Consider the following 110,730-nt stretch of genomic DNA (forward strand, 5'->3'; position numbering starts at 1 on the left):
CGTGGCCTACACGGCGATGCACCCCGATGAGCGCAAGGACAGCGCCGTGCAGTTCCTGCGCGACGCCGTGGCGTACTACAACCGCCTGGGCGTGACCATCAAGCGGCTGCTGACGGACAACGGCTCGGCGTTCCGCTCCAAGCCCTTCAAGGTGGCCTGCGAGCAGTTGGGCATCCAGCACAAGTTCACCCGCGCCTACCGGCCGCAGACCAACGGCAAGGCCGAACGCTTCATCCAGTCGGCGCTGCGCGAGTGGGCCTACGGCTGGACCTACCAGAACTCAGACGAGCGCCAGCGGGCCCTCCACAGCTGGCAGCACCACTACAACTGGCACCGTCCTCATCACGGCATCGGCCGCCTTGCTCCGGCCTCCCGGCTACCGGGACATCGATACAACCTCTTGACTATTCACACCTAGCCGGCGTGTGCTCCAGCGCGCCGGCCAGCTGCGCCGCGCCGGCACCGAAAGCGTACGCGTCCATGCCGAGCACGCCGTAAGTGACGCTGTCATGCAGGCGCGCGCTGTGTGCCAGGCCGCCGGCGCCGGCCGCGATGTAGAACGGCCGCCAGTGTTCGTCGCTCGGGTGCATGTAGGCCGCGTGCGGCGCCTGCGCGCGGTAGTCGAGCAGCCCGGCGCGGTCGGCTCGCGCCACGCGCTCGGCGACCCAGTCGCGAAACGCGCGGCTTTCGGCGATCTCGGCACCGCCCGCCGCCGGCTGCCCGCCGCCACGGAAGACCAGGCCGAGGTTGTGCGTGATGCTGCCGGAACCCATCACCAGCACGCCCTTGGCGGCAAGCGGCGCGAGTGCCTCGCCGATCGCCCACTGCGCGGCGGGCGGCTGCTGCGGCGCCAGCGCGAGCGGCACGACGGGGATGTTCGCGTCGGGCCAGGCAAAGCGCAGCACGCTCCAGATGCCATGGTCGAGGCCGGGCTCGTCGTCGAAGCGCTGGGTCGCGATGCCGGCGTTCTGAAGCCGCGCGGCGATGTCGTCGGCCAGCGCCGGCTCGCCGGGCGGGTCGTACTGCAGTTCGTAGAGCGCTGGCGGAAAGCCGCCGAAGTCGTGCACCGCGTGGTGCGTCGCGCTGCCCAGCACGATGGGCGCACGCGCCGAGGTGTGCGGCGAGACCGCGACGATCGCGCGCGGGCGACCGAACGCGCGCTCGATCGCCGGCCCCAGGCGCTGCATGAAGGCGCCGGCGGCGCCGGGCTCGATCGCGAGCATCGGCGAGCCGTGGGAGACGAAGAGGGCGGGCAGGGCGGCGGTGGTCATGCCCTCATTGCAGCACCGAGCCGCGCGGCGCGCGTTGCGCCGATTTGCATGCAGCGTTCAAGCCGCGCGCGGCGCGAGCGGACGACGGTAGACGCCTTCGCGGTCCGCGGCGGCCACGACCAGCAGCGAGACGAGCAGCGAGAGGCTGTACTCCATGCCGCCGCTGCCGTGCTCGCCGACGAACCAGCCGAGATGCCAATGGATGATCACGATGCCCATGAAGGCGATGAAGGCCAGCGGCAGCGTCGCCCAGCGCACGTGCCGGCGCGCCAGCAGCAGGCAGCCGCAGCCGATCTCGGTGATCGTGATCAGCCAGACCAGCAGCTCGCCCTGGGGCCAGCCGCGCTCCTCGAGAAAGTGGGCAAAGCGCGGGATCGTGCCGTTGAAGATGCGCGTCACCGCGTGCGCCATGAAGAACACCGCCACCGCAATGCGCAGCGCTTCGAGCGCGCCGCCGAGGGAAACGAAGGGCACGGCCTTGGCGAAATTCGGCTTGTTCATGGGTTGACCCCCGCAATGGTGATTGTTGGAGCCCGTCGTGCGGGCCGCGGATCGATGTCATGACGTGGCGCTTCTGGCGCCGGCGGCAGGGTAAGGGAGCTGCCGCTCGCGGCGGCTCGTCGAATACCCGCCCATGCGTGAAGCGCAGCCCCGGGGCGCTATCGTCGCGGCATGAACACCCCTTCGATCCTGCGCCTGGCGGCGCGCCAGGGCCTGCGCGATTGGCGCGCCGGCGAGCTGCGGCTGCTGCTGGTGGCCGTCACGCTGGCGGTCGCGGCGCTGAGCGCGGTCGGCTTCTTCGCCGACCGGCTCGAGGCCGGCCTCGCGCGCGACGCGCGCGCGCTGCTGGGCGGTGACGCCATCGTCGCCAGCGACCAGCCGACGCCGGCCTCGCTGGTCGAGCGCGCGCGCACGGCCGACCTGCGCACCGCCACCAGCGCCACGTTCCCGAGCATGGCGCGCGCGACCGACGCGCGTGGCGGCGCCAGCAAGCTCGCGGCGGTCAAGGCGGTGAGCGACGCCTATCCGCTGCGCGGCCAGCTCGAGCTCACGGCCGCCGCGGACCGCACGCCGCGCAACGTGCAGGGCGCGCCGCCGCGCGGCAGCGTCTGGGTCGAGCAGCCGCTGCTCGACGCGCTGGGCCTGGCGATCGGCGACACGCTCGAGCTCGGCGACGCCAGCTTCACGATCGCCGCGACGATCGCGCAGGAGCCCGACCGCGGTGCCGGCTTCATGGCCTTCGCGCCGCGCGTGATGCTCAACATGGCCGACCTCGAGTCGACCGCGCTGATCCAGCCGGCCAGCCGCGTGACCTACCGCCTCGCGGTCGCCTCGCCCGAGGCCAACGGCGCCGGCGACCGCCGCGTGCGCGCCTGGGTCGCCGAGACCGAGGCGCAGATCGCGCGCGAGGGCTGGCGCGGCATGCGCCTCGAATCGCTCGACAGCGGACGCCCCGAGATGCGCCAGACGCTGGACCGCGCGTCGCGCTTCCTGAACCTCGTTGCGCTGCTGGCGGCGCTGCTGGCCGCGGTGGCGGTGGGCATTGCCGCGCGCGACTACGCGCAGCGCCGGCTTGACGACTGCGCGATGCTGCGCGTGCTCGGCGAGCCGCAGCGCCGCATCGCGGCCGCCTACACGCTGGAGTTCGTCGGCGTCGGCGTGGTCGCCAGCGTGCTCGGCGTGCTGATCGGCCTGGCGGTGCATGGCGTCTTCGTCACGCTGCTGGCCGGCCTGGTCTCGGCCTCGCTACCGCCGCCGGGGCCGTGGCCGGCGGTGTTCGGCATCGGCGTGGGCCTCACGCTGCTGCTCGGCTTCGGCCTGCCGCCGGTGCTGCAGCTGGCCAGCGTGCCGCCGCTGCGCGTGATCCGCCGCGATCTCGGCGAGCTCAAGCCGGCCTCGCTGCTGGTGCTGGCGGCCGGTGGCCTGGGCTTCGCCGCGCTGCTGCTCGCGGTGGCTTCCGATCTCATGCTCGGCGCGATCACGGTCGGCGGCTTCGCCGCGGCGATCTCGCTGTTCGCCGGCCTGTCGTGGCTGGCGGTGCAGGCGCTGCGCCGCGCGGTGCCCGAGTCGCGCGCGCCGCGCTGGCTGGTGCTCGCGACGCGCCAGGTCGCCGCGCGCCCCGGCTATGCGGTGCTGCAGGTCAGCGCGCTGGCGGTCGGCCTGCTCGCGCTGGTGCTGCTGGTGCTGCTGCGCACCGACCTCATCACCAGCTGGCGCCAGGCCACGCCGCCCGACGCGCCGAACCGCTTCGTGATCAACATCCAGCCCGAGCAGGGCGAGGCGTTTCGCCAGCACATCGAGGCCGCCGGCGTGAAGCGCTACGACTGGTACCCGATGATCCGCGGCCGCCTGGTCGAGATCAACGGCCGCGCGGTCAAGCCCGAAGACTGGCACGAGGACCGGGCCCAGCGCCTGGTCGACCGCGAGTTCAACCTCAGCCACGCCGCGCAGCCGCCCGCGCACAACCCGGTCGTCGCCGGCCAGTGGGTCAGCGACGACCCCAACGCGCTGAGCGTCGAGCAGGGCCTGGCCGAGACGCTGGGCCTGAAGCTCGGCGACCGGCTGGTGTTCGACATCGCCGGCGTGCGCCGCGAAGGCCGCATCGACAACCTGCGCAAGGTCGACTGGGGCTCGATGCGCGTCAACTTCTTCGTGATGTTCCAGACCGCGACGCTGCCGCCGGAGCTGCCGGTGACCTATATCTCCGCTTTTCGCGCGCCCGAGAACGCGCAGGCCAACGGCTTCGACAACGCGCTGTCGCGCAGCTTCCCCAACATCACCAACGTCGACGTCTCGGCCTCGATCGCGCAGGTGCAGCGCGTGCTCGACCAGGTGATCCGCGCGGTCGAGTTCCTGTTCGGCTTCACGCTCGCGGCCGGCGTCGTGGTGCTGTTCGCGGCCGTCACCGCCACGCGGGAGCAGCGCGCGCGCGAGTACGCGGTGATGCGTGCGATGGGTGCCGGCTCCAGCCTGCTGGCACGCGTGCAGCGCGCCGAGCTGTTCGGCGTGGGCTTGCTGGCCGGCGTGCTGGCCTCGGCGGCCGCGGTCGCGGTCGGCTGGGCGCTGGCGCGCTATGCCTTCGAGTTCAGCTGGACTGCCTCGCCCTGGGTGCCGGTGGCCGGCGGCGCGGCCGGAGCGGTGCTGGCGCTGGCGGCCGGATGGTGGGGGCTGCGAGAGGTGTTGACGCGGCCGGTCGTGGAAACGCTGAGGCGGGCACCTGAATAGAAACAGCATCTCATTCTGTACATTTATAAATGGATGTATAAAATGAGAATCTAATGCCTGCGACAACACCTCCGCTCGGAGATCTGCTTGCCTCCCGGCTCGCGGCGCTGGGCGCCCAGTTGCGCGCACGTCGCAAGCAGTTGAAGGTCAGCGCCACGGCGGCCGCCGAATCGGCGGGCATGTCGCGCGTGACCTGGCACCGAATCGAGCGCGGCGAACCCTCGGTCACGATGGGGGCCTGGCTGGGTGCGATCGCGGCGCTGGGATTGGAGCTTGCGCTGGCGGACCCGCAGCAGCCGGCGCCCGAGGCGACCGCGCCGCCTGCACGCATCCGCGTCGCGGACTATCCGCAGCTGAGGCGGCTCGCATGGCAGCTCGACGAGGCCGCCGAGCTGACGCCGCAGGAGGCCCTGGCGACGTACGAGCGCAACTGGCGCCACGTCGATGTGCAGGCACTCGACGAGCGCGAGCGTGCTCTCGTGCAGGCGCTGGCCGCGCGGTGGGGTGGAGGGCGGCTGCTTGTTTGAGCGCGCGCATCACCAGCGCATCGCAGCCGTTCTCGAGGCGCTCGATGGCGATCTTCTCGCGGCCGACGGCTGCTGGTTCGGCGGCGGCACGGCGATCGTCTTGCGCTACGGCGAATACCGCGAATCGGTCGACATCGACTTCGTGGTCTCCGACCGCGACGGCTACCGGCGCCTGCGCCAGGCGTTGACCGGGGCCGAGGGGCTGCGCTCGATCGCCAGGCCTGGCGCCGCGTTGCAGGCCGTTCGCGAGATCCGCGCCGACCAGTACGGCATTCGCACGCTGCTGCGCAGCGGCGGCGTCGACATCAAGTTCGAGATCGTGCTGGAGGCCCGCATCGAACTCGCGGTACCGCGGGTGAGCGATCGCCTGTGCGGCGTGGCGATGTTGACGCCGCTGGATCTTGCGGCCACCAAGCTGCTGGCGAATGCGGACCGCTGGCGCGACGACGCGGCGCACAGCCGCGACCTGATCGACCTGGCGATGATGGCGCCGTCGAAAACCTTGCTGCGCCAGGCGGTCGCGAAGGCGGCGCTGGCCTACGGCGCGAGCGTCGAGGCCGATCTGCGCAAGGCCATCGAGGACCTGCGCGCACGCCCGCACCGACTCGACGTCTGCATGCAGGCCTTGCGCATGGACACGATGGCCAAGGCGCAGCTGTGGTCGCGCATCAGGGCGCTGGGACGCGCCCTGGAGACGGGCTGACGATCAGAACGTCGTCCAGTCGTCGTCGCTGACCGGCGTGGCGGTGCCGGTGGGCACGCTGTCCTTCAGCACGGGAGGTGCCGGCTTGCGCGCTGCGGGTGCGGCGTCGAGCTTGGGCTCGGCTTTGGCCGGCACGGGCGTGACGGGCGCAACCGCCGGCGCAGGCGCGGCGGCCCGCGCGATCACTTCGTGCGACTCGACGCGCGCCGCCAGGTCGAGGCGGAACACCGCCACCGCCTGCTGCAGGCGCTGCGCCTGCTCCTTGAGGCTCTCGGCCGCGGCGGCGCTTTGTTCGACCAGCGCGGCGTTCTGCTGCGTCATCTGGTCGAGGTTCGTCACCGCGCTGTTGACCTGTCCGATGCCGTCCGATTGCTCGGCCGCGGCCGCGGTGATCTCGCCGATGATGTCGCTCACGCGGCGCACCGAGGCGACGATCTCGTTCATCGCGCCGCCCGCGTCTTGCACCAGCTTCGCGCCCGAGTCGACCTTCTCGACCGAGGCGCCGATCAGCGTCTTGATCTCCTTGGCCGCCTGCGCGGAACGCTGGGCGAGGTTGCGCACCTCGCCGGCGACGACCGCGAAGCCGCGGCCCTGCTCGCCGGCACGTGCCGCTTCCACGGCCGCGTTGAGCGCCAGGATGTTGGTCTGGAACGCGATGCCGTCGATCACGCCGATGATGTCGGCGATCTTCTTCGAGCTGGCGTTGATCTCGTCCATCGTCGCGACCACTTGGGCCACCACCTCGCCGCCCTTGGCGGCCGAGGCCGTGGCCGACGAGGCGAGCTGGTTCGCGGTGCGAGCGGAGTCGGCGGTCTGCTTGACCGTGCCGGTCAGCTGCTCCATCGACGAAGCGGTCTGCTGCAGGTTGCTGGCCGTCTGCTCGGTGCGCGCCGAGAGATCCTGGTTGCCGGTGGCGATCTCGGTGGACGCCGTCGAGATCGAGTCGACCGACTGGCGCACCTGGCCGATGGTCTGCGTCAGGCGCTGGCGCATCGATTCGACGCCGCGGATCAGGTCGCCGATCTCGTCGCGCTGCTGGCTTTCGAAGCGGCGCGTCAGGTCGCCTTCGGCCACGGCCTGCACGGCGCCTTGCAGCTCGAGCAGCGGCCGCGCGACCGAGCGGCGCATCATCCAGAACAGGCCGAAGCCCAGCCCCAGGCTCGCGGCGCCCAACAGCAGCCAGAACGGCACCAGCGTCGCCCAATGGGTGCGCATCGCCTCGCCATCGGACACCTCGGCGACGACCCACCAGCCGTTGGTCTTGCTCTTGCGCACCACCGCCCAGGCGTCCGTCTGCGCGGCCGAGAACACCGGCCTGGCGTCGCGCGCAAAGCCGTCGGCCGCATCGCCCAGCTCGGCCAGGAACTTGAGCGCCTCGGGCATCGCGTCCTTGACCTTCTTGCCCTTCGCCTCGGGGTGGCTGATGAACACCGCATCGTCCCAGGACTTGCGCGGATCGATGATGTAGACGCCGCCGTGCTCGAAGAAGTGCGTGTCCTCGGCGATCTTGGCGATCGAGGCGTCGAAGGCCGCGATGTCGAAGCCGACGAACAGGATGCCGACCACCTTGCCGGCGTCGTCCTTGATCGCCTGGTAGCGGGTCATGTAGGGCTTGCCGAACAGCACGGCGCGGCCGTCGAAGCTGCCGCCTTCCATGATCTTGGCGTACGCCGGATGCGTCTTGCCCAGCAGCGTGCCGACGGCGCGTTCGCCGGACTCCTTCTTCAGCGAGGTGGCAATGCGCTCGAAGTCGTCGCCCTTGCGCATGAAGACGGTCGCGACGCCGCCGGTGTTGGCCGCGAAGCGGTCGACCGCCGAGGTCTCGCCGTTGACGGCGATGCCCCAGTTCTTCAGCTGGCCGGCGGCTTCGTCGAGCGTGAAGGTGGGGCCGAACTCGGCCTTGAAGCTGGCGTAGAACTTGTCGACCAGCACGCGCGAGGTCATGTCGAAGGCGTCGGCCGAGTCGGCGACCGACTGCGCCTTGTCGCCGACCCAGGTGACGATGCGCTCGCGCGAGGTGCCCGTCGCAATGACGCTCATCACGCCGCTGATGGTCATCAGCACGACGAACAGGCTGGCGGCGCCGATGATCGAGATGCGGCGCGCAACCGAGCCCTGGCTCATGGACTTGAGGTTCATGAGAGCTCCTGGAAGTTTGTTGTCTGGACCGTGTCCGCTCAGGCGGCGGCGTCGATGACGCCGAGCTCCTCGGAGGACATGAGGGACTCGATGTCGAGGAGGATGAGCATGCGCTCGGAGACGTTGGCGATGCCCAGCAGGAAGCTGGTGTCGACGAGGGTGCCCATCTGGGGAGCGGGCTTGATGGCCTCGTGGGGCAGCTCGAGGACGTCGGAGACGGAGTCGACGACGGCGCCGACGATGCGCCCGCGCACGCTGAGCACGACGACGGCGGTGATCGGGGTGATCTCGTCGTTGCAGCCGAACTTCACGCGCAGGTCGATGACGGGGACGATCACGCCGCGCAGGTTGATGACGCCCTTGAGGAAGGCGGGGGCGTTGGCGATGCGCGTGGGCGCCTCGTAGGAGCGGATCTCCTGGACCTTGAGGATGTCGATGCCGTACTCCTCGGCACCGAGGCGAAAGCTCAGGTACTCGCGCCCCGGGGCGCTGGCGGCGCCTTGCTGGCGAGCGGCTTCGTGGCGGGCCACCTGGGTGGCGTCGTGGATCATGTCCATGGAGGTCCTTTCGGATGTGCAGCGCCCGGTCATCGGGCCGGTGCGGGATGCCTGTCAGGGACTATCGGCTCGCGCGTGCATATCTGAAGGGCGGAACAACGAGGCGCTGGCCGCTCACATCACTCGCGTGCGCAATGTCACGGCGGAATCGGTCAATTCCGCCGCCGCACGGCCTCCCGGCCCGCGGCGAACATGCGTTCAGTGTTGCGCGGCGCGCGCAATCGCCATCGCGGCCTGGGCCTTCGTCTGTTCGACGCGGAACGCGGCCACGGCCTCGGCCAGCCGCTGCGCCTGCTCCTTGAGGCTCTCGGCCGCGGCGGCGCTCTCTTCGACCAGCGCGGCGTTCTGCTGCGTCATCTGGTCGAGGTTGGTGACGGCCGAGTTGACCTGGCCGATGCCGTCCGATTGCTCGGCGGCGGCGGCAGTGATCTCGCCGATGATGTCGCTGACGCGGCGCACCGAGGCGACGATCTCGTTCATCGCACCGCCCGCGTCTTGCACCAGCTTCGCGCCCGAGTCGACCTTCTCGACCGAGGCGCCGATCAGCGTCTTGATCTCCTTGGCCGCGTCGGCGCTGCGCTGCGCGAGGCTGCGCACCTCGGAGGCCACGACCGCGAAGCCGCGGCCTTGCTCGCCGGCGCGCGCGGCCTCGACCGCGGCGTTCAAAGCGAGGATGTTGGTCTGGAACGCGATGCCGTCGATCACGCCGATGATGTCGACGATCTTCTTCGACGAGTCATTGATCTCGTCCATCGTCGCGACGACCTGCGCGACCACCTCGCCGCCCTTGGCGGCCGACTCGGTGGCCGACGAGGCGAGTTGGTTGGCCGTGCGCGCGGAGTCGGCGGTCTGCTTGACCGTGCCGGTGAGCTGCTCCATCGACGAAGCGGTTTGCTGCAGGTTGCTCGCGGTCTGCTCGGTGCGCGCGGAGAGATCCTGGTTGCCGGTGGCGATCTCGGTGCTCGCGGTCGAGATCGAGTCAGCCGAGTGGCGGATGCCCTGGATCGTCGCGGCCAGCTTGCCTTGCATCTGTGTCAGCGCCTCGAGCAGTTGGCCGGTCTCGTCGCGCGACGCGACGATCGGCTCGACTTGCAGGTCGCCGTCGGCGACGCGGCGCGCCAGCGCCACTGCGTGCCGCATCGGTTGCGTGATGCTGCGCGTGATGACCCAGGCGCAGCCGGCGCCCAGCAGCAGCGCGATCGCGCCCAGCCCCAGGCTGATCGCGCGGCTGCGGCTGTTGGCGGCGTCGATCTCGGCTGCGGTCTGGTCGATCTGCTTGCGCTGGTGCTCGACGAAGTCGCGCATGCGGGCGAGATAGGCCTTGGCGCCCGGCTCGAACACGCTGGTGAACACCTGCGCGGCCTCGTCGAGCTTGCCCTCGCTCTTGAGCTTGCTGATCTGGTCGCGCGAGGACAGGTAGACCTTGCGCTTGGCCGCGATGTCCTCGAACAGCGCCTTCTCCTCGTCGCTGCGCAGCAGACCCTCGACGCGCTTCTGGAGCGCGCTCGAGCTTTCGGTCGACTGCTTGGCGTCCTCGGCGAAATAGCTGATCAGGGTCGCGTCGTTGCTGCGGGCGATGGCGCTGGTGCGGCGCACGCCGGAACTCAGGTTGGCATACCAGTCGCTGAGCATGCGCTCCTTGGCGATGGGCTCCTCCATCATCGCGCGCGTCGCCGCGGCGGAGGCGCTCATCTGCCACAGCACGATCGCGATGGTCAGCAGCGAGAGCGAGAGAACGAGCGCGAAGCCGAGGCCCAGGCGCTTGCCGATGGTCAGGTTGTTCATTGGGGAATCAGGCGTACTGCAGGGAGGCGGCGCCGTGGGTGCCGTCGAGTCGGAACGCGGCGACGGCCTCGGCCAGCCGCTGCGCCTGCTCCTTGAGGCTCTCGGCGGCGGCGGCGCTTTGTTCGACCAGCGCGGCGTTCTGCTGCGTCATCTGGTCGAGGTTCGTCACCGCACTGTTGACCTGGCCGATGCCGTCCGATTGCTCGGCGGCGGCGGCGGTGATCTCGCCGATGATGTCGCTGACGCGGCGCACCGAGGCGACGATCTCGTTCATCGCGCCGCCCGCGTCTTGCACCAGCTTCGCGCCCGAGTCGACCTTCTCGACCGAGGCGCCGATCAGCGTCTTGATCTCCTTGGCCGCCTGCGCGGAACGCTGGGCGAGGTTGCGCACCTCGCCGGCGACGACCGCGAAGCCGCGGCCCTGCTCGCCGGCACGTGCCGCTTCCACGGCCGCGTTGAGCGCCAGGATGTTGGTCTGGAACGCGATGCCGTCGATCACGCCGATGATGTCGGCGATCTTCTTCGAGCTGGCGTTGATCTCGTCCATCGTCGCGACCACTTGGGCCACCACCTCGCCGCCCTTGGCGGCCGAGGCCGTGGCCGACGAGGCGAGCTGGTTCGCGGTGCGAGCGGAGTCGGCGGTCTGCTTGACCGTGCCGGTCAGCTGCTCCATCGACGAAGCGGTCTGCTGCAGGTTGCTGGCCGTCTGCTCGGTGCGCGCGGAGAGATCCTGGTTGCCGGTGGCGATCTCGGTGGAGGCCGTCGCGATCGAGTCGCTGCTCTGGCGCACCTGGCCGACCATGCCGCGCAGCGCGCTTTGCATCGCCACCAGCGAGCGCTGCAGCGCCGCCGTCTCGTCGCGGCCTTCGACCTGCGCGTCGCGCGAGAGGTCGCCGGCGGCGATCGCATCGGCGAAGCTGCGCGCCTCGTCGATCGGGCGGCAGATCGAGCTCATGTTGGCCAGCGTCAGCGGCACGACGACCAGCACGGCCACGAGCACGGCGGCGCCGAACAGCCACACGGTGGCGGTGACGGCCGAGGCCATGTCGGCTTGCGAGTTCTTCGCTTCCTGGCGCAGCGACTCGTTCAGCTCGCCCAGGTACTTCTCCGAGGCGTGGATCGCTTCCTTGGCCGGGGCGAGCATGCGGTTGGCGACCGCGGCGCTGTCGTAGCCGGCGGCATCGAGCTGGCGCAGCACCGGCGCGATCTTCTGGGCATAGGCGGCAAGCTGGGGCTGCAGCTGGCGCAGGATGACGTTGTCGGCATCCTCCTCGCCGGACAGCATGGCCTCGATCAGCTTGTTAGTCTGCGCCAAGGTCGCATCCCACTTCTTGCGATAGGCGGCCACCTGCTCGGGGTTGTCGTAGTTGAGCAGCATGTCCTTTTCGTAGCGGCGCAGGTCGCCCATCGCGCTGCGCAGCTCGGCCAGCTCGCCGGCCTCGGCCACGGTGTTCTCGGCGAACGCGGCATTGATGCCCTGGATGCGGAACATGCCGTACAGCCCCGCGCCGCCCACCATGGCCAGCAGGACCAGCACCGTGCCGATCGCGCCGACCATGCGCAGACGGATCGTGTAGTTGCGCATCAGCTGGAAAAGAAAACTCATGGCCTATCCCTGCGGTGACTGCGTTGCGTGGGTCGCGGCGGACATCAGAAGGTGGTCCAGTCGTCGTCGCTCGGCGCGGCCGCAGGGGCCGCCGCCGGCGTGGGCTGGACCGGTGCCGCCGCCACCTTGGTTTTCGGCTTCGACGCGGCAGACTTGACTGCAACCGGCGCGGCTGCCTTGGCGATGGCGGCCTTGGCCTGCGTCTGCGCCAGCGCTTGGACCTTCGGCGGCGCCTGGACCTGCGCCTGCGCCCGCAGCTGCTCGACGCGGAACGCGGCGACGGCGTCGGCCAGGCGCTGCGCCTGCTCCTTGAGGCTCTCGGCGGCGGCGGCGCTCTCTTCGACCAGCGCGGCGTTCTGCTGCGTCATCTGGTCGAGGTTGGTGACGGCCGAGTTGACCTGGCCGATGCCGTCCGATTGCTCGGCGGCGGCGGCGGTGATCTCGCCGATGATGTCGCTGACGCGGCGCACCGAGGCGACGATCTCGTTCATCGCGCCGCCCGCGTCTTGCACCAGCTTGGCGCCCGAGTCGACCTTCTCGACCGAGGCGCCGATCAGCGTCTTGATCTCCTTGGCCGCCTGCGCGGAACGCTGGGCGAGGTTGCGCACCTCGCCGGCGACGACCGCGAAGCCGCGGCCCTGCTCGCCGGCACGCGCCGCTTCCACGGCCGCGTTGAGCGCCAGGATGTTGGTCTGGAACGCGATGCCGTCGATCACGCCGATGATGTCGGCGATCTTCTTCGAGCTGGCGTTGATCTCGTCCATCGTCGCGACCACTTGGGCCACCACCTCGCCGCCCTTGGCGGCCGAGGCCGTGGCCGACGAGGCGAGCTGGTTCGCGGTGCGAGCGGAGTCGGCGGTCTGCTTGACCGTGCCGGTCAGCTGCTCCATCGACGAAGCGGTCTGCTGCAGGTTGCTGGCCGTCTGCTCGGTGCGCGCCGAGAGATCCTGGTTGCCGGTGGCGATCTCGGTGCTCGCGGTGGAGATCGAGTCGACCGACTGGCGCACCTGGCCGATGGTCTGCGTCAGGCGCTGGCGCATCGATTCGATCGCCTGCATCATCTGGCCGAACTCGTCGCCGCGCGAGGTGTCGACGCGCGTCTCGAGGTCGCCTTGCGCGATGCGGTTCGACGCCGCGATCGCGTCCTCCAGCGGGCGACGGATCGTGCGCAGCAGCGCCAGCGAGCAGGCCACCATGCAGCCGATGATGAACAGCACCACGACGGCAGCGATCATCACCGTGCGCTTGCGCTCGGCGCCAAAGGCCTCGCGCACTTCGATGGCACGCGCTTCCTGCAGCTTCACGAAATCCTGCAGCGCGCCCATGTAGACGGCGACCGCCGGCGTGAACACCGAATCGAGCTCGGTGCGCGCGGCATCTTGCTGGCCTTCGGCGCGCAGCTGCTTCATCTTCGCGTCGCTGGCCAGGACCGACTTGCGCAGCTCGCCGACCTTGGCGATCTGGGCGCGATCCGCGTCGGCGAGGTCCATCTCGCCGAGGGCCTTCTGGATCTTGTTGATCTCGCCGATGATGTCCTTGACCTCGTCCTTGAACGCGGCGCCGAGCGCAGGGTCGGACGAGATCGCCATCGCGCGCACGCGCAGGACGGCGGACTCGGTCAGGCGCGACCATTTCGCCGCGGCGTCGATCTTGGCGTCGGTGGCCGTCAGCGCGGCTTCGCTGCGCGCCTGCGTTTCGGCCGAGCGCCAGGCCGCGAAGCCGATCAGGCCCAGCAGCGTGACGATGTTGATCGCCATCACCAGCCACAGCTTGGTGCTGACGCGGATGCGGTTCATGTCCATGCCTTGGCCTTTCGTGGGCGGAGATTGCGCTCAGGCGGCGGCGTCGATGACGCCGAGCTCCTCGGAGGACATGAGGGACTCGATGTCGAGGAGGATGAGCATGCGCTCGGAGACGTTGGCGATGCCCAGCAGGAAGCTGGTGTCGACGAGGGTGCCCATCTGGGGAGCGGGCTTGATGGCCTCGTGGGGCAGCTCGAGGACGTCGGAGACGGAGTCGACGACGGCGCCGACGATGCGCCCGCGCACGCTGAGCACGACGACGGCGGTGATCGGGGTGATCTCGTCGTTGCAGCCGAACTTCACGCGCAGGTCGATGACGGGGACGATCACGCCGCGCAGGTTGATGACGCCCTTGAGGAAGGCGGGGGCGTTGGCGATGCGCGTGGGCGCCTCGTAGGAGCGGATCTCCTGGACCTTGAGGATGTCGATGCCGTACTCCTCGGCACCGAGGCGAAAGCTCAGGTACTCGCGCCCCGGGGCGCTGGCGGCGCCTTGCTGGCGAGCGGCTTCGTGGCGGGCCACCTGGGTGGCGTCGTGGATCATGTCCATGGTGTCTCTTTTCCCTCTCCCGATGCAGCGGGGAAGCGGTGGAATCAGTGGATGTGGGACTGGGTCTCCTCGAGCTTGAAGCTCGAGACGGCGTGGATCAGGCGCTGCGCCTGCTCCTTGAGGCTCTCGGCCGCGGCGGCGCTTTGTTCGACCAGCGCGGCGTTCTGCTGCGTCATCTGGTCGAGATGGGTGACGGCCGTGTTGACCTGGCCGATGCCGTCCGATTGCTCGGCGGCGGCGGCGGTGATCTCGCCGATGATGTCGCTCACGCGGCGCACCGAGGCGACGATCTCGTTCATCGCGCCGCCCGCGTCTTGCACCAGCTTCGCGCCCGAGTCGACCTTCTCGACCGAGGCGCCGATCAGCGTCTTGATCTCCTTGGCCGCGTCGGCGCTGCGCTGCGCGAGGCTGCGCACCTCGGAGGCCACGACCGCGAAGCCGCGGCCTTGCTCGCCGGCGCGCGCGGCCTCGACCGCGGCATTCAGCGCCAGGATGTTGGTCTGGAACGCGATGCCATCGATCACGCCGATGATGTCGACGATCTTCTTCGAGCTGGCGTTGATCTCGTCCATCGTCGCGACCACTTGGGCCACCACCTCGCCGCCCTTGGCGGCCGACTCGGTCGCCGACGAGGCGAGCTGGTTCGCGGTGCGCGCGGAGTCGGCGGTCTGCTTGACGGTGCCGGTGAGCTGCTCCATCGACGACGCGGTTTCCTGCAGGTTCGATGCGGCCTGCTCCGTGCGCGCCGAGAGATCCTGGTTGCCGGTGGCGATCTCGGCCGACGCGGTGCCGATGCTCTCGGTGCTCGCGCGGATGCCCGAGACCGTCTCGCGCAGGTGGTCTTGCATGCGCGCCAGCGCGCCGAGCAGCTCGCCGATCTCGTCGCCGCCGTGCACCGCCACGCGGCGGCTGAGGTCGCCGGTGGCGATCGACTCGGCGGTGCCGACCGCGACCACCAGCGGCTGGGTGATCGAGCGCGTCATGCTCCAGGCCAGCAGCGCGCCGGCGGCCAGCGCGACGAGCGAGACCAGGCCGAGCAGCCACTGCGCGTTGCGGCTGTGTCGCGAGAGCTGTTCGGAGCCGGCGTCGAGCCGCTGGTCCAACGCCTCGTACAGCGCGGTGATGCTTTGCAGGTAGGCGTCGGCGGCCGGCACCAGGCGCGCGTCGATCTGCGGCTGCGCCTCGGCCGAGTTGCCGGCCTTGAACAGCTCGCCGATCTCGGCGCGGATGCCCACGTAGGCCTTGCGCTTGGCGCCCACCGCGTCGAGCAGCGGCTTGAACTCGCCGTTCGCGATGCGCGCTTCGAGATCCTTCTGGAAGCCGCTGATCGTGTCGGTGGTCGCCTTCATCTGCGGCGTCAGGTAGGCCACCGTCTCGGCCTGGTAGCCGGACTTGGCGATCGTCAGCGCGCGGTTGAGGTTCAGGGCGGTCGAGGCCTTCCAGCGGTCGACCAGGGTCGTCGTCGTGTTCAGCTCGTCCAGCTCGGTGTTGATCGCGGCGATCTGGCGCAGCTGGATCACGCCCACCACCGCCATCACCAGCACGAGGGCGAGCACGACGGCGAATCCGGCACCCAGGCGCGTGCCGATGCGCAGTTGGTTCAGTCTCAAGCTACTTCCTCTCTCCGGGCCTGTTGCGGCCCTGTCGGCTGACTCTTGCGGTCGCCTTCGTGCGAAATCCCTGGTCTCAGATCAAACGTTCCACCGCTGCTGCCAGCGGTCGCCGCGGATCCGGCTTGGCCGGTCCGCTGACGGCGCCCCCTTGATGGGGAGGCGCCGCAGGCGCGTCGGGGGTGGTCAATGCCTTGCGTTGCGGATCAGCGAGCCGACGTCGAGGATCAGCGCGACGCGGCCGTCGCCCATGATCGTGGCGCCCGAGATGTCGGGCACCTTGCGGTAGTTGGCCTCGAGGTTCTTGACCACCACCTGCTGCTGGCCGAGCAGTTCGTCGACCAGCATCGCGACGCGCGCGCCCTCGGCTTCGACGACGACCATGATCGAGCTCGTCTTGTCGAGGTCGAAGCGCGGCACGCGGAACACCTCGTCGAGCGCGACAACGGGCATGTACTCATCGCGCACCTGCACCACGCGGCCGTTGCCGCCGATGGTCTTGATCGTGTCCTCGGTGACGAGGAAGCTCTCGACCACGCTGGCCAGCGGCAGGATGTAGCACTCGTCGCCGACGCCCACGCTCATGCCGTCCATGATCGCCAGCGTCAGCGGCAGGCGCACCGCGACGCGCATGCCGTAGCCCTCGGCCGAGTCGATCTCGACCGTGCCGCCCAGCGCGGCGATGTTCTTCTTGACGACGTCCATGCCGACGCCGCGCCCGGAGACGTCGGTCACCACCTCGGCGGTCGAGAAGCCGGGCTCGAAGATCAGGCCCCAGACCTCGCTGTCGGTCAGCGTGTCCGGCGCATGCAGGCCGCGCTCGCGGGCCTTCTTCAGCAGCTTCTCGCGCGACAGGCCCTTGCCGTCGTCCTTGACCTCGATGACGATGCTGCCGCCCTGGTGGCTGGCCGCCAGCGTGATCGTGCCGGTCTCGGGCTTGCCCTTGGCCACGCGCTCGGCGGGCGTCTCGATGCCGTGGTCGCAGCTGTTGCGCACCAGGTGGGTGAGCGGATCGGTGATCTTCTCGACCAGGCCCTTGTCGAGCTCGGTCGCCTCGCCCACGGTGACCAGTTCGACCTTCTTGCCCAGCTTGCCGGCCAGGTCGCGCAGCATGCGCGGGAAGCGCGAGAACACGGTCTGCATCGGGATCATGCGCACCGACATCACCGCTTCCTGCAGGTCGCGGGTGTTGCGGTCCAGCGCGGTCAGGCCCGAGACCAGGGTCTGGTGCGCCACCGGGTCGAGCTCGCGGCCGTGCTGCGCGAGCATGGCCTGCGTGATCACGAGCTCGCCCATCAGGTTGATGAGCTGGTCGATCTTCTCCACCGAGACGCGCAGCGTCGCCGACTCCAGCGAGGCGGCCGGCTTGGCGGCCTCGCGCGCGGCGGGCCGGGCGGCCTCGGCCTTGGGCGCGTCGGCGGCCGATGCGGCGGCGGCGGCGCCGGGCGCGCCCGGCGCGTTGTCGAAGAAGCCGTAGCCCGGGTCTTCCTCGCTGATCGGCGAGCCGGGCGCCTTGGGGAAGAAGCCGTAGCCGGGGTTGACGCGCTCGCCGCTCCACGGCCGCAGCACGGCCTGTTCGCGCGAGACGTGGAAGCCGAACAGGTCGAGCAGCTCGTTGTCCGAGCTGTGCGTCACGACCTTGAAGCGGCGCAGGCCGTCCTGGGCCATGCCGCCGTCGACCGCCTCGATCGTGCCGAGGTCGGTGATCTCCTTGAACAGCTCGACGATGCTGGCCGCCACCTCGGGGCGCGGCAGCGGGCCCAGCGTCAGTTCGAGGATGCGCTCGCCCTTGATCGTGACCGGCTCGTCGTGCTCGGGCAGCGGCGCGTCGATGACCGGCGCCGCGACCACGGGTGCGGCCGCGGCGCTCTCGCGAGCCTGCGGTGCCTCGCCGGCGACGAAGGCGCGGATGTCGGCCAGCAGGGCCGAGGTGTCGATCGCCTCGCCGCCGGCGCCCTGGTGGCGCGCGAGCTGCGACGACAGCGCATCGCCCGAGGCCAGCAGCACGTCGACCATCGCGGCGGTGGGCTGCAGTTCGTGGCGGCGCAGCTTGTCGAGCAGCGTCTCCATCTGGTGCGTCAGCTCGGCCACGTCGGCGAAGCCGAAGGTCGCCGCGCCGCCCTTGATGGAGTGCGCGCAGCGAAAGATCGCGTTGAGCGCCTCGTCGTCGGCACTGGCCACGTCGAGCTCGAGCAGCAGCTGCTCCATGCGCTCGAGGTTCTCGCCCGCTTCTTCGAAGAAGACGGCGTAGAACTGCGACAGGTCGATCCCGGCTGCGGCGTTCGCGCTCTCGGTGCTCATCTCGGCCATGTCGGGTTCCTCAGCGGATGACCTTGCGGATCACTTCGATCAGCTTGGCCGGATCGAAGGGCTTGACCAGCCAGCCGGTGGCGCCCGCGGCGCGGCCGGCCTGCTTCATCTGGTCGCTCGACTCGGTGGTCAGGATCAGGATCGGCGTGGCCTTGAACTGCGGGTGCTCGCGCAGCTTCCTGGTCAGCCCGATGCCGTCGAGCTTGGGCATGTTCTGGTCGGTCAGCACGAGGTCGAAGCTGCGCGCGCTGGCCTTGTCGAAGGCGTCCTGCCCGTCGACCGCCTCGGTCACCTGGTAGCCGGCGCTCTTGAGCGTGAAGGACACCATCTGGCGCATCGACGCCGAATCGTCCACGGCAAGGATGGAATGCATGGGGCGGTCTCTCTTGGTAGGAGGGAGGTAGGAAGGATCGAACGGGGTATCGGCAACGAGGGCGCGGAACTTGAGCCCGCGCCGTCAGAACAGCTCGATCGAGCCGGCGTCCATCTCGTCCTGCGTCACCGGGTTGGGGCGCAGCGGTGGCGGCGCGACGTAGGCGGATTCGTCGCCCTCGTCGTCGTCGCTGAAGGCCTCGCGCGCAACCTGGTCGGCGCAGCTGCGCAGGCGCTGCTGGGTGTGGTGGATCAGCTGCGAGGCCATGTCCTGGAACTGCAGCGCGGTCACCGCGCGGTGCAGCTCGCCGCGCAGCGCCTCGCAGCCCTGGGCCGGCACGGCCGAGAGCGCGCCGTGGAAGCTCGCGAGCAGCGCGTCGCAGGTGTCCGACAGCAGCCGCTGAAGGCGGTCGAGGTCGTTGTTCGCCGCCATCAAGTGGTCTTGAAGGTCGGCGGCCAGCAGCAGTGCAGGGGCGGTGTCCGCCGCTTGCAGGGGCGAGGCTGTCATCATCTTGGCTCCAGGCAGTCGCGCGGCGGCCCGTGCGAAGCGGCACGCTCGTCGCAACCCGGCGGCCCATCGGCGGGAACCGGGTTGCTAGAATTTTTTGCGAGCGGTCACTTCAGCGGTGTGCCGATCACGCGGCCAAAGACCCACCAGTTCCCGGCTTCGCCGAGGCCTTTCCCCGGCGAGCCTTCCGGACAAGCTCAGTCAGCGCCGACTCACCTCATGGCCCACATCCCCGCCACCTCCTCCATGGCCGACAGCGAGGCCCTGCGGCGGCTGCGCGTGCTGCATCTCGAGGATTCCGAACTCGACCACGAGCTCACGCTGGCGCACCTGCGCCGCGGCGGCCTGCTGCCCGATGCGCGGCGCGTGGAGACCGAGGCGGACTACATCGCCGCGCTGGCCGAGCCCTGGGACGTGATCCTGTCGGACTTCAACCTGCCGGGCTTCTCGGGCCTGTCGGCGCTGCAGATCCTGCGCGCGGGCGACCTGCTGCTGCCGTTCATCATCGTCTCGGGCGAGATCGGCGAGGACGTGGCCGTGCAGGCCATGCGCAACGGCGCCAACGACTACCTGCTGAAGAACAACCTGGCGCGCCTGGTGCCGGCGATGCTGCACGCGATCGACGCCACCGAGGCACAGCGCGCCAAGCGCGCGTCCGAGGACGCGCTGGCCGAGAGCGAGGAGCGCGCGCGCGAGCTGGCCCAGCACCTTCAGGCCTCGATCGAGCAGGAGCGCAGCGCGATCGCGCGCGAGATCCACGACGACGTCGGCGGCTCGCTGACGGCGCTCAAGTTCGACCTCGCCTGGATCGAGCGCAACGCGCGCCATCCCGAGATCGCCCAGCGCGCCCTCGAGGCGCTGGAGACCGTGGCCCACGCGATCGAGGCCAGCCAGCGCATCATGCACAACCTGCGCCCGGCCATCCTCGACCAGGGCCTGATCGCGGCGGTGCACTGGATGACCCAGCGCTTCGAGAAGCGCAGCGCGGTGCAGGCGGTGTTTCGCTGCAACGTCGACGAACTGCCGACGCTGCCGCCCGGCGTGCCGCTGGTGGCCTACCGCATGTGCCAGGAGGCGCTCACCAACATCACCAAGCACGCGCAGGCCAGCCGCGTGCAGGTGGACCTCACCATCGCCGGCGGCGTGATGTCGCTCGAGGTCAGCGACAACGGCCGCGGCCTGAGCGGCGAAGACCTCGCCAAGGCGCGCTCGTTCGGCATCCGCGGCCTGCGCGAGCGCGCGGCCACGGTGGGCGGCTGGATCGACCTGGCCAGCGGACCCGGCGGCACGACGCTGATCCTCAGCGTGCCCCTCGATGCCGAGGGCTCCGAACACGGCGACATCGACAGCGTTCCGGGCCGCACCGAGAATGCGGACGACCCGACCACCTGGGGAACGATATGACCATCAAGGTCATCCTTTGCGACGACCACGCGCTGATCCGCCGCGGCATCCGCGACACGCTCTCGGATGCGGCCGACATCGAGGTGGTCGGCGAGGCGGGCGACTACGGCGAGTTGCGCGCGCTGCTGCGCAACGTGACGGCCGACGTGCTCGTGCTCGACATCAACCTGCCCGGGCGCAGCGGGCTCGACGTCATGCATGCGCTCAAGGAAGACGCCAGCCACGCCGCGATGCGCGTGCTGGTGGTCAGCATGTTCCCCGAGGACCAGTACGCGATTCGCGCCTTGCGCGCCGGCGCCTACGGCTACGTCAACAAGGCCAGCGACACGCGCCAGATCGTCGACGCGGTGCGCATGGTCTCGCAGGGGCGCAAGTACATCACGCCCGAGATCGCGCAGATGCTGGCCGAAAGCCTCACCCAGCCGGCGGTGGAGTCGGCCCACGAGAAGCTCTCCGACCGCGAGCTGCAGACGCTGGTGCTGATCGCCAGCGGCAAGCGCTTGTCCGACATCGCGCAGGAACTCACGCTCAGCCCCAAGACCGTGAGCGTCTACCGCGCCCGCGTGCTCGAGAAGCTGGGCCTGTCCAACAACTCCGAGCTCACGGTCTACGCGATCCGCAACGGGCTCGTCTGAACGAATCGAAGGAAGCGACATGCTCCAGATGCGCCCCGGCTGCGAATGCTGCGACACCGACCTGCCGCCCGACAGCGACCGCGCGCGCATCTGCACCTTCGAGTGCACCTTCTGCGCCGACTGCGCGCAGACCAAGCTCGCCAACACCTGCCCCAACTGCGGCGGCGAGCTGGTGGCGCGCCCGCGCCGGCCGCTGTCGAAGCTGGGCAAGTACCCGGCCTCGACCGAGCGCGTCTTCAAGCCCCAGGGCTGCGCAACCGCGACGCCGGCCTGACGGACGCGACGAGGCGCCGAGATGTCCGCCTCGCTGCAAGACGCCAAGCCCGCGGCCGCAGCCACGGCGATCGCCGGCGTGCTGCGCGCCTGGCGCGAGCGGCGCGAACGCCCGACCTGGCTCGCCTGCCTGATCCTGCCGCTGCTGCACTTCGCCAGCGTCAAGCTCACCTTCGCCTGCGCCGTCTCGCCCGAGAACGAGGTCGTCGTCTGGCTGCCCAACGCGGTGCTGCTCGCCGCGCTGATGCACTACCGCGGCCAGCGCGCCTGGCTGCTCGCCGCGCTGGTCTATGCCTCGGACCTGGTCGCCAACCTGCCGGTGTTTCCGCCGGCGCAGGCCGTGGCCCTGGGTCTGACCAATCTGGCCGAGGTGCTGATCACCTATGCGCTGTTGCGCCGCGCCCAGGTCTCGCCGACGCTCGAGCGCATGCAGGACTTCGGCCGCTTCGTGATCGCCGGCCCGCTGATCGGTGCGCTCGCCAGCGCGCTGTTGGCGGGGCTGGTGCTGCGCACGCTGCCCGGCGCCAGCGCGCCGTACCCGACCCTGGTGCTGCTGTGGTGGTTCGGCGACGCGCTGGGCCTGCTGATCTACACGCCCTTGCTGCTGGCCTTCGCGCAGCGCGGCCGCGAGCCGGTGCGCGTGGCCTGGCTCGACGTGCTGGTGATCGCGGGCAGCGCCGCGCTCGCGGTGGCGATCCTTTCGGGCAAGGGCGAGCGCCTGATCGGCGTGCCGCTCACGCCCAACCTGCTGCTGCCCTCGGTGCTGTTCATGGCGGTGCGGCTCGGCCCGCGCTGGACCTCGGTGGCGGTCGCGCTGATCTCGCTGGCCACCGCCTGGGGCCAGACCACCGGCCACCGGCCGTTCGGCGATGCGCCGGCGCACGAGCTGATCCTGCGCACGCAGGAGTTCATCCTGATCCTGAGCATCGTCGGCATGGGCTTCGCGGTGCTGCTGCACGAGCAGAAGGCGCTCAACCGCAGCCTCGAGGACAAGGTGCGCGAGCGCACCCAGGCGCTCGAGGAATCGAACAGCAAGCTCGGCGCCTTGAGCGCCACCGACGGGCTGACGGGCATCGCCAATCGCCGACGCTTCGACGAGGCGCTGGCCAACGAGTGGCTGCGCGCGCAGCGCAGCGGCGAGCCGCTCGCGCTGCTGCTGCTCGACGTGGATCTCTTCAAGCCCTACAACGACCGCTACGGTCACCAGGCCGGCGACGACTGCCTGCGCGCGATCGCGCAGGTGATGAGCGCCAACGCGCGCCGCGCCGGCGACCTGGTCGCGCGCTACGGCGGCGAGGAGTTCGCGCTGATCGCGCCGGGCACCGACGAAGACAACGCGCTGGCGCTGGCGCGCGGCATCCTCGAAGGCGTGCAGGCCATGGGCCACGCACACGAGCCCTCGCCGCACGGCGTGGTGACGGCGAGCATCGGCGTCGCGGTGTCGGTGCCGACGTCCGAGCACGCGCCGCAGCAATTGCTGCGAGGTGCCGACCGGGCCTTGTACGAGGCCAAGGCCCAGGGGCGCAACCGGGTCGTGCTCGCGCAACGGATCGCGGCGACATGACGCGCTACGTCGCGCTGCTTCGCGGCGTCAGCCCGATGAACGCCAGGATGCCCGAGCTCAAGCGCTGCTTCGAGCAGGCCGGCTTCACCGACGTGAAGACCTTGCTGTCCAGCGGCAACGTGGCCTTCAGCGCGCGCGCCGCGGCGCTCGAGACGCTGGAGCGCAAGTGCGAGGCCGCGATGCAGGCGGGCCTGGGGCGCAGCTTCAGCACCTTCGTGCGCACCTCCGAGTCCCTGCAGGCGATGGTGGCCGCCGATCCCTTCGGCGAGTTTGCGCTGCCGCTGGAGGCCAAGCGCGTGGTCAGCTTCCTGCGCGAGCCGCCGGCGCGCGCGCTGGCGCTGCCGATCGAGCTCGACGATGCGCGCATCCTCAAGTGCGATGGCCGCGAGGTCTTCTGCGCCTACGTGCCGGGACCCAAGGGGCCCGTGTTCATGCAGCTGCTCGAACGCACTTTCGGCGCCGACATCACGACGCGGACATTCGACACGGTCAGGAAGTGCGCCGTAGCATAGGTTGCGGACGCCGCTGCGAAGGAGCACTGCAGCCATGCAAGCCAGGATCACGCTGATCACGCTGGGCGTCGACGACCTCGAACGCGCGGTGGCCTTCTACCGCGACGGCCTCGGCTTCGCGACGCCAGGCATCGTCGGCACCGAGTTCGAGCACGGCGCGGTCGCGTTCTTCGACCTCGCCGGCGGCCTGAAGCTCGCGCTGTGGCCGCGCGCCAGCCTGGCGGCCGACACCGGCCTCGCGCTCGGTCCGCGCAGTTCGACCGAGTTCTCGATCGCCCACAACGTCGACACGCAGGAGCAGGTCGATGCGGTGATGCTCGAGGCGCGGCGCGCCGGCGCGCGCACCGTCAAGCCGGCCGCGCCCACGGCCTGGGGCGGCTATGCCGGCTACTTCGAGGATCCCGACGGCCACCTGTGGGAGGTGGCGCACAACCCGGCCTTCGCATCGTCGGCCGAGGGCTGAGGCCGGTGCGAACTACAGGCCGAGCTCGCTCAGGCTCGGGTGGTCGTCGGGCCTGCGACCCAGCGGCCAGAAGAACTTGCGGTCGGCGGCCTTGATCGGCAGGTCGTTGATGCTCGCGTAGCGGCTGGTCATCAGGCCGGCGTCGTCGAACTCCCAGTTCTCGTTGCCGTAGCTGCGAAACCAGTTGCCGGCGTCGTCGTGCCACTCGTAGGCGAAACGCACCGCGATGCGCGCGCCGCCGAAGGCCCACAGCTCCTTGATCAGCCGGTAGTCGAGCTCGCGCGCCCACTTGCGCTCGAGCAGCGCGCGCGCCTCGTCGCGCCCGAGCGGGAACTCGGCGCGGTTGCGCCAGCGCGTGCCGGGGCTGTAGGCGAGCACCACGCGTGCCGGGTCGCGCGTGTTCCAGGCGTCCTCGGCGAGGCGCACTTTTTGAACGGCGGTTTCGAGGCTGAATGGCGGGACGGGCGGACGGGTTTCCATCTGACTTCCTTTCGCGAGAGGGTGGGGGTACGTATGTAGACAGAGTTGTCTACATACACCGACTCTAGGCGATGTAGACAGATTTGTCTACAATGGGCCATGTCTCTCACCGAAACCGCGGATCTCACCGGCCTGCCGGCGCGCCAGCGCATCCTCCTGACCGCGCACGACCTGTTCTACCGGGACGGCGTGCGCGCCACCGGCATCGATCGCGTGATCGCGGAGTCAGGCGTCACCAAGGTCACGTTCTACCGGCAGTTCCCGAGCAAGAACGACCTGATCCTGGCCTACCTGGAACACCGTCACGAGCGCTGGATGGCCTGGTTCCTCGCCGCGCTCGAGCGCCACGGCGCCGCGCGCAAGGGCTGGCGAGCGCTGCTGCCGGCGCTGGCCGAGTGGTTCGGCGACGCGGGCTTTCGAGGTTGCGCCTTCATCAACAGCGTCGGCGAGCTTGGGGCAGCGCTGCCCGAGGTGGCGGCGATCGCGCGGCGCCACAAGCTGGAGATGGCCTCGGCGATCGAGGCGCTGCTGCCGCCCTCGCGCCAGCGCGCGCGCCATGCCGCCGCGATCGCGATGGCGGTCGACGGCGCGATCGTGCATGCGCAGTTCGACGAGGCGCCGGACGCGGCGCTGAAGAGCCTGGAGGGATTGGTCGACGCGCTGCTCGGCTGAGCGCATCGTCGTCGTTGTCGGTGTCGGTGTCGTCCCGTGGCCGGCTACTGGAAGTTCTCCAGCATCCGCTCCAGCGCCATCGTGAACGGCGCTTCCATCATCGGCAGCGTCAGCGTGATGCCGACCAGGCCCACGCCGAGCGTGATCGGAAAGCCGATCGCGAAGATGTTCATCTGCGAGGCCACGCGCGAGACCACGCCCAGCACCAGGTTCACGAACAGCAGCATCGTGACGATGGGCAGCGCGATCCACAGGCCGAGGCGGAACACCTCCGCGCCCCAGACCTGCGGCTGCACGGTGGTGAAGAAGCTCAGCGGCGCGCCGTCCACCGGAAAGGCCTGAAAGCTCTGGATCACCGCCGCGGTGAGCAGCAGGTGGCCGTTGATCACGACGAAGAGCCACGCCGCGGTGGTGCCGAACAGCCGGCTCACCGCGGTGCTCTGCGTGGCCGAGATCGGGTCGAAGAAGGCCGCGAAGTTCAGGCCCATCTGCAGGCCGATCAGCTCGCCGGCGAACTCGATCGCCGCGAACACCACGCGCGCCGCGAAGCCGAGCGCGAGGCCGACCACGACGTTGTGCACCGCGGCCGCGAAGGCCTGCGCGCCGTCGAGCGCGATCACCGGCGCGGCGGGCAGCGAGACCTGGGCGCACACGACGATCAGCGCCGCCAGCGCGACCTTCACGCGCACCGGCACCGCGCGCACGCCCAGCACCGGCGCCGAGGTGAACAGCGCCAGCACGCGCAGGAAGGGCCAGATCAGCGGGCTCGCCCACGCCATGAGCTGGGCTTCGTTGAAGGTGAGCATGGCGCCGCGGCGGCCTCAGCCGACGACGGTGGGAATCGCCTGGATCGTTCGCTGCAGGTACTCGACGATCGAGGTCAGCATCCATGGCCCCGCGATCGCCAGCACCGCGACCGCGGCCACCAGCTTGGGCACGAAGGACAGCGTCGCCTCGTGGATCTGCGTCGCGGCCTGGAAGATGCTGACCACAAGACCGACCACCAGCACGGTGAGCAGCAGCGGCGCCGAGACGGTGAGCAGCAGCACGAGGCCTTGCTGGCCGAAGGTGAAGACTTGTTGGGAGTCCATCGCTCGGATCTCGGGTCGTCAGGTCACGAAAGACGCGGCCAGCGAACCCAGCAGCAGGTTCCAGCCGTCGGCCAGCACGAAGAGCATCAGCTTGAACGGCAGCGCCACGAGCACCGGGCTCAGCATCATCATGCCCAGGCTCATCAGCACGCTCGCGACGATCATGTCGATGATCAGGAACGGAATGAAGATCAGGAAGCCGATCTGGAACGCGCTCTTCAGCTCGCTGGTCACGAAGGCCGGGATCAGCACGCGCATCGGCGCTTCCTCCGGCTTCACGTTCTGGTCCAGCTTGGCCAGGCGCGAGAACAGGGCCAGGTCGCTCTGGCGAGTCTGCTTGAGCATGAAGCCGCGCACCGGCGCCTCGCCGCGCTTGAGCGCCTCGTCGAACGAGATCTGGTTGGCCTGGAAGGGCTGGTAGGCCTCGGCGTAGACCTTGTCGATCGTCGGGCCCATCACGAACAGCGTGAGGAACAGGCTCAGGCCCACGATCACCTGGTTGGGCGGCGCGGCCTGCGTGCCCAGCGCCTGGCGCAGCAGCGACAGCACGATGACGATGCGGGTGAAGCCCGTCATCATCAGCAGCACGGCCGGCAGGAACGACAGCGCGGTGAAGAACAGCAGGGTCTGCACCGGCACCGAGTAGCTGGTGCCGCCGGCGCCCTGGCCGATGATCAGCGGCAGGTTGGCGCCGCCGCCCGCGGCCTGCTGCGCTAAAGCCGCGCAAGGAACGGCCGACAACACCGACAGCGCGACAAGCGCGCGGCCTGCGGCGGGCGAGAAAAGGGAAGAGGGCTTCACGAGGCGCACCGCCGTCAGTCCTTCTTCGGCGGCGCGAACTTGCTCATCAGCGCGGCGAAAGGCGTGGGTTGCGCGGCGCTGTCCGCGGCCGGCGCGGCGGGCGGCGGCGTCAGCGTGTGCAGCGCGTTGATCGATTGCGGCGTCACGCCCACCAGCAGCCAGCGGCGCTCGTCGCCCTGGCCGACCTCGAGCGTCAGCACGCGCTGGTTCGGGCCCAGCGGCAGCGAGGCCACCACCTTGGCCGGCGCGTTCGCGCCGGCGCCCATCGCGGCACCCATCGGCGAGCGCTTGAGCAGCCACAAGGCGAGCGGAATCATCGCGACGATCGCGATGAACCACAGCAGCGGCAGGCCTAGATTCGACGACATCACATGCCGCGGCTGAGACGACGCATCCGCTCGCTCGGCGTCACGATGTCGGTCAGGCGGATGCCGAACTTGTCATTCACGACCACCACCTCGCCTTGCGCGATCAGGTAGCCGTTGACCAGCACGTCCATCGGCTCGCCGGCCAGCGCGTCGAGCTCGACCACCGAGCCCTGCGCGAGCTGCAGGATGTGCTTGATCGGAATGCGCGTGCGGCCCAGCTCCACGGTGAGCTGCACCGGGATGTCCAGGATCATGTTGATGTCGTTGCCCGCGCCGGCCGCGCCGGTCGGCGTGAAGTTGGCAAACGACGCCGGCGCAACCTGGTCGGCCGCGACGACTTCGGTGGCCGAGGCCGAGGACTGCTGCTCCAGCGCGGCCGCCCATTCGGCGGCCATCGCGTCCTGTTCGTCGGTGGCGTTCTTGGCGGCGTCAGACATTGGGTTCTCCCAGCCAGCTCATGTTGTGGTTGGTCAGCAGTTGATCGATCTTCAGCGCGTAGCGGCCGTTGCTCGTGCCGTACTGGCCCTCGAACACCGGCACGCCGTCGATCTTGGCTTCGACGGTGGGCTCGAGGTCGAGCTCGATGAAATCGCCCGGCTTGAACGCGAGCAGCTGCTCCACGGTGGCCGGCGCGGTGCCCAGCTCGACGACGAGATCGACCTCGGCGGCCTGGATCTGGTGCGTCAGCAGCTTGACCCAGCGGCGGTCGTGCTCGGCGGAGTCGCCCTGCACGGTGGAGTACAGCGTGTCGCGGATCGGCTCCAGCGTCGCGTAGGGAATGCAGAAGTGGATCGTGCCGGATGTGTCGCCGACCTCGAGCGTGAACGAGGTCGTCACGACGATCTCGCTCGGCGCGGCCACGGTCGCGAACTGCGGCTGCATTTCCGAGCGCTGATACTCCAGCTCGATCGGGTAGACGCCTTGCCAGGCCTTCTTGTACTCGGCCGAGATCACGTCGACCAGGCGCGTGATCACGCGCTGCTCGGTGGGCGAGAAGTCGCGGCCCTCGATGCGCGTGTGGAACTTGCCCGCGCCGCCGAACAGCGCGTCGATCACCGCGAACACCAGCGTCGGGTCGCAGACGATCAGGCCCGAGCCGCGCAGCGGCCGCACCGACATGATGTTGAAGTTGGTCGGCACGACGATCTCGCGCAGGAAGGCGCTGTACTTCTGCACCTTGATCGCGCCGACGGCCACCTCCGGCGTGCGCCGGATGAAGTTGAACAGCCCCACGCGGATGTTGCGCGAGAAGCGTTCGTTGATGATCTCCATCGTGGGCATGCGCCCACGGACGATGCGTTCCTGGCTCGCGAGGTCGTACTGGCGGATGCCGCCGCTGTCGGCCTCCTCGGCCTCGAGCTTCTGGCTTTCGCCGGTGATGCCCTGCAGCAGGGCATCGACCTCGTCCTGCGAGAGGATCTGTTGGCTCATTGGCGCCCCCACGCTTGCGGCTGCGCCGCTGCGCTGCCCCCCGAGGGGGCGCAGCCCGCCTTGGGGCGGCCCTGCGGCGGGCTGTTGTCACGCATGGCAAACCCAGTCATCGATCGCTCACTGGATGATGAAGCTCGAGAACAGCACCTGCTGCACCGGGTTGTGCTCGGCGGCCTTGCGCTTCTTCTTTTTCGCCGGCTTGTCGTCGGCCGCCTCGTCCGCGGCCCCGTCCTCGAGCTCGATGCCCAGCGGGCGCACCGCCTCGCGCATGATCTCGCCGGCCAGCTTCTCCTTGCCGGCGCGCTCGAGCAGCTCGGCCGAGGTCTTGTGGGCCAGCACCATCAGCACGCCGTTGCGGATCGCCGGCATGTAGGCCTTCAGTTCCTCGGCGACCTTGGCGTCGTCGACTTCCAGCGTCACGCCGATCTGCGCGTAGCGCTCCTGCTCGCGGTCGGCCAGGTTGACGACGAAGGGATCGAGCGCGACGAAGGTCGGCACGTACTTCGGATCGCGCTTCTTGGCCGGCGCGTGCGCGGCCTCGACTTCCTCGCCGTCTTCCTCCGCGGCAGCGGCCGCGGCGGCGCGCTGCTTGAGCATGAAGGCCGCACCCCCACCCCCGACCACGAGCAGCAGCCCGACGATCGCAAGGATCAGGATCAGCTTCTTCGAACCCTTCTTCGGCGTCGCGTCGACGGCGGTGGCGGCGGACATGGTGGCTCCTGGCCTCGTGTGTGTTCTTGAGGCCGATTATTCGGAGCCACCTTGGGGGGCAAGCGGGGATAAGCGGGGAGGAACAGCGGCCAATTCGGTGCTTGTTCGTTGCCCCCTCACCCCCGCCCTCTCCCCCTGAAGGGGGCGAGGGAGCAAGGCGGTCCCTCTCATGCTCCCTCTCCCGCTTGCGGGAGAGGGTTGGGGTGAGGGTCAGGCGCCGATCACGCGTAGGTGTCGAGCAACCCGCGCGGCTGCGCGTGACGTGCTGCACGGCCCGCCACGGCGATGTCCTCGCCGGCATCGGCCGACGACGCGGCGAAGCGGCCGCCGCCGCCGTCCTGGCGATCACCCGAGTGCTGTTGCTGCGCGGCCTGGTCGAACACCCCGCCGCCCGACAGCGTGAGCCCGGCTTCGGAGAGCGACGCCGCCAGCGTCGGCAGGCTGGCCTCGAGCGCGCTGCGCGTCGCGGCCTGGCTGGCGTGGAAGGCGACCTGCGCGTCCTTGCCGTCGACGACGATGCGCACCGCCACCGGGCCCATCTCGGCCGGGTTGAGCGTCAGCTGCGCCTCGTGCACGCCGTCGCGCGCGAAGCTGGAGATCTGGCTCGACAACACCTGCGGGAACTCGGGCGAATCCATCGGTGCCGGCACGTGTGCCTCGCGCGGCGCGGCCGACTCGGCCGTGCGGTGCGTCGCGCCGGCCGCGGCCGTGGCCGCACCCGGCAGGCTGGCTGGCTCGATGCGCGCGCCGCCTGCGGCGGCGCCGTCGTTGCCGGCGGCCGGCACCGTGGTGCCGGCCAGCATCGAGGCGCTCATGACCTCGGTCGCGGCGGCCGGATCGGCGGCGAACGGCGTGCCATTCGGCATCGTGGCCGGCGCGGCGGCGGCATCGACCGCCGCCGAGGCCTTGGCCGCGGCGCCAACCACGGCCTCGCCGCCCGCGGCCCCGCCGGTCTGCGCGGCCAGGCGTTCGAGCCAGCTCATCAGGTCGGTGCTGCCGGCGGCCGGCGCGGCGGGCAGGCCGGTCACCAGCGCATCGGCGCCCGCCACGGCTGCGGGCTTGGCGCTGCCGGCCGCATCGCCATCGGCCGTCGCGTCGGCGTCGGCCGAAGCGGTGGCGCCTTCTTCGCGCCGCGCTTCGTTGCCGCGCTGCGGCGCCGTGCGTTCGCCGCTCGGGCGCTGCGTCTCGCGCGCGCGCTCGCGGGCCGGCCGCGCGGTCGTGCCCGAGGCGCCGGCTTCGCTGCGCGCGGGCGGCTCGCTCGCGCGCTCGGCACTTGGCGCCTCGGCCGTTCTCACGGGCTCGCGCGCCGGCTCGCGCTCGGGGCGCTGCGCCTCGCGCACCTCGAAGGCATTGCCGAGCGCGCTGTCGCGGCCGCGCGCCGGCGCGTCCTGCGCGCGGTCGAGCAGGGCGGCAAAGCGGCCCGGCGATTCGACGTTGTCGGACCGCGTGTTCGCGGCTGCCTGGTTGGCGGCTGCCTGGGCCGCGGCGTTCGTCGACGAGAGCCAGGCGGGGTTCTGGACGGTCATGGCGGGCGAGGGCGGTTTGTGTTTGTTCGTTCGTTCGCTGATCGATCGATCAGGCCGCGAGCGCGCCGCCGGCGGCCAGGCGCTGCCAGGCGGCGCGCGAGGCCTGCTCGTCGGTGAGCTTCTGCTCGCGGCGCTCGGCGGCGCGGGCGTGGTCGGCATCGCGGCGCTCGATCAGCTTCTTGACCGAGGCGACGCGCAGCTCCAGCGCCAGCAGCTCGGCGCGCGTGCGCTCGACGCGCAACTCGGCCTGCTCGCAGGCGCGGCGCTGCATCGCCTGCGCCTGGTCGAGCCGGTCCATGAAGCCGTGGTAGCAGCGCAGCAGTTCGACCGAGCTGCTGCGTGCGCCGGCATAGCGTTGCGCGTAGTCGCGGCCGTAGGCGCCCAGCTGCTCGAGCTGCTGCCGCGCGGCGGCCAGCGCGCCTTGCGCGCGCTGCAGCTCGAGCTGCGCGTCGTCGCGTTCGCTGGAGACCTTGTCGATCAGCACGGAGAGGGCGTCGGTCGCTGCATTCATGCGGGGCTCGCTTCGTTATGGGATCAGGCGCCGGCGGTCTGGCGCAGTTGCGCAACGCTCGCGGCGAGCGGCGAGGCGTCGTGCATGTCTTGCTGCAGCAGCGCGCGCATCGCGTCGGCGCTGCGCACGGCGAGGTCGAGCTCGGCGTCGTGGCCGGGCGCGTAGGCGCCCAGCGCGATGAGGTCCTTGGCCTTCGACAGCCGCGACCACAGCTGACGGAAGCGCCGCGCCGCGTCGAGGTGCGCCTTGGGCGCGACGTTGTGCATCACGCGCGAGGCCGAGCGCTCGATGTCGATCGCCGGGTAGTGGCCGGCCTCGGCCAGCTCGCGCGAGAGCACGATGTGGCCGTCGAGGATGGCGCGCGCGGCATCGGCGATCGGGTCTTGCTGGTCGTCGCCCTCGCTGAGCACGGTGTAGAACGCGGTGATCGAGCCGCAGCCGTTGAGGCCGTTGCCCGAGCGCTCCACCAGCTGTGGCAGCTTGGCGAAGCAGCTCGGCGGATAGCCCTTGGTGGCCGGCGGCTCGCCGATCGCCAGCGCGATCTCGCGCTGCGCCATCGCGTAGCGGGTGAGCGAGTCCATCAGCAGCAGCACGTGCTGGCCGCGGTCGCGGAAATGCTCGGCGATCGCGGTGGCGTAGGTGGCGCCTTGCATGCGCGTGAGCGGCGGCGCATCGGCGGGTGCGGCCACCACCACCGAGCGCGCGAGGCCTTCTTCGCCGAGGATGTCCTCGATGAATTCCTTCACTTCGCGGCCGCGTTCGCCGATCAGCCCGACGACGATCACGTCGGCCGCGGTGTACTTGGCCATCATGCCCAGCAGCACCGACTTGCCGACGCCCGAGCCCGCGAACAGGCCGATGCGCTGGCCGCGGCCGACGGTGAGCATCGCGTTGATCGCGCGCACGCCGGTGTCCAGCGGCTCGCGCACCGGGTCGCGGTCCATCGCGTTGATCGGGCGGCGCACGAGCGGCTCGTTGCGCACGGCATGGACCGGGCCGAGCCGGTCCATCGGATGACCGTTGGGGTCGATCACGCGGCCGAGCAGGCCAACGCCTATCGGCAGGTGACGGGTGCGGTCTTCGCTGCGCCGCCACGGATGGCTGGGCGCGCCGAGCGAGGGCGCGAGGATCGGCGCGCGGCGCGGCACGACGCGCGCGCCGCTGGCCAGGCCATGCACCTCGCCGGTGGGCATCAGGAAGGCGCGGTCGCCGGCAAAGCCGACCACCTCGGCCTGCACGGTCGCGTTGCCTTCGCCTTGCACCTCGCACACCGAGCCGACCGGCATGCGGATGCCGGCCGCCTCGAGCACCAGGCCGGCCACGCGCACCAGCTTGCCCTGCGCCTCCAGCGGCACCGGGCCGGCGGCGTGCTGGCGCAGGTCGTCGATGTAGCGCGACCAGTCGGGCGGCAGGGCGCCTTCAGAGGGTTGCCAGGGTTCGCGGGGGAGGTTCATGGCTTGGCCCTCACCCCAGCCCTCTCCCGAGCGCGGGAGAGGGAGTGCTTTGCCTGCGCCGCGCCGTCTTGCTCCCTCTCCCGCGTGCGGGAGAGGGTATGGGTGAGGGTCCAGCCAAATCTCACGCCTGATCCCCATTCAACTCAGCCAACTCCCCCGCGCGCCCCATCGCCGCCACCGCGCGCCGCCAGCGCGTGGCCAGCGTCGCGTCGATCGCGCCGACGTCGCTGTCGACCAGCACGTCGCCGCGCGACAAGGACGCATCCGCCGCCAGCCGCGCGCCGTGCGCGCTCACGGCCTCGGCCGCGTGCTGCGCGACCAGCGCATGGTCCTCGGGATGCAGGCGCAGCGTGACGCGTTGCGCGCTGTCCAGCACGGCGGCCAGCGCTTCCTGCGCCACCGCGGCCACCAGCTGCGGGCGGGCCTTCACCTCGTCGCGCACCACCTGGCGCGCGAGCGCGATCGCGATCTCGGCCACGTGGTCGGCGATCTGCTTTTCCAGCGCGCCGAGCCGCTCGGCATAGCGCTGCGCGACCTGGCCGACCTGCTGCGTCACCTGCTGCGCATACGACTGCTTGAAGCCATCGAGCGCGACCAGCCCGTCGCGGTAGCCGTCGGCATAGCCGGCCTGGCGCGCCGCGGCGATCTGCTGCGCGATCTCCGCCGGCGTCGGCGGCGCGGGCTCGGCCGGCGCGGCGGCCGGCGCCTCGCCGCCGAACGAGCCCGGCGTCCACGACGCGTACTTGGGCATCTCCTCGCGCGGGATGAAGCGCGCGTAGCCTTCGCGCGGCGGCACGGCCTGCGTCGCTTCCGGGCGCGGGCGCGCGCGGCGCTCGACGAACAGTCGCTCGCCCGGCAGCGGCGAAGGCGCGGGGCCCGGCGGGCGGTCAGAGGAACTGGTCATCGCCGCCGCTCGTGATCACGACCTGGCCTTCGTCCGCCAGGCGGCGGATGGTCTTGAGCATTTCCTTCTGCTCGGCCTCGACCTCGGACACGCGCACCGGGCCGCGGGACTCGAGGTCTTCGCGCAGCGTTTCGGCGGCGCGCGTCGACATGTTGGAGAAGATCTTCTCGCGCAGCTCGGGCGTCGCGCCCTTGAGCGCGATGATGAGCGACTCGCTTTGCACTTCCTTGAGCAGCGCCTGGATGCCGCGGTCGTCGATCTTCAGCAGATCGTCGAACGTGAACATGTTGTCCATGATCTTCTGCGCCAGCTCGGGGTCGGCCTCGCGGATGTAGTCCAGCACCGAGGTCTCGATCGAGTTGCCGAGCATGTTGATGATCTCGGCCGCGCTCTTGACGCCGCCCATGTTCGACTTCTTCATGCGCTCGCCGCCGGCCAGCACCTTGCTCATCACCTCGTTGAGGTCCTTGAGCGCGCTGGGCTGGATGCCGTCGAGCGTGGCGATGCGCACCAGCACCTCGTTGCGCTGGCGCTCGGTGAAGTGCTTGAGCACGTCGCCGGCCTGGTCGAACTCGAGGTGCACGAGGATCGCCGCGACGATCTGCGGGTGCTCGTTGCGCAGCAGCTCGGCCACCGAGGCCGGGTCCATCCACTTCAGGCTCTCGATGCCGGAGACGTCGCCGCCTTGCAGGATGCGGTCGATCAGCAGGTTGGCCTTGTCCTCGCCGAGCGCCTTGCGCAGCACGCTCTTGACGTATTCGTCGGTGTCGCTGACCAGCATGCTCTGGTCCGAGGCGTCGGTGTCGAAGCGCTCGAGCACCTGCTCCACGCGCTCGCGCGGCACCGTCTTCATCTTGGCGATGGTTTCGCCCAGGCGCTGCACTTCCTTGGGCGCGAGATGCTTGAAGACCTCGGCGGCTTCTTCCTCGCCGAGCGACATCAGCAGGATCGCGGAGTCTTCGAGTCCCTGGTCGTCCATGATGTTGTTGTCCGATCAGTTCTGCGTCAGTCTTTGGTGACCCAGGTGCGCACGATGTTGGCCACCGCCGCCGGGTTGTCCTTGGCCAGCACGCGCGCCTGCTCGAGGCGGCGGTCGGTGGCCGGTGCCTCGAGCGCGGGCAGGGCTGCGGCACCGGGCAAGGCGAGCGGGTCGTCGACCACCGCGGTGACCGGCGTGACCTCGGGCTTGGCCTTCTGCGCCGCCTTCAGCGCCGGGCGCACCGCGCCAAAGATCACCAGCAGCGCCAGCAGCGTCAGCGCGCCCGGCACGGCCAGCGTGCGCAGCAGGTCTTGCACCTCGGGTTGCTTCCACAGCGGCACGTCGGCCTCGGCCTCGGGCTTGACGACCTTGAACGGCGCATTGACCAGCTTGACCGAGTCGCCGCGATCGGCCGAGAAGCCGATGGTCTCTTTCACCAGCGAGGTGAGCTTGTCCAGCTCTTCGGTCGACAGCGGCTGCGTCGTGACCTTGCCCTTGGCGTCGGTCGTGCTGCGGTGGTTGACCACCACCGCGGCGTTCAGGCGCTTGACGGTGCCGGTGGCCGCGCGCGTGACGCGCACGGTCTTGTCGACCTCGTAGTTGACGGTGGACTCGCGCTTGCTCTGCGAGCTGCCGCCGCCGGCGTTGGCGGCCTGCATCTGCTGCGCCGAGCCGTTGATCGGCGCGGTGGCCGGCACCGGCGGCTGGTTGCTGGTGGCGCCCGGCACGCCGGCCGGCTGCGCGCCCGCGCCGTTGCTCGACTCCACCATCTGCTGGCTGCGCACCGTGGTCTTGGCGTTCGGACCCTGGTTGGGCGCGTAGTCCTCGGTGGTCGCCTCGGTCTGCGAGAAGTCGACCTCGGCGGTCACCTGGGCGCGCAGGTTGTCGCGGCCGAGCACCGGCTCGAGCAGGTCGACCACGCGCTGCGTGTAGTTGCGCTCGATCTGCGCCACGTACTGCAGCTGCTGCGCGTTGAGGCCGTCGGCCGCGTTCTCCGGCGAGCCGGAGAGCAGCGCGCCGCTTTGGTCCAGCACGCTGACCGACTTGGGATTCATCTCCGGTACGCTGGACGACACCAGGTGCACGATGCCGGCCACCTGCGCGCGCTCGAGCGTGCGGCCCGGGTGCAGCGTCAGCAGCACGCTGGCGCTGGGCTTTTGCTGCTCGCGAAAGAAGCCGTTCTGGTTCGGCAGCGCCAGGTGCACGCGCGCGCTTTGCACCGCGGCGAGCGAGGAGATCGAGCGCACCAGCTCGCCTTCGAGGCCACGCTGGAACGTGAGCCGCTCCTGGAACTGCGTCTGGCCGAACTTGGCGTTGTCCATCAGCTCGAAGCCGGCCACCGAGCCCTTGGGCAGGCCTTGCGACGCGAGCTTGAGGCGCACGTCATGCACCTTGTCGGCCGGCACCAGGATCGCGGCGCCGCCGTCGGCGTGCTTGTAGGGCACGTTCATCGTCGACAGCTGCGCGAGGATGGCGCCGCCGTCTTTATCGGACAGGCCGGCGTAGAGCACCTTGTAGTCGCCGCGCTGGCCGGTGGTGAGCAGCATCGCGGCAATGCCGACGATCGCCGCCAGCCCCAGGCCCAGCATCCACTTGCGCGGCGCGGGCAGCGCCGCCAGGCGTTGCACGAAGCCATCGGCCGGCGCGCCGGCAGCGGAGCCACCGTTCATCAGCGCGGGGGAGCCTGCGGGCATCTGGGTGACCAGGGCGTTGTCCATGGGGTGGTGTTGTTCGCGCTGTTGTTCGTTTTGGGCGACCCGCGACATGTGTCCGCAAGTAGCCGTTGCTCGGCATTGTTTGTTGCGACTTGAGCCGGAAGTGGGGGGAACAGGCAGGCTGTTTCCCGTCAGTTCCCTTCTTCGCCGCACGGTCGTTTGAACACAATGAGCAGCAAGGAAAAGCGGTTCGTGACACGTGTCACGGCCGCGCCGGTCACCGCACTCAGACCATGGACGTCAAGCTCAAGCCGTTCGACTTTGCCCAGGCCGCCGCGCGAGCGGGCATGGCCGACGTGGCACAGCGCGTTGCGCGCTCGACGCAGGCGCAGCAAGGCGCGGGCGCGGTGCAGCCGAGCTTTGCGACCAGCTTCAGCAGCGCGCTCCAGCAGGTGAGTGCCTCGCAGAACCAGGTGACCGAGATGCAGCGCCAGGTTCAGCTCGGCAACCCGACCGTCTCGATCGAAGAGACCATGGTCGCGATGCAAAAGGCGCAGATCGGCTTTCAGGCGACCTTGCAGGTGCGCAACAAGCTGGTGCAGGCCTACACCGACATCATGAACATGGCGGTCTGAACCGCGAGGCGCGGCCGCGCACGAGCGGCCTTGCTGACCAGGCGGCCGGCACGCGCATTGCCGATGCGGTGCTCATCAGGAGCCACGAATGCCCCGTCGACGCCGCATCGCCTCACCGGCCCAACAGCGCCTTGCGCGCCAGGCCATCGAACTCTCTGTAGCCGCGCCACTGGTGGTGGCGCAGCGCATGGCGCGCATGGCTGCGGCCGGCACGGCCAACACGCTCTCCGCGCGCGACCGGCGCGAGTTCACGCGCATGGGCAGCGAGAAGCTGCAGGCGTTTCAGGAATCCTGGCAGGCGATGGGCCTGCAGGCCTGGCGAGCGCAGTTCACCTTTGCACAGGCCTGGATGGCCGACGTGTCACGGCTGTGGCTGGGCGGCGTGCCGTTCGTGCGATGGCCGGATGCGACGCCGTGGGCGAAAGCGTCGGCAAGGTGGATCGGCGCGGGGTTGGCGCCGGTGCATCGGAGGGCGGTGGCGAATGCGAGGAGGTTGGGGCGTGGGGGGTGAGGGCGGGGCAGTCGGCGGTGTCGGGGCGACTGAGCCATGGTTTGAGTTCGGATCGTTACCTCGGAGCCGCCGCGGCTGTTTGGGCCGCGTCCGGCTGACCGTAATGCAGCGAGGCTGTGTGAAAACTCGCCGACTCGACGACGACGCCGCGGATCGACCTCTCAGATCGCTCTGTATTCAACGATCGGCCTTCGGGGAGGGGTAGGAAGACCCCTGAAATCCTGGCGAACAGGAGTTTTCACACAGCCTCCAGCGAGAGCGGTCCTTCACTGCATCCAGCTGATCGCCAGCCGCCCCTTAAGGTGCAGGATGCAGCATCAGTAGGCCGCGTCGGCGCCAACGGACCGAGCGGTCGACGCATGTGCGAATAGAACACCTGTGCTTCTTGCTCGGCTACGGAAGCACGGACAGATCTTCCTGAGTGAAGACAGCGCCCCGCGGCATGATCCCGCTCGCCGCGACGTTTTCTAGTGTGGTCGCCGGGTCGGCAACAAAGAACGTCAGCACCAGCCCCCGCTTGGCGCGGGTGCAGCAGACGTAAAGCAGCCGCAGTGTTCGGCTCCAAGTGTTCTCATCACCGTCCTGAGCTCGTGCACGATCTGCCGCGCGGGCCTCAGCACTGGCGAAGACCCGCTCGTAGTTGTAGGTTCGGTAGTCGCTCTCCTCCTCGTCCATCACCACGATGACGCGCTCGAACTGAGCGCCCTTCACGCCGTGCTGCGTGGCATAGGGGGAACCTTCTGAGACATAGCGTTCGTAGGGCCGAAGCTCTTGCGCAGAGCATTTGAAGAACTTGGCCATTGCTGCGTCCGAGGATCGTCCTTCGGCCGGCGCTGTATCAGCAGCCTCGGCCTCTTGAACTGCGTCTGCAAGATCTCCGACGAACCCAAGCAGGCGCGTATAGCGCTCGTCGAACTCGAAAAGGCCCGCGTCGCGTAGATGGAGGGCAATGTCACCAACGGTGGTACGACCTTCGTCCAGCATGGCGACGAGTTTCAGAACATCTGCGCGTAGCTCTCGCAGTACATCCGCGGCGCGGTGACCGTGCAGCGCCCCAGGTGCTAGGCGCGGGCTGAACTCCCGGAGCAGGTTCATCGCTGCGAATTCGTTGCCGGCCTTCATCGCTGCAACGATCGGCAGCGCAAAACCGAGGAAAGGTCTAACGGGCCAGCCGGTGCCGTCCTGCATCCCTTGCTTCATGGCCTCCGACGTCTTGTCATTCAGCGCGGAGTAGATGCCGCCGAAGCCGAGCCGATTTGCGGCCATGCGGTGCACGATGACAAGAATCTTGACCGCGATGTCCGGGGTCGTCCAACCCTCATCGCTGTTCGTCGCCGCGCTCCACGTCCGGACTCTTGCCAGGGTCTCGGTTCGGTTCAGCGTGTTCGGCAGGACGAACATCCGGGCCGAGCCCTCCACGAGCTTGAGGTCCCCATCGACCCTCTCGTGCAGCCCGCGGACTTGCTTCATGCCGTCGCCCTGCGCGCGCACGGCGTTGGCGACGTCCAGGATCTGCTTGGCGCAACGAAAGTTCTCGGGCTTGGTGATGGCCCGCCAATGGTCTTCGAGCGGAATGTCTCCTGCGCCTCTCATGAAGATCGACTGCATTGGGTCGCCAAAAAACCCGAGACAGAACTTGCCCCGCATCTGGGCTTCCACTTGCTTGAAAGACCTCACCACCCCCGGGAACGTGTCCTGACTCTCGTCGATAAAAACGAACGGGTAGTTCAGCGCCACGACCCGTCGAAACAGCGGGCGGTCTTGGAGCAGGAAGTCCGCGAGTTGAAGAATGTCCTCGTGGCCGAGGATGCCCTTCGCGTAGTCACTGCCCACGCCGTAGTTGAATGCTTTGACGCCGTCCAGAGCTTCAAGGTTTCGGGCATAGCGCTCCTGGTCTGCCTTGTTTCTGTCGCGCGTGGACTGTCGAACACGCGGGCCGTAGTTCTTGAACTCTTCTTCCAGCTCGGAGGCCCGCCTGCGGATGTCATTCTTCAGCCAAACCTTGATGTCGGCCTGAAACGTCTTGGCAATGGCCCAGTAAAAGCTGTGGATGGTCGAGACATGAACGAGCGGGTCGTCTTTAACGTCTGCCAGGATTTCATTGGCGGCGAGGTCGGTATAGGTGATGCACGCGACCTTCTGCTTCTTCGCTCGCATGCTAGTGCCGTGCTCCGACATCACCCAGTCCAGTGCCTTAATGAGCGAGGTGGTCTTGCCGGAACCTGCGCCGGCACGAACCACGAAGGGCTGCGGGGGGGTGGCGGCAATGCACGCATGGATCTCGCGGTCGGCGTCGGTGTCCGGGCTATCGACTCGTCTGCTCATGCCGTCTGCTCCCCCTCGGAAATGACAGCGACAACAGCGGCTGCAGCCGGCTCAATCGTCGCGACCTCGGCGGCGACGGCGGCGTCCGCCTCAAGTTCATGGGCGACCTTCGCTTCGAGCCAGGCCAAGCCCTCGGCGATGTACGCGGGGACCTTCCATCCATTGAGCGGACCACTTGCCAGGACCTCCAGCGCAAAGCGGGTCTTGTCGAAGTTCTTGCCAACCACCCTGTCGTGCAGCTTCTCAGCCAGTTCCTCGGGGCTGCTCGGTGCACGCTTAAGCTTGAGGCCGACCTGCCGGTTGGCTTCGGCCTGGCACCAGTCTGCGTTCTCAAGGCCAAAGGCCTCCTCAAGCGTGCGGCCGCAGCGCAGCGAGGTCACCGCACCCACCGTCACCGGAATCCTTGTCTGATAGGCCACTCGGACTTCCGCACTGGAACCCGCGGCCAGCGACAACGTCTTTTGTTCTTCCGTGGCTTCCCAGAGTTCGGCCACCGACCGCCTCTTTGGGATCCAGCTGATGAGCGTCTGGTTGGACGTCACGGCACCTTCGACGTGCGCATGGCAGGTGCTGCCCCGCTTCTTGGACTTCTTCTTCCCGCCCGGCTCTGCCTCGTCGTCTTCTTCGAGCTCGAAGGGCTTCAGGTCGTCGTCATCGTCGTCGCTGGCACCGTCAGCGGCGGCGTGGGCCCCCTGCGTGGCTACATTCTTAGCATTCGGCTTGACCGTCACGCTATCAATGTCCGTGATGACCAGCGTCGTGAGCCCAACGAATGCGATGAGGTCCTGAAAGCGATGCGCGAACGCACCACCGACTTCCAGGATGGTCAGGGCGGAGGAACGGAGCCGCTTGGCAGCCGACTCGATCATGGCTGGCAAGAGCAGGCGCTCGACGTTGCCTTCCACCAGAATGACCGCATCGGAAAAGAAGAGATCGCAGTGGGTCAGCTTCAGATACCGCTGCAGAAACTCGCGCACTGGAGCGTCGGCCGCGCCCGTCTTGAAGAGCGACAGATTCCGCACGTCGGTGTGATGTTCGAGCTGATCGCTAACGCGACGGAAGTACCGAATGGGAGAGAACCCGCGCTCATAAAGGATGTGCGGGGAGTGCGTGGTGATTACGAGCTGCGTGAGGAAAAACGTCGCGTGGTCGTTGGCATCCTCAAGCAGGCGCAACACGTTCCTGATGAAGACCTGCTGGATCTGCGCGTGCAGATGCGCCTCAGGCTCTTCAATGAAGACCAGATGCAGCGGCGCCCGCTTGTCTTCCTCGGCCTTCCACTGCTCGTGCAGGTCGAGCAATTCCACCACCATGTAGACCAAGTTCTTGAACCCCAGGCCGTTGTAGCTGTCGGGCAGCTGGGCGGTGGCCGCGCCCGGGATCACGTAATGGACCTTGGCGTCCTGCCCTAGGACGGTGGTCGGATCCAAGGCCGCCCGGATCACGATCTCGGGATTGTTCACGCCTGGATAGCCGAGCTTGGCCAAGCGTTTGAGAGTGCCACTGAAGACTTCCTCCAGGTGGAAGTTCAGCTCCTTCTCGGAGGTATCGAGCGCTTTGAGCGCTGCATGGTCGTCGCCACGCTTCTCCAGATTGCGGTGATAGAAACGGCTCAGTCGCCGTGACAGGCTCTCGGCGCGGTCGGAGCTACCAGCGTCCGGGTCATCGAGGTGCCGCTGCGCGCGCAGGAAGTCCACCTTCACCAGCGACTTGAGAATGGCGGCGCCCCCCGGCTCCTTGCCAAGGGGCAGCGGCTCGTAGTCGGCCTCTTTTGCCTGATAGCCGTCAAAAGCCCGCTCATCGAGCACGTAGTAGTGGAAGGTGTACTCCTTGCTTAGTTCCTTCGTGAGGTACTTCGTGAGGCTTTCCGGCCAGGGCTTGTACTCGCTGGCCTCGACTCCCGCTCCTGCCTCGGCGGCAGGCTCACTGGCTGCCTTGCGCTTCGCCGCCAGCGCAATAGCCGCGTTGTTAGCCTTCTCATGCAGTTCATGGAACCGTCGGACGAGCTCGTTGGCATCGCGAGGTTCAAACGCCACACGGATCCCGACGCACTTGCCATCCCACTCAGTGCTCGGAAGTAGCGACATCGCGGTGGCGAGATCGTCTTCACCGACACGGAACCAGAGGTCCAACAGGATGGACGGCAACTTCTTGGGCGCGTCCGCGTCCCCTGGAGCCGTTTTGCCGATAGCGTCGATCTCGGCCCAGAGCGCCGCACTGAAGTCGAAGAGCTCGAACTTCTTCGCATCGCCGCGGATCATCGAATACAGGCCTTGAACAGCCGACGTCTTCCCGCTGTTATTGGCGCCGACAAAGATGGAAATCTCTTCATCGAGCTCGATGACAACGTCGCGCAGCCGGCGGTAGTTCTGCAGACGATAGGCCTGTAGCTTCATGATGACATTCCTTAAGGCTCATTCTGGTGTGCGTATTTGAGCGCGCTGACCCGCCGCGCAGCTGGAGCATTAGCTCATTGCTTCACCGCATGGTGCGAGATTCTTCTACAGAACCCGACCTACGGCATAAGCCGTACGCCGTTTGGTGGCGGTTAGCAGGATCCGATAGAACATGCGATGAACGAGCAAACCAGATGTTGGATGACCAAGATCTACCGGTCAGGGATGAGCAATACGGACCCACGTACACACTGACCTGCATTTGAAGGGCCGTAGACCAGCCGCTCGTGGAGTTCCGCTATCAGTCTGCAGCCGAAGGTCAGGTCTGCCGCACGGCTACGACTCCCTCTTCGGATGCACGAACCACTCACATTGCATACACAGCAAGCGGATGGGACCGACCTAGCGTCTGATAACGTGCGTGCCGCTACAGATCTCGTTTGACGTCCAGTCGCACCCCGTCACGCGTCCTCTTCGAGCAAGTCTCCCCGATACATCTTGATGAGGTCGGACTCATTGATCTTCAACTGCTTCTCCTGCAACCTGGTCTTGCGTCGAGAAAAAAGCGTCGCGAGCTCTCTAGCCTTGTCTGCCTTTCGGCCATGGTGCAAGAGTCGATGACAGTTCGGACACAGAGCGACGATGTTTGCCGTGACGTCTAGAGAGAACGGGAAGCCGCCTTGGTTGCCAAACGGAATTAGGTGATGAGCTTCTACGTAAGGCATGCCCTTGGCATTCGAGATGAAGGTCTGATGCCTTGCATCGATCTCGCACTTGAAGTCGGCTAGCCTCAGCGCTGAGGCGGCGACGTTGGGGTTCCGCTGGAACCCGCCGCTCGTGAGACCGGTCTTCTTCACCTTCGGCACCGGCACTCCGCCGTCGTTCTCGGTCACAACCTTCGCGGAGACGGCCGCTGCCAGCACCTTCTTCTGGTACTCAGCCTCGGCGTTGGGCTTCTTCGGTTGATTTGCAAGCCAGGCGTCGTAAGACTGCTCGTATAGTGGCTTAGCCACTTGCTTCGCCACCCCTTCGCAGATGTCCTGAAATTCCTTGGCGGTGCTGAACCTGCTTTGAAGCTGCAATCCCGCCAAGTAGCTGACGGTTTGCCCGTCCACTGGGAAGAACCGCGTTGGGGCTGCTCGGAAGATGGCCTGCGTGAGCTTTGCTTCGCCTACGTACTTGACCGTACGAGCAGCGGCGAACACCTCTTCGCTGATCCTTTTTCCAGACAGCACACCCTCGAACAGATCCCAAAGCTTGGGGACATCGTCCGCACGCCGTTCATATCGATAGGGAAAGAGCCAAGACTGCCGAGGATCGGCCTTCGGGATTCCGAGAAAGCCTTCCGGGACAGCGTTGCTGAGACCAAGGCGCGCCTTGACGCCCATCAAGGCCCTCGTCCGCTCGCGATGAGACTGCTTGTTTAGTAGAGCTAGAAAGGTGAACGGGTCGATTTCAGTGAGCTCGACCGCTTTGCCTTTAGGGTCCTGATCGATGAGCCCTCGGACGCCGCTTTCCTTCAAGACTTTGACTAGCTCGGATTGTCGGTTGCGATAGGCCAGCAGAGCCCGCGCCATCTCATCGTAGAACGGAACCCAATCGAACCCGTTGGTCATACGGCAACCCCGGTTGTCTAGTACATCGATCAAGCAATTTTGCAGCGCCTCGTTGACCGTCGTCCACGCTCAACGAGTGGATGCCGTCCGTTTCTGAGAACTCCTGCGGATCGGCGTCTTCTGTGGGGATCACGGCTAAGCGAAAGTCCGCTCCTCGCTGGCTGCTTCCGCTCAGGGCGCTGCCGCCGACTGACTCAGGTCAGTCTGAAGCAGCCGTAATGCGGCTGCCGTGCTCGGGAGCGCATCGGCCACAAGAGCACGCCAACGCAGAACTCATGAGGCATCGGCCTCCTCAATATTGAGGAGGCCGAGCCTTTGACCGTCGGGTCTAAAGTCCCGTGCGCGCCAGTGAGGCGCCAAGCAGGGGACCGGCAATGCATCCCGATCATCGTTCCTATCACCGCTTTACCGGCAAGGCGCGCCTTGAGAGGTCGATCAACTCACTGCTTGGCCTGCTTGAGGGAATCTCGATCGACGGCAGGATCAATGATGCCGAGATCGGCACTCTCAAGCTGTGGCTGGTCGACCACCAAGATGTTGCCGGCCGCCACCCATTCTCGGAACTGGTGCCTCGTATTGCGGCCGCGCTCGAGGATGGCGTCCTTGACGCAGAGGAGCGCGCGGACATTAGGTGGCTCTGTGAGCGGCTTCGAGGCACCGAGTTCTTCGATATGGTGACTGCCGATCTACAGCGCCTGCATGCGGTTGTCGGCGGCATCGCTGCCGACGGGACCATCACCGTCGAGGAGCTTCGTGGACTATCGGAGTGGCTCGACCATCATGAGCACTTGAAGACCTGCTGGCCCTACGACGAGGTCGCCACGCTCGCGACCAAAGTGCTGGCTGACGGCCGCATTGATGAAGAAGAGCACAGGCTGCTGCTTGACTTCTTCTCGGAGTTCATGGCCGTGCTTGACGAACGGACAATCGTTCGGCCAGTAGCCTTTGACGGGCCGGAGCTGCGGATCGGCGCTCTCTGTGCCGTCATGCCTGACATTCGATTCTCGGAGTCGACCTTTTGCTTCACGGGTGCCGCATCCCGCTTCACGCGGGCTGAGCTCGAAGACATGGTCCGCGAGTTGGGTGGAATCCCATTGGATAGTGTGAGCAAGGAGCTCAACTACCTCGTGATCGGTGCAGACGGGAACCCCTGCTGGGCGTTCGCCTGCTATGGGCGAAAGGTGGAGAAGGCTGTTGAACTGCGTCGGAAGGGCGTTCGCCTTTTGATCGTGCACGAGAACGACTTCCACGACGCGCGGCTGGACAACTGAGCCAGGCTTGGCGAGTGGGCGGCTGCAAGCGTCCGCATATAGACGCGTGCTCCTGGCCGGTTGCTGAAGTTCAGCGCCTCGCCGTCGAACGACGGAACGATGGCAATCAGTCTGAAGTCACCCCTCAAGGCCTTCCGTCGAGCGGCCGTCTCAGAGAGCGGTTTCTGACAACGGTCGCACGGCGTCTGGATCAGTTCAGGCTCAATGGCGCATGAGCAATGCTCGCCACAGCGCGCCGACCCGCTCGGCTACAGTCGTTTGGACGAAGGAGGGCGACAGGATGAACCCGCAGGCCGCGGACTACGCGAGTCATGAAGAGATCTACGTGAAGCTGCGGGGAGTCGGAGCCGATGGCTGGAGTTCCAAAACCGACTATGAGGAGATGCTCTCCCACATCATCCCTGCCTTGTCCGCCCCCCAGATCCCAACGTCGGCCGAGCTTCTGGAGCTTGGCAGCGGGGCAGGAAACCTCTCGATGGCGCTCGCCGAACGCGGCTTTGGTGTCACCGGCGTGGAGATCTCGCCAACTGCCGTTGAATGGTCTCGTGAGCGCCTCGCCGGCCGCCGCCTTCGCGTCTCCTATCGAGTCGATGACGTGGTTTCGCTGGAGTCGTGCCCGGATCATTCGTTCGATGCCGTGATCGACGGGCATTGCCTTCACTGCATCATCGGCCAGGATCGGCAAAGGTGCTTGGCCGCAGTTGCGCGAGTTCTCAAGCCGGATGGAATCTTCGTCGTCCTCACGATGTGTGGCGATGTTCTGTCGGAGCGAACAAGCTCCATCTTCGATCCGCGCACGAGGACCATCGTCGTGAACGGCAGGCCAACCCGATACATTGGCACCGCGCAAGACATCCTCTCCGAGATAGAGGCGGCAGGCTTCGTCATCGAGACCGCCCGAATTGCGCCACGTCGAGAACGGGACGAGCAGGACGATTTGATCGTCACGGCAAGGAAGCCGCGCGATCCCGTTCAACCCCCGTCGACGTGATGCACCGGCACCGGCGCGCGTCGCACTCGCAGCTCAAAGACATCTGCCCAGTCCCTCGGCGGTGCGCCTCACCCAAGCCGGCGACCACTTCTTTACCGCTCGAACTCGCCGTTCCGCCCCATGGCGGTCACACGCTTCTCCTGATGGGCCCCCGAGAACGGACGGTCGCGCCGTCGAGCACTTCCGGCCGTGGGCGCACCCTTCCAGGACACCATCGCGACAGGCAGGATCTGACGTCTTGTTCTGTGAAAGGCTTGGGGAGCGCGGCGTCAAATCCCAAGTCCCGCAAGAAGTCATCGGCTCCAATGGTTTCGGTCGAATACGCCAGGATGGGCATCCTGCGCGGTGCCAACGATCCATGGTCGTGCTCGAACTGGCGGATCCTCGCTGTCGCAGCGATACCGTCCATGACGGGCATCTGCAGATCCATCAGCACGAGGTCGAACTCGCCGCCCTCTTCGACAAGACGCACGGCTTCGGCGCCGTCGGTCGCCAAGACGGTCTCGATCTCCAAAGCCTCGAGCCATCCTGCAGCCAATGACCGATTGATGTAGTTGTCGTCGACAACAAGCACCCGCAGCGGATGGGACCGCTCTCCCGGCTCATCGTAGAGGAGGGTAGGCATGGCGCGAAAGTAGCGCGTGCCGCTGCATGCCTCTGTGCGTTGGCGCACATTTGAGGCAGCTCTCATGGACAGCCAGCCGGGGCGGTATGTGGCCGGGGCTTCCGGTTCGTCGGCACGATTCCGGCTTGTCGACGAACCGGAAGCTCAGCTGCCGTCGACGTACTGCACCGGCACCGCTGGCGTCCGCCGCACGTGCAGCTCAAAGACGTCCGCCCGCGCATAGTGCCCCACCACATCCAGCGTTCGGCGTGCAGGCGCCACGCTCGCCACGTCGATCTGCGCATAGAGGATGCCGGTTTCCCTGTGCATCGGCCCGGCGGCCACCTGCCCTGTCGGTGAGACCACCACCGAATCGCCGTCGTTGATCCACTCGTTGGGGTCGGGGAACAGCGCTTCGCGGTTCGGAAAGTCCTGCGCAATGTCGTTGGCGTGCAGGGCCGTGCCGCTGCCGATCACCCAGCAGCGGCCTTCTCGCGCGATGTGGCGCATCGTGCCGAGCCAGCCCTCTCCGCTGTCATAGGTGGGTGCGATGTAGATCTCCACGCCCTGCGCATAGAGCGCGTAGCGCGCGAGCGGCATGTAGTTTTCCCAGCAGATCAGGGCGCCGATGCGGCCGACCGGCGTGTCGATCACGCGCAGCCCGGACGCGTCGCCCTGGCCGTGCACCATGCGCTCGGGGTTCGTGGGCATCAGCTTGCGGTGCCGGTTGAGCAGCTCGCCGTTGGCGCCGATGGTCACGACGGTGTTGTAGAGCGTGCCGCCGCCTTGCTGGCGATCGCGTTCGTTGATGCCGCACACGATCGTCACCTCGTGGGCGCGGGCGGCTTCGCACAACTCGGCCAGGTCTCCTGCGCCCAGGTCAACGGCGTTCGCCAGCAAGCGCGCATGCAGTTGGCCCATGACGCTGCCGTCTCGCCCGGCCGCGAGCCGCCATATCCACGACGGGTAACCCGGCACAAAGCATTCGGGCAGGACGACGAGCGATGCCCCGGCCTGCGCGGCCTCGGCGACCCATTGCACGGCTTTCGCAAGCGTGGCGCCGCGATCCAGAAGCACGGGCGGTCGCTGGATGATGGCGATCTTGGTCATGGTGTCCTTTCCGGCGGCCGTGGCTGTGGCCGGCGTCGCCAGCTTGCCCCTGAAAGGGGACCCAAGGCCAGTCCAGAATCTGAAGCGATTGCAGGGCTGGCGGGCGAGCGCAGCAGCGCCCCCGCGGAGGATCACTCCGCCAGATCGTCCATCAGCTCCAGCAGCTCCACGGCGCTGTCCGCGCGCGCATCGCCGCTTTCCACCAGCGGCGCCACCCTGGGCCGCAGCGTGCAGATGAACGCCTGCAGCGCCTGCCGCACCGAAGCCCCTTCGTGCGTCTCGTGCCCCTGCGCCGGCGCGAACGGGCCGCCCAGGTCGATCAGCGACTCCATCACCGCACGCTGGCACCACGCGCTGCCGCTCGCCAGCAGCTGTTCGAGCCAAGGCAGCACGGCCAGCACGACGGGGTAGTACGTGCCCTCGTGGTTGTCGCCCACGGCCCAGAGGAAGCGGTCGTAGGCCTCGTCGGCCGAGAGCGCGTCGTGCGCCCCCGCCAGCGCGTCCAGCGCCGTGCTCACGCTGCTGGCGTCGTTCCACTCGGGTTGCGCAAAGTCGGCGAGATCCGGCGGGCTCATGTCGGCGGGAGCGGTCGGTGGGGGCGGGCACGCCATGCTACGCGGGTGGCCGCGGGCTCTCGGGTAGAATGCGTGCCATTGGCTGTCGTGGTGCTGCTGGGAAGCAGCCGTACAAGGCGGCCGAGATCCCGAGTCGATCTCCATCCCCTGCCAGAACTCTGCGTCGCTTCGGCGATGCGCCAGATCTGGCCCCGCCTCTCGCCCGCAGCGAACGACCCTGCCGGCCAGCCGCCGGACAGAGCTCGTCCATTTGCCTGCGCGCGTTGTGCGCGCCCTTGTTTTCATGCCGGTCGCGGCCCCTGCGGACGCGGCCCCGGAAGGACCACCATTCACGCATCCCTACAGATCGGGAAGTACCTCGTATCTCCCATGACCCGCCCCGCCGACGGCGGGCGCTACGTCGCCTCGGTGTCGATCCGCAGCGGGCGCGGCAGCATGACGCACGACCGCGTCATGCGCTTCGTTCCCGTGTTCGAGACCCGCGACCAGGCGGCGCGCTTTGCCACGCGGCAGGCCATGGCCTGGATCGAGCGCCCCACGTCGCCTGCCGACCCTTTCATCACCATCGAGGAGTGACGCACATGGCCAAGGAAGACCTGATCGAGATGCACGGCGTCGTCAGCGAGGTCCTGCCGGACTCGCGCTTTCGCGTCACGCTGGACAACGGCCACGAGCTCATTGCCTATGCCGGCGGAAAGATGCGCAAGCACCGCATCCGCGTGCTGGCCGGCGACAACGTCTCGCTCGAACTCTCGCCCTACGACCTCTCCAAGGGGCGGATCACGTTCCGCCATCTGGAGCGCCGGGGGCCGCCAATGCCGGCGCGCGCGCCGCGCTGAGCGCGCCGGGCCGCCGCCGAGGCGGCCCGCGCATGACGGGCGGCACGTGATGGGCGGCGCGTAACGGGCGGCGCGCACGCCGATTGCCCATGGGCGAGCTGGAGCACAGGATCGCCCATGAAAATCGCCCAGGTAGCCCCCTTGTTCGAGAGCGTGCCGCCGCAAGGCTACGGCGGGACCGAGCGCGTGGTGTCCTACCTCACCGAGGCGCTGGTCGAGCTGGGCCACGACGTCACGCTGTTCGCCAGCGGCGACTCGCGCACCCGGGCGCGCCTGGTGCCGGCCGTGGAGCGCAGCCTGCGCCTGGACCCTCGCCAGCCCGACTGGCTGGTCTGGCACACGATGATGCTGGACCGCGTGTTCTCGCTGGCGGCCGACTTCGACGTCGTGCACTTCCACGTCGATTTCCTGCACTACCCGCTGGTGCGCCGCTGCCTGACGCCGTGCCTGACCACGCTGCACGGCCGGCTCGACCTGCCTGACCTCGCGCCGCTGCACCGCCATTTCCGCGAGCAGGCGCTGGTGTCGGTGTCGAACAGCCAGCGCGCTTCGCTCGCCGGCCGCTGGCTCGCAACGGTTCCTCACGGCCTGCCGACGCAGCTGTACCGCTTCCACCGCAGACGCGGTCGCTATTTCGCCTTTCTCGGCCGCATCTCGCCCGAGAAGCGGCTCGACCGCGCGATCCGCATCGCCCAGGCCGTCGGCGTGCCGCTGCGCATCGCGGCCAAGGTCGATCGCGTCGACAGCGCCTACTTCGAGCGCGAGATCAAGCCGCTGCTCGACAGCCCGCTCGTGCGCTTCGAGGGCGAGCTCGGCGAGGCCGACAAGGATGCCTTTCTCGGCAACGCCCGCGCGCTGCTGTTTCCGATCGACTGGCCGGAGCCGTTCGGGCTGGCGATGATCGAGGCCATGGCCTGCGGCACGCCGGTCATCGCGTGGCGCTGCGGCTCCGTGCCCGAGGTCGTCGAGCACGGCGTCAGTGGCTGGATCGTCAACGACATGGACCAGGCCGTCGACGCGGCGCGCCGCATCGGCGAGATCGATCGCGCCGCCTGCCGGCGCGCCTTCGAACGCCGCTTCACGGCGCACCAGATGGCCGAACGCTATCTCGCGGTCTATGCTGCGCTCAGCGCCGCCCGCCGCAGCGAGCCGGACAGCGACGAGGCCGAGCGCGCGCCCCACCGGGAGCCGCGATGACGAACAGCCCGATCCAGATCGACGGCCGCTGGTACGTGCTGGCGACCGGTGCCCCGGTGCAGGAGCAGCCGTACGCCCTCAAGCGCGACGCCTTGTTCGCGTGCTTCGACAGGCAAGGCGACATCGTGCCGTGGGAAGGCACCGACCTGGGCCTGTATGCCGAGGACACGCGCTATTTGTCGAGCCTCGAGCTGCGCCTCGACGGGGCTCGTCCGCTGCACCTGAACACCACGGTGCGCGACGACGGCAGCGTGCTGGCGGTGGAGCTGATGAACCCCGACCTGCAGCGCGGCGACCGGATCGCGGTGCCCAAGGGCAGCGTGCACCTGCTGCGCCGCAAGCTGCTGCTGGACGGCGCCTGCCACGAACAGGTGCGGCTCGCCAACCACGGGATGGAGCCGGTCGAGCTGACGCTCGAACTGAGGTTCGATGCCGACTTTGCCGACCTGTTCGAAGTGCGCGGCACGCCGCGCCGGCAACGCGGCCAGCGGCTGGAGCCGCGCGTCGACGACGGCGCGCTCGTGTTCGGCTACGACGGTGTCGACGGCCGGCCGCACGCCACCCGCGTGCGCTTCGACGGCGCGCCGAGCGACCTCGAGCCCGGCCTGGCGCGCTATCGCCTGCGGCTGGCGCCGGCCGCGCACGTGACGCTGCAATGGCAGATCGACCTGCTGCGCCCGGGCATGGCGGTGCCGGCGGCGCTGGCCTACGACGACGCGCGCCGTCGCCACGAAGAGCGTCTGGAGGCCCGCGTCGGCGGCTGTCGGCTCACGAGCTCCAACCCGATGCTCGACCGCTGGCTGCAGTGCTCCGCGTCCGACCTCGACATGCTGACCACCGCGCTGCCGACAGGGCCCTATCCCTTTGCCGGCGTGCCGTGGTACTGCACCACCTTCGGCCGCGACGGCCTGATCACCGCGCATCAATGCCTGTGGCTGCGGCCCGAGCTGGCGCGCGGCGTGCTCGCCTTCCTGGCCTCGACGCAGGCGACGGCGCGCGATGCGGCCACCGACGCCGAGCCGGGCAAGATCCTGCACGAGGCGCGCATGAGCGAGATGGCGCTGACGCGCGAGGTGCCGTTCGCGCGCTACTACGGCTCGGTCGACGCGACGCTGCTGTTCGTGGTGCTGGCCGCCGCGTACTGGCGGCGCAGCGCCGACCTCGCGTTCGCCCGCGCGCTGTGGCCCCACGTGATGGCGGCGATGCAGTGGGCCGCGCAGCACGGCGACCGCGACGGCGACGGCTTCGTCGAATACGCGCGCCAAAGCGGCGACGGCCTGATCCAGCAGGGCTGGAAGGACTCGCACGACTCGGTCTTCCACGCGGACGGCCGCGCGGCGCCGGCGCCGATCGCGCTGTGCGAGGTGCAGGGCTACGCCTACGCGGCGCGGCTGGGCGCGGCCGAGCTGGCCGAGGCGCTGGACGAACCTCAGGCCGCCGCGAACTGGCGCGCCGAGGCCGAGGCGCTGCGCGCGCAGTTCCAGCAGCGCTTCTGGAGCGAGCGGCTCGGCCTGTACGCGCTGGCGCTCGACGGCGCCAAGCAGCGCTGCGAGGTCGCTTCGTCCAACGCCGGCCATGCCCTGTGGGCCGGCATCGCGGCGCCGGAGCACGCCGCGCGCATTGCCGCGCGCCTGCTCGAGCCCGATCTCTTCTCCGGCTGGGGCGTGCGCACGCTGGGCAGCGGCGAGGTCCGCTACAACCCGATGTCGTATCACAACGGCTCGATCTGGCCGCACGACAACGCGCTGGTCTGCGAGGGCCTGGCGCGCTACGGCGAGGCGGACGCCGCGCTGGCCCTGCTGGGCGCCGCGTTCGACAGCAGCCTGCACTTCGACCAGGCGCGCCTGCCCGAGCTGTTCTGCGGCTTCCCGCGCCGCCGCGGCGAAGGGCCGACGCGCTACCCGGTGGCCTGCTCGCCGCAGGCCTGGGCGGCCGGCGCGGCGTTCGGCATGCTCGCCGGCTGCCTGGGGCTCGAGTTCGACGCCAGCCAATGCCGCGTTCGCCTGCGCTCGCCGCGGCTGCCGGCCTTCATCGACTGGCTGCGCATCGAAAGACTCGAGGTCGCGGGCGGACGCGTCGACATGATCCTGCAGCGCTACCGCGACAGCGTGGGCGTCGACATCACGCGCCGCGAGGGGCGGATCGAGGTGTCGGTGGTGGTGTGAGGCTCTCGGCGGATTGCTCCGGCACCGTCGGCTCGGCCGCTGGCGACCAACTTGGGATTGGGAGCAGGTGGACGTGGCGCTTGCGCCAGCTCTTGATGCCATGCCTACACGCCGGCGGAATCGGCGGTGATCAGGCGGTCAGATCGCGGGAGTCTCAGCATCGTGTCTCGGCCGGCAGACGGGAGGCTCCTCGAGTTCTGCAATCTCCGATGCCGTGGCTGGCCGTGCAACGGCGCATTAGCCGCCGTGGAGGGCCAACTCCGCAAGCTCCTGCGCCCGATCAACCGAAATCCCGCTTGCCTGGTCGATCACAAGCGGGTCATCTTCAGGGCTACCTCGATGAAGTACCAGCTTTGGGCGGTAGCCCTTTGGTTGAAGGACCACGTCAGTTGGGCGTGGTTGCTTGTATGGGTAGATCGAGATCTCGTTACACACCCACCCAAAGAAACCCTCCCCTTCAATCGTTGCATGAGGCTCAGTGGTATAGCGAACAAAGCTCTTCTCACTTACCGAAACCCACAAGCCCAACGAGAAGGGTTCTTCCGTTCCGTGAATTGGTATTTCCAAGATTGAGCGAACGAAGTAATGAGTCTCGCCGGGGTAGGCGATCGTACAAGAATCGTCCGCAAGACTTGCGATCTCAGACTTCTGCTCATCGGATAAGGATGCGTACTCATCGGGCGCCATGTACGCGAAGCTTGGCGCCCCTTCATGAGTTTTGCCGCAACGGTCGCATTTAAATGCAAAGATGGCAGCCATGGTGATACTTCAAAGGGCAGGTGCGTTGGCGCGCCAATAGTTGATGACGAAGAGGCGCTGCTTGCCGGAGTTGCTTGTCAGTTTGACCGGGTCGAACCGACCTCGGGGTCGATCTTTACGTAGATCCATTTGCTCCATCAACCGGCGCTGAGCAACGCGGAGGCCTCAGTGCCTCTGAACGAAGCCGCCTCGGGCCTCGGATGTTGGCGCACCTAGCTCCTTAACGAAGCTGTCGCGGATCTTTGCAGCGACTCGGCTGCATTGGTCGCATGCCAAATGTCTAGCCACGTCTGCCAATATGGTCCCTCATGCCTTCTCCTCGGAGACATTCATCGTCTCGCGGTACATGCCAACCTTCATGGAGCAGTGAAGCTTCTTCCAACGAGGCGGCCGCAGCAGCCGGTGAACCAGAGAGCGCCTGAGCAACACGTGCCGGCCGCGTGCCTCCCACGCTACTGCTCATGCTAGGTCCCGAACGGGTGATTGCCCCTATCGCGGAGACTGTCAAACTCTGCTTGATGTTGCTGCCTGTGAGAGATTGCGTGCATGTGGTCGATCCACCGGATGTGCTGCAGCCGTCACGCCCGCGGGGGCGATTCAGATCGACGGTCCCGTCGTCGCCGAGGCCGGTGCCGGTTAAGGCGGCGTGGGTTGTAGGTGCAGGCGCCACCTTGGCGGTGTCCGGCACGCTGACCTCGTCGCCACCTGGCGGTGCCGACACACCGCGCTCACGCGTCAATCTATACCAGAGCGGCTTTGAGGTCGGCGAGAAGCTTCGCACGGTCAAACGTCTTCGGCATCGCATAGGCTGGCGCAGTTAGCTCGTCTAATAGCGAATCACGCATCAGTCTCGCGAGTGCTTCACCAGTTGAATCCAAGACCACCTTCGGGTCGACTGGGACAGCAATTCCAACATACTTGACCATTTCTCCGGAGACCGTGTCCTTGTACTTGCCGGTGTGGTTGTTGGCAACGCAATATCGTTCGTTCTCTATCGGGTCCGTGTCAACCGAAACAAAGAACACCGCAAACTGCTTAAATCCACCGCCGTAATGGCGAGAATCGAATAATGGTTGAAGCTTATCCTCCATGTCCGTTGTAACCGCACGGATCAACTTTCCGACTTCTGAGTTCACGATGCTTGTAATCCGAATGTTCATGCTGCAGATTCACTTGAAGATCTTGTTGCCAGGGGGCAAGGAGCCGTTGGACATCACGTAATTAATTAACTGAATCTTCTCAGCCACGTAGACCTGAGGCAAGGTCCCGGAAGACTGGATCTCCATCTGCAAGCCCAGCGACTTCAAGACATGCCCTGAGTAGCGATCTGCCGCGTTGACGCTGATTCCGTACTTCCAGACGTCGCCCGCATTGAGGAAAACGGACTCGCCGCGCACTGTCGGATAGAGCCCGCCCCGTTCAGCGACGAGGGCGTACTGAACGGCCTGCGGGCCAGATTGCGTCGCCTTTTCCAGCAGACTCCCAAGCTGACCCCATGCCTTTTCTAAGCCGGCACCGGCGGCGGCGCCAGCGGCGGCCCCACCCAGAATGCCCGCCCCAACGATGGCCGGTGCGGCGGGTGCACAGGTTCCACCCGTCGTTCCAACGCAGGCCGTTGCGGCGACAGTGCCGAGCGATCCACCAATCGCACCTCCGACCACTGCGCCGGCGGCAGATACTCCTGAAAGCGTTAGGCCGCTGCCCCCAGTCGGCTGGCGGGCCCGTTCCATCCCGCGGGCGATGCCGGCACTGTCCGTCGTGAAGCCGCCAGTGGAAGCGCAAGTGCCATCCTTATTGGTGATATTTGACCCCGTGCACATCCCATCGGGATCAATGTAGCGGTAGGGGTTGTTGTTTGCATACTCGTACCGGTTGAACATCAGCCCGGTGTTGGCATCCGTCGTGATTGGATCAACCGACAAGAACCTCCCCGCGATCGGATCGTAATACCGCTGCTGCATGTACACGAGCCCCGTCGGTGCATCGTTCACATGCCCCGTGAACCCGACGCCCACGAACCCGTCGCTGCCCGGATTCGTTCCCGCCGCCGTCTTGCCATACGGCTCATAGCGCGTGCGGCTGGTGACGGCCTTGCTCGCATTCGTCCACGCCACCGGGCTGCCCAGCGCGTCGGTGTGCGCGTAGCGCGTGCCCAGCGTGGAGTCGGTCTCGGCGATGAGCTTGTCTTGCAGGTAGACGTGGCGCGTGCTCCAGCTCTTGCTGCCTTGCACGGCCTGGCCGTAAAGCAGCTGGCCGTCCTGGCTGTAGACGCTGGTGCGGTAGGTGCCGCCGGCGTTGCTGCTGATGCGCCGGCCCCAGCCATCGTAGGTGTAGGTGGCCACGCCGCTCGCCGCGGTCAGCCGGTTGCCCAGGTCGAAGCTGAAACCCTGACTGCCGCGCGTGCTGACGTTGCCTCGCGGGTCGTGCGCGTAGGCGGTGGCCACGCCGTTGCTGGTGACGCTGGTCAGCAAGTTGGTGCTGGCGCTGTAGGCGTGGGTGGAGCTGCGGCTGCCCACGATGCTGGTGCGCACATTGCCCAGCGGGTCGTAGCCGAAGCTCGCATTGCCCCACACGCCGGCGGAGTTGGCGGTGATCAACCGGTCCAGCCCGTCGTAGGCCATCGCGCGGGTGGCGATGCTTTCTTGCAGGTCGGTGATGCCGGTGACGTTGCCGTTGGCGTCGTAGGCGTACTGGTCCTTGAGCACGCCCACGTCCTGGCTGACCAGCGGCAGGCCGCGGGTGTTCTGGCTGAGGGTGTGGACGATGCCGTTGCCCAGCGTGTAGCTGGCGACCGCGCCGTTGGGGTGGTAGGTCACCCCGGTCGCGTAACTGCCGACCTGGGTCGGCTCGCCCAGGGCGTTCGGTCCGAACGCTACCGCCGCACCGTCGGGATAGGTGAGCTGAGCCAGGTGGCCGTAGACGTCGTAGGCGCGGCCGATGCCGAAGCCGGCGCCGTTGTCGTTCAGCGTCTCGCTCGTGAGCAGGCGGCGCGCGTTGTAGCCGTAGGTCCAGGTCGAACCATTGGAGACCACGGTCAGCGGCAGGCCGTCGGGCGTGTAGCTGCGCCCGATGGCGGGGCTGCCGTCGCCGAAGCCGGTGCCGGTCAGGCGGTGGCGGGCGTCGTAGGTGTAGGCCACCTTGGCGGTGTCCGGCACGCTCGCGATATCGCAGGTGGCGGCGTTGTACAGGGCCAGGCCGGTGGCGCGCCAGGTGACGTTGTTGGCACCGTCCAATTGCTGCACCGTCGCGCCGGTCTCGGGCTCGATCGTCTTGCACAGGCGCTGGAAGCTGTCGTAGACGTAGCGGCGCGTGGCGCTGACGCTCGCACCGGCGTACGTGCCGCTGCGGGTGATGGCGGTGGGCTTGCCGAGCAGGTCGCGCGTGATGGTGACGTTCAGGCCCTCGGGCGCGGCAATGCTGGTGATGGCCGACTCGTCGGGCTCGTCGAAGACCTGGAAGCCGGTCGTGGTGACCTTGCCGCGCGCATCGGTGACGCGCCTCTGGAACCCGGTGAGGTAGTCGGTGGTCGTGGTCAGAGCGCCCAGTTCGCTGTCTACGCGCGTCTGCGTCACGCGGCCCAGCGCGTCGTAGGCGGTGGTCGTGCCGGGCACCGGTGCGGTGATCGATGTGATCGAGCGCGCCGGGTAGGAGGCGAAGGTGGTGCGGTTGTAGGTGTCGTAGTCGAAGCGCTGCATGCGCTGCGTGGCGCTGACGTTGCCGTTGTCGTAGGTCACCGTCATTCGCTTGCGCCAGCGCGCATCGAAGTAGTGGTTCGTGACCGCGTTGCCGGTCATGATGGTCTGGCGCCAGTGGTTGGGCTCGAGACCGTATTCGGCGGTGGCGACGGGAACGAACCAGATCACCGTGGGGTGGTCGCCGGCGGTGGGCGGCGTCTTGCGTGTCAGGCGGCCGATCGCGTCGTACATGAACGTCCACGTGTGGCCGGCCTCGTTGGTGACGCTGTTGATGGTGCCGAAGTTGTTGACGACGGCGCTGATCGAGGTGCCGTCGGCGAAGGTGACCTGCTGCGGCAAGCCGCGCTTGTAGGCCGTGAACGTCGTGCTCTTGTTCAGGGCGTCGGTCACGCGGTAGAGCGTGCCGTCGGAGCTGTAGGTGTAGGTCGCTTCGAGCTTGCCGAACTTGGCGACGGTGCGCACGGTTGCCGTCGCGGCGTCGAACGTACGGCTCACCGGAACCTTCTGATCGACGGTGCGGCTGGCGACTTGGCCCAGCACCCACAAGCCCGTGTGATCGTGGTAGGCGACCGATTCGTTGCGGCTGGCGCCCAGGCTGTTGGTGCGCGACAGGCCGAGCGGGCGCGCGAACCTGTCGAAGGCGGTCACGGTCTGCGTGAAATCGACGCCTTGCTGGTTGATCGTGCGCTGGCTTTGCGGCGCGTAGAAGCCGCTCATCGAGTCGGCCGGCAGCATGGCGCTGCCCAGCGAGGCAGGGTATGGTCCGGTCGTCGTCGGCGCGTAAGCGTAGGTGGTGGTGCGAAGGCTCGTGGAGCCCGAGACGCCTTGGCGGCTGCTCAACAGCAGCCCTTCGTTGAGGCGGAACTGCGTGCCATAGGTATTGACCGTGACGTCGCCCTCGGGATCGGTGATCGTGACGGTCTTGTAGTTCACGCAGCCGTTGCACGGGGCCATCAGCCCCACCGGCGCGCTGTAGGCGTAGCTCCACGTCTGCGTTGGCATGCCCGGGCCGCTCAGGGTCTTGGCCGTCAGCGAACGCGTCGAGAAGAACCTCGGTACCTTGTTGTACGGGTGGCAATAGCTGCCTCCCGTGACCGGGACCGCGGTTCGCCCGTGGATCGTTCGCCGCAGCGTGAACGTGCCGAGGGCACCCGACGGATGCGTCATCGAAAACGTGGAAATCGGCAGATCGCTCCAGTTGTCGTTGTCGCACATCGGATCGCCCGCCGAGCGCGGCGCGGCTTGCTGGACCGCGTCGAACGAGAAGCGCCATTGCGACTGGTCCGGCTGCGTCACGGTCTGCAGCGTCGTATAGGTGCCACCGTACGCGTAGGTCCAGGTGCGCGTGCCGTCGGTGACCGACTGGATGCGGTTGCCGATGCCGTTGTAGGTGAAGCTGATCGAACGCCCGTCGCTGGACGTGATGGAAGCCACCCGCCAGCCGTCCGTGCCCGTGTACGTGTACTTCACCCAGTTGCCGAAGCGGTCGGTGATCTGCGTGGGCAGCAGCCAGACTTGCTTGCGCTGAATGGAAGGCGTCGCGCCGGTCGTGGCGCGAACGCGCACCGGCTCGTGCGCGCGCACGACCAGGTGGTTGAAGCGGTACACGACGCCATCGGGCGAGACCGCTTCGAAACCTTCGCCGGCACCGTTGTCGATCGCAGGAAGACAGCGGATCGCCCAGTTCTTGTTCGTCACGATCGGGTACGCGGCGCCGTCGCTCGGGATGTTGGCATTGGCGCCCGCGCGGGCGAGCAGGGTCTGATCGCCTGCCCCGGGGACATAGAGGTGGTAGCCGTCCCAGAACGTGTAGGACAGAAACAGCTGTGGCGTCCCGCCGCTGACGGCTACGGTCGTGGAAGGAGGATCGGCGAACTGGCTGCAGCGATTGAAGTTGGTCTTGCTGTTGCCGCCATACCAGTTCGGCTCGGCCGCGGTGGCCACCGTGTACAGGTGCGGAATATCCAGATCCCAGTCACCGAACAGCCCGCTGCGTTCGAACACCTGCCGGGCACTGGCGATCAGCCGGCGACCGACGCGCACTTCGAGCTTGTTGTTGCCGGGCAGCGAGACGTCGGTCTGGTTGAACTCGATGCTGCCGACGGACTCGTTGATGCGATCGCCCATCAGGTCAGGCCCCAACGCCTCGATGACCTCGCCCGAGCGCACGAGGATGTCGTCCTCGAAATAGGCGTAGGTCGGCGCCGGATCGGTGTCGGGCGGATCCTCGATGGCCGCTTGTGCGGTCGACGCCGCGAACGATCCCCACACCGCCAGCACCGTCACCACCAGCACGGCCGCAGCCGAGCGGCCGAGCCTTCGGCAGGCTTGATTCATCGAGAGGTCCCCCTGGTCTTTGATCGCCCGCCGCTCGTGCGGCGGTGCGGCGCGACCTTAGCCAGGCACCCAGCGATGAACCACTGACAACTCTGACAGGGTTCTTGCCAGAGCCCTCAAAGCTTGGGAGGGGTTTTCCTTAGCTGGGCGTCAGTCCGGCGGCCCTAGACAAACTGCTCCCACGGCCGCGACAGCCTCATCGCGCCGTTGATCAACCCGACCATCGAATAGGTCTGCGGGAAGTTGCCCCACAGCTCGCCGCTGACCGGCGCCGTGTCCTCGGACAGCAGGCCCAGGTGGTTGCGGCTGGCCAGCAGCTGCTCGAAGATCGCGCGCGCCTCCGATGTGCGGCCCATGCGCGCGAGCGCGTCGATGCGCCAGAAGGCACAGACGTTGAACGCGGTCTCGGGCCGGCCGAAGTCGTCAGCCGCTTCGTAGCGGCGCATGTAGGGGCCGTCGCACAGCGTCGCCTCCAGCGCCGCGAGGGTGCTGACGAAGCGCGGGTCGCGCGGGTCGATGAAGCCGACCTCGGCCATCAGCAGCACGCCGGCGTCCAAGTCCTGGCCGCCGAAGCTCTCGACGAAGGCCTGGCGCTTTTCGCTCCAGCCGGCCTCGAGGATCCTGGCGCGCACGGCAGCCGCGCGCTCGGACCACGACTGCGCGCGCGTCGGCAGGCCCAGCTGCACCGCGATCTTGGCGAGCCGGTCGCAGGCGGCCCAGCACATCAGCGACGAAGAGGTGTGCACGCGTGCGCGCGTGCGCAGCTCCCACATGCCGGCGTCGGGCTGGTCGTGCAGCCGCCAGGCCTGCTCGCCGACGCGCTCGAGCAGCTCGTACTCGTCGACGCCTGCGGGCCGGAACAGGCGCAGGTCGTGAAAGGCCTGCGATGCGCCGAGCACGACGTTGCCGTAGACGTCGTGCTGGTCGTGCTCGTAGGCCTGGTTGCCCACCCGCACCGGCCCCATGCCGCGGTAGCCGGCGGGGGCGTCGAGCGTGCGCTCGACCAGCTCGCTTTCCAGGCCGATGCCGTACAGCGGCTGCAGGCGCCCGCCGGGGCTGGCGCGCACGACGTTCTGCAGCCATTGCAGGTAGTTCTCCATCGTGCCGACTTCGGACAGGCTGTTGAGCGCGCGCACGACGAAGAACGCGTCGCGCAGCCAGCAGTAGCGGTAGTCCCAGTTGCGCCCGCTGTTGGGGGCCTCGGGGATGCTGGTGGTGATGGCCGCGACGATGGCGCCGGTCTCCTCGTACTGGCACAGCTTGAGCGTGATCGCCGCGCGGATCACCGCCTCCTGCCACTCGAACGGCACCGCGAGTCGGTGGACCCAGCCGAGCCAGTACTGGATGGTCTCTTCCTCGAAGCGCCGCGCGGTGTCCTCGATGCCGCCGGCCAGCGTTTCGTCGGGGCCGAGCAGCAGGCTCATCGGCCCGTTGAGCGAGAACCAGGTCGAGGCCATCACGTAGGTCAGCGGCACGTTGGTGTTCAGCCGCAGCGTCTGGTCGGGCAGCTCGAAGCGCAGGTGGTTGCTGCCGCGCGTGGTGGACGGCTGCTGCGCGCCCCACTCGCCGCGCGGGCGCACGATCACGCGCACGCGCGGATGGCCTTGCAGCGGGCGCAGCCGCCGCACCAGCTGCGCGGGCCGGAACATGCGGTCGTGGTGGCGAAAGCGCGGCGCGAAGTCGGTTACCTCGACCGCGCCGCCCTGGCCGTCGTAGAGCCGCGTGCGCAGCACCGCGGTGGAGCGCTCGTAGTGCTGCTCGCTGCGCACGAAGCCTTCGAGCTCGACCGCCATGTAGGCGGCGCGCTCGCGGTCGCCGGGGCCGCACAGCAGCGACTGGAAGGCCGGGTCGCTGTCGAAGCGCGGCGTGCAGAACCACACCACGCGCGCGCGGGCGTCGACCAGCGCGCTGATGCTGCAGTTGCCGATCGCGCCCAGCGCGAGGTTCTCGGTGTCGGTGGTTGCGCTCATCGGATCCCCTTGGCGCTGCACGAATCGAGGCTACGGCACGCCGTATGCCCACGCGACGGCGTGAGAAGAAATCTTTACAGATCCGGGCGCGGGTGTCACGCTGGCGCCGGCCGCGGCAGGCACGCGCTGCCGGCCGGCCGGCCTCCCCACCGCCCATGAAGACCTTTCGGCTTCAGCTGCGCTTTTTCCTGCCGATGGTGCTGGCCATCGTGGCGTTCGGTTACGCGACGCGCCCCTTGACCGAGCGGTTGGCGTTCCAGTGGTTCGCGCGCGACCTGCAGGCGCAGGCGCGCCTGATGGCCAGCGCGCTGGCCGACTCGATCGGCGAATCGGTCGACAGCGGCAGGCCGGCGCGCCTGCAGCAGCTGTTCGACGGCGCCCAGCGCGACGAACGCCTGTTCGGCATGCTGCTGTGCGGCGCCGACGGGCGCTCGCTGCAGCGAAGCGAGGGCCTGCCGAAGTCGCTCGACTGCCGCGCCGCGAAGGCGGCGGCCGGCAAGCGCGAGCCGGTGATCGAGCTGCCGCGCGGGCGCGCCTACGTGACCTGGAACGAGGTGCGCGGCGACGGCAGCGCGCTCGGCGAGCTGGTGCTGCTGCACGACATGCGCTTCGTCGAGGAGCGCACGCGCGACGCGCGCGAAGCCCTGCTGATGGTGATCGCCGTGCTCGGCGCCTCGCTGGCGCTGATCACCGCGGTCGTCGCGCAGCTGAGCTGGCGCAGCTGGGTCAGCGGCGCGCTGGCGCTGCTGCGCGGCGAGGGCGTGATGCGCCCGGCCTCGTCGGCGCCCGAGCTGGCGCCGCTGGCGGCCGAGCTGCGCACGCGGCTGCGCGACCTCGAAGACGAGTTCCGCCGCGTGCAGGGCCCGCAGGTCGAGTGGGACGCGCAGCGCCTGCGCGCGCTCCTGAAGACCCAGCTCAGCGGCGACCAGGTGATCGTGGTGTCCAACCGCGAGCCTTACATCCACGAGCACGCCGACGGCCGCATCATCGTCAAGCGACCGGCCAGCGGCCTGGTCACCGCGGTCGAGCCGGTGATGCGCGCGTGCTCGGGCACCTGGGTCGCGCACGGCAGCGGCGACGCCGACCGCGAGGTCGTCGACTCCCACGACCGCGTGCGCGTGCCGCCCGGGCACGACGACTACGCGCTGCGCCGCATCTGGCTCAGACCCGAGGAGGAGCAGGGCTACTACTACGGCTTCGCCAACGAAGGCCTGTGGCCGCTGTGCCATGTGGCGCACGTGCGGCCGGTGTTCCGCGAGAGCGACTGGCAGCGCTACATGGAGGTCAACCGCCGCTTCGCCGACGCGGTGGTCGAGGAAGCGCGCGTCGAGGACCCGGTGATCCTCGCGCAGGACTACCACTTCGCGCTGCTGCCGGCCTACGTGCGCGAGCGGCTGCCGCGCGCGACCATCCTGACCTTCTGGCACATCCCCTGGCCGAACCCGGAGTCCTTCGGCATCTGCCCGTGGCGGCGCGAGATCCTGCGCGGCCTGCTGGGCAGCACGATCGTCGGCTTCCACACGCGCTACCACTGCAAGAACTTCCTCGAGACGGTGGACCGCTACCTCGAGGCGCGCATCGAGCACGAGCACTCGACCGTGACCATCGGCGGCGACGAGACCCTGGTCGAGAGCTACCCGATCTCGATCGCCTGGCCGCGGCCCGAGGTCAGCGCGCAATGGCCCTCGGTGGCCGAGTGCCGGCGCGAACTCCTCGAGGCCTACGAGCTGCCCGACGACCAGGCGTTCGCCGTCGGCGTCGACCGCTTCGACTACACCAAGGGCATCCTCGAGCGGCTGCACGCGGTCGAGCGCCTGCTCGAGAAGCATCCCGAATGGGTGGGTCGCTTCACCTTCGTTCAGGTGGCCGCGCCCTCGCGCAGCTCGCTGGAGGAATACCGCGTGTTCCAGCAGCGCATCGACAGCGTCGTGCAGCGCATCAACGACCGCTTCGGCAAGAACGGCCGCCCGCCGGTGCGCCTGATCGCCGAGCACCGCGAGCCCGAGCAGATCACCCGGCTGTTCCGCGCCGCCGACGTGTGCCTCGTGACCAGCCTGCACGACGGCATGAATCTCGTGTGCAAGGAGTTCGTCGCCGCGCGCGACGACGAGCGCGGCGTGCTGATCCTGAGCCGCTTCGCCGGCGCGGCGCGCGAGCTGAGCGAGGCGCTGATCGTGAACCCCTACCACGTCGAGGAGACCGCCGATGCGATCCACCAGGCCCTCACGATGCCGCCGGCCGAGCAGCGCGAGCGCATGGCCGCGATGCGCATGACGGTGCGCGAGTTCAACGTCTACCGCTGGGCCGCGCGCATGCTGGCCGACGCGGGGCGCTTCCGGGCGCACCAGCGCATCGAGGCGCGTGTGCTGAGCCACCAGCCCAACGGCTCGTCCAACGACCACTCGAACGGCGCATGAGGTACCTGTTCTCGCCCGAGGGCAACGAGGCGATCGACGCGCTGCTGGCGCGCCGCCCGCTGCTGGCCTTCGACTTCGACGGCACGCTCGCGCCCATCGTCGGACACCCCGACGACGCCTGCGTGCCGCAGGCCGTGTCCGACGCGCTGAGCGGCCTGGCCGCGCTGCGCCCGGTGGCGGTGATCACCGGCCGCAGCGTGAACGATGTGCAGCGGCGCCTGGGCTTCACGCCGGCCTACGTGATCGGCAACCACGGCGCCGAAGGCCTGCCCGGCGCGCCGGCCGACCGCCGGCACCTGCTCGATCCGCTGCGCCAGCAGCTGCGCCGCCGCACGCGCTACCTGCAACGCCATGGCGTGATGGTCGAGGACAAGGGCGGCTCGCTCGCGCTGCACTACCGGCTCGCGGCCGACCGGCCCTGCGCGCTGCGCGCGATCGAGGCGGTGCTGGTCGGGCTCGACGAGCAGCTGGAGGTGTTCGGCGGCAAGCTGGTGATGAACGTCGTGCCGGCGTCCTCGCCGGACAAGGGCGACGCGGTGATCCACCTCGTTGCGCACGCCGGCTGCGATGCGGCGCTGTTCATCGGCGACGACGTCAACGACGAGGCGGTGTTCCGCGTCGCGGCGCCCGACTGGCTCACCGTGCGCATCGGCCGCGACGAGCCGGCCTCGCTGGCGCGCTTTTTCCTCGAGTCGAGCGACGAGGTGGTGGAGCTGCTGGAGCGGATGCGGGGGCGGCTGGAGGCGCGGGGCGCCTGAGGCTGGACCCTCACCCCTGCCCTCTCCCGCACGCGGGAGAGGGAGCAAGTCGAGCCACTCCCTCGCCCCCGCCAGGGGACAGAGGGCCGGGGTCAGGAGGCAACGCGCGAGCACAGCTCGGGCACACTGCGCGCGCCAAGAACAAGCACCCGAGCGCCATGCCCAACACCACCACCGTCACGCCCCTCGCTGCCGCCGCCGTGCTCGGCCTCGCGCTCGCGATCGGCGCGAGCACGGCGATCGCTGCGTTGTGCGCCGTGGCCCTGTTTGCCGCCGTGACCGCGGCGGTCCACCATGCCGAGGTGATCGCGCACCGCGTCGGCGAGCCCTTCGGCACCCTGGTGCTCGCGGTCGCGATCACGGTGATCGAGGTTGCGCTGATCGTCTCGATGATGATGGCCGGCGGCGACGACAAGGCCACGCTGCCGCGCGACACGATCTATTCCGCGGTGATGATCATCTGCACCGGCGTGGTCGGCATCTGCCTGGTGGTCGGCGGCCTGCACCACCACGAGCAGTCGTTCCGGCTCGACGGCGCCAACTCCGCGCTCGCGGCGCTCGTCGCGCTGGCCGGTCTGTCGCTGGTGCTGCCCAGCTTCACCACCAGCTCGAGCGTCGGCACCTACACCGTCTCCCAGCTGGTGTTCGTCGCGTTGTCGTCGCTGGCGCTGTGGGGCGTGTTCGTGTTCGTGCAGACGGTGCGCCACCGCGACTACTTCCTGCCGCCTTCGCACGCCGAGGACGAGGAGGTTCACGCCGCGCCGCCGACCAACGTGCAGGCGCTGGCGAGCTTCGGCCTGCTGCTGGTCGCGCTCGTGGCGGTGGTCGGCCTGGCCAAGCAGCTCTCGCCGTCGATCGAGGCCGGCCTGGCCGCCGTCGGCGCGCCGCAGGCGGTGGTGGGCATCGCGATCGCCGCGCTGGTGCTGCTGCCCGAGACCTGGGCCGCGGTGCGCGCCGCGCGCGCCGACCGGCTGCAGACCAGCATCAACCTCGCGGTCGGCTCAGCGCTGGCCAGCATCGGCCTCACGATCCCGTCGGTGGTCATCGTCGCGGTGCTGCTCGACCTGCCGCTGGTGCTGGGCCTGGCGATGAAGGAGCTGGTGCTGCTGGCGCTGACCTTCATGGTCGCGACGATCACGCTCGGCACCGGCCGCACGAACGTGATGCAAGGCGCGGTGCACCTGGTGCTGTTCGCGGCGTTCCTGTTCCTGTCGCTGGTGCCTTGAGGCCGACAGGCCGTGCAGCGATGTTCAGCGCTTCGCCGGCGTTGGCCGCCGCACCGCACGCAGCTTGCCGCTCGATCCACCGCCGCAATAGAAGAGATCCGCGCCGTCCGACTCCAGGCCGCTGACGCCGGTGCCGCGCGGCATCTCCAGCCGTTCGAGCACCGCGCCCGTGTGCGGGTCGATGCGGCGCAGCTCGCTCTCGTCGCTCTCCCAGGTGCCGTGCCACAGCTGGCCGTCGACCCAGGTCACGCCGGTGACGAAGCGGTTGGACTCGATGGTGCGGCGGATCGCGCCGGTCTCGGGGTCGATCTGGTAGATCTTGCGGTCGCGGTACTGGCCGACCCACAGGCTGCCTTCGGCCCAGGTCAGGCCCGAATCGCGGCCGCCGCCCGGCGCGGGGATCGACGCCAGCACGTCGCCGGTGGCGGGATCGATCTTGTCGATGCGCGCCTCGGCGATCTGGTAGAGGTGCTTGCCGTCGAACGCGGTGCCGGCATCGCCGGCGTGCTCGAGCGTGCGCGCGATCTCGCCGCTGTGCGGATCGATGGCCACCAGCCGCGCGCCGATGGCGGCCCACACGCGCTGGCCGTCGTGCGTGACGCCGTGCACGTGCTCGGCGATCGGGCCGTACTCGCGCACGATCTCGGCCGCGCGCACGGCGGGAGCGCGGGTCTTGCTGCTGCTGTCTTGAACGGTGTTCATCGCTTGGCTCCATGATGCGGCGCGTCGTGCGCCGTGAAGTCAATCTACGTGAGCGGCAGCGCGGCGGGGAGTAACAAGATCGTCGTGAATTCCGCCAGCGGCGGCGCCAGCCAGCGCTGCGCGCGGGCGCGCCCGATCGAGCGCACGCGCGACTGCGCCTGCAGCTCGGCCAGCGCGCGCTGCACCGTGCGCTGGCTGGCGCCCAGCGCCAGCGCGAGCGCCGAGGTGGACCAGGCGGCGCCGTCGGCCAGCAGCGCGAGCAGCGAGGCCTGCTCGCCGTCGATCGGCGGCTGCAGCAGCACGACCTCGCGCGCGCCGTGCGGCACGAGCGCGAAGCCGCGCGCGCTGGCCTCGATGCGCGCCATCGGCGCGGCCAGCGCGCGCAGGCGGCCGATCTCCACGCGCAGGCGCGCGCGGTGCGTCTCGTCGGGCCGCCGGGTCCGAAAGGCGCGCGCGATCAGCGCATCGCGCTCGACGTCGCCCGGCCAGGCCTCGGCGAGCGCGCAGGCCAGCACGAACAGCACCGGGCGGCGCGCCAGCGAGCGCCAGAGATCGCCGGCGCGCAGGCCGTGCCGGCAGGCGTCGACCACCAGCGCGCCCGAGGCGAGCAAGGCCTCGACCTCGTCGAGCCGCAGCGCCTGCTGCACACCGCCGCTGGCGCGGCGCGCGGCCGGCCGGTCGAGCGCCGCCAGCGCCTCGGCCACCTCGGCGATCAAGGCCGGCACGCGCGCCTGGTCGGCCGCCTCGCGCGCGCGATCGAGCGCCGCGCGCGCCGTCGCGGTGCGCAGCGAACGCAGCGCCACTTCGGCCTCGGCCAGCCCGGCCACCGCGCGCAGCGACGGCGGCAGCGTGCGCGCATCGATCGCGGCGAGCGCCGCGGCCGCCTCGTCGAGCCGGCCGAGCAGCAGCAGCCGGCGCGCCGCGATCAGGCGCGACTGCTGCGCATTGGCGCGGTCGGCATGCGCCTCGAGCGTGGCCGACGCGGCCAGCAGCGCGCGCGGCGAACCGCCCAGGTCGCGCATCGCCAGCGCCACCTCGGCCTCGGCGACGACGCAGCGCGCGCGCGACAAGGCCTCGTGCGCGCCGAAGCCGCGCGCGGCGCGCCGCAGCAGCTCGCGCGCACGGGGATGCTCGCCGAGCTGGGCCATCGCGATGCCGCGCAGCGCGAGCGCCGGCGGATCCTCGCGCAGGCTCACGCGCTTGAGCGCGCCGAGCGCGTCGCCGCCGGCGAGGGCGCGTGCGGCGGCGGCGACCATCGAGTCCATGGCGGCACGGGGTGGGCTGCGATCAGCGCGTCGCCGTGAGCCGCCACAGCGACGTCACTTCCTTCGCACGCGCCGCATGCAGCGCATCGTCCGGATCGCTGGCCTTCGGGTGGCGCGGGCGCGCATCGAGCCGGCCGGCCACCGCGAGGCCGGCCTCGTCGATCCAGCCCAGCAGCTGTTCGCGCGTGCGCAGGCCCAGGTGCTCGGCGAGGTCGGACAGGATCAGCCAGCCTTCGCCGCCCGGGCTGAGGTGTTCTGCCAGGCCGGCGAGGAAGCCGCGCAGCATGCGGCTGTCGGGGTCGTAGACGGCGTGCTCGATCGGCGAGCTCGGGCGCGCCGGCACCCACGGCGGGTTGCACACCACCAGCGGTGCGCGGCCGGCGGGGAACAGGTCGGCCTCGAGCAGCTCGACGCGGCCTTGCAGCTTCAGGCGCTGCAGGTTCTCGCGCGCGCAGGCCAGCGCGTGCGCATCGGCGTCGGTGGCGACGACGCGCTTCACGCCGCGTCGCGCGAGCACCGCGGCCAGCACGCCGGTGCCGGTGCCGATGTCGAACGCCAGCTCGCACGGCGTGGCGGGCAGCGGCGCGTTCGCGACCAGGTCGACGTACTCGCCGCGCACCGGCGAGAACACGCCGTGGTGCGGATGGATGCGCGCGCCCAGCGCGGGGATCTCCACGCCCTTGACGCGCCACTCGTGCGCGCCGACCAGGCCTTGCAGCTCGCGCAGCGAGGTGACCGAGGCCTCGCTCGCCGAGCCGTAGACCTCGGTGCAGGCCGCGCGCAGGTCGGGCGCGCGGCGCAGCGGGATGCCGAAGTCGGAATCGAGCGGGATCAGCAGCATCGCCAGCGTGCGCGCGCGCTGGCCCTGGGCCTGGCGGTGCAGGTGAAAGGCCTCGGCCGGCGTGGCGGGCTTGGGCGGCGCGCGGCCCTTCTTCGGCTTGTCGGCGCGCCGCGCCAGCGCCTGCAGCAGCTGGCGCGCGTTGTGGAAGTCGCCGCGCCACAGCAAGGCCGTGCCTTCGCAGGCGAGGCGATAGGCGGCGTCGGCGCTCAGCGTGTCGTCGGCGAGCACCACGCGCCTGGGCGGCGGCGTGGCGGTCTGGGAGCGCCACAGCGCCGAGTGCGGCTGGCCGTCTTCGGTCCAGTGCAGGCGGGGCGGCTCTTCGGTCGTGCTGGGGGCGCTCATCGGGCACCGAGTATCGGTGCTGGGCGCGCCTTGGCTCGGCGCTGTCGGGATTCAGATCGACAGGAGGCGCCGGCGCTTTTGCGTGTTGTCGATGTAGCGCTGCAGCGCGCGCGCGGCATCGCCTGTGAGGCTGGCCAGTTCGCAGCCCAGGCGGGCGCCGGGCGCGCCGGGATTCATCTGCGTGACGTGCATCACCGTCAGCGAGGCCTCGAAGCGCGTGTCCGAATCGAGCTCGACCGTCACGCCGCGCACCATGACCCCCGGCGGCACCGGCGGCACGTTGTCGGGCACGAAGAGGGCGATGCCGGAAATGCTCACGTCGACCACGCGCAGCTCGAGCTGCATCTCCGGCAGGGCCGGATGACGAAGGCGCGTGACCGGGCGCGTGTTGAGCAGCGGCTTGACGCGAAAGCTGCCGCGGCGCTGGAAGCGAAACAGCTCGCGCGGGAAGCGTGCGTTGAGCGCGCTGTCGCGCCCGCGATGCACGAGCAGCAGGTCCTGCAGGTCGAACTGCAGCTTGATGCTGTCGAGATAGCCGACGGCGACCGCCTCGTCGCTGTCGACCAGGGCCGCGAGGCGCGCGTCGGTCGGGTCGGCGGCCAGGCTGATCAGGCCGCGCGCCGGGTCCAGCGCCCACAGCGTGGTCATGTAGCCGTGGCCCGCGGGCGTGGACAGGTGCAGCAGCGTGTTGGTGTCGGCCAGCTGGCGCAGCAGCGCCAGCACCTCGGCCGGTGCGCGCACGCGGAACTCGTCGAGACCTGGGTCGCTTCGGCCCCCATCGAGCGGCATCGGCAGCGTTTCCATCTCGTCGCCTTCTTTGCGGTGGTGTGCCGGCGCGATGGTAGGCGTCGGCAGCGCGTCAGTGAAGCAGGGCGGGGCGGCCGTGGAGCAGGCGGTCCACGTCCTCGAGCCAGGGCTCGGCGAGGTGGCGTATCTGCGCGTCGTTGACGAGGATGCGCTGCATGATGCGGGTCTTCAGCTGGCGCTCGTCGCGACCGAGCTGTTCGGCCGAGGCGGCAGCGTGCTTGAGCTGCGAAATCAGCAGCGCGCAGGCGCCTTCGAGCTTGACCACCTGGTCCCAGTCGCCGCTGCGCGCGGCGCCCAGCATCTGCTCGCTGGCTTGTTCGATCGCCTCGTAGTAGCGAAGCAGGCCTTGCTTGTCCATGGTTCTTGTCCCTCCCTGGTGCGTGGCGTTCGTCGGCATCGGCTTCAGCCGCGGCCGGCGGCGTCGGCTTGCGGACGAATGCTCGCCCAGGCCTCGCGCAGCGGTTCGATCAGGCGCACGCATTCGTCGATGGCGGCCTCGTCGTTGCGCAGGTTGGCCTGCGTGAGGCGCACGCTGATGTAGCCGTACAGCGCGTCCAGGTTCTGGCTGAGTTCGCCGCCGGCCGGGCTGAGCGCGGCCTTGAGGCCCTCGTCGACGATGCGCACCGCGCGCGTCAGGGCGTTGCCCTTGGCCTGCACCTGGCCGGCGCGCATCGCGCCGCGCGCTTCGGCCAGCGTGTCGAGCAAGCCGGTGTAGAGCATGGCGACGAGCTGGTGCGGCGTCGCGCCGCCGATGCCGGTCTCGACGCCGACGCTGCGGTAGGTGCTGGCGAAGGCGAGGGCGGAGCGGGAGGCCATGAACGCGGAAGGCGAAGCGGTCTGCATGGTGCGGGACACTCGGTTCGTTGTGTGCTTGTCCCGTTATCGGCCCCGGCCGGGCCGGGCTTGAGCGTTCGAATCGCCGAATCGGCCCCGGAAGACGGGGGATATCAGCGCATCACGACGAGCTTTGCTTGGCCAGCGCGGTCATCTGCGCGCTGACGTAGCTTTGCAGGCTGTTGAGGCTGGCGAGCTGGGTGTCGAGCGCGGTGTACTGCTTGAGCAGGCGCGCCTGGATGCGGGTGATGCGCTCCTCGAGGCGGTCCTGCTCGGCCGTGTTGCGCTTCAGGCTCGCCTTGAGGCCGTCGGTGCGCGTGGTCAGCAAGCCCTCGCTGCCGGTCAGGCCGTCGGCGAAGCTGCGCCAGCGTCCGGCCAGGCCGTTGTTGCCGGGCACCGCGTCGTCGACCGAGGTGAACAGCTTGGTGATCTCGGGCAGGTTGGCCAGCGCCGTGTCGAGCTTGCTCGCGGTGACCGTGACCGAGCCGTCGCGGGCCACCGTCATGCCGATGTCGCCGAGCGTCTTGAACGTGCTCGACGCGCCGTTGCTCTCGCGCAGCAGGTTGCGCATCTGGTTGCGCAGGCCCACCGCGGTGCTGTCGCCTTGCAGCGAGCCGGCGGTCTTGGTGCTGTCGTCGTACTTGGTCTGATCGTTGACGTAGGCGTTGAGCGCGTTGTAGGCGGTCACGAAGTTCGTGATCGCGGTCTTGATGCTCGTCGTGTCGCTCGCCACGCTCACCGCGACCGGGCTTGTCGTGAGCTTGGACAGCGTCAGCGTGACGCCCTCGACCACGTTGGCGAGCGTGTTGCTCGCCGACTCCACCGCCAGGCCGTTGATCGTGGCCTTGGCATTGGCCGCGGCCTGCGTCTGCGTCAGCGCGTTGACGCCGTTCTCGGGGTCGTAGCCCAGCGCGGCGAAGCCCGCGCCGCTGGTCTGCACGCGCAGCGCGTTCTCGGCGCCGGTGGCCTTGGAGGTCAGCGTCAGGCGCGCGCCGTTGGCGTCGGTGACGATCGACGCGGTGACGCCGGCGTTGGCGGCGTTGATCTTGTCGCGCACCTGCGCGAGCGTGGTGTTCGGGTCGGTGAAGTCCAGCACCAGCGCCGTGCTGCCGCTCTTGGCGGTAAAGCTGCCGGCGTTCCAGGTGCCGAGATCGATCGTCATCTGGCCCGCGCCGACCACCGCGCTCGAGCTGGCGAAGGCCGGCAGGCCCGAGGCCAGGCTGTGCGCGCTGGCGAGCTGGGTCACGGCCACCTGGTAGCTGCCCGAGGCGGCGCCGCCGGTGCTGCTCACGCCCACCGAGGCCGCGTCGGCCGAGGTGGCTGTCGTGCCCTGCCACAGCGTCGACTTGTTCAGCGCCGCGGCCGCGTCGCGCAAGGTCGACATCAGGCTCGCGACCTTGCCGTAGGCCGAGATCTGCGTCTGGATCGAGCTGGCGGCGGTCTCGAGGTTCTCGATCGGCTTGCGCTCGAGCGAGACGAGCTGCTCGACGATGCTTTGCACGTCGAGGCCACTGCCGATACCGGGGGAGCTGATGTTGGCCATGGAAGAGGCTTTGAAGGGATCTCGTCCGGCTTATCGGCCGGGCGCAGAAGGACTTGAGCCCCGCGGACGGCGCCGTTCGTGAAGCACGACGCAGTCCGCGGGGCTCATGGCCCGGCGTTTCCGGGGCGAGGCGTCAGCGGCCCAGCAGCGACAGCACCTGCTGCGGCAGCTGGTTGGCCTGCGCGACCATCGCGTTGCCGGCCTGCTGCAGGATCTGCGCGCGGCTGAGCGCGGCAGTCTCGGCGGCAAAGTCGGCATCCATGATCCGGCTGCGCGCGGCGGCCTGGTTCTCCGAGGCCGTCTGCAGGTTGCCGATCACGGCCTCGAAGCGGTTCTGCACCGCGCCGAAGATCGCGCGCTTGTCGTTGATGATGTTCAGCGCGCGGTCGATCACGTTGATCGCGTCGTCGATCTGGCTCACGGTCGCCACGGTCGTCAGGCCGGTCGCGGTGCCGCCGATCGACACGCCGTTGGTGCCGTCCCAGCCGGTGAACACAGTGCCCAGCACCATGTCGTCGGTGATCGTGGTGTCGGCGGTGTCGATCGCCGAGGCGGCCGTGATCGCCGTGCCGAGCAGGTCGATCGAGTTGATCGCGATGCGGTCGTCGGCGGTCGCGTTGGCGCCGACCTGGAACTCCAGCGTGCCGGCCGAGCCGTCGAACAGCGGCTTGGTGTTGAAGTTCGACGACTTCACGATGCGCTGCATCTCGCTTTGCAGCTCGCCGAACTCGCGCTGCAGGTTGGCGCGGTCGCCGTCGCTGTTGGTGGCGTTGCGCGACTGCACGGCCAGCTCGCGCATGCGCTGCAGCATGTCGCCGATCTTGCCCAGTGCGCCTTCGGCGGTCTGCGCCAGCGAGATGCCGTCGTTGGCGTTGCGGATCGCGACGTTCATGCCGCGGACCTGCGAATTCATGCGCTCGGCGATCGCGAGGCCGGCGGCGTCGTCCTTGGCGGAGTTGACCCGCAGGCCCGACGACAGGCGCTGCATCGCGACGCTGAGCGCGCTTTGCGAACCGTTGAGGTTTCGCTGTGCATTCAGCGAAACGATGTTGGTGTTGATGGTCTGCGGCATGGCAGCTCTCCTTCTCAGAAATCGATGGACTCCCGGCCTGAGAGCCGGCTGTACCTGCGCGGTGAGTCGAATTCTTGAGGAGGGTCCAGCGCCCGCAAGGCCCGATTAAAGGCGCGTTTGCCTGCCTAATCAAAACAAGAAGGCGCCGCGCCCCTTGCGGGACGCGGCGCCTTGCGCGTGGGCCCGGCGCCTGGCGGCGCCGGCCTTCGATCAGCGCAGCAGCGACAGCACTTGCTGCGGCAGCTGGTTGGCCTGCGAGACCATCGCGGTGCCGGCTTGCTGAAGGATCTGCGCCTTCGACAAGTTGGCGGTTTCCGCGGCGAAGTCGGCGTCCATGATCCGTCCGCGCGAGGCGGCGGTGTTCTCGGCGTTGACCTGCAGCGTCGCGATCACGTTCTCGAAGCGGTTCTGCACCGCACCGAAGGTGGCGCGCTTGTCGTTGACGACGTCCAGGGCGCGGTCGATCACGTTGATCGCATCGTCGATCTGCGACACGCCGGCGACCGTGGTGCTGGCCGACGAGGTGCCGCCGATGGCGACGCCGTTCGTGCCGTCCCAGCCGCCGACCACGGTGCCGAGGATGTCGGCGTCCGAGATCGTCGTGTCGGTCGCGTCGGCAGCCGAGGCGGCCGTGATCGCCGAGCCTTCGAGCACGCTGGCGGCCACCGTGATGCGGTCGTTGCTGGTGGTGTTCGAGCCGACCTGGAAGTCCAGCGCGGTGCCGTTGGCGTCGAACAGCTTCTTGCCGTTGAAGGCGGTGTTCTTCACCGTGCGGTCGATTTCCGACTGCAGTTCCTTGAACTCCTTCTGCAGGTTGGCGCGGTCGCCGTCGCTGTTGGTCGCGTTGCGCGACTGGACAGCCAGTTCACGCATGCGCTGCAGCATGTCGCCGACCTTGCCCAGCGCGCCTTCGGCGGTCTGCGCCAGCGAGATGCCGTCGTTGGCGTTGCGGATCGCGACGTTCATGCCCTTGACCTGGGCATTCATGCGCTCGGCGATCGCCAGGCCGGCGGCATCGTCCTTGGCGGAGTTCACGCGCAGGCCGGAGGACAGGCGCTGCATGGAAGTCGCCAGCGAGTTCTGCGAACCGCTCAGGTTGCGCTGCGCATTGAGCGACGAGACGTTGGTGATAACAGACATGGCCATTTCTAGCTCTCCTTGCGATTGAGTGACACCCGGCTTGAGCGCCGGCATTGCCTCGGCAGTCGCTCCAGTTGCCTTTCGCTTCTGCCGCGCCGTGGGACCGGGGTCCTTTGGCTGCGCCCGGGGTCGTCATCCCGCGAGATCGGTGGAGGGACTTAGGTTGGTTGCTGTCCCCGTCGAACCCTTGGTCGGCTACTCCGGACCACGTGCCTCTTTCGGAAGCGACGTTGGGGAGGTTTTCGACGAGGAGCCGGGGAACTTTAGGGCCGAACTTTCAGATTTCTGCCAGCCCCTCTCACGCGCGCGCGGGGGTGGTGCGGCAAATTGCCGGTGCTTTTGCCTACTTACGGGCGCTTGGATGCCTGGGCTCGGCTGGCAGAGTCGGCGCAGCGGGAATCCTCCCGAGCACCGACTGCGCCCATGAGCCAAGCCTTTGCCCCTTCCAACGCGCGCCGCCCCGGCATCTCGCCGCGCCTGGCCGCGGGTCGCGAGCACCTGCGCAACCTGCGCTGGCGCGAGGCCGAGCGCGACCTGTGCGCCGGCATCGCGGCGGTGGGTGCGACGCTGCACGACTGGATGGGCCTGGCGATCGCGCGGCTCAAGCTCGAGCGCGCTGCCGAGGCGGTGGAGGCCGCTGAGCGCGCGGTCGCGATGGCGCCGGCCAGCGTCGAGGCGCGCGAGATCCTCGCGCAGGCGCTGCTTGCGCAACAGCGCCACGCCGACGCGGTGCGCGTCTACGAAGGCGCGCCCGAAGGCTCGCGCTTCGGCCACGACTCGCTGTTGAACTGGTCGATCGCGCTGGTGAAGGCCGACCGCCCGGCCGACGCGATCCCGCGCCTGATGGAAGCCATCTCGCTGAAGATGGATTCGGTGCCGGCCTATGTGCGGCTCGGCGCGGCGTTTCGCCAGCTCAAGATGTTCGAGGAGGCCAACGAGTGCTTCCGCACCGCGGTCGCGCTCGAGCCCGACAACCTCACCGCGCACGGCTACCTGGTCCACCTCGACCAGTTCGCCTGCCGCTGGGACCGCTTCGGCGAGGACGTGGCGGCCTTCATCGAGGCCATCGAGCGCAACCCGCGCGAGATGCCCGAAGGCCAGGAATGCACGCCGTTCGCGCTGGTCGCGATTCCGCACGACCCCAAGGTCATGCGCCACGCGGCCGAGCTGGAATCCAAGCGCCAGGCGCGCGGCGTCGTGCCGTTGCCGAAGCAGGCCTGGCGCCGGCGCGACGGCGAGCGCATCCGCATCGGCTACCTCTCGGCCGACTTCTACCAGCACGCCACCGCGATGCTGATCGCCGAGGTGCTGGAGCGCCACGACCGCGCGCGCTTCGAGGTCTTTCTCTATTCGCACGGCAAGGACGACCGCTCGGCGATGCGCGCGCGCCTGGTGCGCGCCTGCGAGCACTGGATCGACGCGCGCGCGATGGGCGCCGAGGCGATCGCGCGGCGCGTGCGCGACGACGGCATCGACATCCTGGTCGACCTCAAGGGCTACACGCAGGACCACCGCTTCAAGACCATGGCCTACCGACCTGCGCCGGTGCAGGTGTCGTGGCTGGGCTTTCCGGGCACGACCGGCGCGCCCTACATCGACTACTTCATCGGCGACCGCATCGTCACGCCGCTCGAGCACGCGCCGTACTTCGGCGAGAAGCTCGCGCAGATGCCCGCGAGCTACCAGCCCAATGACCGCCAGCGGCCGCGTCCGCGCCCGGCGACGCGCGCGCAATGGGGCCTGCCGGACGACCGCCCGGTGCTGGCTTGCTTCAACAACGTCTACAAGATCACGCCGCAGGCCTTTGCCTGCTGGCTGCGCATCCTGCGCAGCGCGCCCGAGGCGGTGCTGTGGCTGCTCGACGCCAACGACCAGGCCTGCGCCAACCTGCGCCGCGAGGCGCAGGCCGCGGGCGTCGATCCCGAGCGGCTGATCTTCTCGCCCTCGGTGCCGCCGGAGATCCACCAGTCGCGCCTGCCGCTGGCCGACCTGATGCTCGACACCTGGCCTTGCAACGCGCACACCACCGCCAGCGATGCGCTGTGGGCCGGGCTGCCGCTGGTCACGCTGCCGGGCCAGACCTTCGCGTCGCGCGTGGCCGCGAGCCTGCTTGGCGCGGTCGGGCTGGAGGAACTGGTGGCGCGCGACGAGGCGCATTACGAATCGATCGCCTTGGAGCTGCTGGCCGACCGCGAGCGCCTGGCGTCGATGCGCGAGCATCTGGTGCAGGGGCGCGACACGCTGCCGCTGTTCGATGCCGAGCGCTTTGCGCGGGATCTGGAGGCGCTGTACGGGCGCATGGCGGCGCGGGCGGCGCAGGGGTTGGCGCCGGAGCATTTGCCGGCTTGACCTTCACCCCAGCCCTTGTATGTAGGCCAGTAGCGCCTGGCCGCAGCAGACCGATTGGCCCGGGGTGAAGTTCGAACCTATACCGTGGGAGAGCGAAGGTCGCTGCGGCCGCTTCGGGGACGATGAGCGAGCCGCCCGAACAGTTGCGAGGTCACCAGACCGTATCGACCACAAGGAAGGGCGCGGCTCATGAGCGAAGAGGTCTTCGTCGGCATCGACGTCAGCAAGAACTGGTTGGACGTGGCGGCCACGGCGCAGTTGCAGCCCAGGCGTGCCACCAACGACGAGCCGGGGCGTGAGGAGTTGGTCCAGCAGTTGGTGAAGCTGAAGCCGACGCTGGTGGTGCTGGAGGCCACGGGCGGGTTCGAGGCGACGCTGGCCGCGCAGCTCAGCCGTGCGGGGCTGGCGGTGGCGGTGATCAACCCGAAGAAGGTGCGCGACTTCGCCAAGGCGGCCGGCATCGCGGCGAAGACCGATCGGCTGGACGCGCAGGTGCTGGCGCGCTTCGCGCAGCAGATGGGCCCGCAGGTGCACCCGCTGGCCGGCGACCAACAGCGAGAGATCGTGGAACTGGTGGACCGCCGGGCGCAGTTGGTGGCGATGCGGGCGCAGGAGAAGACACGGCTGAGCACCGCTCAGCCGGTGGCCCGCAAGAGTGTTCGCCAGCACATCGACTGGTTGGATGCGCAGATCAAGGACATCGACAGCGAACTGCATGGGACGATCGGCGTGCCAGGCAGGCGTGGTGGGTGCGGTGAGGGGCGGACATCGTGGCGGGGCGATCCCAAGCCAGCGCCCTGCGTCGGGAGAGCGCGACAACCCTAGCGCGGGCGGCGCAGGAATCGCTGCGGCATGTGCAGTCGGCCACGCGTGGCAGGCGACGGAGGTTGGCGGGCGCGGACAGAATTCGGCGCATTCAAAGGAAGCGAGGGAGTCTGGATCATGAGTCAGCGAGGCTTGGGCCTGCGCGTTGTGGCCGCCGTGGCCACCACAGCGCTGATCGCCGGATGCGCTGCACCGGTGTCGAAGGAGATCAGCTGGGTCAAGCGGCCCGGGAGCGCGTCGAAGGTCGACGTGGTCTGGACCGGCACCTATGAGGCCGCAAGCGGCAAGGTCCACCAGGACGTCAACTCGCTCGGCGGCAAGCACACCACGTTCGAGTCGTACCGCAAGACGGCGACCACGACGAACATCCCGTTGACCCTTGGAACGAGGTTCGGCGTCGCCTACAGCTGCCCCGACCTCGGGCCTGATGAGTACATCGAGGTCCGTCGTCTTTGGACCTTCGCCGATCCGGGCCTCAAGGATCCTCGCAACGGAAGGCTCGCCATCGCCATCGCCAACACGGCACCGTGCACGCGCGACGAGACGATGTCGGGCTATCACCTCGGCGAACCCTGGGAACTGGTGCCGGGCCTCTGGAAGTTCGAGTTGCAGGTCGACGGCCAGACGGTGCAGACCGTCTCCTTCGAACTGCAGCCGCCGACGCCGTCAGGGTCTGGAGTGCGGCGACCGGAAGGGTCCGCCGAACGCAAGCAGGACGTATTCGAACGGCGCCTCGCGGAGCTAAAGTTACTCGCCAAGACACTCGAAGCGCGCCAGACTGCCGCGGTCGAGTCGCTCAATATCGACGAGGTGGCCAATCCCAAGGCGCTGCTGACCGAAGAGGGAATTTCGAGGCTGCGCGCCATGCTCGCACGCTTGCGCGAGATCAATGGGCAGGGCATGGGCATGGTCGACGAACTGGCCGCGCATGCAACCCAGTTGTTCGTCCATGCCCCCAGGGAAGGGAAGTGGCGTGCCGCAGAGGCGCTGACCCAGCGCTTCTTCGCGGACGTGAAGGACATCGGCACCCGCGCGACGGCCTCCCTCGAACAGGCCCTCGACCGAATATCGAGCTTCGCCGACTGGGTGCACCTGCACCGCGATCGCTTTCATGTGGTCGATGGCGTGCTCAACCACGATCTCGGTCCCGACGAACAGGAGGAATTCGATGAACTGGTCAACGGAGTCCAGGTCAGCATCGACGAGCTCCAGGCGGCCGTCGACGAGCTGACGAGCGCCCAGAACGACTACCTGCGTCGTCTCGAGGTGTTGGACGGCAAGCCGATGGACGTCAAGGCCGTCGCTGACTCCGCAAAGATCTGGATGCCCCGCCCCCGGCAGCCCTCGTAGACTGCCCGCGCCGCGACCGCGCGAGGAGGCGCGTCCCCGGCCGAGACCACAACCGATCCGGGCCACAGGCCTGCACCGAGCCCGACGCGGCTCTTACGAGGGAGGATTCATGCACATCGCCAAGCGATGGGCCACGTTCGCCGTGGCCTTCATGTTCGCGCTCGCCGCCGGCGGCGCGTTCGCACAGAACGCCCACACCGACGCCGCGGCGGCCAAGGCCTTCGAGGACGCCAAGGCCGCCGCCAAGACCGGCCCGCAGGACATCGAGCTGATCGACCAGGCCGTGCTCAAGCTGCCGGCCGGCCACGTCTTCGTGCCGCAGCCGCAGGCCACCGCGCTGCTCAACGCGATGGGCAACCCCGGCAAGGACGATCGCCTGCAGGGTCTGGTCTTTCCGCAAGGCGACGGCGAGGGCTGGTTCATGACGGTGCGCTACGAGAAGTCGGGCTACATCAAGGACGACGACGCCAAGGACTGGAATGCCGACGACCTGCTGAAGTCCTACCGCGAGGGCACCGAGGCCAGTAACGAGGAGCGCGTGAAGATGGGCGGGCCGGCCATCGAGATCGTCGGCTGGGCCGAGAAGCCGGCCTACGACGCGGGCACCCATCGCCTGGTGTGGGCCATGTCGTCGCAGGCCAAGGGCGCGCCGGCCAACGAGCCGCAAGGCGTCAACTACAACACCTACGCGCTGGGCCGCGAGGGCTACTTCAGCCTCAACCTCGTGACCGACCTGAAGGACCTGCCGGCCCACAAGGACAGCGCGCGCACCATGCTCGCCGCTCTGAACTACAAGGACGGCAAGCGCTACGCGGACTTCAACGCCTCGACCGACAACGTGGCTGCCTACGGCCTGGCCGCGCTGGTGGTGGGCGTGGGTGCCAAGAAGCTCGGCATGTTCGCGCTGATCGCCGCGTTCTTCGCCAAGTTCGCGAAGGTGTTCATCCTTGCCGGACTGGCCTTCGGCGGCGCGATCATGAAGTTCCTCCGCCGCAAGAAGAGCGCCTGAGTCCGGCCGCGCGATCGCGATGAAGCTGCTCTTGATGCTCCTGTCGGGCGCGAAGTTCGGCAAGCTATTCACCACTGGCGGCACGATGCTGGTCTCGCTGGTGGTCTATGCCTTCGTCTACGGATGGCGCTACGCGGCGGGCTTCATCGCGCTGCTGTTCGTGCACGAGATGGGCCACTACGTCGCCGCGCGGCGCAAGGGCCTGGCGGTCGGCGCGCCGACCTTCATTCCGTTCGTCGGCGCGTGGATCGACTTGAAGGACATGCCGAACGACGCGCAGACCGAGGCCTACGTAGGCCTGGGCGGACCGCTTGTCGGCACGATCGGCGCGACGCTGTGCTATTTCATGGCGCGCGACAGCGGCGCGTCCTGGCTGCTGGCCGTGGCCTACGCGGGGCAGCTGTCGTTCTTGTTGAGCGTTCGGCCTTTGCGAGCCCACGCCAAAGCGATGTCGTTGCGACCGAGCTGCTGTGCGCACACTGCGCCGCACCACAGGACATTGATGTACGGGTAGTTGTCCGCGCCGTTGCCAACGAGCTTGGGCTCAATCGATTGCCTGAACCCTCTGATCAAGGCCATGTACGAGCGGCTGCGCCGCGCAGGCAAGCCGTTCAAGGTGGCCTTAACCGCCTGCATGCGCAAGCTGCTGACCATCCTGAATGCCATGCTCAAGCACAACACTTCCTGGAACTACGTCCAGGCTTGACACGGTTGCTCTCCCGCACGCGGGAGAGGGCGGGGGTGAGGGGGAATCAGGCCGCGGCCGTCGCGCAGTCCGTCGACTCGCGTGTCCACACCCGCCCTGCGCGCACCACGATCTCCAGCTTGAGCCGCTGCGCCGCATCGACGCGCGCCCAGAATCGCTCGCGCTCGTCGGCCGGCACTTCGGCAAAGCCGCCGCGCGCCGGATCGTCCAGCACCGCGATCTCGCCCAGCCGCCGGTCGATCGCCTCGATCGCCTGCGGGATCTGCCCGCGCGTCGTGCGCCGGATCAGGCCCGCATGGTGCGGGTCGGCGAACTTCTCGACCACCAGGCGCGCGTCGTCGCACTCGGCCACGCGCGCGACGAAGCGCGAGAACGCACAGCGGTCCGCCGTCGCGCTGCCGACCGTGTAATACAGCGGTGCGCGCGCAAAGGCCTCGCGCGGCAGGTCCTGAAGGTGCACGCGCTCGGCCTCGCCGTGGATCAGCGCACGCTGCATCGGCCGGTAGGCGGCCCACAGGTCGAGATCGACCTGCGGGTTGAAGGCGATCGCGCGCAGGCCGAAGTGCAGCGCGAAGCGCAGCGCCGCGTAGCCGCCCATGCTGCCGAAGTAGCAGGCCACGTCCTCGCGCGCGAAGCGCGACAGCACGCGCGCCTCGATCACGCGGCAGGTCGCCTCGAAGGCCGTGCCCGAGTACCAGTTCAGCTCGGGGTTGTTGACGAACAGCAGGTGATGGCCGCGCAGGCCTTGCACGAGGCTCGGCACGCTGGTGAAGCTGTGGTGCGAGTCGACGCAGGAGAAGACGATCAGCACGCGCTGGGCGCCCGGCGTCTCGAGCCAGAGATGCTCGCGGCCGCCGGCGTCGCCGTGCGGCCGGGACAGCAGCCGCGACATCAGCGCGAAGGGCACGCTGCGCAGCCGCTCGTCGGCCAGCGCGCGCCAGGGCGCATGCGCGGCGAGCGATTGCCACAGCGCCTTCGCCTCGGGCAGGCGCTGGCGGCGCGCGGTCTGGCAGGGCACGAGCGCGCCATCAGTCCACAGCGCGGCGAGCTGGGCTTGCGCGACGCGTGCGATGCGCGGCGCGGCGCTGTCGGCAAGGGCGCGCCAGCGAGCCTCTTCGTCGTCGACGGCACGCGCCGCGGCGGCGTCTTGCGGCGCCTGCGCTTCGAGCAGCGACCACAGCGCCGCCTCGGCGCCGGCGTGGCCGTCGAGCCGGCGTGCGGCGGCGAAGGCGATCGCGGCGTCCTCGACGCGCCCTTCGGCCGCAGCGCGTTCGCCGTGCGCGTGGTGGAGCGCGGCTATCGCGGCGTCGGCGAAGCGCGCGTCGTTCGCATCGGCATCGAGCTTTGCGTAGCCGCGGTCGAGCGCGGCCAGTGCGTTCAAGGCCTCATCGGCCGGTGCGTGTTCCGCGGGCGTTTCGCCGAGCGCGGTGCTCAGGGCCGCGAGTCGCTCGTGGGCACCGGGGCGCGACAGCGCTGCCGCGAGCGCCGCGCGATGCGCGCTCTCATGCCAGCGCGCCGGCGCGATCGCGCGCGCTTCGGCGCCGCCGGCCAGCGCGAGCGGCTGCTCGTGGCGACCGGCTTCGAGCCAGGCGCGCAGCATCGAGACCGGCAGCCGCGGCTGCAGCCCGCAGCGCAGGCACTCGGCCAGCGCTTCGGTCGAGGCGAGCGCGTCGTTCGCGCGCACGCCGATCTCGAACAGCGTCAGCAGCGCACGCGCGACCTGTTCGCCGTCGGCCTCGGCCAGCGCGAGGCTGGTCTGCTGGAGCGATGCGGCGCGCCGCGCATCGAGCGCGCCGGGCGCGGTCAGCCGCAGCTCGGCTTGCACCAGCGGCCAGGCCAGCGCGGCCGGCAGCTGTTGCGGCTCGTCGAAGGCCGGCTCGAGTCCGTGGTGGCGATAGAGCGCGAACACGAACCCGGGGCAATGCAGCTCGCCCTCGGCCAGATGTGCTTCGGCCAGGCGCACCAGCGTGGCCGGGTGGTCGAACGGCGTGTCGAGCCAGCCGAGCACGGTGCGAAAGCGCCCGTCGAGCAGGCGCGCGGCCTGGGCGCGATCGTCGGTGTCGAGGCCGGCCCATTGCGACCACAGCGCGCGCCACAGCGCGACGCGGGCCTCGGCGTCGAGCGCGGATTCGAGGTGGACGAGCAGGTGCTCGAGCGCCGCGCGCGTCGGCGGCCCGGACGCGATCGCGCCGAAGTGGCGTGCGTAGTCGCCGTGTCCGGCAAACCTAGGCTGCACGCAAGCGCTCGAGGGTCTGGTTGATCAGCGTCGACGAGGTCGACTTGGTGTACGGGAAGTACAGCAGGCGCACGCCGAGCTCGTTGAACTGCTGGTCGTACTCCTTCCAGCGCTCGTTCTGGTACCAGTCGTCGCCGACGAACATCACGTTGAACTTGTAGCGCTGCCAGGCGTCGAGCTTGTCCATCGAGTTCTGCGGCACCGCGAGATCGACGTAGCGGCTGGCGCGCACGATCTCGATGCGTTCCTCGAACGGGATCACCGCGCGCTTGTTCTTGTACTGCACCAGGTCGTCGACGGTGACGCCGACGATCAGCCGGTCGCACATCGACTTGGCGTTGCGCAGCACGTTGACGTGGCCGACGTGGAAGAGGTCGAACACCCCGGTGGTATAGCCTACGACCATGACAGCTCCTGAAGCACGTGGTCCTGGAACCGGCGGTACTCGGCCTGCCGGCTCTGATGAGGGTCGACGCGGGCGCTGAAGCCGATCTTGCGGCGCTCGAGCGGCCCGGTGAGTCCGCGGCGCGCGAGCAGCCGGCGCAGCGGGATCTTGGATTCGCGCTCGTCGAGCTTGTCGCTCGCTTGCGCGCGGTAGCAGTAGTCGACCAGGCGGCGGTCGGCAAAGGGAACGCGCGCTTCCTTGGAGGCGGCCATCGAGGCGAAGTCCATGCGTCGCAAGAGCCCCGGCAGGTGCACGCGGTAGAAGAAGTCCTCGACCCATTCGAGCGTCGTCTTGCCGAAGCGCAGGTCGTCGAGGTAGTCGGCAAGGCGCTGCGTCGGCGCGACGCTGTCGCTGTAGCCGTAGTGGCGGTAGAAGGCCGCCGCGTCGAACTGCTCGGCGCGCTGCGCCCAGCGGAACACACCGTCGTAGCCGAACATCAGCTCGTCGGCGCCCTCGCCGGTCAAAACGACTTTCTCGTCGGGCTCCATCGCCGCGCAGGCGGCGTGGATCAAGGCTTCATTGGGCACCGACAGCGGCTCGCCGCGCAGGCGCGCGAGTTCCCCCCAGCGTGCGTGCAAGGCGTCGGCCTCGAGCGTGACGCGACGCATCGCGCGGCCGAGCCGGTCGGCGGTGTCCTGCGCATCGTCGAACTCGTTGCTCTGCGGCAGGCCAACCGAGTAGACCTGCGGCACCTCGGACATCGCGAGGATCAGCGTGCTGTCGATGCCGCCGGACAGCAAGGCGGTGTTGCGCACGTCGCTGAGCTCGTGTTCGCGCACCACGTCCTGCAGCAGGGTCTCGAAGGCGTCGAGCTCGAAGCGCTCGTTGCGGCGCGCGAGCTGCCAGAGCGCTCGGCGCGTGCCGTCGCTGCGCAGCAGCTGGCCGGGCAGCAGCTCCTCGACGCCGGTGAAGAAGGTGGCGCCCGGCAGCGGGCGGCGGATCAGCCGCCACTCGGCGAGCGCGCGCGCGTCGATGCCGGCGTCGGTGAGCCAGGCGACCACCGCCGGTTCGGAGGCGATCACGACATCATCGCCGCGGCGCGCGAGGTGCAGCGGCTTGATGCCCAGCGCGTCGCGCGCGGCGACCCAGCCGCCGCTGTGCAGGTCGTGGATGACGAAGGCGTACATGCCTTCGAGCGCCTCGAGGAAGGCCTCGCCGTGCGCGGCATAGCCTTCGAGCAGGGTGCGGGTGTCGGAGCGGTTGGCCGTGTCGAGGCCGAAGCGGCGCTGCAGCGCGCGGTGGTTGTAGATCTCGCCGTTGAAGACGATGGCGTAGCGCCCGCAGCCCGAGCGCATCGGCTGGTCGGCGCTGTGCGCGGTGTCGATGATCGCCAGGCGGTTGTGGCCCAGGTGCACGCGGCCGTCGGCGAGGCTCAGGAGGCCGGTCGCGTCGGGCCCGCGCCAGCGCTGGCGCTCCAGCGCCGCGCGCGCGCGCCCGGCGTCGATGCGGCGCGCGTCGCGCTGGGCGATGAAGAGGATGCCGCACATGGGCCGCGGTTCCTCAGGTCCAGCCCTGCGCCTGCCGGGCGAGCGCGGTCTCGAGCTCGGCGCCGATCAGCTCGACCACGCGCTCGGCGGCCCGGCCGTCGATGTGGTCGAACAGCTGGGCGGCGAGCTGGTCGCGCGCCGCCTTGAACGGCGCGCCGCAGCGCTTGTCGCAATGCTTGAGCACTTCGACGAGCGCCTGCGCGGTGGCCACCATCGGGCCCGGCAGCTCGGCCAGCTTGGCGTCGTAGAGCTTGCGCGACTTGGCGATGTAGCTCGCGTGGTCGGGGCGAAACAGCACGATCGGCCGGTCCAGGTGCAGGTAGTCGAACATCAGCGACGAGTAGTCCGTCACCAGCGCGTCGGTTTCGCGCATCAGCGGATAGATGTCGCTGCGCGGTCGCACGAAGACCACGCCGGGCAGGGCCTGTTCGAGCTGCGGCTGCATCGACTGCTCGACCGGATGCAGGTTCATCACCAGCAGGTCGCCGCTCGCGGCCACGCCCTTGGCGACGCGCTCGAGCCCCGCGTCGAGCAGCCAGCGGCCGCGGTCGGCGTCGCGAAAGGTCGGTGCGTAGAAGAACACGCGCTGGCCGGCGCGGCGGGTGGCGCGCATGCGTTCGAGCAGGGCCTCGTCGACGTTGACCAGGTCGGCCGCGCTCGGCTCGCGGTGCATCACGTCGTTGCGCGGGAAGCCGATCGGCGCATAGCGCTCGAACGAGAACCAGCGCCGCCAGTTGCCTTCGTCGGCGCGCGATCCGCCGACGAAGCTGGCGAAGCGCCCGCAGGTGCGCAGGATGCGCGCGACGCGCGGCGAGAAGTTCTTCAGCGGCGGCAGGTTGCGCAGGCCCACTTCCTTGATCGAGATGCCGTGCCACAGCTGCACCACGCGCGCGCCGGCGAACAGCGAGGGCGCGAGCGGGTTGGGATGCAGCAGGTGGTCGTGGATCACCAGCACCGCGGTGCCGAGCGCGCGCGTCACGTCGGCATCGCTCCACTGCTCGGGCGCGCCGGGAAAGCAGTCGCCGCCGAGGCCGCGCACCAGCGCTTCCTGCGCCGCGTCGTGCGGCATGAACCAGCACTCGACGCCCATCGCGCCGGCGCGCTCGCGCAGCGCCTGCCAGGCGTACTTGGTGTTGTCGCCGAAGTGCGCGCCGCCGACGAAGACGACGCGCCGCTCCTTGGGGTGGATCTGCGAGATCTCGGCCAGCTCGCGCGCGGTGCGCTCCTGGTTGAGCTGCTGCTCGATCTGCGCGAGCTTCGTGCGCAGGGCCTCGACCTCGGCGGATGCGCCGTCGCGCGCCTTGAGCTCGAGGATGGTGTCGACCAGTGAGTTGATCGCCTCGTTGACGTGGGCGCCGAAGGCCTCGACCTGTTCGAGCCGGGCCTCGACCGAAGCCGGCGGCAGGCGGTGCTCGGGCGCGAGGTCGGGGGCGGTCGCGGCGGTGGCGCTCATCGGTGTCCTTGTGTGTTTGCGGGCCAGTCTAGGGAGACGGCCGCAGCGCGAAGGCTCGAAAAGCGCGGTCGGGGTCGGCTTGTTGCGCGTCGGGCGCCCAGCACCCTTGTAGGAATTTGCCTGACAGGCGGCGTCCGATGGCGATGACAGACGCAACAGCGTGCAACCTATTCAGAACCCGAAATGCCGACCCTACAGTTCTTCACACGGCAAACGCGAAAGCAACACCGTAAACACCTGCCAGACCCCGAACGAGACAACGACCCGAGGACCGACGAGATGAACACCGAGCAGATCCTGATGGAGATCCGTGAAGCCAACCTGTCGTACCTGATGCTGGCGCAAAGCCTGATCCGCGGCGACCGCGACGAGGCGCTGTTTCGCCTGGGCATCTCGGAAGAGACCGCGGACCTGATCACGACGCTCTCGCCGGCTCAGATGATGAAGATCGCCTCGGGCAACACGCTGCTGTGCCGCATGCGCATCGACGACGACGTGGTCTGGGGCCTGCTGACCAACCACGGCAAGAGCGCCTCCAACGACAGCGTCAGCCGCCTGCACGCGAGCATCCTGATGGCCGGCCGCCATCAAGAGGCCGCCTGACTAGATAGATAGAACAGATCGAACCGCCGGAGCCTTCTCATGCGCAACAAGAGCATCCTGACCGAAGCCAAGCAGATCGAGCGTGCGGTGACGCTGATCCAGCTCGGTGCCCGACTCCAAGTGCTCGAGTCGGAGACGGATCTCTCCTACGAGCGCCTGCTGCGCCTGTACAAGGAAGTGGCCGGCAAGTCGCCGAGCAAGGGCCAGCTGCCGTTCTCGACCGACTGGTTCATGACCTGGCAGCCCAACATCCACGCCAGCCTGTTCCTCAACATCCACGAGTACCTGAACAAGGTCGCCGCGCTCGACGAGATCGACACGGTGATCAAGGCCTACCGTCTCTACCTCGAGCAGACGCAGGCACAGGGACTCGAGCCGCTGCTGTCGGTCACCCGCGCCTGGCGCCTGGTGAAGTTCATCGACAACGGCATGCTCACCATGACCTCGTGCTCCAAGTGCGGCGGGCATTTCGTCACGCATCCGCACGAGATCGCCAAGCACTTCACCTGCGGCCTGTGCAACCCGCCGGCGCGCGCCGGCAAGGGCAAGGCCGCCGGTGCGCTGTGCATGCACTGAAACAAGGCCCCTACGCTCACTGCGTTCGCTGCCCCCGGGGGCCCTTGCGGCGGACCGTCCTGAGCGTGTCGAAGGGCGGATCCGCGCAAGCTCTCGAAGGCTGGTGGCGAAGCTCGACGGCTTCTCGTTTGTCTCCTCCGGGGCACCCCGCGTGCCGTTCAGGGCCTCGCTGGCGCGAGGCCCTTCTCTTTGGTGCCTGTTTGCGGTGCTGTTCATCGGACCGCGTGAGTGCGCACGCACCGACACTGTCCTTCGCCCTCGGTCCTGTCGGGAATGTTCAAGTGCCGCCTTCAGCGGCCGATAACCCCGTCAATCCCCGCGGCCCGTTGGGCGCGGACCCGTCCATGTAGCCCCCAAGCACCATGTTCGTCCTCATCGGCTGGCTCGTCGCCCTCGGTTGCGTGTTCGGCGTCTTCATCGCCCACGGCGGCAACATCAGCGTCGTGCTGCACGCGCTGCCGTTCGAGATGATCACCATCATGGGCGCGGCGCTCGGCGCCTTTGTCGCCAACAACCAGCCCAAGGTGCTCAAGGCATCGCTGGCCGGCTTCGGCGCGTGCTTCAAGGGCAGCAAGTACACCAAGTCGCGCTACATGGAGCTGATGGCGCTGCTCTACGACCTGCTGCAAAAGGCCCGCAAGGAGGGCCTGATGGCGATCGAGAAGGATGTCGAGGATCCGCACAACTCGGCGCTGTTCCAGAAGTACGCCACGGTGGGCAAGGATCACCACGTGGTCGAGTTCATCACCGACTACCTGCGCATGATGGTCTCGGGCAACCTGAACCCGCACGAGATCGAGACGCTGATGGACAGCGAGATCGACACCCACCATCACGAAGGCCACCAGCCGGTGGCGGCGATCCAGCGCCTGGCCGGCGGCCTGCCGGCCTTCGGCATCGTGGCCGCGGTGCTCGGCGTCGTGAACACCATGGGCTCGGTCGGCCAGCCGCCGGCCGTGCTGGGCGCCATGATCGGCTCGGCCCTGGTCGGCACTTTCCTCGGCATCTTGCTGAGCTACGGCATCTTCGAGCCGCTGGCCGGCCTGCTCGAGCAGAAGATGGACGAAGGCACTAAGGAACTGCAGTGCATCAAGACCACGCTGCTGGCGAGCATGCAGGGCTATGCGCCGGCGATCGCGGTCGAGTTCGGACGCAAGGTTCTCTACTCCACTGAACGTCCCGCGTTCAAGGAGCTGGAGGATCACGTGAAGGGCAAGAAGTGAGTCTCGGCTTCGTCGAGGGGCGGTGCGGGGCGCAAAGGCTTGCCCGGGCGCGGCCTCGCCCGGTCACCCACCCCCTCACGTCAAACGCAGCGGCGTCGGCCTGCTCCCGAACGGCCATGGCCTTGCCTGCCGAGCCCCCCGCGCGAGCCATGAAGGACCACTGACATGGCCGGCGACGCCAAGAAGCTCCAGCCCATCATCGTCAAGCGCATCAAGAAGGGCGGCCACGGCCACCATGGCGGTGCGTGGAAGATCGCCTATGCCGACTTCGTGACCGCGATGATGGCCTTCTTCCTGCTGATGTGGCTGCTCGGCTCGACCACCGAAGGCGACCGCAAGGGCATCCAGGACTACTTCAACAACCCGCTGAAGATCGCGCTGCAGGCCGGCGGCTCGGGTTCGGGCGACAGCTCGCACGTGATCAAGGGCGGCGGCCAGGACCTGAGCCGCACCAGCGGCCAGGTCAAGAAGGGCGACATCGAGGCGCCCAACAAGACCTTCAACCTGCAGGCGCTCAAGGACCAGCAGAAGGCCGCCGAGGCCGATCGCCTCAAGGCGCTGAAGGAGCGCGTCGAGGAGGTGCTGTCGAACAGCCCGCGCCTGACCGAGTTCAAGAGCCAGATCCGCCTCGACATGACGCGCGACGGCCTGCGCATCCAGATCGTCGACGAGAAGAACCGGCCGATGTTCGCCAGCGGCAGCGCGGTCGTGCAGCCCTACATGCGCGACCTGCTGCGCGCGATCGGCGGCGTGCTGACCGAGGTGCCCAACAAGCTCACGCTCGAAGGCCACACCGACGCGGCGAGCTTCTTCGGCGGCGTGGCGGGCTACAGCAACTGGGAGCTGTCGAGCGACCGCGCCAACGCTTCGCGGCGCGAGCTGGTGGCCGGCGGCCTGCCCGACGAGCGCGTGCTGCGCGTGCAGGGCCTGGCGGCCAGCCAGCTGTTCGACCGCAGCGACGCGCTGAACCCGATCAACCGGCGCATCAGCATCATCGTGATGAACCGCGAGGCCGAGGACCGCTTCCACCAGGCCGCCGAGGGCACCGAGGCGCTCGACGTCGACCAGACCCACCCGGCGCCTGCGCCGGCGGCGATCGCCGCGTCGGCCGCCGCGGTGCCTGCGCTGCCCTCAAGTCCGCCGGCGAAGAGCCGATAGAGCATTCAATTGCATCCGCAGGGGCCAGGCCCCGACCGAGGAAACCGAACATCATGAGCAACCCCACCGACCTCAAGTTCCTGATCGTCGACGACTTCTCGACCATGCGCCGCATCGTGCGCGGCCTGCTCAAGGAAATGGGTTGCAACAACGCCGACGAGGCCGAGGACGGCGCGGTCGCGCTGCAGATGCTCAAGGCACAGAAGTTCGACTTCGTCGTCAGCGACATCAACATGCCCAACATGAACGGCTTCGACCTGCTCAAGGCGATCAAGGCCGACGACGGCCTCAAGCACCTGCCGGTGCTGATGGTCACCGCCGAGGCGCGCAAGGAAGACATCGTGCTGGCGGCCCAGAGCGGCGCGGCCGGCTACATCGTCAAGCCGTTCACGAAGGCCACGCTGGAGGAGAAGGTCCAGAAGATCATGCAGAAGCTCGCCACCGCCTGACCATCACATTCAGCCAAGGACGAGCTCATCATGAAGATGGACCAGATCGACGCGCTTGCGCCGCAGATGGCGGCGCAAGCCTCTCCCGAGATCTTCCAGCAGCTCGGGCACATCACCCGCCAGTTGCACGACACGCTGCAGCAGCTGGGCGTGATGCCCAAGCTGCAGAACGCGGCCGACGGCCTGCCCGACGCGCGCAGCCGCCTGAACTACATCGCGACCAAGACCGCCGACGCGGCCAACAAGGTGCTCAACTCGGTCGACCAGGCCAAGGTCGAGCACGAGCACATCGCCTCGGAGACGCGCCGCCTCGGGCAGGCGCTGGTCAAGGACCCGGTCAAGGCCGTGGCCAGCGGCGCCGTGATGAACTTCGTCGAGGACGTCGAGCGCGCGACCGCACGCATCGACCAGCACCTCACCGACATCATGATGGCCCAGGACTTCCACGACCTGACCGGCCAGGTGGTGACCAAGGTCGTGGCGCTGGCCTCCGACCTCGAGGATTCGCTGGTCAAGCTGCTGGTCCAGGCCGCGCCGCCGGAGCAGGCCGAGAAGGTCGAGTCGACCCTGCTCAACGGCCCCGTGGTCTCCTACGAAGGCCGCACCGACGTGGTCAAGAACCAGTCGGAAGTCGACGACCTGCTGGCCAGCCTGGGGTTCTGATCTTCCAGGGCCGGCCGCAGGGCGGGCCCTACACGAGTTCCACCCGCTCGGTCGTCTCGTAGACCAGAAAGCGCAGCGCGGCGGCGCCGCCGCCGATGCCGTCCGCCGGCGCTGCAGCCTGCGCGACGAGCCGGTTCTTCGCGAAGTAGCTGTGCGGGCCGTAGAGCCACCAGTCGACGCCGCGCTGCGTCGGCGCGCGGCCGCAGCCATGTGCGATGCGATGCGCGGTGCGCCAGTCGGCGGTGACCAGGCCGCGAAAGCGCCGCGCCAGTGCCAGCGAGCGTCCGTGCGGACCATTCGGACCATGCGCCAGGCGCCCCGCGGCGTGCGCGGGCGCGTCGCCGGCGGCGCGGCATTGCGCGAGCAGCGCGCCGTGGCGCTCGAACGGCCGCTCGATGGCGTGCGCATAGCGCGTGTAGACCAGGGTCGGGCGCAGGCGCCGGCCGATGCGGCGAAAGGTCGCCTCGTCGAAGCGCGGCGGTGCACCGCCGTGCCGCGCGCCATGGATCACCGTCAGCACCTGCGGGTTGTGGCGCACGACGACGCGCGCCAGGCGCATCAGCGCCTCCAGCTTCGCGGCCACGTCGTCGGTGGCGGCGCGCTGCCACGCGCCGCGGTGCGCCAGCGGCGCCAGCATGCCGGCGGCGATGGGCTCGAACACCTCGGGCAGGGTCTCCAGCGCTCGCAGCAGCACCGCGCCTTCATCGCCGCGTTCGGCCGCCGCATGCAGGTAGGCCATGAAGCGCGCGTCCTCGAGCGGGCCGAGCAGGTGCTGCTCGGCAAGGATGGCCTGCGGCCGCAGCGCTTCGGCCAGCGCCGCGAGGATGCGCGGGCCGTCGGACAGGTCGTCGCCGTCGCCGACCCAGATCAGGTGGTTGGGCGGCTGGGGCGAGACGTGGCGGTAGAGATCGGCGGCGTCGATCGCCGGGCAGCGGTGGGCGTGGATGCGCCGGGCCGGCTGCGGCGGCGGGCCGTGTTGCCGGCCCGGTGCGGCGGTGGTCGGGTTGTGCGGCGTGCGCAGGCGCTGGCTCAGGACTTCGAGGGCGATGCGGGCGAGCGCATTGGCGTCGCGGGGGGGCGGCATGAGGTGGGCTTCGTTCCTCGGTGTGCCGGGGCATTCTTGGTTGGGGGTGGGGAGGGGCCAATCGATGGGGGGCTGAGGGGAGGGGGACTGGATTCCTGTTTGGGGGTGGGCTGTGATGCCGTCCTGCTTGAGGCTGGAGCTGCCCCTGCGGGGCGAAATCCCGGCATCGAGCCTCGCAGAGACAGCACGCCGCCAAGCACGCCGCCAAGCACGCCACTAAGGCACGCCGCCAAGCACGCCGCTGCGCCGTGGCCTCTTCCACGGAGATAAGCAGCCCTCCACGCCCGCTTATCTCGCTCAAGTTTCCCGGCCCCCCCGGAAGAATCCCGTTCAACTGGAAACAACAACGGGCATTCCGTCACCATGGCCGATCAGGACGCGCAAGACCGCAACCTGCCCGCCTCGCAGCGCAAGCTCAAGAAGGCGCGCGAGGACGGCCAGGTCGCGCGTTCGCGCGATCTCGGGCATTTCGCCGCGATCGCGCTTGCGCTGGCCGGCCTGGTCGTCTGGCTGCCCAATGCCGCGCGCTCGCTGCAGGCCACGCTGGCGGCGTCGCTGCGCTTCGATTCGAAGCTGGTTGCCGAGCCGGCCGCGATGGGCGAGCGACTGGGCGCGCTGACGCTGGAGTTCCTGGCCCTGGTGCTGCCGGTCGGCGCGGTGTTCGTGCTGGTCGGCGTGGCCGCGGGCCTGGCGCTGGGCGGCTGGAACTGGACCTTCAAGCCGCTGTTTCCCAAGTTCGGCAAGCTCAACCCGATCACCGGCCTGCCGGGCCTGATCTCCAAGGACAAGCTGGTCGACACGCTGCGCGCCTGCGGCCTGGCGCTGCTGCTGATGGTGGTGGGCGGCGTCTACCTCGCCGGCCACCTGCAGGGCTTTGCCTCGCTGCTGTCGCTGCCGCTGCCGGCCGCGCTCGGGCAGGCCTCGAACGACGTGCTGGGTGGCCTCGCCTTGCTGCTGGTGACGCTGGCCGTGTTCGCCGCGATCGACGTGCCGCTGCAGCGCTTCATGCACGCCAAGCGCCTGAAGATGAGCCACCAGGAGGCCAAACAGGAGCACAAGGAGGTCGAGGGCAACCAGGAGGTCAAGGGCAAGATGAAGGCGCGCATGCGCGAGTTCGCCAAGCGCCGCATGCTCGCCGCCGTGCCCAAGGCCGACCTGGTCGTGATGAACCCGACCCACTACGCGGTCGCGCTGAAGTACGACGAAGGCTCGATGGGCGCGCCGCGCGTGGTCGCCAAGGGTGCCGACCTGCTGGCGATGCGCATCCGCGACCTCGCCAAGGAATCGAAGGTGCCCGTGCTGCAGGCGCCGCCGCTGGCGCGCGCGCTGTATGCGCACGCCGAGCTCGACCGCGAGATCCCGATGGCGCTGTACGCCGCCGTCGCGCAGGTGCTGGCCTATGTCTACCAGCTGCGCGCCGCGATGGCCGGGCGCGCGCCGATGCCGGGCGAGCTGCCCGTGCTGCCGGTGCCGCGCGAGCTCGATCCGCACAACGCCTGAACGACTGACCGACGCCCATGAACCCGCTCGTCGCCAAGCTGCAGGCCGCCCTCGGCCCCAACGCCCGCCTGCTCCAGGGGCTGGCCGCGCCGCTGCTCGTGATCGTCGTGCTGGCGATGATGGTGCTGCCGCTGCCGGCCTTTGCGCTGGACCTGCTGTTCACCTTCAACATCGCGACCGCGCTGATGGTGATGATGGTCGCGGCCTACATGGTGCGACCGCTCGACTTCGCGGCCTTCCCGGCGGTGCTGCTGCTGACCACGCTGATGCGCCTGTCGCTCAACGTGGCCTCGACGCGCGTCGTGCTGCTCGAGGGCCACACCGGCCCGGGCGCGGCCGGCCAGGTGATCGAGAGCTTCGGCCACTTCCTGATCGGCGGCAACTTCGCGGTCGGCCTGATCGTGTTCGCGATCCTCGTGGTCATCAACTTCATGGTGGTGACCAAGGGCTCGGAGCGCATCGCCGAAGTCAGCGCGCGCTTCACGCTCGATGCGATGCCCGGCAAGCAGATGGCGATCGACGCCGATCTCAACGCCGGCCTGATCGACGAGAAGGAGGCCAAGCGCCGCCGCCGCGAGGTGGGCGAGGAGGCCGAGTTCTTCGGCTCGATGGACGGCGCGAGCAAGTTCGTGCGCGGCGACGCCATCGCCGGCATCCTGATTCTGTTCATCAACATCGTCGGCGGCTTCGTGATCGGCGTCGCGCAGCACGACCTCACGGTCTCGCAGGCGGCCAACAACTACGTGCTGCTCGCGGTCGGCGACGCGCTGGTCGCGCAGATCCCGGGCCTGTTGATCTCGGTCGCCGCGGCGATGGTGGTCTCGCGCGTCGGCAAGGAGCAGGACGTCGGCCAGCAGATCATGGGCCAGATGTTCAAGACCGCGAAGTCGGTCGCGATCACCGCCGGCGTGATCACGCTGCTGGGCGTGATCCCGGGCATGCCGCACGTCGTGTTCCTGCTGCTCGGCGGCCTGCTCGGCTGGCTGGCCTGGTGGATGCACCAGCGCGAAAAGAAGGCGGCGGCCAAGCCGGCGATCGAGCCCAAGCCCCTGGTCGACCCGAACGCCGAGGCGAGCTGGGACGACCTGCAGCCGGTGGACACGCTGGGCCTGGAGGTCGGCTACCGGCTCATCACGCTCGTGGACAAGGAGCGCGGCGGCGACCTGCTCGCGCGCATCAAGGGCGTGCGCAAGAAGTTCGCGCAGGACGTCGGCTTCCTGCCGCCGGCCGTGCACATCCGCGACAACCTCGAGCTGCGCCCGAGTGTGTACAGGCTCACTCTGCGCGGCGCGGTGATCGGCGAGGGCGAGGCCTTCCCCGGCCTGTTCCTCGCGATCAACCCGGGCCATGCGCAGACCGCGCTGCCCGGCACCAGGACCACCGATCCCGCGTTCGGACTGCCGGCGACATGGATCGAGGAGCGCCAGCGCGAAGCGGCGCAAATGGCCGGCTACACGGTCGTTGATTGCTCGACCGTGGTGGCGACCCACCTCTCACACTTGATGCAAGTGAATGCAGCCAAGCTGCTGGGCCGCGTGGAAACGCAGCAGCTGGTCGAGCATGTGACGAAGTTGGCACCCAAGCTGATCGAAGACGTGGTCCCCAAGATGGTTCCGATCGCCTCGCTGCAGAAAATCCTCCAGCTGCTGCTGGAAGAAGGAGTGCACATCCGCGACATGCGTTCGGTGATCGAGGCGCTGGCCGAGCATGCGGGCGCGACGCCGGCCCTGGCCAACGACCCCGCCGAACTGGCGCGTCGCACGCGCATCGCGCTGGCGCCGTCCATCGTGCAGCAGATCTACGGCCCGGTGAAGGAACTCGACGTGATCGCGATCGAGCCCGAGCTCGAGCGCCTGCTCGCGCAAGCGCTCACCTCGCACAACGGCCCGGTGCTCGATCCGGGCGTCGCCGACACGCTGACCCGCTCGGCCGCCGACGCCGCCAAGCGCCAGGAAGACCTCGGCCATCCCGCCTGCCTGCTGGTGCCCGATGCGATCCGCGTGCAGATCGCCCGTTTGCTCAAGCGTGCAGCTCCGCGGCTGCGCGTGCTCGCTCACAGCGAGATCCCTGATACCCATTCGATCCGCATTGGATCCGTCATCGGAGCCGCCGCATGAACGTTCAACGCTTTACCGGCCGTACCTCGCGCGACGCGATGGTGAAGATGCGCCAGGCCTTGGGCGACGACGCGGTCGTGCTCAGCACCAAGCCCTGCGCCGAAGGCATCGAGATGCTGGCGATGGCGCCGGGCGCGCTCGCCGCGGTCGAGCGCAGCATGGCGCAGCCGCCGGCTCAGCCGGCCGCGGCGCCTGCCAAGTCCGCCAAGCTGGCCAGCAAGCTGCCGCCTCCGGCGCAGGCCGAAGTGGAAGAAGACGTCGCCCAGCTCGCGATGAGCACGCTGTCGTTCCAGGACTACGTGCGCGAGCGCATGCTGAAAAAGCGCGAGGCCGCGCTGCGCGAAGCGCCAGCTGCGCCCGCGCGCCGCGCCGAGCCGCCCGCCGAACCGCAGCGCGCGCCGATCGCGCGCACCGACGATGGCGTGCGCGAGCCGATGTTCGCCGATGACGAACTGAGCTACGCGCGTCCGACCCCGGCCGCCGCGCGCCGCGCCGAGGCGTCTCCCGCGCCGCGCCGCGAGGCGCCGGTGCTGCGCGAAGAGCTGGCCTGGCGTGACGAGCCCGCCTACGCGGCGCCCGCGCCGGCGCAGCCCGACCCGGCGATGATGAACGAGCTGCGCGCGATGAAGGGGCTGATCGAGGAGCGCTTCGGCGCCCTGGCCTTCATGGAGAAGCTGCAGCGCCAGCCCGCGCAGGCGCGCCTGACGCAAAAGCTGCTCGACTGCGGTTTCTCGACCGCGCTGATCCGCAAGCTCGTCGACGGCCTGCCGCAAGACAGTGCCGACGAGCTGGCCTGGGCGGCCGGCGTGCTGGAGCGCAACCTCGCGACCGGCGAGAACGAATCGGCGATCGAGGACCAAGGCGGCGTGTTCGCGATGATCGGCTCGACCGGCGTCGGCAAGACCACCTCGACCGCCAAGCTGGCCGCGGCGTTCGCCACCAAGCACGGCGCGGCCAACCTCGGACTGGTCACGCTCGACGCCTACCGCCTCGGTGCGCACGAGCAGCTGCGCGCCTACGGCCGCATCCTCGGCGTGCCGGTGCACACCGCGCACGACCGCACCGCGCTCGAGGACCTGCTCGACCTGCTGTCGGCCAAGAAGCTGGTGCTGATCGACACCGCCGGCGTCGCGCAGCGCGACAGCCGCACCAAGGATCTGCTCGAGATGCTGTCGCACCGCTCGATCAACAAGCTGCTGGTGGTCAATGCCGCCGCGCAGGGCGAGACGATCGAGGACGTGATGATTTCCTACCGCGCCGCGACCTGCCGCGGCATCGTGCTCAGCAAGCTCGACGAGGCCGTGAAGCTGGCACCGGCGGTCGACGCGCTGATCCGCCACAAGCTCAAGGTCGTCGGCGTCGCCAACGGCCAGCGCGTGCCGGAAGACTGGCATCGCCTGAGCGCGCAGGCGCTGGTGCACCGCGCGCTGCGTGGCGGCGGCAGCGCCGCCTACCGCTACGACACGAGCGAGATGAACCTCGTGTTCGCCGCGCCGCTGCCCGCCAACGCTGCCCGCGGCGCGCGCCGCACCACGGCCTGATTTGCGCGAGGACCGCCAAGCCATGCGCCACGACGTTGCCCCCGCCATCGACAGCTGGTTCGACATGCTCGACGACGTGCCCGCCGTGAAGGCTCGCCGCGACGCCGGCACGTCGAGCCGGCCCGCGCCGCTCGACCAGGCCGCCGGCCTGCGACGCATGTTCACGACCCACACGCTGCGCTTCGTGCCGGTGGTGGCCAATCCGCACCTCGCCTTCGGCGGCGCGCTGCTCGAACGCCTGGTGACCTGCTACGCCGGCATGGGCCTGCGTACGCTGATCGTCGATGCCGGCGAGAACGCGCGCACGCCCGGCGAGCTGGTCGCGCTCGACCTCGCCGAAGGCATCGAACGGCTCGATGGGCAAGTGGCCTACCTCGCCGCGCGCGGCCTGCCGCTGCGCTACGTGGACGCGAGCGGCTCGACCGACGGCTTCCTGGATGCGATCGCGCAGGCGGCGCCCCAGACCGACGTGGTGCTGCTGCATGCCGGCGCCTCCGACCTCGTGCGCCTGCTGGTGCGCCGCGCGCGCGAACTGCAGGCCGACGCGCTGCGCCCGGTCGTGATGGCCGATGCGCGGCCGGAAAGCATCACGCACGCCTATGCGGCGATCAAGCTGTTCGCCAGCCGCGGACAGCTGATGGCGCACGACCTGCTGCTGGCCTGCGCGCCCGACGCGCCGGCGAGCGCGCAGATCGCCGAGCGCCTGGCGCGCTGCGCCGATGACTTTCTCGGCGCCGTGCAGCACGACTGCGTGGCCGTCGATCCCGCCGAGGCTGCGACCGAGCGCCCCGGCACCGCCTTGCTGCGCCTGGCGCGCGAACAGCTCGCCGCCGCGCTGCCGATGGGCATCGGCGACAGCGTGTTCGGCGCGCTGGACATGCTGCCGCCCGAGCGCGGCACGCCGCGCGCCCATCGCTGAACGAACAACGAAGCACAAGCGAAACCCGCCTGGAGCCGCCATGTACACCGCCACCGGCCGACTCGATGCGAACACCACGCTGAAGCAATTCAGTCCGCTGGTGCGACGCCTCGCGCACCAGATGATCGCCAAGCTGCCCGCCAACGTCGAGCTCGACGACCTGATCCAGGTCGGCATGATCGGCCTGGCCGACGCGGCGACGCGCTTCGACGCCGCGCAGGGCGTGCAGTTCGAGACCTTCGCGACGCAGCGCATCCGCGGTGCGATGCTCGACGAGCTGCGCGGCAGCGACTGGATGAGCCGCGGCACGCGCCGCCAGCAGCGCGAGATCGAGGCCGCGGTGCACAAGCTCGAGCAGCAGCTCGGCCGCGCGCCGCAGGAAAGCGAGATCGCCAAGGCCATGGGCCTCACGCTCGCCGACTACCAGGAACTGCTCACCAAGGTGCGCGGCACGCAACTGGTCTACCTGGAAGACATGAGCGGCGACGACGGCGATGCCGACTACCTCGACCGCCATGTCGCCGACGCCGACGAGAACCCGTTCGCGCAGCTGCAGGACCGCCGCATGCGCGAGGCCCTGGTCGAGGCGATCAAGACCTTGCCCGAGCGCGAGCAGTACGTGATGAGCATGTACTACGAGCACGACATGAACCTCAAGGAGATCGCCGCGGTGCTGGGCGTCACCGAGAGCCGCGTGTGCCAGCTGCACAGCCAGTGCATCGCGCGCCTGCGCGTGAAGCTGCGCGACTGGTAAGGACAACAGGAACAACGGCAGGAGCAGTACCGATGTTCTCGGCCTTCGCGAAGAAGCATTCCCCGAACACCCCGCCCAGCACCGAACCCGCCGCCGCCGCGCCCGACCTGCATCAGGCCGTGCAGTCGATCGCGCGCCAGGCCTCGCGCCTGGGCAAGGATGCCGCCGAGGTGCGCGGCCTGATCGACGACAGCGCCCAGGTCAGCCAGCGCGAGGCGCAGGCGCTGCAGGCGCTGGCGCAGCAGGTGCACGAGGTGCAGCGTGCGCAAGACGGCATCGCGGCGCGCACCGGCGCCAGCCGCGACGCGGTGGAGCGCGCGCGCGGCGCGGTCGAGCAGATCGGCGACGAGGTCGGCGCGATCGTCGACACGCTGCGCGAGGTGGCCGGCGCGGCCCAGCAGATCACGCAGATCGCGCTGCAGACGCGGCTGGTGGCCTTCAACGCCAGCGTCGAGGCCAAGCGCGCCGGCGAGGCGGGCCGCGGCTTCGCGGTCGTGGCCGACGCGGTCAAGGACCTGTCGGCGCGCGTGGAAACCTCGTCCAAGGACATCATGCGCACCGTTGGTGCGCTCGACGAGCGCATCGCCGCGCTCGCCAAGGAGATCCGCACCCAGCCCGGCGCGCAGCGCGAACAGCAAGGCGGCTTCCACCGCGCGCTCGCCGAGGTGCAGGACGGCGTGGGCGAGATCGCCGCGGCGGCCGAGCAAAGCCGCGGCATCTGCGCGGGCCTGAACGACAGCATGCGCTCGATCGAGCGCGAGATGCAGCAGGCGCTCAAGACCTTGGGCGTGGCGACCACGCGCAGCGAGTCCTTCCTGAAGGTCAGCGAGGAGCTGATCGAGATCGTGGCCGACTGCGGCATCGATACCGAGGACAGCCCCTACATCCGCGGCGCGCAGCAGGCCGCCGCGCAGATCTCGATGCTGCTGGAGGACGCGGTGCGCACCGGCACGATCTCGCAGGCGCAACTGTTCGACGAGCAGTACCGCCCGATCGAGGGCAGCAGCCCGCAGCAGCACACGACCGCGTTCAATGCCTTGACCGACCGGCTGTTCCCGCAGGTGCAGGAAAAGCTGCTACAGCTCAGCTCGAAGGTCGTGTTCTGCATCGCGGTCGACCGCAACGGCTACGTGTCGACGCACAACCGCCGCTACTGCCAGCCGCAGCGCGCCGGCGACACCGCGTGGAACACCGCCAACAGCCGCTGGCGGCGCGTCTTCGCCGACCGCACCGGCCTGGCTTCGGCGCGCAACACCAAGCCGTTCCTGCTGCAGACCTACCGCCGCGACATGGGCGGCGGCAACTTCGTGCTGATGAAGGAAGCCTCGGCGCCGATCGTCGTCAACGGGCGGCACTGGGGCGGGGTGAGGCTGGCGTTCCAGTTCTGAGGGCCGCGCTCAGCGCCGCCCGACGGCCCCCAGCCAGTCGCAGCGCAGCCGCCCGCTGACGGCCAGGCGCCGACGCAGCGCGCCATAGAGATCGGGCGCGAGCCAGCCGGCCAGGCACAGGGGCATCAGCCACAGCGCGTCGAGCAGCAGCAGCGCCGGCAGCGCCGCCCAGCTCAGCACCCAGGCGGTGATCACCAGGTGGCAGACCTCGGATTCGAAGGGGTGGTCGCGTTCGTGGGCGACATGCCAGCGGTGAAGCCGGCCAAGCTGCTGCAGAGTCATCTGGACCTCCCCCCGACAGGGCGCGTGCAGGAGCACGCGACGAGGCCAGTGTAAGTTTCGAGTAAGCGCAGGGAAAGGGGCACGCAGCCCCTTTTTTGCGTGCTCAGGCGACCGTCAGGCCGCCGCTGGCGGGGCGGGCGCAGGCGCCGGCCGCGGTGTAGCCGGAGGCGGCGCGCGGGATCAGCGATTCGATCGCGCGGTCGAGCGCCGCGGTGGCGCGCGCGAGGGTGTCGCGCTGCGCGGCGACCTGGCCGCTGGCGCGCACCAGGCGCTGGCGCAGCGGCGGCGGCACGTGGCCGTGGCGCGAGGCGGCCTGGAAGCCGTCGAGCGCCTGGGCGAGCGCGCGCTGCAGCTCGTTGGCGCAGTTCTCGATCGCGCGGATGTCGTTGTCGAGCAGGGCTTGCGCGAGCGCGGCCAGGCGCTGCTCGATCGCGCCGATCTGCGCGTCGAGCGCTTGCGTCTGCTCGGCGTCGAGCATGCGCGGCGCGGCGAAGCTGGACGGGCCCATCAGCGCAAGCCGGTGCGCGCGACGCTGTCGAGCACTTCCTGGGCGTTGGCGATCAGCTTGTCGGCGATCGCCTCGGCGTCGGGCTTGAACGTGCCGTCGGCGATCTGCTGCTGGATGCGCGCGACCTTGGCGGCGTCGAAGTCGGCCGTCGAGGCACCGGCCAGCAGGCTGGCGGCGGTGCTCGAGATCTGCACCGTCGAGCCGGGCGCGGCGTTCGCGCCGGCCTGGCTCGCCGCCTTGCCGGCGGCGGCGCCGGCCTCGGCGTTGGCTCGTGCCAGCGCGGCGGCGTCGGCGGCCGGGGAGGAATGGGGTCCGATCTTCATGATCACGGGCTCCGGTGGCCCGCGGCCTGGAGGGCGCGCGGGAGATTCGTCATGCAAGCGCTATCGGCGCCGCGCGACGGGACTTGAGCGGGAATTTTGTAACTGCAGTTGTAGCAGTAGCGCAGCAGGAAGGCTCGGATCACAGTCGCACCTCCACGCGTCGTTCGGACACGGCCACGCCGCTGACGATGCGCCCGGTCTCGGTGCGCACGCGTACGAGGTTGCCGTCCAGCCCGGCCGACAGGGCCTGGCCCTCGCCGTGCACTTCGAAGCCGCGCCCGAGCGCGACCAGCTTGACCGTCTCGCCGGCGGCGAACCACTGGCGCGCGCGCAGGTCGGCCTGGCGCAGCGGCTGGCCGGGCGCGACGGCGCGCGCCAGCGTGCGGCCGGCGGCGGCATCCAGTTCGGTCAGCGCCGCGCTCGCGGCAGCGGCGAGGTCGATCTCGGCGCTGCGCACATCGGCCTCGTTGAGTTCGGCGCCGGCGTCCAGCGGCCGCACGGCCACGAGTGCCGGGCCGAAGACCTTCACGGTGACCGGCAGGTAGACGTTCCATCGCACCGGGCCCTGCGCGCAGCGCAGCCCGACGCGGCTCTTGCCCCAGGCACGAAAGCCGGCGGGCAGGTAGGGCTCGACGCGCTCGCACGGCGCGAGCTTCAGGCGCGGGTCCAGCGAACCGGTCTCTATCTCCACGCGCGTGACGGCCGCGCCGGCCAGCGTGCCGAGCTGCTGCTCGACCAGCTCGCGCGCCTGCGCGGCGACATCGGCTTGTTCCTCGCCGCGCGCGATGCCGACCGCCAGCACCGCGGCGATCAGCCCGCCGATCCACGGCGTGGCGCGCACCCAGCGCGCGCGGCGCGGCGTGGGCGCCTGTGCGGCGGACGAACGCGTCGCGGCCGGCGCGCGCACGACGGCGCGCGCAGCGGCGGGGTGGCTGCGCGGACGCAGCGGCAGCGTCAGCTGGCCGTGCGCGGTGCGCTTGGGGGGACGGTTCATCACGCCGTCACTTTAGGGCGCGGCCCGCGCGGCTCAGGGCCGGAAATGCGCGCGGACTGCCCTGCTATTCCCGCTAATGTTTTGGTAACCAGCCGCAAACAATGCCCTTCATCCGCCCGCAAGGGCCTGGCGTTCGCGCCGGGCGTCCGCCGCGGCGACCCGATCGAAAGGCACGCGATGCTGGACAAGCTGACGAACTCGCTGGACTTCCAGACCCAGGCCCTGGTGCTGCGGTCCGAGCGCCAGCGCCTGATCGCGAGCAACATCGCCAACGCCGACACGCCCGGCTACGTGGCGCGCGACATGGACTTCGCCAGTGCGCTGCGCGAGGCCACCGGCGCGCAGCAGCCGGCCGATGCGATGGCCGCCACGCAGCGCGGCCACATCGCGCCGCCCGCGGGCGCGCGCGCCGAAGCCAACCTCAAGTACGCGCTGCAAAGCCAGACCAGCCTCGACCGCAACACGGTCGACATGGACCGCGAGCGCGCCAGCTTCGCCGACAACGCGGTGCATTACGAGGCCACGCTGCGCTTCATCAACAGCAGCGTGAAGACGCTCACCAGCGCCATCACCGGCCAGTAAGGAGGGCAGCGATGTCGATGCTCAACATCTTCAATGTCAGCGGCAGCGCGGTCAGCGCGCAAAGCCAGCGGCTCAACGTCGTGGCCTCGAACCTGGCCAACGCGGACACCGTGGCCGGCCCCGACGGCAAGGCCTACAAGGCGCGCCAGGTCGTGTTCCAGACGGTGCTGATGGGCGAGCAGGGCGCGGCCGGCGTGCAGGTCGCCCAGGTGCAGGAAGACACCACCGAGGGCCGGCGCGTGCACGACCCCAAGAACCCCGCGGCCGACGCCGACGGCTACGTGACCTACAGCAACGTCAACGCGGTGGAGGAGATGGTCAACATGATCTCGGCCTCGCGCTCGTACCAGAACAACGTCGAGGTCATGACGACCGCGAAGAGCCTGCTGCAGAAGACCCTGCAGCTCGGCAACTGAGATGTCCTCCCCCACGCTCGCTTCGCTTGCTGCCCCCCGAGGGGGCGCGCCGGCCGCTTGGGAGCGGCCCTGCGCTGCCGGCGTCGTTCTTTCCCCTGAGAGCAAGTCATGAGCACCTCCGGCGTCAACAACGACAGCGGCCTCGCCGCGCTGGCCGCGCAGACGGCCAGCCAGTCCACCAAGAAGGAAGACGCCTCCGAGCGCTTCCTCAAGCTCCTGGTCACGCAGATGCAGAACCAGGATCCGCTGAACCCGATGGACAACGCCCAGGTCACGAGCCAGATGGCGCAGATCAGCACCGTGACCGGCATCGACAAGCTCAACGACTCGGTCACCGCGCTGGGCGCGCAGATGGTCTCGCAGCAGGCGCTGCAAGGCGCCGCGCTGATCGGGCGCACCGTGCTGCTCGAGGGCAACAAGCTGCACCTCAACGACGAGCGCGTCGCCGCCGCCGGCTTCGAGCTGAGCTCGGCGGCCGACAGCGTGAAGATCGAGGTGCTCTCGCCCGCGGGCCGCGTGATCGACACGATCGACCTCGGCGCGCAGCCGGCCGGGCGCGGCGGCTTCGAGTGGAAGCCGGCCGCGAACGTGAGCACCGACGGCGCCACGTTCCGCGTCGTCGCCAAGAGCGGGGCAACCACGCTGTCGGCCACGCCGCTGACCGCCGACCTCGTCAACGCCGTGTCCACCGGCGGCGACGGCCTCACGCTGGAGCTGCTGTTCGGCGGCCCGGTGGCCTACAACAAGATCAAGGCGTTCTCCTGAACGCGACGTTCTCCTTCAAGAAGGAATCACCATGAGCTTCCAGCAAGGTCTGTCCGGTCTGAACGCCTCGAGCAAGAACCTCGAGGTCATCGGCAACAACGTCGCCAACGCGAACACCTTCGGCTTCAAGAACTCGCGCGCCGAGTTCGCCGACGTCTACGCCAACGCGATGAACGGCGCCGGCTCCAACAACATCGGCATCGGCGTCACGCTCGCCAAGGTGGGCCAGCAGTTCACGCAGGGCAACATCACCACCACCGAGAACTCGATGGACCTGGCGATCAACGGCTCGGGCTTCTTCCAGGTGAGCGACGGCAAGAACCCGACGATGTACACCCGCAACGGCCAGTTCAAGATCGACCGCGACGGCTTCATCGTCAACAACCAGGCGCAAAAGCTCCTGGGCTACCGCGCCGACGGCCAGGGCGTGATCCAGCCCGGCCAGGCGGCGCCGATCCAGCTGCCGACCGCCGGCATCAACCCGCAGGCCACCGCCAACATCGGCATCGAGATGAACCTCGACGCGCGCGCCGCGGTGACGCTGCCCGCCGCCGGCGACCGCATCGACTTCGACGACCCGACCACCTACAACAACGCGACCTCGGTCACCGTCTACGACGCCAAGGGCCAGGATGTCGCGCTGACCTACTACTTCCAGAAGGCCGGCACCGACCAGTGGAATGTCTATGTCGCGGTCAACGGCGACCCGATCGCCACCGACGCGAGCGGCGTGCCGACGCCCCTGACCACGCTGCAGTTCCCCAGCAACGGCAGCAACCCGACCTCGCCGGCCACCGCGATCAACCTCGACATCCCGGCCAGCGTGCGCCCGGGCGGCGGCGACACGCTGCCGATCACCGGCATCCAGCTCGACCTCACCAACGCGACGCAGTACGGCGCCGGCTTCGGCGTCACCGACCTCTCGCAAGACGGCTACGCGCCGGGTCAGCTCTCCGGCATCACGATCGAGGCCAACGGCATCGTGATGGCGCGCTACAGCAATGGCCAGTCCAAGCCGGCCGGCCAGGTCGAGGTGGCCAACTTCCGCAACCCGCAGGGCCTGCAGCCGATGGGCGGCAATGCCTGGTCGGCGACCTTCACCTCGGGCGACCCGGTGGTGGGCGCGCCGGGCGACGGCAACTTCGGTGTGCTGCAAAGCGGCGCACTCGAGGAGAGCAACGTCGACCTGACCGGCGAGCTGGTCAACATGATCACCGCGCAGCGCGTCTACCAGGCGAATGCGCAGACGATCAAGACCGTCGACTCGATCATGCAGACGCTCGTGAACCTGCGCTGATGTCGGCCCCCACTCGCCTGCGGCTCGTCGCCCCCCGAGGGGGCTGGCGCCGCGGCTTGGGGCGGCCCGGCGCCGCGGCGCTCGCGCCCCACCTGCACTGAACGGAGCTTGTGCGATGGACCGCATGATCTACCTGTCGATGTCCGGCGCGAAGGCGACGATGCAGCGCCAGGACACGCTGGCCAACAACCTCGCCAACGCGACGACGACCGGCTTTCGCGCCGAGCTGCAGGCGTTTCGCGCCGTGCCGGTGCGCGGCGACGGCGCGACGACGCGCGCCTATGCGCTCGAGACCACCACCGGCTACGACGCGAGCGCCGGCCAGGTCAGCGCCACCGGGCGCAACCTCGACGTCGCGATGAAGGGCAATGCCTGGCTCGCGGTGCAGGGGCTCGACGGCACCGAGGCCTACACGCGCTTCGGCTCGCTCGACATCGACGCGCAAGGCCAGCTCGTCACGACCAACGGACTCACCGTGCTCGGCGACGGCGGCCCGATCCAGGTGCCGCCCGACACCGTGCCCAGCATCGCGCCGGACGGCACGGTCAGCGTGCGCCAGCAAAACGGCACCACCACGCCGATCGGCCGCCTCAAGCTCGTGACGCCCGAGGCGCCGCTTCAGCGAGGCGCCGACGGCCTGTTCCGCGCCGCCGACGGCGACCTGCCGGCCGATGCGAATGCGCGCGTGCAAGACGGCGCGCTCGAAGGCTCGAACGTCAACGCGGTCGAGGCGATGATCTCGATGATCTCGGCCGCGCGCCAGTTCGAGGCGCAGATGAAGATGATCCAGACCGCGCAAAGCGACGAACAGGCGGCGGCAAAGCTGTTGTCGGCGAACTGATCCTCGGCGATGTGCCGGGCGTGATCGGCGCCTCCCGACCAACCCGCAAGGCCCAGGAAGCGGCATCCGGCATCGTTCTTGCGGATCACCTCGATCTTGCAGGAACCGAGGGGCGGGGGCGCTTGCTCGCGAGGACCGAGGCTGCGCCTCAGGCGTGCGGCACCCGCCCGCCGGCCGGTGACCAGTTCTCCCAGGCCACGTCCTGGAAGCACACCATCAGGTTCTCGGGATCGAAGCCCGCGGCCTCGAGTCGCTCGACGAGCGTGGCGAGGATCTGCTTCTTCACCTTCACGCTGCGGCCGGCGCCGAGCAGGATCTCGACCAGCACGAAGTCGTCGGTGCGGCGCGTGCGCACGTCGGGAAAGACGGCATCGAAGCGGAAGTCGTCGGCATCGAGTTCGAGCACGCGCTGGAAGCGGTCGTTCGGATTCACGCCCGCGCCGACCAGCGCGGCGTGCACGGCGTCGAGGACCATGGTCTTGAAGGCCGGCGTCTTGGGGCGGCGCAGGGTCAGGGTCACGATGGGCATGGGGGCCTCATGAGAAGGGGAGGTTCTGCGCCACGCGCCACAGCACGCAAAGCGCTTTGACAGCGCGAAGTCGCGCGCGGGTACGAAGGCCCCGATCTCGACGGTGGCGAGGTTCGTCTCAAGCCGCCGTCGCGTGAAGCTGCAGACCGAGCGCGCGCGCCACTTTCAAGACGGTCGCGAAGCTCGGGTTGCCGTTCTCGCCCAGCGCCTTGTAGAGACTTTCGCGACTCAGGCCGGTCTCGCGCGCCACCTGCGACATGCCTCTGGCTCGCGCGATGTCGCCCAGGGCCCGCGCGATGCCGGCAGCATCATCGGGTGCTTCCACGAGCCAGGCATCCAGGTAGGCGGCCATCTCTTCGGGCGTGCGCAACTGCTGTGCGACGTCGTACTCGACGGTTCGAGTCCTGGGACTGGCGGTGCCGGCCGTACGGGTCATCGGAATGCTCCTGTTCAGTCTGTCTAGAGATGCCGGGCCAGCGCCAGCGCTTGTGCAATGTCGCGCTGTTGCGAAGCCTTGTCCCCGCCTGCGAGCAGGATGATCAGCGCCTGGCCGCGCTGCGTGTAGTAAACGCGATAGCCGGGGCCCACATCGATCTTCAATTCGCACACGCCTTCGGTCAGTCGGCGGTGTTGGCCGGGATTGCCGTGAACCAGCCGGTCGACGCGCACCTGAATGCGTGCGCGTCCCGCTCGGTCTGGCAGTTCGTCGATCCAGTCACGGTACGCCTCGGTCATCCGGACGCGCATGGCACTGTGTATCCTTTGGGCTACACAGTCAAGTGTGCCGCTCCTGGGCACCCAGGCTTGATGGATCCCTGCGCAGCGCTTGCAACTGGCGGGCGTTGCTGCCGCTTATCCGCGGCTGCCGGGCCTCAAGTTCGTCCGAACATCGCCGGCAACTACCGCCCAAGGACCTTGGCCATGATGCGTTCGCTGTGGATCTCGAAGACCGGCATGGAGGCCCAGCAGACCCAGCTGGACCACATCTCGAACAACCTCGCCAACAGCGCGACCAACGGCTACAAGCGCTCGCACGCGGTGTTCGAGGACCTGATGTACCAGAACCTGCGGCAAGCCGGCGCCAACAGCTCCGAGCAGACGCAGCTGCCCACCGGCCTGCAGGTCGGGCTGGGCACGCGCGCGGTCGCGACCTCGCGCCAGTTCAGCCAGGGCAACCTGCAGCAGACCACGAACACGCTGGACGTGGCGATCAAGGGCCAGGGCTTCTTCCAGATCCAGATGCCCGACGGCACCACCGGCTACACGCGCGACGGCTCGTTCCAGACCGACGCCAACGGCCAGCTCGTCACCAACAACGGCTACGTCGTGCAGCCCGGCATCACGATCCCGGCCAATGCGCAAAGCGTCACGATCGCCGCCGACGGCACGGTCAGCGTCGCGCTGCCGGGCCAGGCCGCCGCGCAGCAGGTCGGCCAGCTCCAGCTGGCCACTTTCGTCAATCCGGCCGGCCTCGAGCCGCGCGGCCAGAACCTCTACGCCGAGACGGCCGCCTCGGGCACACCGAACGCCGGCGCGCCCGGCGACAACGGCACCGGTTCGCTGGCCCAGGGTTTCGTCGAGACCAGCAACGTCAACGTGGTCGAGGAGCTGATCACGATGATCCAGACCCAGCGCGCCTACGAGCTCAACTCGAAGGCGATCCAGACTTCGGACCAGATGCTGCAGCGGCTCGGCCAGCTGTGAGCGGGAGACGCGCGATGAACTCGCTGCTTCGCTTCACGTCGATCGCGATGGCTGCGGCTGCGCTCGCCGCCTGCGGAACGCTGTCGCCCCAGGTCGACGTCGGCGACACGCAGCCGGTGCGCCCGGTCGCGATGCCCGCCCCGGCGGTGAACAACGGCTCGATCTTCCAGGGCGCCAGCTACCGCCCGCTGTTCGAGGACCACCGCGCGCGCCTGGTCGGCGACACGATCACGATTGCGATCGTCGAGAAGGTGCAGGCCAGCCAGAAGTCGACCAGCTCGGTCGACAAGTCCGGCAGCGTCGACGCCAGCATCACCGCGATGCCCTTCTTCAAGTCCAGCGCCTTCAGCCGCGGCAGCGCCGCCGGCAGCTCGACCAACAGCTTCGAAGGCAAGGGCACGACCGAAAGCGCCAACACCTTCAGCGGCACGATCACCGCGACCGTGGTCGAGGTGCTGCCCAACGGCCACCTGCTGATCGCCGGCGAGAAGCAGATCGGCGTGCACGAGCACGTGGACGTGCTCAAGTTCACGGGCCAGGTCGATCCGCGCACCATCCAGCCGGGCAACCAGGTCGCCTCGGCGCAGATCGCCAACGTGCGCATCCAGCAGCGCGGCCGCGGCGCGCAGGCCGAGGCGCAGCAAATAGGCTGGCTGGGCCGCTTCTTTTTGAACGTTCTGCCCCTGTAAAGAAAAGAAAAATGGTGTCGACAGGGGCGTCGTCCGTGACGCCTCGCCGCCGGATCGACACCGCGATGAACGACCTCCCCGAGCCCTTGCCCGATGCCCCGCCGCCCGCGCTGCGGTGGCTCATCGCGCTGGCCTGGCTGATCGCCAGCGCCGCTGTGTGGTGGCCCGCGACGGCGGACGCCGCGCGGCTCAAGGAAGTGGCCGCGGTGGCCGGCGTGCGCAGCAACCAGCTGGTCGGCTACGGCCTCGTCGTCGGCCTCGACGGCACCGGCGACCAGACCACCCAGACCCCGTTCACGACCCAAAGCCTGTCGGCCATGCTGCAGCAGCTGGGCATCACGGTGCCGGCCGGCACCAGCGTGCAGCTGCGCAACGTCGCCGCGGTGATGGTCACCGCGACGCTGCCGCCTTTCGCGCAGCCGGGCCAGCCGATCGACGTGGTGGTGTCGTCGATGGGCAACGCCAAGAGCCTGCGCGGCGGCACCCTGGTCGCAACGCCGCTCAAGGGCGCCGACGGTCAGATCTACGCGATGGCGCAGGGCAACCTGATCGTCGGAGGCGCCGGCGCCTCCGCCGGCGGCTCGAAGGTGCAGGTCAACACGCTCAATGCCGGGCGCATTCCGGCCGGCGCGACGGTCGAACGCGGCGTGCCGACGCCGCTGGCGCAAGGCGACAGCATCCAGCTCGACCTCAACGCGGCCGACTACTCCACCGCGCGCACGGTGGCCCAGGCCATCAACGCGAAGATGGGCGAGGGCAGCGCCTACGCGCTCGACGGACGCAGCGTGCGCGTGCGCATGCCGGCCGACCCGAACGCGCGCGTGAGCTTCCTGGCCGAGATCGAGAACCTGCCGATCGCGCTCGCCGCGCCGGCCGCCAAGGTCGTGATCAACGCGCGCACCGGCTCGGTGGTCGTGAACCAGGCGGTCACGCTGGGCGCCTGCGCGGTCGCGCACGGCTCGCTGAGCGTGACGATCAGCAACGAGCCGGTGATCAGCCAGCCCGGCCCGCTCTCCAACGGCCAGACGGTGGTCGCCAACCGCGCCGACATCTCGGTCAAGCAGCAGGCCGGCTCCCTGGTGCAGTTGCCCGCGGGCACGCAGCTCACCGACGTCGTCAAGGCGCTCAACTCGCTGGGCGCGACGCCGCAGGAGCTGCTCGCGATCCTGCAGGCCATCAAGTCGGCCGGCGCATTGAATGCCGAGCTGGAAGTGATCTGATGGCGGCGCTTTCCTCCATCCCGGCCGGCAGCTCGATCGAGGCGCTGCGCGGCACCGCGGCCAAGGATCCGAAGGCGGCCATCCAGGCCACCGCGAAGCAGTTCGAGTCGCTCTTCATGCAGGAGCTGATGAAGAGCATGCGCGCGAGCACGATGCAAAGCGGCCTGCTCGACAACAACGCGACCGCGATGGGCACCGAGATGCTCGACCAGCAGTTCGCGACCAAGCTCTCCGGCATGCCGGGCGGGCTGGCGGCGCAGATCGCCCGCCAGCTCGAGCGTCAGCTCGGCGGCGCGGCCGAAGCGGCCGCGAAGGGCAGCACATCCGCCACCGCTGCCGGCGCCGCGACGCCGCGCAACCTGCCGCGCATCGCGCACGGCGGCGGCGCACAGGGCTTCGTGAGC

104 protein-coding genes and 2 pseudogenes (1 of these 106 only partly in view) are annotated in these 110,730 nt (G+C 69.1%); 49 read left to right on the plus strand and 57 right to left on the minus strand.

Annotated features, from left to right (window positions below; genetic code table 11):
* Positions 1-418, plus strand: a 418-nt coding sequence (locus ACO2TI_RS14790) for an integrase core domain-containing protein (protein ID WP_423285429.1), incomplete at its 5' end; no start/stop codon positions are given.
* Here ACO2TI_RS14790 and ACO2TI_RS14795 read toward each other — a convergent pair.
* Positions 405-1,271, minus strand: coding sequence for a DODA-type extradiol aromatic ring-opening family dioxygenase (locus ACO2TI_RS14795; RefSeq protein WP_423285431.1), 867 nt, complete (start codon positions 1,269-1,271; stop codon positions 405-407). The two genes, ACO2TI_RS14790 and ACO2TI_RS14795, sit on opposite strands and share 14 nt — an antisense overlap.
* A gap of 57 nt (positions 1,272-1,328) precedes the next feature.
* Positions 1,329-1,772 carry a DoxX family protein gene (locus ACO2TI_RS14800; RefSeq protein WP_423285433.1) on the minus strand — a complete coding sequence of 148 codons (444 nt, stop codon included), beginning with the start codon at positions 1,770-1,772 and terminating at the stop codon, positions 1,329-1,331.
* 171 nt (positions 1,773-1,943) lie between these two features.
* Between ACO2TI_RS14800 and ACO2TI_RS14805 the strand changes: the two genes are divergently transcribed.
* The 3 genes from ACO2TI_RS14805 to ACO2TI_RS14815 are packed head-to-tail and all read left to right on the plus strand — an operon-like array spanning position 1,944 to position 5,726.
* Complete coding sequence (locus ACO2TI_RS14805; RefSeq protein WP_423285435.1) at positions 1,944-4,496, plus strand: ABC transporter permease; 2,553 nt, start codon at positions 1,944-1,946, stop codon at positions 4,494-4,496.
* A 53-nt stretch (positions 4,497-4,549) separates the two neighbouring features.
* Positions 4,550-5,023: a helix-turn-helix domain-containing protein gene (locus ACO2TI_RS14810; protein WP_423285437.1), complete on the plus strand. Its 474-nt coding sequence runs from the start codon at positions 4,550-4,552 to the stop codon at positions 5,021-5,023.
* Positions 5,016-5,726, plus strand: coding sequence for a nucleotidyl transferase AbiEii/AbiGii toxin family protein (locus tag ACO2TI_RS14815; protein ID WP_423285439.1), 711 nt, complete (start codon positions 5,016-5,018; stop codon positions 5,724-5,726). The genes ACO2TI_RS14810 and ACO2TI_RS14815 overlap by 8 nt, the downstream gene beginning before the upstream one ends.
* Positions 5,727-5,729: 3 nt before the next feature.
* Here the strand turns inward: ACO2TI_RS14815 and ACO2TI_RS14820 are convergent, their stop codons facing one another.
* From ACO2TI_RS14820 to ACO2TI_RS14865, 10 genes are all read right to left on the minus strand, one after another.
* Positions 5,730-7,865 (minus strand): methyl-accepting chemotaxis protein, encoded by a 2,136-nt coding sequence (locus ACO2TI_RS14820; RefSeq protein WP_423285441.1) that lies wholly within the window; start codon positions 7,863-7,865, stop codon positions 5,730-5,732.
* A 38-nt stretch (positions 7,866-7,903) separates the two neighbouring features.
* Positions 7,904-8,422, minus strand: a complete 519-nt coding sequence (locus ACO2TI_RS14825; RefSeq protein WP_423285443.1) for a chemotaxis protein CheW — start codon at positions 8,420-8,422, stop codon at positions 7,904-7,906.
* Between the two features lie 198 nt (positions 8,423-8,620).
* Positions 8,621-10,207 (minus strand): methyl-accepting chemotaxis protein, encoded by a 1,587-nt coding sequence (locus tag ACO2TI_RS14830; protein ID WP_423285445.1) that lies wholly within the window; start codon positions 10,205-10,207, stop codon positions 8,621-8,623.
* Positions 10,208-10,214: 7 nt separating this feature from the next.
* Complete coding sequence (locus ACO2TI_RS14835) at positions 10,215-11,813, minus strand: methyl-accepting chemotaxis protein (RefSeq protein WP_423285447.1); 1,599 nt, start codon at positions 11,811-11,813, stop codon at positions 10,215-10,217.
* A 44-nt stretch (positions 11,814-11,857) separates the two neighbouring features.
* Positions 11,858-13,615, minus strand: a complete 1,758-nt coding sequence (locus tag ACO2TI_RS14840) for a methyl-accepting chemotaxis protein (RefSeq protein ID WP_423285449.1) — start codon at positions 13,613-13,615, stop codon at positions 11,858-11,860.
* Between the two features lie 30 nt (positions 13,616-13,645).
* Positions 13,646-14,164 (minus strand): chemotaxis protein CheW, encoded by a 519-nt coding sequence (locus ACO2TI_RS14845; RefSeq protein WP_423285443.1) that lies wholly within the window; start codon positions 14,162-14,164, stop codon positions 13,646-13,648.
* A gap of 44 nt (positions 14,165-14,208) precedes the next feature.
* Entirely contained in the window at positions 14,209-15,774 is a 1,566-nt protein-coding gene (locus tag ACO2TI_RS14850) for a methyl-accepting chemotaxis protein (protein WP_423285450.1), read from the minus strand.
* Positions 15,775-15,960: 186 nt separating this feature from the next.
* Entirely contained in the window at positions 15,961-18,084 is a 2,124-nt protein-coding gene (locus tag ACO2TI_RS14855) for a chemotaxis protein CheA (RefSeq protein ID WP_423285452.1), read from the minus strand.
* 10 nt (positions 18,085-18,094) lie between these two features.
* Positions 18,095-18,457 carry a response regulator gene (locus ACO2TI_RS14860; protein ID WP_423285453.1) on the minus strand — a complete coding sequence of 121 codons (363 nt, stop codon included), beginning with the start codon at positions 18,455-18,457 and terminating at the stop codon, positions 18,095-18,097.
* Between the two features lie 84 nt (positions 18,458-18,541).
* A complete protein-coding gene (locus ACO2TI_RS14865; protein WP_423285455.1) occupies positions 18,542-18,967 on the minus strand; it encodes a hypothetical protein in 426 nt (141 codons plus the stop codon).
* A 216-nt stretch (positions 18,968-19,183) separates the two neighbouring features.
* On the opposite strand from ACO2TI_RS14865, the gene ACO2TI_RS14870 reads away from it, so the two are divergent.
* The 6 genes from ACO2TI_RS14870 to ACO2TI_RS14895 are packed head-to-tail and all read left to right on the plus strand — an operon-like array spanning position 19,184 to position 23,815.
* Positions 19,184-20,368: a histidine kinase gene (locus ACO2TI_RS14870; protein WP_423285457.1), complete on the plus strand. Its 1,185-nt coding sequence runs from the start codon at positions 19,184-19,186 to the stop codon at positions 20,366-20,368.
* Complete coding sequence (locus ACO2TI_RS14875; RefSeq protein WP_423285459.1) at positions 20,365-21,003, plus strand: response regulator; 639 nt, start codon at positions 20,365-20,367, stop codon at positions 21,001-21,003. The genes ACO2TI_RS14870 and ACO2TI_RS14875 overlap by 4 nt, the downstream gene beginning before the upstream one ends.
* 19 nt (positions 21,004-21,022) lie before the next feature.
* A complete protein-coding gene (locus ACO2TI_RS14880) occupies positions 21,023-21,277 on the plus strand; it encodes a DUF1272 domain-containing protein (RefSeq protein ID WP_423285461.1) in 255 nt (84 codons plus the stop codon).
* Between the two features lie 21 nt (positions 21,278-21,298).
* On the plus strand, positions 21,299-22,840 hold the full coding sequence (locus ACO2TI_RS14885; RefSeq protein ID WP_423285463.1) for a sensor domain-containing diguanylate cyclase: 1,542 nt from the start codon (positions 21,299-21,301) through the stop codon (positions 22,838-22,840).
* Complete coding sequence (locus ACO2TI_RS14890) at positions 22,837-23,352, plus strand: DUF1697 domain-containing protein (protein WP_423285465.1); 516 nt, start codon at positions 22,837-22,839, stop codon at positions 23,350-23,352. The genes ACO2TI_RS14885 and ACO2TI_RS14890 overlap by 4 nt, the downstream gene beginning before the upstream one ends.
* 34 nt (positions 23,353-23,386) lie before the next feature.
* A complete protein-coding gene (locus ACO2TI_RS14895; RefSeq protein ID WP_423285467.1) occupies positions 23,387-23,815 on the plus strand; it encodes a VOC family protein in 429 nt (142 codons plus the stop codon).
* 12 nt (positions 23,816-23,827) lie between these two features.
* Here ACO2TI_RS14895 and ACO2TI_RS14900 read toward each other — a convergent pair whose 3' ends face one another.
* Positions 23,828-24,295 carry a DUF1348 family protein gene (locus ACO2TI_RS14900; RefSeq protein ID WP_423285469.1) on the minus strand — a complete coding sequence of 156 codons (468 nt, stop codon included), beginning with the start codon at positions 24,293-24,295 and terminating at the stop codon, positions 23,828-23,830.
* A 99-nt stretch (positions 24,296-24,394) separates the two neighbouring features.
* Between ACO2TI_RS14900 and ACO2TI_RS14905 the strand changes: the two genes are divergently transcribed.
* Positions 24,395-24,967, plus strand: a complete 573-nt coding sequence (locus ACO2TI_RS14905) for a TetR/AcrR family transcriptional regulator (protein WP_423285471.1) — start codon at positions 24,395-24,397, stop codon at positions 24,965-24,967.
* Between the two features lie 44 nt (positions 24,968-25,011).
* Here the strand turns inward: ACO2TI_RS14905 and fliR are convergent, their stop codons facing one another.
* The 13 genes from fliR to fliF all read right to left on the minus strand — a co-directional run bounded on the left by fliR (position 25,012) and on the right by fliF (position 36,461).
* Entirely contained in the window at positions 25,012-25,773 is a 762-nt protein-coding gene (gene fliR / locus ACO2TI_RS14910) for a flagellar biosynthetic protein FliR (RefSeq protein WP_423285473.1), read from the minus strand.
* Between the two features lie 15 nt (positions 25,774-25,788).
* Positions 25,789-26,058, minus strand: coding sequence for a flagellar biosynthesis protein FliQ (gene fliQ, locus ACO2TI_RS14915; RefSeq protein WP_423285475.1), 270 nt, complete (start codon positions 26,056-26,058; stop codon positions 25,789-25,791).
* An 18-nt stretch (positions 26,059-26,076) separates the two neighbouring features.
* Positions 26,077-26,802 carry a flagellar type III secretion system pore protein FliP gene (gene fliP / locus ACO2TI_RS14920; protein ID WP_423285890.1) on the minus strand — a complete coding sequence of 242 codons (726 nt, stop codon included), beginning with the start codon at positions 26,800-26,802 and terminating at the stop codon, positions 26,077-26,079.
* A 71-nt stretch (positions 26,803-26,873) separates the two neighbouring features.
* A complete protein-coding gene (locus ACO2TI_RS14925) occupies positions 26,874-27,227 on the minus strand; it encodes a FliO/MopB family protein (RefSeq protein ID WP_423285477.1) in 354 nt (117 codons plus the stop codon).
* Positions 27,227-27,664, minus strand: coding sequence for a flagellar motor switch protein FliN (gene fliN / locus ACO2TI_RS14930; protein ID WP_423285479.1), 438 nt, complete (start codon positions 27,662-27,664; stop codon positions 27,227-27,229). The genes ACO2TI_RS14925 and fliN overlap by 1 nt, the downstream gene beginning before the upstream one ends.
* Complete coding sequence (gene fliM, locus ACO2TI_RS14935) at positions 27,657-28,658, minus strand: flagellar motor switch protein FliM (protein ID WP_423285481.1); 1,002 nt, start codon at positions 28,656-28,658, stop codon at positions 27,657-27,659. Before fliM ends, fliN begins: the two co-directional genes overlap by 8 nt.
* 117 nt (positions 28,659-28,775) lie before the next feature.
* Complete coding sequence (locus tag ACO2TI_RS14940; RefSeq protein ID WP_423285483.1) at positions 28,776-29,369, minus strand: flagellar basal body-associated FliL family protein; 594 nt, start codon at positions 29,367-29,369, stop codon at positions 28,776-28,778.
* Between the two features lie 221 nt (positions 29,370-29,590).
* The gene (locus ACO2TI_RS14945; RefSeq protein WP_423285485.1) at positions 29,591-30,895 is read right to left on the minus strand and encodes a flagellar hook-length control protein FliK; all 1,305 of its coding nucleotides are present in this window, start codon (positions 30,893-30,895) and stop codon (positions 29,591-29,593) included.
* A 49-nt stretch (positions 30,896-30,944) separates the two neighbouring features.
* Positions 30,945-31,406, minus strand: coding sequence for a flagellar export protein FliJ (gene fliJ / locus ACO2TI_RS14950; protein ID WP_423285487.1), 462 nt, complete (start codon positions 31,404-31,406; stop codon positions 30,945-30,947).
* 23 nt (positions 31,407-31,429) lie between these two features.
* Positions 31,430-32,860: a flagellar protein export ATPase FliI gene (gene fliI, locus ACO2TI_RS14955; protein ID WP_423285488.1), complete on the minus strand. Its 1,431-nt coding sequence runs from the start codon at positions 32,858-32,860 to the stop codon at positions 31,430-31,432.
* Between the two features lie 121 nt (positions 32,861-32,981).
* Positions 32,982-33,764, minus strand: coding sequence for a flagellar assembly protein FliH (locus tag ACO2TI_RS14960; RefSeq protein WP_423285490.1), 783 nt, complete (start codon positions 33,762-33,764; stop codon positions 32,982-32,984).
* Positions 33,748-34,743 (minus strand): flagellar motor switch protein FliG, encoded by a 996-nt coding sequence (gene fliG / locus ACO2TI_RS14965; protein WP_423285492.1) that lies wholly within the window; start codon positions 34,741-34,743, stop codon positions 33,748-33,750. Before fliG ends, ACO2TI_RS14960 begins: the two co-directional genes overlap by 17 nt.
* 26 nt (positions 34,744-34,769) lie before the next feature.
* Complete coding sequence (gene fliF / locus ACO2TI_RS14970) at positions 34,770-36,461, minus strand: flagellar basal-body MS-ring/collar protein FliF (protein ID WP_423285494.1); 1,692 nt, start codon at positions 36,459-36,461, stop codon at positions 34,770-34,772.
* Between the two features lie 230 nt (positions 36,462-36,691).
* Between fliF and fliE the strand changes: the two genes are divergently transcribed.
* Both fliE and ACO2TI_RS14980 read left to right on the plus strand, forming a co-directional pair.
* Positions 36,692-37,033: a flagellar hook-basal body complex protein FliE gene (gene fliE, locus ACO2TI_RS14975; protein ID WP_423285496.1), complete on the plus strand. Its 342-nt coding sequence runs from the start codon at positions 36,692-36,694 to the stop codon at positions 37,031-37,033.
* An 88-nt stretch (positions 37,034-37,121) separates the two neighbouring features.
* The gene (locus ACO2TI_RS14980; protein ID WP_423285497.1) at positions 37,122-37,544 is read left to right on the plus strand and encodes a polyhydroxyalkanoate granule-associated phasin; all 423 of its coding nucleotides are present in this window, start codon (positions 37,122-37,124) and stop codon (positions 37,542-37,544) included.
* 393 nt (positions 37,545-37,937) lie between these two features.
* Here the strand turns inward: ACO2TI_RS14980 and ACO2TI_RS14985 are convergent, their stop codons facing one another.
* The 3 genes from ACO2TI_RS14985 to ACO2TI_RS14995 all read right to left on the minus strand — a co-directional run bounded on the left by ACO2TI_RS14985 (position 37,938) and on the right by ACO2TI_RS14995 (position 43,881).
* Positions 37,938-39,869 carry a UvrD-helicase domain-containing protein gene (locus ACO2TI_RS14985; protein WP_423285499.1) on the minus strand — a complete coding sequence of 644 codons (1,932 nt, stop codon included), beginning with the start codon at positions 39,867-39,869 and terminating at the stop codon, positions 37,938-37,940.
* Positions 39,866-42,265, minus strand: a complete 2,400-nt coding sequence (locus tag ACO2TI_RS14990) for an ATP-dependent endonuclease (protein WP_423285501.1) — start codon at positions 42,263-42,265, stop codon at positions 39,866-39,868. The genes ACO2TI_RS14985 and ACO2TI_RS14990 overlap by 4 nt, the downstream gene beginning before the upstream one ends.
* A 461-nt stretch (positions 42,266-42,726) precedes the next feature.
* Positions 42,727-43,881 (minus strand): HNH endonuclease, encoded by a 1,155-nt coding sequence (locus ACO2TI_RS14995; protein WP_423285503.1) that lies wholly within the window; start codon positions 43,879-43,881, stop codon positions 42,727-42,729.
* A gap of 374 nt (positions 43,882-44,255) precedes the next feature.
* Here ACO2TI_RS14995 and ACO2TI_RS15000 point away from each other — a divergent pair, with 374 nt between their 5' ends.
* Entirely contained in the window at positions 44,256-45,152 is an 897-nt protein-coding gene (locus ACO2TI_RS15000; RefSeq protein ID WP_423285505.1) for a BRCT domain-containing protein, read from the plus strand.
* Between the two features lie 280 nt (positions 45,153-45,432).
* A complete protein-coding gene (locus ACO2TI_RS15005) occupies positions 45,433-46,143 on the plus strand; it encodes a class I SAM-dependent methyltransferase (protein WP_423285507.1) in 711 nt (236 codons plus the stop codon).
* Positions 46,144-46,270: 127 nt separating this feature from the next.
* Here ACO2TI_RS15005 and ACO2TI_RS15010 read toward each other — a convergent pair whose 3' ends face one another.
* The 3 genes from ACO2TI_RS15010 to ACO2TI_RS15020 form a co-directional block, all read right to left on the minus strand.
* On the minus strand, positions 46,271-46,768 hold the full coding sequence (locus ACO2TI_RS15010; protein ID WP_423285509.1) for a response regulator: 498 nt from the start codon (positions 46,766-46,768) through the stop codon (positions 46,271-46,273).
* A 144-nt stretch (positions 46,769-46,912) separates the two neighbouring features.
* Positions 46,913-47,857, minus strand: a complete 945-nt coding sequence (locus ACO2TI_RS15015) for a carbon-nitrogen hydrolase family protein (protein ID WP_423285510.1) — start codon at positions 47,855-47,857, stop codon at positions 46,913-46,915.
* A gap of 131 nt (positions 47,858-47,988) precedes the next feature.
* Positions 47,989-48,432 (minus strand): hypothetical protein, encoded by a 444-nt coding sequence (locus tag ACO2TI_RS15020; RefSeq protein WP_423285512.1) that lies wholly within the window; start codon positions 48,430-48,432, stop codon positions 47,989-47,991.
* A 369-nt stretch (positions 48,433-48,801) separates the two neighbouring features.
* Here ACO2TI_RS15020 and ACO2TI_RS15025 point away from each other — a divergent pair, with 369 nt between their 5' ends.
* The 4 genes from ACO2TI_RS15025 (at position 48,802) to ACO2TI_RS15040 (ending at position 52,633) form a co-directional block, all read left to right on the plus strand.
* The gene (locus tag ACO2TI_RS15025) at positions 48,802-49,008 is read left to right on the plus strand and encodes a hypothetical protein (RefSeq protein WP_423285514.1); all 207 of its coding nucleotides are present in this window, start codon (positions 48,802-48,804) and stop codon (positions 49,006-49,008) included.
* 5 nt (positions 49,009-49,013) lie between these two features.
* Positions 49,014-49,271: a translation initiation factor IF-1 gene (infA, locus tag ACO2TI_RS15030; RefSeq protein WP_423285516.1), complete on the plus strand. Its 258-nt coding sequence runs from the start codon at positions 49,014-49,016 to the stop codon at positions 49,269-49,271.
* Positions 49,272-49,388: 117 nt separating this feature from the next.
* Complete coding sequence (locus ACO2TI_RS15035; protein ID WP_423285518.1) at positions 49,389-50,468, plus strand: glycosyltransferase family 4 protein; 1,080 nt, start codon at positions 49,389-49,391, stop codon at positions 50,466-50,468.
* A complete protein-coding gene (locus ACO2TI_RS15040; RefSeq protein WP_423285520.1) occupies positions 50,465-52,633 on the plus strand; it encodes a glycogen debranching N-terminal domain-containing protein in 2,169 nt (722 codons plus the stop codon). The genes ACO2TI_RS15035 and ACO2TI_RS15040 overlap by 4 nt, the downstream gene beginning before the upstream one ends.
* Positions 52,634-52,870: 237 nt before the next feature.
* Here ACO2TI_RS15040 and ACO2TI_RS15045 read toward each other — a convergent pair whose 3' ends face one another.
* The 4 genes from ACO2TI_RS15045 to ACO2TI_RS15060 form a co-directional block, all read right to left on the minus strand.
* Positions 52,871-53,392, minus strand: coding sequence for a DUF2199 domain-containing protein (locus ACO2TI_RS15045; RefSeq protein WP_423285522.1), 522 nt, complete (start codon positions 53,390-53,392; stop codon positions 52,871-52,873).
* A 740-nt stretch (positions 53,393-54,132) separates the two neighbouring features.
* Positions 54,133-54,552, minus strand: a complete 420-nt coding sequence (locus ACO2TI_RS15050; RefSeq protein WP_423285524.1) for a hypothetical protein — start codon at positions 54,550-54,552, stop codon at positions 54,133-54,135.
* A gap of 9 nt (positions 54,553-54,561) precedes the next feature.
* Entirely contained in the window at positions 54,562-59,424 is a 4,863-nt protein-coding gene (locus ACO2TI_RS15055) for an RHS repeat domain-containing protein (RefSeq protein WP_423285526.1), read from the minus strand.
* Positions 59,425-59,588: 164 nt separating this feature from the next.
* The gene (locus ACO2TI_RS15060) at positions 59,589-61,394 is read right to left on the minus strand and encodes a glycoside hydrolase family 15 protein (protein ID WP_423285528.1); all 1,806 of its coding nucleotides are present in this window, start codon (positions 61,392-61,394) and stop codon (positions 59,589-59,591) included.
* Positions 61,395-61,549: 155 nt separating this feature from the next.
* On the opposite strand from ACO2TI_RS15060, the gene ACO2TI_RS15065 reads away from it, so the two are divergent.
* The 3 genes from ACO2TI_RS15065 (at position 61,550) to ACO2TI_RS15075 (ending at position 65,795) form a co-directional block, all read left to right on the plus strand.
* Complete coding sequence (locus tag ACO2TI_RS15065; RefSeq protein WP_423285530.1) at positions 61,550-63,811, plus strand: alpha,alpha-trehalose-phosphate synthase (UDP-forming); 2,262 nt, start codon at positions 61,550-61,552, stop codon at positions 63,809-63,811.
* Positions 63,808-64,569 carry a trehalose-phosphatase gene (gene otsB, locus ACO2TI_RS15070; RefSeq protein ID WP_423285532.1) on the plus strand — a complete coding sequence of 254 codons (762 nt, stop codon included), beginning with the start codon at positions 63,808-63,810 and terminating at the stop codon, positions 64,567-64,569. The genes ACO2TI_RS15065 and otsB overlap by 4 nt, the downstream gene beginning before the upstream one ends.
* Positions 64,570-64,727: 158 nt before the next feature.
* On the plus strand, positions 64,728-65,795 hold the full coding sequence (locus tag ACO2TI_RS15075) for a calcium:proton antiporter (RefSeq protein WP_423285534.1): 1,068 nt from the start codon (positions 64,728-64,730) through the stop codon (positions 65,793-65,795).
* Positions 65,796-65,819: 24 nt separating this feature from the next.
* On the opposite strand, the gene ACO2TI_RS15080 is transcribed toward ACO2TI_RS15075, so the two are convergent.
* The 9 genes from ACO2TI_RS15080 to ACO2TI_RS15120 all read right to left on the minus strand — a co-directional run bounded on the left by ACO2TI_RS15080 (position 65,820) and on the right by ACO2TI_RS15120 (position 74,347).
* Complete coding sequence (locus ACO2TI_RS15080; RefSeq protein ID WP_423285536.1) at positions 65,820-66,497, minus strand: glutaminyl-peptide cyclotransferase; 678 nt, start codon at positions 66,495-66,497, stop codon at positions 65,820-65,822.
* A gap of 44 nt (positions 66,498-66,541) precedes the next feature.
* Positions 66,542-67,762, minus strand: a complete 1,221-nt coding sequence (locus tag ACO2TI_RS15085; protein ID WP_423285538.1) for a helix-turn-helix domain-containing protein — start codon at positions 67,760-67,762, stop codon at positions 66,542-66,544.
* 22 nt (positions 67,763-67,784) lie between these two features.
* Positions 67,785-68,945, minus strand: a complete 1,161-nt coding sequence (locus tag ACO2TI_RS15090; protein WP_423285539.1) for a methyltransferase — start codon at positions 68,943-68,945, stop codon at positions 67,785-67,787.
* Positions 68,946-68,996: 51 nt separating this feature from the next.
* Positions 68,997-69,749 carry a flagellar brake protein gene (locus ACO2TI_RS15095; protein WP_423285541.1) on the minus strand — a complete coding sequence of 251 codons (753 nt, stop codon included), beginning with the start codon at positions 69,747-69,749 and terminating at the stop codon, positions 68,997-68,999.
* A 55-nt stretch (positions 69,750-69,804) separates the two neighbouring features.
* A complete protein-coding gene (locus ACO2TI_RS15100) occupies positions 69,805-70,110 on the minus strand; it encodes a flagellar protein FliT (RefSeq protein WP_423285543.1) in 306 nt (101 codons plus the stop codon).
* 44 nt (positions 70,111-70,154) lie between these two features.
* Positions 70,155-70,595 carry a flagellar export chaperone FliS gene (fliS, locus tag ACO2TI_RS15105; RefSeq protein WP_423285545.1) on the minus strand — a complete coding sequence of 147 codons (441 nt, stop codon included), beginning with the start codon at positions 70,593-70,595 and terminating at the stop codon, positions 70,155-70,157.
* A 112-nt stretch (positions 70,596-70,707) separates the two neighbouring features.
* Positions 70,708-72,129, minus strand: a complete 1,422-nt coding sequence (fliD, locus tag ACO2TI_RS15110) for a flagellar filament capping protein FliD (protein ID WP_423285547.1) — start codon at positions 72,127-72,129, stop codon at positions 70,708-70,710.
* Positions 72,130-72,262: 133 nt separating this feature from the next.
* The gene (locus ACO2TI_RS15115; RefSeq protein WP_423285548.1) at positions 72,263-73,201 is read right to left on the minus strand and encodes a flagellin; all 939 of its coding nucleotides are present in this window, start codon (positions 73,199-73,201) and stop codon (positions 72,263-72,265) included.
* Positions 73,202-73,411: 210 nt separating this feature from the next.
* A complete protein-coding gene (locus tag ACO2TI_RS15120; protein WP_423285550.1) occupies positions 73,412-74,347 on the minus strand; it encodes a flagellin in 936 nt (311 codons plus the stop codon).
* 417 nt (positions 74,348-74,764) lie between these two features.
* Between ACO2TI_RS15120 and ACO2TI_RS15125 the strand changes: the two genes are divergently transcribed.
* The 6 genes and pseudogenes from ACO2TI_RS15125 to ACO2TI_RS15150 form a co-directional block, all read left to right on the plus strand.
* On the plus strand, positions 74,765-76,690 hold the full coding sequence (locus tag ACO2TI_RS15125; protein WP_423285551.1) for a tetratricopeptide repeat protein: 1,926 nt from the start codon (positions 74,765-74,767) through the stop codon (positions 76,688-76,690).
* Positions 76,691-76,879: 189 nt separating this feature from the next.
* A complete protein-coding gene (locus ACO2TI_RS15130; protein ID WP_423285553.1) occupies positions 76,880-77,515 on the plus strand; it encodes an IS110 family transposase in 636 nt (211 codons plus the stop codon).
* Positions 77,516-77,632: 117 nt separating this feature from the next.
* Complete coding sequence (locus ACO2TI_RS15135) at positions 77,633-78,865, plus strand: DUF3859 domain-containing protein (RefSeq protein WP_423285555.1); 1,233 nt, start codon at positions 77,633-77,635, stop codon at positions 78,863-78,865.
* A gap of 109 nt (positions 78,866-78,974) precedes the next feature.
* Positions 78,975-79,874, plus strand: a complete 900-nt coding sequence (locus ACO2TI_RS15140) for a DUF2167 domain-containing protein (protein WP_423285557.1) — start codon at positions 78,975-78,977, stop codon at positions 79,872-79,874.
* 19 nt (positions 79,875-79,893) lie between these two features.
* Positions 79,894-80,304: pseudogene (locus ACO2TI_RS15145) on the plus strand (site-2 protease family protein); the annotation flags it as partial.
* 129 nt (positions 80,305-80,433) lie between these two features.
* A pseudogene (locus tag ACO2TI_RS15150) lies at positions 80,434-80,580 on the plus strand (IS110 family transposase); the annotation flags it as partial.
* Between the two features lie 46 nt (positions 80,581-80,626).
* Here ACO2TI_RS15150 and ACO2TI_RS15155 read toward each other — a convergent pair.
* The 4 genes from ACO2TI_RS15155 to ACO2TI_RS15170 are packed head-to-tail and all read right to left on the minus strand — an operon-like array spanning position 80,627 to position 86,201.
* Positions 80,627-82,816, minus strand: a complete 2,190-nt coding sequence (locus ACO2TI_RS15155; protein WP_423285559.1) for a hypothetical protein — start codon at positions 82,814-82,816, stop codon at positions 80,627-80,629.
* Complete coding sequence (locus tag ACO2TI_RS15160; RefSeq protein ID WP_423285560.1) at positions 82,806-83,222, minus strand: adenylyltransferase/cytidyltransferase family protein; 417 nt, start codon at positions 83,220-83,222, stop codon at positions 82,806-82,808. The genes ACO2TI_RS15155 and ACO2TI_RS15160 overlap by 11 nt, the downstream gene beginning before the upstream one ends.
* A complete protein-coding gene (asnB, locus tag ACO2TI_RS15165) occupies positions 83,213-84,748 on the minus strand; it encodes an asparagine synthase (glutamine-hydrolyzing) (protein WP_423285562.1) in 1,536 nt (511 codons plus the stop codon). The genes ACO2TI_RS15160 and asnB overlap by 10 nt, the downstream gene beginning before the upstream one ends.
* A gap of 13 nt (positions 84,749-84,761) precedes the next feature.
* The gene (locus tag ACO2TI_RS15170; RefSeq protein ID WP_423285563.1) at positions 84,762-86,201 is read right to left on the minus strand and encodes a CDP-glycerol glycerophosphotransferase family protein; all 1,440 of its coding nucleotides are present in this window, start codon (positions 86,199-86,201) and stop codon (positions 84,762-84,764) included.
* A 279-nt stretch (positions 86,202-86,480) separates the two neighbouring features.
* Between ACO2TI_RS15170 and flhD the strand changes: the two genes are divergently transcribed.
* The 6 genes from flhD (at position 86,481) to ACO2TI_RS15200 (ending at position 90,873) form a co-directional block, all read left to right on the plus strand.
* Positions 86,481-86,804, plus strand: coding sequence for a flagellar transcriptional regulator FlhD (gene flhD, locus ACO2TI_RS15175; protein WP_423285565.1), 324 nt, complete (start codon positions 86,481-86,483; stop codon positions 86,802-86,804).
* 39 nt (positions 86,805-86,843) lie between these two features.
* Positions 86,844-87,380, plus strand: a complete 537-nt coding sequence (flhC, locus tag ACO2TI_RS15180) for a flagellar transcriptional regulator FlhC (protein WP_423285567.1) — start codon at positions 86,844-86,846, stop codon at positions 87,378-87,380.
* A 362-nt stretch (positions 87,381-87,742) separates the two neighbouring features.
* Entirely contained in the window at positions 87,743-88,603 is an 861-nt protein-coding gene (gene motA / locus ACO2TI_RS15185) for a flagellar motor stator protein MotA (RefSeq protein ID WP_423285569.1), read from the plus strand.
* Between the two features lie 165 nt (positions 88,604-88,768).
* Positions 88,769-89,761: a flagellar motor protein MotB gene (motB, locus tag ACO2TI_RS15190; protein WP_423285570.1), complete on the plus strand. Its 993-nt coding sequence runs from the start codon at positions 88,769-88,771 to the stop codon at positions 89,759-89,761.
* A gap of 53 nt (positions 89,762-89,814) precedes the next feature.
* On the plus strand, positions 89,815-90,210 hold the full coding sequence (cheY, locus tag ACO2TI_RS15195; RefSeq protein WP_423285572.1) for a chemotaxis response regulator CheY: 396 nt from the start codon (positions 89,815-89,817) through the stop codon (positions 90,208-90,210).
* A 30-nt stretch (positions 90,211-90,240) separates the two neighbouring features.
* The gene (locus ACO2TI_RS15200; RefSeq protein ID WP_423285574.1) at positions 90,241-90,873 is read left to right on the plus strand and encodes a protein phosphatase CheZ; all 633 of its coding nucleotides are present in this window, start codon (positions 90,241-90,243) and stop codon (positions 90,871-90,873) included.
* A 28-nt stretch (positions 90,874-90,901) separates the two neighbouring features.
* Here ACO2TI_RS15200 and ACO2TI_RS15205 read toward each other — a convergent pair whose 3' ends face one another.
* Complete coding sequence (locus tag ACO2TI_RS15205) at positions 90,902-91,957, minus strand: hypothetical protein (protein ID WP_423285576.1); 1,056 nt, start codon at positions 91,955-91,957, stop codon at positions 90,902-90,904.
* 363 nt (positions 91,958-92,320) lie between these two features.
* Here ACO2TI_RS15205 and ACO2TI_RS15210 point away from each other — a divergent pair, with 363 nt between their 5' ends.
* The 6 genes from ACO2TI_RS15210 to ACO2TI_RS15235 are packed head-to-tail and all read left to right on the plus strand — an operon-like array spanning position 92,321 to position 100,176.
* On the plus strand, positions 92,321-93,457 hold the full coding sequence (locus ACO2TI_RS15210) for an EscU/YscU/HrcU family type III secretion system export apparatus switch protein (protein WP_423285578.1): 1,137 nt from the start codon (positions 92,321-92,323) through the stop codon (positions 93,455-93,457).
* 17 nt (positions 93,458-93,474) lie between these two features.
* Positions 93,475-95,574 carry a flagellar biosynthesis protein FlhA gene (gene flhA, locus ACO2TI_RS15215; protein ID WP_423285579.1) on the plus strand — a complete coding sequence of 700 codons (2,100 nt, stop codon included), beginning with the start codon at positions 93,475-93,477 and terminating at the stop codon, positions 95,572-95,574.
* Positions 95,571-97,115 carry a flagellar biosynthesis protein FlhF gene (gene flhF, locus ACO2TI_RS15220; protein WP_423285581.1) on the plus strand — a complete coding sequence of 515 codons (1,545 nt, stop codon included), beginning with the start codon at positions 95,571-95,573 and terminating at the stop codon, positions 97,113-97,115. The genes flhA and flhF overlap by 4 nt, the downstream gene beginning before the upstream one ends.
* A 22-nt stretch (positions 97,116-97,137) precedes the next feature.
* Positions 97,138-98,034, plus strand: coding sequence for a MinD/ParA family ATP-binding protein (locus tag ACO2TI_RS15225; protein WP_423285583.1), 897 nt, complete (start codon positions 97,138-97,140; stop codon positions 98,032-98,034).
* 40 nt (positions 98,035-98,074) lie between these two features.
* Complete coding sequence (locus tag ACO2TI_RS15230; protein ID WP_423285585.1) at positions 98,075-98,788, plus strand: RNA polymerase sigma factor FliA; 714 nt, start codon at positions 98,075-98,077, stop codon at positions 98,786-98,788.
* 32 nt (positions 98,789-98,820) lie between these two features.
* On the plus strand, positions 98,821-100,176 hold the full coding sequence (locus ACO2TI_RS15235) for a methyl-accepting chemotaxis protein (RefSeq protein ID WP_423285587.1): 1,356 nt from the start codon (positions 98,821-98,823) through the stop codon (positions 100,174-100,176).
* A gap of 9 nt (positions 100,177-100,185) precedes the next feature.
* Here ACO2TI_RS15235 and ACO2TI_RS15240 read toward each other — a convergent pair whose 3' ends face one another.
* The 4 genes from ACO2TI_RS15240 to flgA all read right to left on the minus strand — a co-directional run bounded on the left by ACO2TI_RS15240 (position 100,186) and on the right by flgA (position 102,283).
* Entirely contained in the window at positions 100,186-100,458 is a 273-nt protein-coding gene (locus tag ACO2TI_RS15240) for a hypothetical protein (RefSeq protein ID WP_423285589.1), read from the minus strand.
* Positions 100,459-100,561: 103 nt separating this feature from the next.
* On the minus strand, positions 100,562-100,966 hold the full coding sequence (locus ACO2TI_RS15245) for a hypothetical protein (protein WP_423285591.1): 405 nt from the start codon (positions 100,964-100,966) through the stop codon (positions 100,562-100,564).
* Complete coding sequence (gene flgM, locus ACO2TI_RS15250) at positions 100,966-101,289, minus strand: flagellar biosynthesis anti-sigma factor FlgM (RefSeq protein ID WP_423285592.1); 324 nt, start codon at positions 101,287-101,289, stop codon at positions 100,966-100,968. The genes ACO2TI_RS15245 and flgM overlap by 1 nt, the downstream gene beginning before the upstream one ends.
* Before the next feature lie 139 nt (positions 101,290-101,428).
* Entirely contained in the window at positions 101,429-102,283 is an 855-nt protein-coding gene (flgA, locus tag ACO2TI_RS15255) for a flagellar basal body P-ring formation chaperone FlgA (RefSeq protein ID WP_423285594.1), read from the minus strand.
* Positions 102,284-102,460: 177 nt separating this feature from the next.
* Here flgA and flgB point away from each other — a divergent pair, with 177 nt between their 5' ends.
* From flgB to flgF, 5 genes are all read left to right on the plus strand, one after another.
* Positions 102,461-102,865 carry a flagellar basal body rod protein FlgB gene (gene flgB / locus ACO2TI_RS15260; RefSeq protein ID WP_423285596.1) on the plus strand — a complete coding sequence of 135 codons (405 nt, stop codon included), beginning with the start codon at positions 102,461-102,463 and terminating at the stop codon, positions 102,863-102,865.
* An 11-nt stretch (positions 102,866-102,876) separates the two neighbouring features.
* Positions 102,877-103,281, plus strand: a complete 405-nt coding sequence (gene flgC, locus ACO2TI_RS15265) for a flagellar basal body rod protein FlgC (RefSeq protein ID WP_423285598.1) — start codon at positions 102,877-102,879, stop codon at positions 103,279-103,281.
* 108 nt (positions 103,282-103,389) lie between these two features.
* Positions 103,390-104,046, plus strand: coding sequence for a flagellar hook assembly protein FlgD (locus tag ACO2TI_RS15270; RefSeq protein WP_423285600.1), 657 nt, complete (start codon positions 103,390-103,392; stop codon positions 104,044-104,046).
* A gap of 31 nt (positions 104,047-104,077) precedes the next feature.
* Entirely contained in the window at positions 104,078-105,343 is a 1,266-nt protein-coding gene (gene flgE / locus ACO2TI_RS15275) for a flagellar hook protein FlgE (protein WP_423285602.1), read from the plus strand.
* Positions 105,344-105,458: 115 nt separating this feature from the next.
* Positions 105,459-106,184: a flagellar basal-body rod protein FlgF gene (gene flgF, locus ACO2TI_RS15280; RefSeq protein WP_423285603.1), complete on the plus strand. Its 726-nt coding sequence runs from the start codon at positions 105,459-105,461 to the stop codon at positions 106,182-106,184.
* Positions 106,185-106,332: 148 nt separating this feature from the next.
* On the opposite strand, the gene ACO2TI_RS15285 is transcribed toward flgF, so the two are convergent.
* The 3 genes from ACO2TI_RS15285 to ACO2TI_RS15295 form a co-directional block, all read right to left on the minus strand.
* Positions 106,333-106,713 carry a tautomerase family protein gene (locus tag ACO2TI_RS15285; RefSeq protein WP_423285605.1) on the minus strand — a complete coding sequence of 127 codons (381 nt, stop codon included), beginning with the start codon at positions 106,711-106,713 and terminating at the stop codon, positions 106,333-106,335.
* Between the two features lie 118 nt (positions 106,714-106,831).
* Positions 106,832-107,149 carry an addiction module antidote protein gene (locus ACO2TI_RS15290; RefSeq protein WP_423285607.1) on the minus strand — a complete coding sequence of 106 codons (318 nt, stop codon included), beginning with the start codon at positions 107,147-107,149 and terminating at the stop codon, positions 106,832-106,834.
* 23 nt (positions 107,150-107,172) lie between these two features.
* Positions 107,173-107,460 (minus strand): type II toxin-antitoxin system RelE/ParE family toxin, encoded by a 288-nt coding sequence (locus ACO2TI_RS15295; RefSeq protein WP_423285609.1) that lies wholly within the window; start codon positions 107,458-107,460, stop codon positions 107,173-107,175.
* 174 nt (positions 107,461-107,634) lie between these two features.
* On the opposite strand from ACO2TI_RS15295, the gene flgG reads away from it, so the two are divergent.
* The 4 genes from flgG to flgJ all read left to right on the plus strand — a co-directional run.
* Positions 107,635-108,417 carry a flagellar basal-body rod protein FlgG gene (gene flgG / locus ACO2TI_RS15300; RefSeq protein ID WP_423285611.1) on the plus strand — a complete coding sequence of 261 codons (783 nt, stop codon included), beginning with the start codon at positions 107,635-107,637 and terminating at the stop codon, positions 108,415-108,417.
* 14 nt (positions 108,418-108,431) lie between these two features.
* Positions 108,432-109,106: a flagellar basal body L-ring protein FlgH gene (locus ACO2TI_RS15305; RefSeq protein WP_423285612.1), complete on the plus strand. Its 675-nt coding sequence runs from the start codon at positions 108,432-108,434 to the stop codon at positions 109,104-109,106.
* 65 nt (positions 109,107-109,171) lie between these two features.
* Positions 109,172-110,326 (plus strand): flagellar basal body P-ring protein FlgI, encoded by a 1,155-nt coding sequence (locus tag ACO2TI_RS15310; RefSeq protein WP_423285614.1) that lies wholly within the window; start codon positions 109,172-109,174, stop codon positions 110,324-110,326.
* Positions 110,326-110,730, plus strand: the beginning of a protein-coding gene (flgJ, locus tag ACO2TI_RS15315; RefSeq protein ID WP_423285616.1) for a flagellar assembly peptidoglycan hydrolase FlgJ. The gene runs 474 nt beyond the window's last position; only the first 405 of its 879 coding nucleotides appear in the window; its start codon is at positions 110,326-110,328; its stop codon lies off the right edge, out of view. The genes ACO2TI_RS15310 and flgJ overlap by 1 nt, the downstream gene beginning before the upstream one ends.

It is taken from the genome of Caldimonas sp. KR1-144, assembly GCF_049446155.1.
GTDB lineage: Bacteria > Pseudomonadota > Gammaproteobacteria > Burkholderiales > Burkholderiaceae_C > Rivibacter.

Coding starts and splice junctions, on each gene's coding strand:
- ACO2TI_RS14795 (WP_423285431.1), bottom strand. CDS start 1,271: ATGACCACCGCCGCCCTGCCCGCCCTCTTCGTCTCCCACGGCTCGCCG.
- ACO2TI_RS14800 (WP_423285433.1), bottom strand. CDS start 1,772: ATGAACAAGCCGAATTTCGCCAAGGCCGTGCCCTTCGTTTCCCTCGGC.
- ACO2TI_RS14805 (WP_423285435.1), top strand. CDS start 1,944: ATGAACACCCCTTCGATCCTGCGCCTGGCGGCGCGCCAGGGCCTGCGC.
- ACO2TI_RS14810 (WP_423285437.1), top strand. CDS start 4,550: ATGCCTGCGACAACACCTCCGCTCGGAGATCTGCTTGCCTCCCGGCTC.
- ACO2TI_RS14820 (WP_423285441.1), bottom strand. CDS start 7,865: ATGAACCTCAAGTCCATGAGCCAGGGCTCGGTTGCGCGCCGCATCTCG.
- ACO2TI_RS14825 (WP_423285443.1), bottom strand. CDS start 8,422: ATGGACATGATCCACGACGCCACCCAGGTGGCCCGCCACGAAGCCGCT.
- ACO2TI_RS14830 (WP_423285445.1), bottom strand. CDS start 10,207: ATGAACAACCTGACCATCGGCAAGCGCCTGGGCCTCGGCTTCGCGCTC.
- ACO2TI_RS14835 (WP_423285447.1), bottom strand. CDS start 11,813: ATGAGTTTTCTTTTCCAGCTGATGCGCAACTACACGATCCGTCTGCGC.
- ACO2TI_RS14840 (WP_423285449.1), bottom strand. CDS start 13,615: ATGGACATGAACCGCATCCGCGTCAGCACCAAGCTGTGGCTGGTGATG.
- ACO2TI_RS14845 (WP_423285443.1), bottom strand. CDS start 14,164: ATGGACATGATCCACGACGCCACCCAGGTGGCCCGCCACGAAGCCGCT.
- ACO2TI_RS14855 (WP_423285452.1), bottom strand. CDS start 18,084: ATGGCCGAGATGAGCACCGAGAGCGCGAACGCCGCAGCCGGGATCGAC.
- ACO2TI_RS14860 (WP_423285453.1), bottom strand. CDS start 18,457: ATGCATTCCATCCTTGCCGTGGACGATTCGGCGTCGATGCGCCAGATG.
- ACO2TI_RS14865 (WP_423285455.1), bottom strand. CDS start 18,967: ATGATGACAGCCTCGCCCCTGCAAGCGGCGGACACCGCCCCTGCACTG.
- ACO2TI_RS14870 (WP_423285457.1), top strand. CDS start 19,184: ATGGCCCACATCCCCGCCACCTCCTCCATGGCCGACAGCGAGGCCCTG.
- ACO2TI_RS14875 (WP_423285459.1), top strand. CDS start 20,365: ATGACCATCAAGGTCATCCTTTGCGACGACCACGCGCTGATCCGCCGC.
- ACO2TI_RS14880 (WP_423285461.1), top strand. CDS start 21,023: ATGCTCCAGATGCGCCCCGGCTGCGAATGCTGCGACACCGACCTGCCG.
- ACO2TI_RS14885 (WP_423285463.1), top strand. CDS start 21,299: ATGTCCGCCTCGCTGCAAGACGCCAAGCCCGCGGCCGCAGCCACGGCG.
- ACO2TI_RS14890 (WP_423285465.1), top strand. CDS start 22,837: ATGACGCGCTACGTCGCGCTGCTTCGCGGCGTCAGCCCGATGAACGCC.
- ACO2TI_RS14895 (WP_423285467.1), top strand. CDS start 23,387: ATGCAAGCCAGGATCACGCTGATCACGCTGGGCGTCGACGACCTCGAA.
- ACO2TI_RS14900 (WP_423285469.1), bottom strand. CDS start 24,295: ATGGAAACCCGTCCGCCCGTCCCGCCATTCAGCCTCGAAACCGCCGTT.
- ACO2TI_RS14905 (WP_423285471.1), top strand. CDS start 24,395: ATGTCTCTCACCGAAACCGCGGATCTCACCGGCCTGCCGGCGCGCCAG.
- fliR (WP_423285473.1), bottom strand. CDS start 25,773: ATGCTCACCTTCAACGAAGCCCAGCTCATGGCGTGGGCGAGCCCGCTG.
- fliQ (WP_423285475.1), bottom strand. CDS start 26,058: ATGGACTCCCAACAAGTCTTCACCTTCGGCCAGCAAGGCCTCGTGCTG.
- ACO2TI_RS14925 (WP_423285477.1), bottom strand. CDS start 27,227: ATGTCGTCGAATCTAGGCCTGCCGCTGCTGTGGTTCATCGCGATCGTC.
- fliN (WP_423285479.1), bottom strand. CDS start 27,664: ATGTCTGACGCCGCCAAGAACGCCACCGACGAACAGGACGCGATGGCC.
- fliM (WP_423285481.1), bottom strand. CDS start 28,658: ATGAGCCAACAGATCCTCTCGCAGGACGAGGTCGATGCCCTGCTGCAG.
- ACO2TI_RS14940 (WP_423285483.1), bottom strand. CDS start 29,369: ATGTCCGCCGCCACCGCCGTCGACGCGACGCCGAAGAAGGGTTCGAAG.
- ACO2TI_RS14945 (WP_423285485.1), bottom strand. CDS start 30,895: ATGACCGTCCAGAACCCCGCCTGGCTCTCGTCGACGAACGCCGCGGCC.
- fliJ (WP_423285487.1), bottom strand. CDS start 31,406: ATGAATGCAGCGACCGACGCCCTCTCCGTGCTGATCGACAAGGTCTCC.
- fliI (WP_423285488.1), bottom strand. CDS start 32,860: ATGAACCTCCCCCGCGAACCCTGGCAACCCTCTGAAGGCGCCCTGCCG.
- ACO2TI_RS14960 (WP_423285490.1), bottom strand. CDS start 33,764: ATGACCAGTTCCTCTGACCGCCCGCCGGGCCCCGCGCCTTCGCCGCTG.
- fliG (WP_423285492.1), bottom strand. CDS start 34,743: ATGGACGACCAGGGACTCGAAGACTCCGCGATCCTGCTGATGTCGCTC.
- fliF (WP_423285494.1), bottom strand. CDS start 36,461: ATGGACAACGCCCTGGTCACCCAGATGCCCGCAGGCTCCCCCGCGCTG.
- fliE (WP_423285496.1), top strand. CDS start 36,692: ATGGACGTCAAGCTCAAGCCGTTCGACTTTGCCCAGGCCGCCGCGCGA.
- ACO2TI_RS14980 (WP_423285497.1), top strand. CDS start 37,122: ATGCCCCGTCGACGCCGCATCGCCTCACCGGCCCAACAGCGCCTTGCG.
- ACO2TI_RS14985 (WP_423285499.1), bottom strand. CDS start 39,869: ATGAGCAGACGAGTCGATAGCCCGGACACCGACGCCGACCGCGAGATC.
- ACO2TI_RS14990 (WP_423285501.1), bottom strand. CDS start 42,265: ATGAAGCTACAGGCCTATCGTCTGCAGAACTACCGCCGGCTGCGCGAC.
- ACO2TI_RS14995 (WP_423285503.1), bottom strand. CDS start 43,881: ATGACCAACGGGTTCGATTGGGTTCCGTTCTACGATGAGATGGCGCGG.
- ACO2TI_RS15000 (WP_423285505.1), top strand. CDS start 44,256: ATGCATCCCGATCATCGTTCCTATCACCGCTTTACCGGCAAGGCGCGC.
- ACO2TI_RS15005 (WP_423285507.1), top strand. CDS start 45,433: ATGAACCCGCAGGCCGCGGACTACGCGAGTCATGAAGAGATCTACGTG.
- ACO2TI_RS15010 (WP_423285509.1), bottom strand. CDS start 46,768: ATGCCTACCCTCCTCTACGATGAGCCGGGAGAGCGGTCCCATCCGCTG.
- ACO2TI_RS15015 (WP_423285510.1), bottom strand. CDS start 47,857: ATGACCAAGATCGCCATCATCCAGCGACCGCCCGTGCTTCTGGATCGC.
- ACO2TI_RS15020 (WP_423285512.1), bottom strand. CDS start 48,432: ATGAGCCCGCCGGATCTCGCCGACTTTGCGCAACCCGAGTGGAACGAC.
- ACO2TI_RS15025 (WP_423285514.1), top strand. CDS start 48,802: ATGACCCGCCCCGCCGACGGCGGGCGCTACGTCGCCTCGGTGTCGATC.
- infA (WP_423285516.1), top strand. CDS start 49,014: ATGGCCAAGGAAGACCTGATCGAGATGCACGGCGTCGTCAGCGAGGTC.
- ACO2TI_RS15035 (WP_423285518.1), top strand. CDS start 49,389: ATGAAAATCGCCCAGGTAGCCCCCTTGTTCGAGAGCGTGCCGCCGCAA.
- ACO2TI_RS15040 (WP_423285520.1), top strand. CDS start 50,465: ATGACGAACAGCCCGATCCAGATCGACGGCCGCTGGTACGTGCTGGCG.
- ACO2TI_RS15045 (WP_423285522.1), bottom strand. CDS start 53,392: ATGGCTGCCATCTTTGCATTTAAATGCGACCGTTGCGGCAAAACTCAT.
- ACO2TI_RS15050 (WP_423285524.1), bottom strand. CDS start 54,552: ATGAACATTCGGATTACAAGCATCGTGAACTCAGAAGTCGGAAAGTTG.
- ACO2TI_RS15055 (WP_423285526.1), bottom strand. CDS start 59,424: ATGAATCAAGCCTGCCGAAGGCTCGGCCGCTCGGCTGCGGCCGTGCTG.
- ACO2TI_RS15060 (WP_423285528.1), bottom strand. CDS start 61,394: ATGAGCGCAACCACCGACACCGAGAACCTCGCGCTGGGCGCGATCGGC.
- ACO2TI_RS15065 (WP_423285530.1), top strand. CDS start 61,550: ATGAAGACCTTTCGGCTTCAGCTGCGCTTTTTCCTGCCGATGGTGCTG.
- otsB (WP_423285532.1), top strand. CDS start 63,808: ATGAGGTACCTGTTCTCGCCCGAGGGCAACGAGGCGATCGACGCGCTG.
- ACO2TI_RS15075 (WP_423285534.1), top strand. CDS start 64,728: ATGCCCAACACCACCACCGTCACGCCCCTCGCTGCCGCCGCCGTGCTC.
- ACO2TI_RS15080 (WP_423285536.1), bottom strand. CDS start 66,497: ATGAACACCGTTCAAGACAGCAGCAGCAAGACCCGCGCTCCCGCCGTG.
- ACO2TI_RS15085 (WP_423285538.1), bottom strand. CDS start 67,762: ATGGACTCGATGGTCGCCGCCGCCGCACGCGCCCTCGCCGGCGGCGAC.
- ACO2TI_RS15090 (WP_423285539.1), bottom strand. CDS start 68,945: ATGAGCGCCCCCAGCACGACCGAAGAGCCGCCCCGCCTGCACTGGACC.
- ACO2TI_RS15095 (WP_423285541.1), bottom strand. CDS start 69,749: ATGGAAACGCTGCCGATGCCGCTCGATGGGGGCCGAAGCGACCCAGGT.
- ACO2TI_RS15100 (WP_423285543.1), bottom strand. CDS start 70,110: ATGGACAAGCAAGGCCTGCTTCGCTACTACGAGGCGATCGAACAAGCC.
- fliS (WP_423285545.1), bottom strand. CDS start 70,595: ATGCAGACCGCTTCGCCTTCCGCGTTCATGGCCTCCCGCTCCGCCCTC.
- fliD (WP_423285547.1), bottom strand. CDS start 72,129: ATGGCCAACATCAGCTCCCCCGGTATCGGCAGTGGCCTCGACGTGCAA.
- ACO2TI_RS15115 (WP_423285548.1), bottom strand. CDS start 73,201: ATGCCGCAGACCATCAACACCAACATCGTTTCGCTGAATGCACAGCGA.
- ACO2TI_RS15120 (WP_423285550.1), bottom strand. CDS start 74,347: ATGGCCATGTCTGTTATCACCAACGTCTCGTCGCTCAATGCGCAGCGC.
- ACO2TI_RS15125 (WP_423285551.1), top strand. CDS start 74,765: ATGAGCCAAGCCTTTGCCCCTTCCAACGCGCGCCGCCCCGGCATCTCG.
- ACO2TI_RS15130 (WP_423285553.1), top strand. CDS start 76,880: ATGAGCGAAGAGGTCTTCGTCGGCATCGACGTCAGCAAGAACTGGTTG.
- ACO2TI_RS15135 (WP_423285555.1), top strand. CDS start 77,633: ATGAGTCAGCGAGGCTTGGGCCTGCGCGTTGTGGCCGCCGTGGCCACC.
- ACO2TI_RS15140 (WP_423285557.1), top strand. CDS start 78,975: ATGCACATCGCCAAGCGATGGGCCACGTTCGCCGTGGCCTTCATGTTC.
- ACO2TI_RS15160 (WP_423285560.1), bottom strand. CDS start 83,222: ATGGTCGTAGGCTATACCACCGGGGTGTTCGACCTCTTCCACGTCGGC.
- asnB (WP_423285562.1), bottom strand. CDS start 84,748: ATGTGCGGCATCCTCTTCATCGCCCAGCGCGACGCGCGCCGCATCGAC.
- ACO2TI_RS15170 (WP_423285563.1), bottom strand. CDS start 86,201: ATGAGCGCCACCGCCGCGACCGCCCCCGACCTCGCGCCCGAGCACCGC.
- flhD (WP_423285565.1), top strand. CDS start 86,481: ATGAACACCGAGCAGATCCTGATGGAGATCCGTGAAGCCAACCTGTCG.
- flhC (WP_423285567.1), top strand. CDS start 86,844: ATGCGCAACAAGAGCATCCTGACCGAAGCCAAGCAGATCGAGCGTGCG.
- motA (WP_423285569.1), top strand. CDS start 87,743: ATGTTCGTCCTCATCGGCTGGCTCGTCGCCCTCGGTTGCGTGTTCGGC.
- motB (WP_423285570.1), top strand. CDS start 88,769: ATGGCCGGCGACGCCAAGAAGCTCCAGCCCATCATCGTCAAGCGCATC.
- cheY (WP_423285572.1), top strand. CDS start 89,815: ATGAGCAACCCCACCGACCTCAAGTTCCTGATCGTCGACGACTTCTCG.
- ACO2TI_RS15200 (WP_423285574.1), top strand. CDS start 90,241: ATGAAGATGGACCAGATCGACGCGCTTGCGCCGCAGATGGCGGCGCAA.
- ACO2TI_RS15205 (WP_423285576.1), bottom strand. CDS start 91,957: ATGCCGCCCCCCCGCGACGCCAATGCGCTCGCCCGCATCGCCCTCGAA.
- ACO2TI_RS15210 (WP_423285578.1), top strand. CDS start 92,321: ATGGCCGATCAGGACGCGCAAGACCGCAACCTGCCCGCCTCGCAGCGC.
- flhA (WP_423285579.1), top strand. CDS start 93,475: ATGAACCCGCTCGTCGCCAAGCTGCAGGCCGCCCTCGGCCCCAACGCC.
- flhF (WP_423285581.1), top strand. CDS start 95,571: ATGAACGTTCAACGCTTTACCGGCCGTACCTCGCGCGACGCGATGGTG.
- ACO2TI_RS15225 (WP_423285583.1), top strand. CDS start 97,138: ATGCGCCACGACGTTGCCCCCGCCATCGACAGCTGGTTCGACATGCTC.
- ACO2TI_RS15230 (WP_423285585.1), top strand. CDS start 98,075: ATGTACACCGCCACCGGCCGACTCGATGCGAACACCACGCTGAAGCAA.
- ACO2TI_RS15235 (WP_423285587.1), top strand. CDS start 98,821: ATGTTCTCGGCCTTCGCGAAGAAGCATTCCCCGAACACCCCGCCCAGC.
- ACO2TI_RS15240 (WP_423285589.1), bottom strand. CDS start 100,458: ATGACTCTGCAGCAGCTTGGCCGGCTTCACCGCTGGCATGTCGCCCAC.
- ACO2TI_RS15245 (WP_423285591.1), bottom strand. CDS start 100,966: ATGGGCCCGTCCAGCTTCGCCGCGCCGCGCATGCTCGACGCCGAGCAG.
- flgM (WP_423285592.1), bottom strand. CDS start 101,289: ATGAAGATCGGACCCCATTCCTCCCCGGCCGCCGACGCCGCCGCGCTG.
- flgA (WP_423285594.1), bottom strand. CDS start 102,283: ATGAACCGTCCCCCCAAGCGCACCGCGCACGGCCAGCTGACGCTGCCG.
- flgB (WP_423285596.1), top strand. CDS start 102,461: ATGCTGGACAAGCTGACGAACTCGCTGGACTTCCAGACCCAGGCCCTG.
- flgC (WP_423285598.1), top strand. CDS start 102,877: ATGTCGATGCTCAACATCTTCAATGTCAGCGGCAGCGCGGTCAGCGCG.
- ACO2TI_RS15270 (WP_423285600.1), top strand. CDS start 103,390: ATGAGCACCTCCGGCGTCAACAACGACAGCGGCCTCGCCGCGCTGGCC.
- flgE (WP_423285602.1), top strand. CDS start 104,078: ATGAGCTTCCAGCAAGGTCTGTCCGGTCTGAACGCCTCGAGCAAGAAC.
- flgF (WP_423285603.1), top strand. CDS start 105,459: ATGGACCGCATGATCTACCTGTCGATGTCCGGCGCGAAGGCGACGATG.
- ACO2TI_RS15285 (WP_423285605.1), bottom strand. CDS start 106,713: ATGCCCATCGTGACCCTGACCCTGCGCCGCCCCAAGACGCCGGCCTTC.
- ACO2TI_RS15290 (WP_423285607.1), bottom strand. CDS start 107,149: ATGACCCGTACGGCCGGCACCGCCAGTCCCAGGACTCGAACCGTCGAG.
- ACO2TI_RS15295 (WP_423285609.1), bottom strand. CDS start 107,460: ATGCGCGTCCGGATGACCGAGGCGTACCGTGACTGGATCGACGAACTG.
- flgG (WP_423285611.1), top strand. CDS start 107,635: ATGATGCGTTCGCTGTGGATCTCGAAGACCGGCATGGAGGCCCAGCAG.
- ACO2TI_RS15305 (WP_423285612.1), top strand. CDS start 108,432: ATGAACTCGCTGCTTCGCTTCACGTCGATCGCGATGGCTGCGGCTGCG.
- ACO2TI_RS15310 (WP_423285614.1), top strand. CDS start 109,172: ATGAACGACCTCCCCGAGCCCTTGCCCGATGCCCCGCCGCCCGCGCTG.